This is a genomic window from Streptosporangium vulgare, from assembly GCF_042428775.1.
GTDB lineage: Bacteria > Actinomycetota > Actinomycetes > Streptosporangiales > Streptosporangiaceae > Streptosporangium > Streptosporangium vulgare.
On record NZ_JBHMBS010000009.1, the window covers coordinates 112,974 to 228,316 of the forward strand.

At 71.9% G+C, this 115,343-nt stretch carries 89 protein-coding genes (2 of these 89 cut by a window edge); 53 read left to right on the forward strand and 36 right to left on the reverse strand.

Annotated features, from left to right (window positions below; translation table 11 throughout):
* From ACFFRH_RS20305 to ACFFRH_RS20350, 10 genes are all read left to right on the forward strand, one after another.
* On the forward strand, positions 1-667 hold the 3' portion of the coding sequence (locus ACFFRH_RS20305) for a DHH family phosphoesterase (protein WP_386158609.1). 341 nt of this gene lie to the left of the window's left edge; the window shows 667 of its 1,008 coding nt (coding positions 342-1,008); its start codon lies off the left edge, out of view; the stop codon is at positions 665-667.
* 52 nt (positions 668-719) lie between these two features.
* Entirely contained in the window at positions 720-1,619 is a 900-nt protein-coding gene (gene truB / locus ACFFRH_RS20310; protein ID WP_344745462.1) for a tRNA pseudouridine(55) synthase TruB, read from the forward strand.
* A gap of 176 nt (positions 1,620-1,795) precedes the next feature.
* A complete protein-coding gene (locus tag ACFFRH_RS20315; RefSeq protein WP_344745463.1) occupies positions 1,796-2,749 on the forward strand; it encodes a bifunctional riboflavin kinase/FAD synthetase in 954 nt (317 codons plus the stop codon).
* A gap of 310 nt (positions 2,750-3,059) precedes the next feature.
* On the forward strand, positions 3,060-3,329 hold the full coding sequence (gene rpsO / locus ACFFRH_RS20320; protein WP_030904195.1) for a 30S ribosomal protein S15: 270 nt from the start codon (positions 3,060-3,062) through the stop codon (positions 3,327-3,329).
* Positions 3,330-3,649: 320 nt separating this feature from the next.
* Positions 3,650-5,995, forward strand: a complete 2,346-nt coding sequence (locus tag ACFFRH_RS20325; protein ID WP_344745464.1) for a polyribonucleotide nucleotidyltransferase — start codon at positions 3,650-3,652, stop codon at positions 5,993-5,995.
* Entirely contained in the window at positions 5,995-7,308 is a 1,314-nt protein-coding gene (locus ACFFRH_RS20330) for a M16 family metallopeptidase (RefSeq protein WP_344745506.1), read from the forward strand. Before ACFFRH_RS20325 ends, ACFFRH_RS20330 begins: the two co-directional genes overlap by 1 nt.
* Before the next feature lie 91 nt (positions 7,309-7,399).
* Positions 7,400-8,137 carry a 4-hydroxy-tetrahydrodipicolinate reductase gene (gene dapB, locus ACFFRH_RS20335; protein ID WP_344745465.1) on the forward strand — a complete coding sequence of 246 codons (738 nt, stop codon included), beginning with the start codon at positions 7,400-7,402 and terminating at the stop codon, positions 8,135-8,137.
* A 246-nt stretch (positions 8,138-8,383) separates the two neighbouring features.
* A complete protein-coding gene (locus tag ACFFRH_RS20340; RefSeq protein ID WP_344745467.1) occupies positions 8,384-8,560 on the forward strand; it encodes a hypothetical protein in 177 nt (58 codons plus the stop codon).
* Positions 8,529-9,068 (forward strand): GNAT family N-acetyltransferase, encoded by a 540-nt coding sequence (locus tag ACFFRH_RS20345; RefSeq protein ID WP_386158615.1) that lies wholly within the window; start codon positions 8,529-8,531, stop codon positions 9,066-9,068. Before ACFFRH_RS20340 ends, ACFFRH_RS20345 begins: the two co-directional genes overlap by 32 nt.
* A gap of 367 nt (positions 9,069-9,435) precedes the next feature.
* The gene (locus tag ACFFRH_RS20350; RefSeq protein ID WP_386158618.1) at positions 9,436-10,137 is read left to right on the forward strand and encodes a hypothetical protein; all 702 of its coding nucleotides are present in this window, start codon (positions 9,436-9,438) and stop codon (positions 10,135-10,137) included.
* Positions 10,138-10,224: 87 nt separating this feature from the next.
* Here the strand turns inward: ACFFRH_RS20350 and ACFFRH_RS20355 are convergent, their stop codons facing one another.
* From ACFFRH_RS20355 to ACFFRH_RS20365, 3 genes are all read right to left on the reverse strand, one after another.
* A complete protein-coding gene (locus tag ACFFRH_RS20355) occupies positions 10,225-11,094 on the reverse strand; it encodes a 1,4-dihydroxy-2-naphthoate polyprenyltransferase (protein ID WP_344745470.1) in 870 nt (289 codons plus the stop codon).
* Positions 11,095-11,119: 25 nt separating this feature from the next.
* Entirely contained in the window at positions 11,120-11,731 is a 612-nt protein-coding gene (locus tag ACFFRH_RS20360; RefSeq protein ID WP_362677609.1) for a GNAT family N-acetyltransferase, read from the reverse strand.
* A 132-nt stretch (positions 11,732-11,863) separates the two neighbouring features.
* Positions 11,864-12,424 (reverse strand): CGNR zinc finger domain-containing protein, encoded by a 561-nt coding sequence (locus ACFFRH_RS20365; RefSeq protein WP_344745473.1) that lies wholly within the window; start codon positions 12,422-12,424, stop codon positions 11,864-11,866.
* Between the two features lie 162 nt (positions 12,425-12,586).
* On the opposite strand from ACFFRH_RS20365, the gene ACFFRH_RS20370 reads away from it, so the two are divergent.
* Positions 12,587-12,892: a hypothetical protein gene (locus ACFFRH_RS20370; protein WP_344745475.1), complete on the forward strand. Its 306-nt coding sequence runs from the start codon at positions 12,587-12,589 to the stop codon at positions 12,890-12,892.
* Between the two features lie 126 nt (positions 12,893-13,018).
* On the opposite strand, the gene ACFFRH_RS20375 is transcribed toward ACFFRH_RS20370, so the two are convergent.
* Positions 13,019-14,416, reverse strand: coding sequence for an aminotransferase-like domain-containing protein (locus tag ACFFRH_RS20375; RefSeq protein WP_344745476.1), 1,398 nt, complete (start codon positions 14,414-14,416; stop codon positions 13,019-13,021).
* Positions 14,417-14,537: 121 nt separating this feature from the next.
* Here ACFFRH_RS20375 and ACFFRH_RS20380 point away from each other — a divergent pair, with 121 nt between their 5' ends.
* Together ACFFRH_RS20380 and ACFFRH_RS20385 are read left to right on the forward strand one after the other, a co-directional pair.
* The gene (locus tag ACFFRH_RS20380) at positions 14,538-15,470 is read left to right on the forward strand and encodes a DMT family transporter (protein ID WP_386158624.1); all 933 of its coding nucleotides are present in this window, start codon (positions 14,538-14,540) and stop codon (positions 15,468-15,470) included.
* A gap of 195 nt (positions 15,471-15,665) precedes the next feature.
* A complete protein-coding gene (locus ACFFRH_RS20385; RefSeq protein WP_344745479.1) occupies positions 15,666-16,688 on the forward strand; it encodes a hypothetical protein in 1,023 nt (340 codons plus the stop codon).
* 74 nt (positions 16,689-16,762) lie between these two features.
* On the opposite strand, the gene ACFFRH_RS20390 is transcribed toward ACFFRH_RS20385, so the two are convergent.
* Positions 16,763-16,972, reverse strand: a complete 210-nt coding sequence (locus ACFFRH_RS20390) for a hypothetical protein (RefSeq protein ID WP_386158627.1) — start codon at positions 16,970-16,972, stop codon at positions 16,763-16,765.
* A gap of 298 nt (positions 16,973-17,270) precedes the next feature.
* On the opposite strand from ACFFRH_RS20390, the gene ACFFRH_RS20395 reads away from it, so the two are divergent.
* Both ACFFRH_RS20395 and ACFFRH_RS20400 read left to right on the forward strand, forming a co-directional pair.
* Positions 17,271-17,936 (forward strand): YoaK family protein, encoded by a 666-nt coding sequence (locus tag ACFFRH_RS20395; protein ID WP_344745481.1) that lies wholly within the window; start codon positions 17,271-17,273, stop codon positions 17,934-17,936.
* Between the two features lie 172 nt (positions 17,937-18,108).
* Complete coding sequence (locus ACFFRH_RS20400; RefSeq protein WP_344745482.1) at positions 18,109-18,585, forward strand: peroxiredoxin; 477 nt, start codon at positions 18,109-18,111, stop codon at positions 18,583-18,585.
* Positions 18,586-18,734: 149 nt separating this feature from the next.
* On the opposite strand, the gene ACFFRH_RS20405 is transcribed toward ACFFRH_RS20400, so the two are convergent.
* Complete coding sequence (locus tag ACFFRH_RS20405; protein WP_344745483.1) at positions 18,735-19,220, reverse strand: GntR family transcriptional regulator; 486 nt, start codon at positions 19,218-19,220, stop codon at positions 18,735-18,737.
* 107 nt (positions 19,221-19,327) lie between these two features.
* On the opposite strand from ACFFRH_RS20405, the gene ACFFRH_RS20410 reads away from it, so the two are divergent.
* A complete protein-coding gene (locus ACFFRH_RS20410; protein ID WP_344745484.1) occupies positions 19,328-19,651 on the forward strand; it encodes a hypothetical protein in 324 nt (107 codons plus the stop codon).
* A gap of 189 nt (positions 19,652-19,840) precedes the next feature.
* Here ACFFRH_RS20410 and ACFFRH_RS20415 read toward each other — a convergent pair whose 3' ends face one another.
* Entirely contained in the window at positions 19,841-20,497 is a 657-nt protein-coding gene (locus tag ACFFRH_RS20415) for a JAB domain-containing protein (RefSeq protein ID WP_344745485.1), read from the reverse strand.
* Between the two features lie 76 nt (positions 20,498-20,573).
* Entirely contained in the window at positions 20,574-21,296 is a 723-nt protein-coding gene (locus ACFFRH_RS20420) for a GntR family transcriptional regulator (protein ID WP_344745486.1), read from the reverse strand.
* A gap of 636 nt (positions 21,297-21,932) precedes the next feature.
* On the opposite strand from ACFFRH_RS20420, the gene dapA reads away from it, so the two are divergent.
* Positions 21,933-22,859 carry a 4-hydroxy-tetrahydrodipicolinate synthase gene (gene dapA / locus ACFFRH_RS20425; RefSeq protein WP_344745487.1) on the forward strand — a complete coding sequence of 309 codons (927 nt, stop codon included), beginning with the start codon at positions 21,933-21,935 and terminating at the stop codon, positions 22,857-22,859.
* A 164-nt stretch (positions 22,860-23,023) separates the two neighbouring features.
* Positions 23,024-24,709, forward strand: coding sequence for a ribonuclease J (locus tag ACFFRH_RS20430; protein WP_344745488.1), 1,686 nt, complete (start codon positions 23,024-23,026; stop codon positions 24,707-24,709).
* Positions 24,710-24,937: 228 nt separating this feature from the next.
* Here the strand turns inward: ACFFRH_RS20430 and ACFFRH_RS20435 are convergent, their stop codons facing one another.
* Positions 24,938-25,633: a hypothetical protein gene (locus tag ACFFRH_RS20435; RefSeq protein ID WP_386158635.1), complete on the reverse strand. Its 696-nt coding sequence runs from the start codon at positions 25,631-25,633 to the stop codon at positions 24,938-24,940.
* Positions 25,634-25,855: 222 nt separating this feature from the next.
* Here ACFFRH_RS20435 and kduI point away from each other — a divergent pair, with 222 nt between their 5' ends.
* The 4 genes from kduI (at position 25,856) to ACFFRH_RS20455 (ending at position 28,488) form a co-directional block, all read left to right on the forward strand.
* A complete protein-coding gene (gene kduI, locus ACFFRH_RS20440) occupies positions 25,856-26,668 on the forward strand; it encodes a 5-dehydro-4-deoxy-D-glucuronate isomerase (protein ID WP_344745490.1) in 813 nt (270 codons plus the stop codon).
* Positions 26,668-27,405: an SDR family oxidoreductase gene (locus tag ACFFRH_RS20445; protein WP_344745491.1), complete on the forward strand. Its 738-nt coding sequence runs from the start codon at positions 26,668-26,670 to the stop codon at positions 27,403-27,405. Before kduI ends, ACFFRH_RS20445 begins: the two co-directional genes overlap by 1 nt.
* Before the next feature lie 17 nt (positions 27,406-27,422).
* A complete protein-coding gene (locus ACFFRH_RS20450) occupies positions 27,423-28,199 on the forward strand; it encodes an IclR family transcriptional regulator (RefSeq protein WP_386158640.1) in 777 nt (258 codons plus the stop codon).
* Positions 28,200-28,302: 103 nt separating this feature from the next.
* The gene (locus tag ACFFRH_RS20455) at positions 28,303-28,488 is read left to right on the forward strand and encodes a tautomerase family protein (RefSeq protein ID WP_344745492.1); all 186 of its coding nucleotides are present in this window, start codon (positions 28,303-28,305) and stop codon (positions 28,486-28,488) included.
* Between the two features lie 489 nt (positions 28,489-28,977).
* Here the strand turns inward: ACFFRH_RS20455 and ACFFRH_RS20460 are convergent, their stop codons facing one another.
* Entirely contained in the window at positions 28,978-30,489 is a 1,512-nt protein-coding gene (locus ACFFRH_RS20460) for a sodium:solute symporter family protein (RefSeq protein ID WP_386158644.1), read from the reverse strand.
* A 219-nt stretch (positions 30,490-30,708) separates the two neighbouring features.
* On the opposite strand from ACFFRH_RS20460, the gene ACFFRH_RS20465 reads away from it, so the two are divergent.
* The 6 genes from ACFFRH_RS20465 (at position 30,709) to ACFFRH_RS20490 (ending at position 37,792) form a co-directional block, all read left to right on the forward strand.
* Complete coding sequence (locus ACFFRH_RS20465; protein ID WP_386158647.1) at positions 30,709-33,237, forward strand: DNA translocase FtsK; 2,529 nt, start codon at positions 30,709-30,711, stop codon at positions 33,235-33,237.
* Positions 33,238-33,583: 346 nt separating this feature from the next.
* On the forward strand, positions 33,584-34,342 hold the full coding sequence (locus ACFFRH_RS20470) for a helix-turn-helix domain-containing protein (RefSeq protein WP_344745495.1): 759 nt from the start codon (positions 33,584-33,586) through the stop codon (positions 34,340-34,342).
* Positions 34,343-34,532: 190 nt separating this feature from the next.
* Positions 34,533-35,942, forward strand: coding sequence for a 30S ribosomal protein S12 methylthiotransferase RimO (gene rimO / locus ACFFRH_RS20475; protein WP_344745497.1), 1,410 nt, complete (start codon positions 34,533-34,535; stop codon positions 35,940-35,942).
* Positions 35,943-35,967: 25 nt separating this feature from the next.
* The gene (pgsA, locus tag ACFFRH_RS20480) at positions 35,968-36,573 is read left to right on the forward strand and encodes a CDP-diacylglycerol--glycerol-3-phosphate 3-phosphatidyltransferase (RefSeq protein WP_344745498.1); all 606 of its coding nucleotides are present in this window, start codon (positions 35,968-35,970) and stop codon (positions 36,571-36,573) included.
* Positions 36,574-36,733: 160 nt separating this feature from the next.
* Positions 36,734-37,237 carry a CinA family protein gene (locus tag ACFFRH_RS20485; RefSeq protein WP_344745499.1) on the forward strand — a complete coding sequence of 168 codons (504 nt, stop codon included), beginning with the start codon at positions 36,734-36,736 and terminating at the stop codon, positions 37,235-37,237.
* A gap of 207 nt (positions 37,238-37,444) precedes the next feature.
* Positions 37,445-37,792, forward strand: coding sequence for a helix-turn-helix domain-containing protein (locus ACFFRH_RS20490; RefSeq protein WP_030904158.1), 348 nt, complete (start codon positions 37,445-37,447; stop codon positions 37,790-37,792).
* Here ACFFRH_RS20490 and ACFFRH_RS20495 read toward each other — a convergent pair.
* The 3 genes from ACFFRH_RS20495 to ACFFRH_RS20505 form a co-directional block, all read right to left on the reverse strand.
* A complete protein-coding gene (locus tag ACFFRH_RS20495) occupies positions 37,789-38,580 on the reverse strand; it encodes an Fpg/Nei family DNA glycosylase (protein WP_344745500.1) in 792 nt (263 codons plus the stop codon). The genes ACFFRH_RS20490 and ACFFRH_RS20495 overlap by 4 nt on opposite strands.
* A gap of 99 nt (positions 38,581-38,679) precedes the next feature.
* Positions 38,680-39,129: an RrF2 family transcriptional regulator gene (locus tag ACFFRH_RS20500; RefSeq protein ID WP_326637143.1), complete on the reverse strand. Its 450-nt coding sequence runs from the start codon at positions 39,127-39,129 to the stop codon at positions 38,680-38,682.
* A 20-nt stretch (positions 39,130-39,149) separates the two neighbouring features.
* Positions 39,150-40,823, reverse strand: coding sequence for a condensation domain-containing protein (locus tag ACFFRH_RS20505; protein ID WP_344745501.1), 1,674 nt, complete (start codon positions 40,821-40,823; stop codon positions 39,150-39,152).
* A 343-nt stretch (positions 40,824-41,166) separates the two neighbouring features.
* Here ACFFRH_RS20505 and ACFFRH_RS20510 point away from each other — a divergent pair, with 343 nt between their 5' ends.
* The 3 genes from ACFFRH_RS20510 to ACFFRH_RS20520 all read left to right on the forward strand — a co-directional run bounded on the left by ACFFRH_RS20510 (position 41,167) and on the right by ACFFRH_RS20520 (position 44,372).
* Entirely contained in the window at positions 41,167-42,345 is a 1,179-nt protein-coding gene (locus ACFFRH_RS20510; RefSeq protein WP_344745509.1) for an ROK family transcriptional regulator, read from the forward strand.
* A gap of 129 nt (positions 42,346-42,474) precedes the next feature.
* Entirely contained in the window at positions 42,475-43,674 is a 1,200-nt protein-coding gene (locus ACFFRH_RS20515) for a class I SAM-dependent methyltransferase (RefSeq protein WP_386158656.1), read from the forward strand.
* Entirely contained in the window at positions 43,671-44,372 is a 702-nt protein-coding gene (locus tag ACFFRH_RS20520; protein ID WP_344745504.1) for a PIG-L deacetylase family protein, read from the forward strand. The genes ACFFRH_RS20515 and ACFFRH_RS20520 overlap by 4 nt, the downstream gene beginning before the upstream one ends.
* A gap of 68 nt (positions 44,373-44,440) precedes the next feature.
* Here ACFFRH_RS20520 and ACFFRH_RS20525 read toward each other — a convergent pair whose 3' ends face one another.
* Positions 44,441-45,961 (reverse strand): glycoside hydrolase family 3 protein, encoded by a 1,521-nt coding sequence (locus tag ACFFRH_RS20525; protein WP_344745505.1) that lies wholly within the window; start codon positions 45,959-45,961, stop codon positions 44,441-44,443.
* Positions 45,962-46,142: 181 nt separating this feature from the next.
* Here ACFFRH_RS20525 and ACFFRH_RS20530 point away from each other — a divergent pair, with 181 nt between their 5' ends.
* Genes ACFFRH_RS20530 through ACFFRH_RS20555 form a run of 6 tightly spaced genes read left to right on the forward strand, consistent with a single transcriptional unit; the run spans position 46,143 to position 57,186 of the window.
* On the forward strand, positions 46,143-47,642 hold the full coding sequence (locus ACFFRH_RS20530) for a condensation domain-containing protein (RefSeq protein WP_386158661.1): 1,500 nt from the start codon (positions 46,143-46,145) through the stop codon (positions 47,640-47,642).
* The gene (locus ACFFRH_RS20535) at positions 47,639-52,486 is read left to right on the forward strand and encodes a non-ribosomal peptide synthetase (RefSeq protein WP_386158664.1); all 4,848 of its coding nucleotides are present in this window, start codon (positions 47,639-47,641) and stop codon (positions 52,484-52,486) included. Before ACFFRH_RS20530 ends, ACFFRH_RS20535 begins: the two co-directional genes overlap by 4 nt.
* Entirely contained in the window at positions 52,479-53,927 is a 1,449-nt protein-coding gene (locus ACFFRH_RS20540; protein ID WP_386158668.1) for an MFS transporter, read from the forward strand. Before ACFFRH_RS20535 ends, ACFFRH_RS20540 begins: the two co-directional genes overlap by 8 nt.
* Entirely contained in the window at positions 53,905-54,942 is a 1,038-nt protein-coding gene (locus tag ACFFRH_RS20545; RefSeq protein WP_386158671.1) for a class I SAM-dependent methyltransferase, read from the forward strand. Before ACFFRH_RS20540 ends, ACFFRH_RS20545 begins: the two co-directional genes overlap by 23 nt.
* Positions 54,943-54,949: 7 nt before the next feature.
* Positions 54,950-56,488, forward strand: coding sequence for an FAD-dependent oxidoreductase (locus ACFFRH_RS20550; protein WP_386158674.1), 1,539 nt, complete (start codon positions 54,950-54,952; stop codon positions 56,486-56,488).
* Complete coding sequence (locus ACFFRH_RS20555; protein ID WP_386158676.1) at positions 56,482-57,186, forward strand: DUF6875 domain-containing protein; 705 nt, start codon at positions 56,482-56,484, stop codon at positions 57,184-57,186. Before ACFFRH_RS20550 ends, ACFFRH_RS20555 begins: the two co-directional genes overlap by 7 nt.
* Positions 57,187-57,351: 165 nt before the next feature.
* On the opposite strand, the gene ACFFRH_RS20560 is transcribed toward ACFFRH_RS20555, so the two are convergent.
* The 4 genes from ACFFRH_RS20560 to ACFFRH_RS20575 all read right to left on the reverse strand — a co-directional run bounded on the left by ACFFRH_RS20560 (position 57,352) and on the right by ACFFRH_RS20575 (position 62,182).
* Positions 57,352-58,806, reverse strand: a complete 1,455-nt coding sequence (locus tag ACFFRH_RS20560) for a glycoside hydrolase family 3 protein (RefSeq protein ID WP_386158679.1) — start codon at positions 58,804-58,806, stop codon at positions 57,352-57,354.
* 123 nt (positions 58,807-58,929) lie between these two features.
* Complete coding sequence (locus ACFFRH_RS20565; RefSeq protein WP_386158682.1) at positions 58,930-59,835, reverse strand: carbohydrate ABC transporter permease; 906 nt, start codon at positions 59,833-59,835, stop codon at positions 58,930-58,932.
* Positions 59,832-60,845 (reverse strand): carbohydrate ABC transporter permease, encoded by a 1,014-nt coding sequence (locus tag ACFFRH_RS20570; protein ID WP_386158685.1) that lies wholly within the window; start codon positions 60,843-60,845, stop codon positions 59,832-59,834. Before ACFFRH_RS20570 ends, ACFFRH_RS20565 begins: the two co-directional genes overlap by 4 nt.
* 2 nt (positions 60,846-60,847) lie before the next feature.
* Positions 60,848-62,182 carry a sugar ABC transporter substrate-binding protein gene (locus ACFFRH_RS20575; RefSeq protein WP_386158688.1) on the reverse strand — a complete coding sequence of 445 codons (1,335 nt, stop codon included), beginning with the start codon at positions 62,180-62,182 and terminating at the stop codon, positions 60,848-60,850.
* Positions 62,183-62,387: 205 nt separating this feature from the next.
* On the opposite strand from ACFFRH_RS20575, the gene ACFFRH_RS20580 reads away from it, so the two are divergent.
* The gene (locus ACFFRH_RS20580; protein WP_386158691.1) at positions 62,388-63,578 is read left to right on the forward strand and encodes an ROK family transcriptional regulator; all 1,191 of its coding nucleotides are present in this window, start codon (positions 62,388-62,390) and stop codon (positions 63,576-63,578) included.
* Here ACFFRH_RS20580 and ACFFRH_RS20585 read toward each other — a convergent pair.
* Complete coding sequence (locus ACFFRH_RS20585; RefSeq protein WP_386158694.1) at positions 63,496-64,635, reverse strand: helix-turn-helix domain-containing protein; 1,140 nt, start codon at positions 64,633-64,635, stop codon at positions 63,496-63,498. The two genes, ACFFRH_RS20580 and ACFFRH_RS20585, sit on opposite strands and share 83 nt — an antisense overlap.
* A gap of 320 nt (positions 64,636-64,955) precedes the next feature.
* Here ACFFRH_RS20585 and ACFFRH_RS20590 point away from each other — a divergent pair, with 320 nt between their 5' ends.
* Entirely contained in the window at positions 64,956-65,600 is a 645-nt protein-coding gene (locus tag ACFFRH_RS20590) for a M15 family metallopeptidase (RefSeq protein WP_386158697.1), read from the forward strand.
* A gap of 119 nt (positions 65,601-65,719) precedes the next feature.
* Here ACFFRH_RS20590 and ACFFRH_RS20595 read toward each other — a convergent pair whose 3' ends face one another.
* Positions 65,720-66,691 carry a helix-turn-helix domain-containing protein gene (locus ACFFRH_RS20595; protein ID WP_386158700.1) on the reverse strand — a complete coding sequence of 324 codons (972 nt, stop codon included), beginning with the start codon at positions 66,689-66,691 and terminating at the stop codon, positions 65,720-65,722.
* Between the two features lie 70 nt (positions 66,692-66,761).
* Here ACFFRH_RS20595 and ACFFRH_RS20600 point away from each other — a divergent pair, with 70 nt between their 5' ends.
* Positions 66,762-67,094, forward strand: coding sequence for a cupin domain-containing protein (locus ACFFRH_RS20600; RefSeq protein WP_386158703.1), 333 nt, complete (start codon positions 66,762-66,764; stop codon positions 67,092-67,094).
* A 72-nt stretch (positions 67,095-67,166) separates the two neighbouring features.
* Here the strand turns inward: ACFFRH_RS20600 and ACFFRH_RS20605 are convergent, their stop codons facing one another.
* The 6 genes from ACFFRH_RS20605 to ACFFRH_RS20630 all read right to left on the reverse strand — a co-directional run bounded on the left by ACFFRH_RS20605 (position 67,167) and on the right by ACFFRH_RS20630 (position 72,513).
* Positions 67,167-67,355, reverse strand: a complete 189-nt coding sequence (locus ACFFRH_RS20605; RefSeq protein ID WP_386158705.1) for an RNA polymerase sigma factor — start codon at positions 67,353-67,355, stop codon at positions 67,167-67,169.
* 211 nt (positions 67,356-67,566) lie between these two features.
* Positions 67,567-68,622, reverse strand: a complete 1,056-nt coding sequence (locus ACFFRH_RS20610) for a hypothetical protein (RefSeq protein ID WP_386158708.1) — start codon at positions 68,620-68,622, stop codon at positions 67,567-67,569.
* Positions 68,619-69,542, reverse strand: a complete 924-nt coding sequence (locus ACFFRH_RS20615) for a hypothetical protein (RefSeq protein WP_386158711.1) — start codon at positions 69,540-69,542, stop codon at positions 68,619-68,621. The genes ACFFRH_RS20610 and ACFFRH_RS20615 overlap by 4 nt, the downstream gene beginning before the upstream one ends.
* Positions 69,543-70,214: 672 nt before the next feature.
* Positions 70,215-71,660 (reverse strand): MATE family efflux transporter, encoded by a 1,446-nt coding sequence (locus ACFFRH_RS20620; protein WP_344748709.1) that lies wholly within the window; start codon positions 71,658-71,660, stop codon positions 70,215-70,217.
* Positions 71,661-71,823: 163 nt separating this feature from the next.
* Positions 71,824-72,027 carry a hypothetical protein gene (locus ACFFRH_RS20625; RefSeq protein WP_344748708.1) on the reverse strand — a complete coding sequence of 68 codons (204 nt, stop codon included), beginning with the start codon at positions 72,025-72,027 and terminating at the stop codon, positions 71,824-71,826.
* Positions 72,028-72,072: 45 nt separating this feature from the next.
* Entirely contained in the window at positions 72,073-72,513 is a 441-nt protein-coding gene (locus tag ACFFRH_RS20630; protein ID WP_344748707.1) for a MarR family winged helix-turn-helix transcriptional regulator, read from the reverse strand.
* A 245-nt stretch (positions 72,514-72,758) separates the two neighbouring features.
* Between ACFFRH_RS20630 and ACFFRH_RS20635 the strand changes: the two genes are divergently transcribed.
* Together ACFFRH_RS20635 and ACFFRH_RS20640 are read left to right on the forward strand one after the other, a co-directional pair.
* Positions 72,759-76,076, forward strand: a complete 3,318-nt coding sequence (locus ACFFRH_RS20635; RefSeq protein ID WP_386158716.1) for an AfsR/SARP family transcriptional regulator — start codon at positions 72,759-72,761, stop codon at positions 76,074-76,076.
* Positions 76,077-76,302: 226 nt separating this feature from the next.
* Positions 76,303-77,469 (forward strand): FAD-dependent monooxygenase, encoded by a 1,167-nt coding sequence (locus ACFFRH_RS20640; protein WP_344748704.1) that lies wholly within the window; start codon positions 76,303-76,305, stop codon positions 77,467-77,469.
* Between the two features lie 24 nt (positions 77,470-77,493).
* On the opposite strand, the gene ACFFRH_RS20645 is transcribed toward ACFFRH_RS20640, so the two are convergent.
* The 5 genes from ACFFRH_RS20645 to ACFFRH_RS20665 form a co-directional block, all read right to left on the reverse strand.
* A complete protein-coding gene (locus tag ACFFRH_RS20645) occupies positions 77,494-79,365 on the reverse strand; it encodes a N,N-dimethylformamidase beta subunit family domain-containing protein (protein WP_386158720.1) in 1,872 nt (623 codons plus the stop codon).
* Between the two features lie 46 nt (positions 79,366-79,411).
* Positions 79,412-80,866, reverse strand: coding sequence for a condensation domain-containing protein (locus ACFFRH_RS20650; RefSeq protein ID WP_344748702.1), 1,455 nt, complete (start codon positions 80,864-80,866; stop codon positions 79,412-79,414).
* A gap of 25 nt (positions 80,867-80,891) precedes the next feature.
* A complete protein-coding gene (locus ACFFRH_RS20655; protein ID WP_344748701.1) occupies positions 80,892-81,143 on the reverse strand; it encodes an acyl carrier protein in 252 nt (83 codons plus the stop codon).
* 65 nt (positions 81,144-81,208) lie between these two features.
* Positions 81,209-81,382 carry an MbtH family protein gene (locus tag ACFFRH_RS20660; RefSeq protein WP_344748700.1) on the reverse strand — a complete coding sequence of 58 codons (174 nt, stop codon included), beginning with the start codon at positions 81,380-81,382 and terminating at the stop codon, positions 81,209-81,211.
* Between the two features lies 1 nt (position 81,383).
* A complete protein-coding gene (locus ACFFRH_RS20665) occupies positions 81,384-87,755 on the reverse strand; it encodes a non-ribosomal peptide synthetase (RefSeq protein ID WP_386158724.1) in 6,372 nt (2,123 codons plus the stop codon).
* A gap of 366 nt (positions 87,756-88,121) precedes the next feature.
* On the opposite strand from ACFFRH_RS20665, the gene ACFFRH_RS20670 reads away from it, so the two are divergent.
* The 6 genes from ACFFRH_RS20670 to ACFFRH_RS20695 are packed head-to-tail and all read left to right on the forward strand — an operon-like array spanning position 88,122 to position 100,309.
* Entirely contained in the window at positions 88,122-89,576 is a 1,455-nt protein-coding gene (locus ACFFRH_RS20670) for a class I adenylate-forming enzyme family protein (RefSeq protein WP_344748694.1), read from the forward strand.
* On the forward strand, positions 89,576-91,414 hold the full coding sequence (locus tag ACFFRH_RS20675; protein WP_344748693.1) for a condensation domain-containing protein: 1,839 nt from the start codon (positions 89,576-89,578) through the stop codon (positions 91,412-91,414). Before ACFFRH_RS20670 ends, ACFFRH_RS20675 begins: the two co-directional genes overlap by 1 nt.
* Positions 91,407-92,330, forward strand: a complete 924-nt coding sequence (locus ACFFRH_RS20680; RefSeq protein WP_386158729.1) for a thiamine pyrophosphate-dependent dehydrogenase E1 component subunit alpha — start codon at positions 91,407-91,409, stop codon at positions 92,328-92,330. The genes ACFFRH_RS20675 and ACFFRH_RS20680 overlap by 8 nt, the downstream gene beginning before the upstream one ends.
* Positions 92,321-93,304 carry an alpha-ketoacid dehydrogenase subunit beta gene (locus tag ACFFRH_RS20685; RefSeq protein ID WP_386158732.1) on the forward strand — a complete coding sequence of 328 codons (984 nt, stop codon included), beginning with the start codon at positions 92,321-92,323 and terminating at the stop codon, positions 93,302-93,304. Before ACFFRH_RS20680 ends, ACFFRH_RS20685 begins: the two co-directional genes overlap by 10 nt.
* Positions 93,297-94,625 carry a 2-oxo acid dehydrogenase subunit E2 gene (locus tag ACFFRH_RS20690; RefSeq protein ID WP_386158735.1) on the forward strand — a complete coding sequence of 443 codons (1,329 nt, stop codon included), beginning with the start codon at positions 93,297-93,299 and terminating at the stop codon, positions 94,623-94,625. The genes ACFFRH_RS20685 and ACFFRH_RS20690 overlap by 8 nt, the downstream gene beginning before the upstream one ends.
* The gene (locus ACFFRH_RS20695) at positions 94,622-100,309 is read left to right on the forward strand and encodes a non-ribosomal peptide synthetase/MFS transporter (protein WP_386158738.1); all 5,688 of its coding nucleotides are present in this window, start codon (positions 94,622-94,624) and stop codon (positions 100,307-100,309) included. The genes ACFFRH_RS20690 and ACFFRH_RS20695 overlap by 4 nt, the downstream gene beginning before the upstream one ends.
* A gap of 207 nt (positions 100,310-100,516) precedes the next feature.
* Here ACFFRH_RS20695 and ACFFRH_RS20700 read toward each other — a convergent pair whose 3' ends face one another.
* Together ACFFRH_RS20700 and ACFFRH_RS20705 are read right to left on the reverse strand one after the other, a co-directional pair.
* Positions 100,517-100,660, reverse strand: a complete 144-nt coding sequence (locus ACFFRH_RS20700) for a hypothetical protein (protein ID WP_386158741.1) — start codon at positions 100,658-100,660, stop codon at positions 100,517-100,519.
* A 256-nt stretch (positions 100,661-100,916) separates the two neighbouring features.
* Positions 100,917-105,854, reverse strand: coding sequence for an ATP-dependent helicase (locus ACFFRH_RS20705; protein WP_386158744.1), 4,938 nt, complete (start codon positions 105,852-105,854; stop codon positions 100,917-100,919).
* 305 nt (positions 105,855-106,159) lie between these two features.
* On the opposite strand from ACFFRH_RS20705, the gene ACFFRH_RS20710 reads away from it, so the two are divergent.
* Positions 106,160-106,648, forward strand: coding sequence for a VOC family protein (locus ACFFRH_RS20710; RefSeq protein ID WP_344749850.1), 489 nt, complete (start codon positions 106,160-106,162; stop codon positions 106,646-106,648).
* 253 nt (positions 106,649-106,901) lie between these two features.
* A complete protein-coding gene (locus tag ACFFRH_RS20715) occupies positions 106,902-107,096 on the forward strand; it encodes a DUF3046 domain-containing protein (RefSeq protein ID WP_344749849.1) in 195 nt (64 codons plus the stop codon).
* Positions 107,097-107,355: 259 nt separating this feature from the next.
* Here ACFFRH_RS20715 and ACFFRH_RS20720 read toward each other — a convergent pair whose 3' ends face one another.
* Positions 107,356-107,634 carry a hypothetical protein gene (locus ACFFRH_RS20720; RefSeq protein WP_344749848.1) on the reverse strand — a complete coding sequence of 93 codons (279 nt, stop codon included), beginning with the start codon at positions 107,632-107,634 and terminating at the stop codon, positions 107,356-107,358.
* A 369-nt stretch (positions 107,635-108,003) separates the two neighbouring features.
* On the opposite strand from ACFFRH_RS20720, the gene recA reads away from it, so the two are divergent.
* The 3 genes from recA (at position 108,004) to rny (ending at position 112,064) form a co-directional block, all read left to right on the forward strand.
* On the forward strand, positions 108,004-109,146 hold the full coding sequence (recA, locus tag ACFFRH_RS20725) for a recombinase RecA (protein ID WP_386158750.1): 1,143 nt from the start codon (positions 108,004-108,006) through the stop codon (positions 109,144-109,146).
* Positions 109,147-109,667: 521 nt separating this feature from the next.
* On the forward strand, positions 109,668-110,165 hold the full coding sequence (locus ACFFRH_RS20730) for a regulatory protein RecX (protein WP_344749852.1): 498 nt from the start codon (positions 109,668-109,670) through the stop codon (positions 110,163-110,165).
* 285 nt (positions 110,166-110,450) lie between these two features.
* Complete coding sequence (rny, locus tag ACFFRH_RS20735) at positions 110,451-112,064, forward strand: ribonuclease Y (protein ID WP_344749853.1); 1,614 nt, start codon at positions 110,451-110,453, stop codon at positions 112,062-112,064.
* A 132-nt stretch (positions 112,065-112,196) separates the two neighbouring features.
* Here the strand turns inward: rny and ACFFRH_RS20740 are convergent, their stop codons facing one another.
* Together ACFFRH_RS20740 and ACFFRH_RS20745 are read right to left on the reverse strand one after the other, a co-directional pair.
* On the reverse strand, positions 112,197-114,074 hold the full coding sequence (locus tag ACFFRH_RS20740; protein ID WP_344749854.1) for a S9 family peptidase: 1,878 nt from the start codon (positions 114,072-114,074) through the stop codon (positions 112,197-112,199).
* A gap of 418 nt (positions 114,075-114,492) precedes the next feature.
* A protein-coding gene (locus ACFFRH_RS20745) for an amino acid ABC transporter permease (RefSeq protein ID WP_344749855.1) crosses the window boundary here: on the reverse strand, positions 114,493-115,343 show its 3' portion. Its footprint extends 91 nt past the window's final position; 851 of the gene's 942 nt are visible here — the last part of the coding sequence; its start codon lies beyond the right edge, outside the window; the stop codon is at positions 114,493-114,495.

Below are 115,343 nucleotides of genomic sequence, written 5' to 3' on the forward strand. Positions count from 1 at the left end.
CGGCAACACGGCCAAGGCGCACGAGCTGGTCGTGCTCGACCACCACCCGTCCAACACCGGCTTCGGCACCCTCAACCTGGTCGACCCCGGCGCCGCGGCCACCGCCGTGCTCGCCGAGGAGCTGATCCACCGGCTCGGCCTGCCGGTCGACAAGGACATCGCGACCTGCCTGTACGTCGGGCTCGTCACCGACACCGGCTCCTTCAGGCACTCCTCCACCACCCCCGACGCGCACGCCATGGCCGCCCGGCTGCTGGCCACCGGGCTCGACCCCGAGAAGATCGCCCGGGAGCTGTGGGACCGTTCCCCGTTCGGCTACCTGAAGGTGCTCGGCGCCGTCCTCGACAGGGTGCGCCTGGAGCCCGAGGTGGGCGGCGGCCTGGTCTGGACGTTCGTCACCCGCGCCGACCGCGCCGCGTACGGGCTGCCGTACGACGAGATCGAGGGGATGATCGACGTGATCCGGCGCACCGACCAGGCGGACGTCGCCACCATCCTCAAGGAGGACGACGACGGCGTCTGGCAGGTCTCCATGCGCTCCAAGGGCGGGGTGGACGTCTCGCGCGTCAGCGCCGCGCTGGGGGGCGGCGGGCACGCCAAGGCGGCGGGTTTCACCTCCCACCAGCCCATCGAGGAGACGATCGAGAGTCTCCGGGCACTGCTGTAGAACCCTTCCCGGCACGTGTGAACCCTTGCCGGCCCGCTCGTAAGGACCAGAATTGAGTACGGCTCGCGCCAAGCGCACCCCGCCGCCGAGCGGGCTGATCATCGTCGACAAGCCCGCCGAGTGGACCTCGCACGACGTCGTGGCCAAGCTCCGCGGCATCGCGGGCACCCGCAAGGTCGGCCACGCGGGCACCCTCGACCCGATGGCCACCGGCGTGCTGGTGGTCGGCGTCGAGAAGGCCACCCGCCTGCTCGGCCACCTCGCGCTCACCGAGAAGGGCTACGACGCCACGATCCGCCTGGGGCAGTCCACCAACACCGACGACGCCGAGGGCGAGATCATCGCCACGGTGTCGGCGGCGGAGGTCGCCGAGGAGGGGATCAGGAAGGGCGTCGCCGCGCTGACCGGCCCGATCATGCAGATCCCGCCGCAGGTCAGCGCCATCAAGGTGAACGGCGAGCGGGCCTACAAGCGGGCCAGGGCGGGCGAGGAGGTCGAGCTCAAGGCCCGTCCGGTGACCGTGTCGGGCTTCGAGATCACCGCCGTACGCCGGCACGGCGACCTCGTCGACGTCGACGCCTCGGTGTCCTGCTCCAGCGGCACCTACATCCGCGCGCTCGCCCGCGACCTGGGCGCCGATCTGGGGGTCGGCGGCCACCTGACCGCCCTGCGCCGTACCCGGGTGGGCCCCTACGACCTGTCGGCGGCCCACACCCTGGAGCGGCTCGCCGCCGAGTGCGTGATCCTGCCGATGGCCGACGCGGTCGCGGCGGCCTTCCCCCGCCGGGACGTGACCGCCGAGGAGGCGGCCTCGGTCGCGCACGGCGGGCGGCTGCCCGCGCTGGGCCTGGGAAGCGGGCCGATCGGGGTGTTCGGCCCCGACGGCACCCTGGTGGCGCTGGTGGAGGAGCACGGCCAGATCGCCAAGTCCCTGGCGGTCTTCGTCCCCTGACAGATCGTCTGTCGCCGCCTGTCCGGTTCGCCCGGTGAGGCTCCCCGGAGTCCCTCGACGTTCCCCGAGGGGCCGTGTGGCCGGTGGCGGGCCGCGAAGGGGCTCCCCGATTGGGGAGAAGGGCGCGGAGCATGGCAGGCTTTAGGAGTTCATCCGCTAAGAGGGAAGAGGCTGCGGTGCGAGGCTGGCACGGATTGGACGACGTGCCCGGAGACTGGGGCAGGTCCGTCGTCACGATCGGCGTCTTCGACGGCGTTCACCGCGGGCACCAGCAGATGGTGGCCCGCGCCGTCGAGATGGCCGCGCGTCTCGGGGTGTCCTCGGTGGTGGTGACCTTCGACCCGCACCCGGAGGAGGTCGTGCGACCCGGCACGCACCCGCCGAGGCTGACGACGGCCAGGCACCGCACCGAGCTCCTCGCGGGGCTGGGCGTCGACGCGGTGTGCGTCCTGCCGTTCACGCTGGAGTTCTCCCGGATGAGCCCGGACGAGTTCGTGCAGACCGTGCTCGTCGACCGGCTGCACGCCGCCGGGGTCGTGGTGGGGGAGAACTTCCGCTTCGGGCACAAGGCCTCCGGTGACGTGGAGACGCTGCGCACCCTCGGGGAGAAGTACGACTTCGTGGCCGAGGCGGTCCCGCTGGTCAGCGACGGGGAGACGATCTCCTCCACTTTGATCCGCGAGCAGATCGCCGCCGGGGACATGGAGGCGGTCACGCAGACGCTCGGCCGCCCGCACCGGGTCGAGGGCGTGGTCGTCCGCGGCTACCAGCGCGGCCGGCAACTCGGCTTCCCGACGGCGAACCTGGAGTCGCCGGAGTTCACCGCGATCCCCGCCGACGGCGTCTACGCCGGCTGGCTGCAGGGGGTCCCGACCGGGAACCTGCCCGCCGTCTACGGCGGCGAGCGCTGGCCCGCGGCGATCTCGGTGGGCACCAACCCGACCTTCGAGGGTGTGCCCCGCACGGTCGAGGCGTACGCGCTCGACCGCGACGATCTCGACCTCTACGGCGCGCACGTGGCCGTGGACTTCGGGCCGAGGCTGCGCGGCAACACCAGGTTCGACTCGATCGAGGCGCTCGTCGCGCAGATCCACGCCGACGTGGACGAGGTGCGGCGCCTGACGAGCTGACCCCTCCCGCATGATCCCGCCTGATCCCGGCTGGCCTTGCCTGTTCCCGTCCGGCCCTCGGGTCACACGGGCCTCGCGCCCCGCGACCCCTCCGGCCCGGTTCTCCCCGGTCCCATAGGGGTTCCCGCGCGGGGGCTCGCCGGGCTCTCGTAGGATGTGCGGGGGCGTTGAAGCCGGTGGTAACCTGGCATGTCAGCTCTGTAACCGGTGTCTCATGATCCCGGTGCTGATCTCGCCACGGCGACTGTAGGCACGCACGGTCGTTCGGGGAGCCGGAATTGCGCGTGCCCGCAGAGGTTCAAGGAGAAAAGTGTCGCTCGACACCGCAGCAAAGAAGCAGATCATCGGTGACTACGCCAAGGGTGAGACCGACACCGGTTCCCCCGAGGTGCAGATCGCGCTGCTCAGCAAGCGCATCAGCGAGCTCACCGAGCACCTGAAGGTGCACAAGCACGACCACCACAGCCGTCGTGGCCTGCTGCTGCTCGTCGGCCGCCGTCGCCGGCTGCTGAAGTACCTGCAGAGCAAGGACATCGCGCGCTACCGCTCGCTCATCGAGCGCCTCGGCCTGCGCCGATAGTGTCATGAGGGAGTGGCGTTCGCGCCGCTCCCTCATCTCATACGGGGTGGTGTCGGCGCGTCGCGCCACGAAGACGCCGCCCCGGTGAGCAAAACTGAATAGCCGAGACAGTGCCCCGCGTCCGCAAGCAAGCGCGCCCCACGGCGTCGGAGGGCCGGTCCTCGGTAGTGGCCCCCGGTCATCTTGGCACAAGCCATACGGAACCGGGCGCTTCGATCGAAGACCGGCGCTGCACCTACGGGGAGCCGGCAACACGACGAACCAGGCGCGACACGTGCGTCTGGCCGGACGCGGGCGACCGATCCACAAGGAGGTCCCCCGTGGAGGGTGTCCACAGCAGCGAAGCCGTCATCGACAACGGCTCATTCGGCACGCGTACCATCCGGTTCGAGACCGGGCGGCTCGCGCGCCAGGCGGCGGGTTCCGCCGTCGTCTATCTCGACGACGACACGATGGTCCTCTCCGCGACCACCGCGTCCAAGAATCCCAAGGAGAACCTCGACTTCTTCCCCCTCACGGTGGACGTCGAGGAGCGAATGTACGCCGCGGGCCGCATTCCCGGCTCGTTCTTCCGGCGTGAGGGCCGTCCCTCCGAGGACGCCATCCTCACCTGCCGCCTGATCGACCGGCCGCTGCGCCCCTCGTTCGTCAAGGGCCTGCGCAACGAGATCCAGGTGGTCGCCACCGTCATGGCGCTCCACCCCGAGCACCTGTACGACGTCGTGGCGATCAACGCCGCGTCCCTCTCCACCCAGCTCGCCGGGCTGCCGTTCTCCGGCCCGATCGGCGGCGTCCGCGTCGCGCTGATCGAGGGCCAGTGGGTCGCCTTCCCGACCAACACCGAGCTGGCCAGCGCCACCTTCGACATGGTGGTCGCGGGCCGCGTCCTCGCCGACGGCGATGTCGCGATCATGATGGTCGAGGCCGAGTCCACCCGCGACACGCTCAAGCTGGTCGCCGAGGGTGCCGTGGCGCCGACCGAGGAGACCGTGGCCCAGGGCCTCGAGGCCGCCAAGCCGTTCATCAAGGTGCTGTGCGAGGCGCAGGCCAAGGTCGCGAAGGTCGCCGCCAAGGAGACCGCCGAGTACCCGCTGTTCCTCGACTACCAGGACGACGTCCTGGAGGCCGTGACCGGCTCGGTGCGCAGCGAGCTCGCCGCCGCGCTGACCATCGCCGGCAAGCAGGAGCGCGAGGCCGAGCTCGACCGGGTCAAGGCCCTGGTGCTGGAGAAGGTCGGCCCCGACTTCGAGGGCCGCGAGAAGGAGATCGGCGCCGCGTTCCGGTCGCTGACCAAGAAGCTCATGCGCGAGCGCGTCATCGCCGAGGGCGTCCGCATCGACGGCCGCGGCGTCAAGGACATCCGGCAGCTCAGCGCCGAGGTCCACATCGTGCCCCGGGTGCACGGCTCGGCGCTGTTCGAGCGCGGCGAGACCCAGATCCTGGGCATCACCACGCTCAACATGCTCCGCATGGAGCAGATGATCGACACGCTCAACCCCGAGCGCACCAAGCGCTACATGCACAACTACAACTTCCCGCCCTACTCCACCGGTGAGACCGGCCGGGTGGGCTCGCCCAAGCGGCGCGAGATCGGTCACGGCGCGCTCGCCGAGCGGGCGCTCCTGCCGGTGCTGCCGGCGCGCGAGGAGTTCCCGTACGCGATCCGCCAGGTCTCCGAGGCGCTGAGCTCCAACGGCTCGACCTCCATGGGCTCGGTCTGCGCCTCGACGATGGCGCTGCTCGACGCGGGTGTCCCGCTGAAGGGCATCGTCGCGGGCATCGCGATGGGCCTCATCAACGAGGGCGACCAGTACGTCACGCTGACCGACATCCTCGGTGCCGAGGACGCCATGGGCGACATGGACTTCAAGGTCGCCGGCACCAAGGACGTCATCACCGCCCTCCAGCTCGACACCAAGCTGGACGGCATCCCGGCCTCCGTGCTGTCGGCCGCGCTGCGGCAGGCGAAGGGCGCCCGCCTCGCGATCATCGACGTGATGCAGGAGGCCATCGACTCCCCGGCGGAGATGAACGCGACGGCCCCGCGCATCATCACGATCAAGATCCCGGTGGACAAGATCGGAGAGGTCATCGGCCCGAAGGGCAAGATGATCAACCAGATCCAGGACGACACCGGCGCCGAGATCACCCTGGAAGACGACGGAACCATCTACATCGGCGCCACCGACGGCCCGTCCGCCGAGGCGGCCCGGTCGGCGATCAACGCCATCGCGAACCCGCACATGCCGGAGGTCGGCGAGCGCTACCTGGGCACGGTCGTCAAGATCGCCGCCTTCGGCGCCTTCATCTCCCTCATGCCGGGCAAGGACGGCCTCCTGCACGTCTCCCAGATCCGCAAGCTGCACGGCGGCAAGCGCATCGAGAACGTCGAGGACGTCATGAACGTCGGCGAGAAGGTCCAGGTGGAGATCGCCGAGATCGACTCGCGCGGCAAGCTCTCCCTGGTGCCCGTCGAGGTCATCGAGAAGGAGGCCGCGGCCAAGGCCGAGTCCGGCGACACCGAGGCGTCGGCCGCCCCGGCCGCCGAGGCGTCCGCCGACGAGCGGCCCCGCGAGGAGCGGCCCCGCCGCACCCGCACCCGCAGCAGCAACAGCGGTGGCGGCGGCAACCGTGGTGGCGGCGGAGGGGAAGACCGCAACTCGTGATCACCACCACTCTGCACCCCGGCAAGGACGGCGCCGGGGTCGTGAAGCGCACCGTCCTTCCCGGTGGGCTCCGGGTGGTGACCGAGTCCATGCCGACCGTGCGTTCCGTCGCGGTCGGCATGTGGGTCGGCATCGGATCGAGAGACGAGTCCCCCCAGTACATGGGCTCCTCCCACTTCCTCGAGCACCTGCTGTTCAAGGGCACGCCCACGCGGGACGCCCTGGAGATCTCCGCGGCCATCGAGGGCATCGGCGGCGAGATCAACGCGTTCACCGCCAAGGAGTACACCTGCTACTACGCGCGGGTCCTCGACGAGGACCTGCGGGTGGCGATCGACGTGCTCGCCGACGTGGTGACCTCCTCGCTCATCAGCGAGGAGGACGTCGAGGCCGAGCGTGGCGTGATCCTGGAGGAGATCGCCATGCACGACGACGATCCCTCGGACGTGGTGCACGAGCAGTTCTCCGCCGAGCTGTACGGTGACACGCCGGTCGGCAGGCCGATCCTCGGCACGGTCGACTCGATCACCGCGGTGAGCCGCGACCGGATCGCCGAGTACTACCGGCGCTACTACCTGCCCACCCACACCGTGGTGTCGGTGGCGGGCAACGTCGACCACGAGCAGGTGGTGGCGCTGGTCGCCGCGGCCTACGAGCGGGCCGGGGCCCTGGGCGGGGACGCCTCGCCGGTGCCCCCGCGCGTGTCGGGACCCGGCGTCGAGCTCCGCTCCGGCACGCGGGTGGTGCACCGGCCGACCGAGCAGGCCAATCTGGTCCTCGGCACGACCGCGCTGACCCGCACCGACGAGCGCCGCTTCGCGCTCGGCGTGCTCAACGCGGCGCTGGGCGGCGGCATGTCCTCGCGGCTGTTCCAGGAGATCAGGGAGAAGAGGGGCCTCGCCTACTCGGCCTACTCCTACACCTCCGCCCTCGCCGACACCGGCCAGTTCGGCATCTACGTCGGCTGCCTGCCGGCGAAGATCGACGACGTGCTGAAGATCTGTCGCGAGGAGGTGCTCCGCGTGGTCGCCGACGGCATCACCGAGGAGGAGATCGTCCGCGGCAAGGGCCAGATGCGCGGCGGCCTCGTGCTCGGCCTGGAGGACACCGGTTCCCGGATGTCCAGGATCGGCAAGGGCGACCTGGTCTTCGACGAGCTGCTCTCGGTCGACGACCTGCTCGGCAGGATCGACGCGGTGACCCCGGAGCAGATCGCCGAGGTGGCCCAGGACGTCCTCACCCGCCCGATGTCCCTCGCGGTCATCGGCCCCTACGAGGAGGACCGGGACTTCAGCGCGGTCGTCACCGGCTGACGGTCCCGCACGGCTCCTGTACGAGCGGCCCCGGCGTTCCCACGCCGGGGCCGTCCGTCGTCCCGGGGCCCTTCGGTATAGCCTTGGGCCCGTGATCAGGGTTGGAGTTCTCGGCGCCCGAGGGCGCGTCGGTGTCGAAGTGTGCAGGGCCGTCGAGGCGGCGGACGATCTGGAGCTGGTCGCGGCCGTCGACCAGGGCGACCCGATCGAGGGGCTGGCAGGCGCCGAGGTGGTGGTCGACTTCACCCACCCCGACGTCGTCATGGGCAACCTCGAATGGTGTGTCTCCCACGGCATCCACCCGGTGGTCGGCACCACCGGCTTCGACGCGGGACGCCTGGCGACCGTGCGGGGCTGGCTGGACGCCAACCCCGGCGTCAACGCGCTGATCGCCCCCAACTTCGGCATCGCGGCCGTGCTCATGATGCACTTCGCCCAGCAGGCGGCCCGTTACTTCGAGTCGGCCGAGATCGTCGAGCTGCACCACCCCAACAAGGCCGACGCGCCCTCGGGCACCGCCCGCCGTACGGCCGAGCTGGTCGCCGAGGCGCGGCGCAAGGCGGGGGCGGCGCCGATGCCCGACGCCACCAGCACGGAGCTCGACGGGGCGCGCGGCGCCGACGTCGACGGGGTCCGCGTGCACGCGGTGCGGCTGGCCGGGCTCATCGCCCACCAGGAGGTCATCCTGGGCGGCGACGGCGAGATCCTCACCATCCGCCACGACACCATGAACCGCTCGTCGTTCACGCCGGGCGTGCTCCTGGGCGTGCGCCGGGTGCGCGAGCTTCCCGGCCTCACCGTCGGCCTGGAGCACCTTCTCGACCTCTAGCGCGTGACCCAGCCGGTCCGCCGCACCGCGCCGGAGACCGCTCGGCGGCCGGCGGGTGATCCCTCCGGGGCCGCCGACGGTATCGGTGTCACCGCGCTGAGGACGGTTCGGCGGTCGGCGCGTGAGCCCTCCGAGCCCGCCGACGGCACGGGTGTCACTCCGCCGGAGAGCGAAGTGTCACCCCGCCGGGTCCGCTGCCACGGCCGTCTCCGGAACCCCGGGTCCGGCGCCGCTCGTTGCCTGACCATGACACCTTCGGAGCTCGCCTGCCCGCTCTGTCACGGCACCGCGTTCCAGCAGGAGCAGGGCAGGCTCGACAGCCGCTGGGGCATCACCTCGCACCGGTTGACTCTGATGATCTGCGAGCGGTGCCGCTATATCCTCCAGTTCTATGACAAGCACTCCATCTTCGACTTCGACTGAGGTTCGCCGGGCGCGGCCGGAGGAGCTGGCCGGGCTGGCGGCGGTGGAGCTCGCGGCAGACGGAGTTTTCGCCCAGGTCGGGATCACCTTCCCGCCGGGGACCACGATGATCGAGGAGGTCGACGACCCCTCCCGAGTGCTCGTCGCGGGCGACCCGCCGATCGGGTTCGCCCTGTTCGGCCTGGTCGACGGGCAGGTCCACCTCGACCAGCTCGCCGTCCACCCCGACCACGGGCGCAGGGGGGCCGGTGGGAGCCTGCTGGCGGCCGTCTGCGAGCACGCGGCCTCGACCGGCTTCGCCGCCGTGACGCTGACGACCTACCGCGACGTGTCCTGGAACGCGCCCTGGTACGCCCGGCGCGGCTTCTCCGTGCTCGACCCCGCCGAGTGGGGTCCCGAGATGGTCGAGCTGGTGCGCCACGAGCGCGAGCTGGGCATCGAGATCGCCCCCCGCGTGGTGATGCGCAGGATCGTGGAGGAAATGATCTCGCACTCCGGTCCCGAGTGAGACCCGAGATGTCCGGGAGCCCGGCCGGATCGGGGCTCGCGGGGTTCGGCCGTCGTTTGACGTCCTCGTACGGGATGGGCGCGTCCTTCGCGCACACCCTCGCGAATCTCCTGACGCGGTGATCTCTTTCACCGTGGCCGGTCGACGTGGCCGGACGGCGCGGCGGGCGGTGCCCGAAGGCGATATCGCTGGACACCCATGCCTTTCGGCAGTACCTCTGGAACGGAACCTCCATTGACGACGATGAGAGGGAACAAACATGACTCGCTCCTCCTTTCGCGGTCCTGTCCGGCGGCCCCCGCACGGCTCTCCGGCGAAAGGCGTCTGGTCGAGACTCGCCGTCTCCCGGAAGTGGGCGGTAGGGATCGTGACAGCCGCCGTCACGGGAGTCGCGGTCACGGGGGTGACGGCGCTTCTGAACGCCGGTGTCGACACCGTGGCGGACAGGGCGGGCGCGGTGCCCTTCAGCTGGACAACGAAGATCATTGAGGACCCCTGTGGGGGAGCGAGCAGGGAATTCGTCCTCCCAAGGCTTCCTCCGCGACCCGACGGGAGTGCCAACGGAGTCGCCGCGTCGGTGGTCGAGAACGCGCCGGATGGCCTGCACACCGAATTGGTGATCACTTTTCAGGGCAACAGCGGCACCGCTGTCGTCCTTGAGGCATTGCACGTCGAGATGGTGAAACGGGCGAAGCCGGAGGGCGTCGCGGTTGAAAGGAAAGGCGACTGCGGTGGCGGGATGACTCCCAGGTCTTTCGCCGTCGATCTGGACCGGCCACGGCCGCGAGTGTCCCCGGTGCCCGGGGAGAGTCTGGGATCGCCGATCCCCGCGGTCGACTTCCCGTTCCGGATCTCGGATTCCGATCCGGAGGTCTTCCGCCTCACGAGCAGGACCGCCGCCTGCGACTGCCGGTGGCGGCTCGTGGTCGACTGGGCGAGCGGCGGAAAGAGAGGCAGGTCCGTCATCGACGCGGAAGGAGAACCGTTCCGGACCGTGGGGACGGATGCCCTGCCCTACTATTCCAACGACAGGCTGCGGACCCCTCATGCCTGGTCGCGGCGCCGCTGAGACAAAGGGGCGCGGAGACGTGTGTTCCGGCCCCGATCCAGGGACGCCAACGCTCCGGTGTTTCCCGCTGAGCACCGAGCGGGCGTGTCAGAGGGCGAGGCCGATGGTGAGCAGCAGGCCGTACACGAGCTGGAAGCGGCCCGTCTGCTGGAGGGTGGCGATGAGCGCGGGACCGGTCGTGCCCGCCCGCACGGCCTTCACCGGGGCGACGGCGAGCGGGGCGGCGAGCAGCGCCAGTGCCGCGAACGGCTGCCACAGCGCCAGCACCGGCGCGATCACCAGGGGCAGGACGAGGCAGAGGGTGTAGAGGACGCGGGTGCGGTGGTCGCCGAGCACCACGGCCATGGTGCGCTTGCCCGCCGGTCCGTCGGTGACGATGTCGCGCAGGTTGTTGACCACGAGCATCGCGCAGGCCAGCAGGCCAGCCGGGACGGCCGCCGCCACCGCGAGCCAGGGCAGGTATTCGAGCTGGACGTACGTGGTGCCCGCCACCGCCACCAGGCCGAAGAACACGAAGACCGAGACCTCGCCGAGCGCCCGGTAGCCGTACGGGCTGGAGCCGCCGGTGTAGAACCAGGCCGCGGCGATCGCCAGCGCGCCGACCAGCAGCAGCCACCAGGCCCCGGTGACCACGACGAGCACCAGCCCGGCCACCGCGGCGGCGAGGAAGCAGGCGAGGGCCGCGGTGAGGACCTGGCGGGGCGAGGCGGCGCGTGAGCCGACCAGGCGCATCGGGCCGACCCGGTCGGAGTCGGTGCCGCGCACCCCGTCGCTGTAGTCGTTGGCGTAGTTGACGCCCACCTGGAGGGCGAGGGCCACGAACAGGGCGAGCAGGGCCCGCCACCACACCCCTCCGCCGTATCCGATCGCGACTCCGGTGCCGACGGCCACGGGGACGACGGCGGCGGGAAGGGTGCGCGGACGTGCTCCGGCGATCCACTGGCTCGGGGTGGCCATGGGCGTGCGAGGTTCCTCTCCGGCTCTAGCTGATGTCGGTCGCCAGGCGGATCATCCGCACCGTACGGCCCATGTCGATGACCCGCTCGGCCCCGTCGGCGCCCCACCCGGCGGACTCCAGGAAGCCGAGCACCGCGTAGTTGTCGGCGAAGACCCAGGTCACGATGGTGTGGTAGCCGTCGTCACGGAGGTAGTCGACCGTGGCGTTCAGCAGCCGGCTGCCGTGTCCGCGCCGGACGTGGTCGGGGTCGATCAGGAACGTGAGCATCTCCCCGGCGGTGGTCGGGTCGAGGTCGGGGTCCTCCGCCGGGGCGTGTGAGGCCAGGCCGGCGACCTTCTCCGCGCCCTGCAGCGCGGCCATCGCCTCGATGCCGCCGGGACCGAGCGCCGGGAAGGCGTCGGTGTCGAGGACGACCTGCTCCACGGCGACCAGCACGCGGTGCCGGCGGCTGGGCGGCGAGGTGATCGCGTCCTCCCACTGCTGGCGCCACATCTTCTCGGCCGCCGGGCCGGTCATCTGCTCCAGCGGTCCTTCGGGAAGGAAGTCCCGGTAGCCGTACTTCCACGCGCGGATCTGGGTGCCCGTCACCGCGGCGACATCCTCGTGCCGAGCCGCCCGCACGCCTACGTCTGCCATCTCGGCCCGCTCCTTCTCTGCCGTCTGCCGTCGCCTCGGAACGCGCTGTCTCGTGGATCTCGTGCCACGCGAGCGGGCATCAGGCGGGTGGATCCGTGAGGCAGGCTCTTACACCGTATCGGGGAATCCGACTCAGAGATGACGTGAACCCGGCTCCGTCTGCCGTCGAGCCCGATATGCCCTTGTCTTCGTGCGGTTGCCGCAGACCCTCATGGAACACCACGAGCGTGAACGATTCTTGGACGAGTCGACGAACGCCCACTGACAGGTGCTCTCGGTGCAGACCTTCAGGCGCGGCCACATCCCCTCGGAATGGGCCCTCATCACGGCGGCGACGATCCCGGCCAGGCCGCCGGGCACCCCCGTCGCGACCGGTTCGAGCACCGGACCCGCGGGGGTCAGCGCGACGCGCAGCGGGAGATCGGCGAAGGGCCGCGACGGCCCGGGGCCGTGATCACCGCTGCCGGGACGGTCGTGGTTGTGGCGGAGGGCCTCGCGGAGGGCCTCGCGGAGATCGACGGCCGCCGCCAGGTCCCGCTCGTCGGCCGCGTCTCCCGGGCCGATCAGCTCCCGCCTGCCCAGCCAGGCGGTCAGCGCGGCCGGGGAGGGGATCGAGTCGGTCTCCCCCTCGACGTCGTACGTGTTCACGAAGTCGATCACCAGCTCGGAGGGGCTGCCCATGTCGTCGCTCACCTTCTCCCTCTTCGCAACCACTGTACGCCATTAGGGGGTTGTGCTCCTTTCAACACCGTCATAAGGTCATAGGTGGTGTTTCAAGGGAGGTCGTCATGTGGTACCTGGCCTATCTCGCGTTCAGGGAGACCGGCGGGCGCGCGTCGTACCGGAGGAGAGATCATGATCATGAGGGTGTGGAGAGGGTGGACCCGCGCCGAGGACGCCGCCGCCTATGAGAGATACCTGCTGGCCACGGGATACGTCGGCTACACCTCGACCGAGGGCAACCGGGGGGTGTGCTTCACCCGCCGGGACGTGGGGGAGCGGGCCGAGTTCCTGCTGACCTCGCTCTGGGAGTCGTGGGAGGCGATCGGCGCCTTCGCCGGGGACGATCCGTCGCGCGCCGTCTTCTACGACGAGGACGACCGCTTCCTGGTCGAGCGCGAGCTCACGGTCACCCACCACGAGGTCTTCGCGGCCACCTGACCGCCCTCGCGGGGGGTTCGGAGGCAGGGGGCGCCCCCGAACCCCCGCGAGGGCGACCAGGTGGTCAGGGGGCTGTCCAGGGCCTTCGCCGGGCCGCGGGGAGCCCACCCCGGGCGTGGCCGGCGGTCAGCGGGTATCCAGGGCCGTCGCCAGCCTGCGGACGCCCTCGACCAGCTCGGCCGTGTGGACGGCCGCCGAGTGGGTCACCCTGATGCGCGGGCCCGGCGGCTCGGCGGGGTAGTAGATGCGCCCGGGACTCACCAGCGCGCCCGCCCTCCCGGCCGCCTCCACCACGGCCTCCTCGTCCAGGTCCTCGGGGAGCCGTACCCACAGGTGCAGGCCGCCGCGAGGGACGAGGTGGATCCCGGCGCCGGGCATCCGGGCGGTCAGGGCGGCGGCGAGGGTGTCCCTGCGCAGCGCCAGCTCGGTGCCCAGCGTGGCCAGGTGGCGCCGCCAGGCGGGTGAGCCGACGAACTCCAGCGCCGTCTCCTGGAGCGGCCTGGCCACGAAGAACGACTCCACGAGCTGGCTCGCCCTCAGGCGCCGCGCGGCGGGGCCCCGGGCGACGACCCCGGCGACCCGCAGGCTCGGCGACAGGACCTTGGTCAGCGAGTTGATGTGCACGACCGTGCCGTGGGCGTCCAGCGCGACCAGCGGCGGCGGTACGGGGGCGGTGGTGAAGTAGCGGGCGTAGTCGTCCTCGATCACGAACGCCCCGGCCGCGCGGGCGATCGCCAGCACCTGCTCGCGCCGTTCCAGGGACAGGGTCGCGCCGGTGGGGTTGTGCAGGGTCGGCTGGCACAGGAAGACCCGCGCGCCGGTCACGGCGAACGCCTCCGCGAGCAGCTCGGGCCGCACCCCGTCGCGGTCGACGGGCACGGCCGTCGCGCGCAGCCCGGTGGCCCGCGCCGCCGCGAGCGCGCCCGGGTAGGTGGGGGTCTCGACGAGCACGGGGGTGCCGGGGGCCGCGAGGGCGCGGAAGGCGTGGATGAGCGCCGACTGCCCGCCGCTGACGATGAGCACGTCCGAGGGGGTGACGTCGCCGCCCAGCTCCTGGGCGAACCACCTGCGCAGCTCGGGAAGGCCGGCCAGCGGCGGCATCGCCCAGACGTCGGGGCGGCGCAGCGCCCGGGAGGCGGCGGCCGACAGGGCCCTGGAGGGGCGCAGGACCGGGTTGAGGTAGCCGCCGGTGAGCGGGATGACCCCCTCGGGCGGGGCGGTGAGCAGGCCGCTGACCTCGCTGTCGTCCACCACCCTGTCGCCGAGCGCCACCGTCTGCCACGACATGTCGGCGCTGTCGCCGCCCCGCGTGATCGCCGGGGCCACGTAGGCGCCGCTGCCGGGCCTGGTGATCACCCGCCCCTCGGCGGCGAGCCTGCCGATCGCGCGTGACACGGTCACCGGGCTCACGTTGTGCAGCCGGACCAGCTCCCGGCTCGACGGCAGCCGGTCGCCCGGACGGAGCCGCGACACCTCCTCACGGAGCGTGGCGGTGAGCCGGACGATACTGCTATCGTCATTCATGACTGAAAAGAGTAGCGCTATCGTACCAAATCGGATAGCGGCGGGTACGGGCTCATCGGTCTCACCGGGCCCGTTGGTCTCGTCAGCCTCGCCGGTCTCGCCGGTGGAGGTGCCGCTCGGTGTGGTGCCTCCGAGAGAGGCACGCCACGATCGGCGGCCGACCGGCGCGGTGCCGCCCGGGGCGTCGGGCAGGGCCTGGCGGGGGACCCTGCTGGCCGGGCTCGGCGTGCTGGCGTTCTCGGGGTCGTTCCCGGCGACGGTCTTCGCGATGGAGGGCTTCGACCCCTACCTGGTCGCGGTCGGCCGGGCCGCCGTCGCCGCCGTCGCGGCCGCCGTCTTCCTGCTCGCGGCCAGGGTGCCGCTGCTGCCGCCCAGGTCCCGGCTGCGGTCGTACGCCGTCATCGTGGCGGGCGTGGTGTTCGGCTTCCCCCTCTTCAGCGGCCTGGCGCTGCACGCCGGGGCCTCCACCTCGCACGCCGCCGTGGTGATCGGGCTGCTGCCCGCGGCCACCGCCGCCTGCGCGGTGCTGCGGGCGGGGGAGTGGCCCAGGGCGCTGTTCTGGGTGTCCTGCGGCCTCGGGGCCGTGTCGATCACCGCGTTCACCCTCAGCATGGGCGGCGGCCACGTCACCGGGGCCGACCTGCTCCTCGTCGGCGCGCTGCTGTCGGCCGCGGTCGGCTACACCGAGGGCGGGCGCCTGGCCCGCGAGACCCCCGGCTGGCGGGTGATCTCCCACACCCTCGTCCTCGCCGCCCCGCTGACCGTGCCGATCACCGTCGCGCTCGCGCTCACCACCGACCCGCGGCCCACCGCCACCTCCCTGGCCGGGTTCGCGTACGTCGGCCTGGTCTCGATGTTCCTCGGCTTCATCCCCTGGTACGCGGGCCTGGCCATGGGCGGCATCGCCCGCGCCGGGCAGACCCAGCTTGCCCAGCCGCTGCTGACGCTGCTGTGGGCCTGGCTGCTGCTCGGCGAGCTCTTCGGCCCGGTCACGATCGCGGCGGCACTGGCCGTCCTCGCGTGCGTCGCCCTCACGCAGCGGGCCCGTTCCTGAACGCCTTCGGGGCCGGGGCGGATCCTGTGCCGGGTCCTGAGGTGGGGCGCGTTCTGTGCCGGATCCCGAAGCGGGGCATGTCCCGTGATGAGGCCTGGAGCGGGGCGCGTTCTGCGCCCCGGATCCGGAGGTGTCCTTGAAAGACATGACATACAGGCGCAAGATGTGAAACGAAGGTGTCACAGGGGGGTGGCCATGGCGGACCTGACGATTCCCGAGGGCGGTTTCTGGCCCGCTCCCGAGATCCCGCAGCCGAACATCTATCCCATGGAGTGGCGGGTCGAGACCGGGAAACTCGCCGCCATCTACGAGAAGTCCAAGCGGACGGTCTGGAACCCGGCCGACCTGCCCTGGGAGGACCTGCGGCCGAGCGACTTCACCCACGAGCAGCGCCTCGGGATCATGTACTGGTTCTCGGTCCTCGCCAACTTCGACGCCTCGGGCCCGGCCGTATTCGCCCGCGCCACCATCCAGGCGTTCGAGAAGCACGAGGAGGACCCGGTCAGGAAGTGCTTCTTCTCGATCACCCGTGACGAGATGAACCACGAGGAGTGCTGCCAGCGCACCATCGCCAGGCTCTGGCCGGGCGGGCCGCTCGACTGGACCCCCGCCACCGACCTGGAGAAGGCCGCCCACAACAACATCGGCTGGCTGTACCACAACGGTGGCCGCTACTGGACGGGCTACAGCGGAGCCGTCGGCAGATACAGCCTGCCGGTGCTGTTCACCAGCTTCATGATGGGGGAGATGGCCGCCTCCACCCTGTTCCGGGGCATGGCCACCGGGACCAGGCATCCCGTCTTCGGCGACATGTTCCACCGCATCGGCCGCGACGAGTCACGCCACCTCCAGATCTGCATGACCATCCTGGAGAACGAGTGGCCTGGCCTCACCGACGACACCCGCTCCCTGATCACCCGCCAGCTGCGCGCGGGCTTCGTCTTCCTCTCGATGATCCTCTGGGAGCCGCCCGGCGGCTTCTGGGAGCTCCCCCCGTACTTCCTGCACAACCACCGCGTCCTGATGGACCACGCCCGCGACGCGGGTCTCGGCGTGCTCTCGTACGAGGAACAGGCGGACAACTGGCGAGTGGCGATGGCCAGGATCCGCGTCATCGTCGAACGCTGGGGCATCGAGTTCCCCGCGATCCCCGAACTCGACCTCGACGGCGTCCAGGTCGACTTCCTCGCCCCCGAGGACATCATCCCGGTGTTCTGAGCGCCTGGCCGGTGGCACACGGAAGCCCCGGCCTTCCCGGGCCGGGGCTCGCTGCTGTCCGGGTCTCGTACGGGCTACGAGGCCACGTTCTCCAGCCGCGCGACGACACGGGTGAGCAGATCGCGGATCTCGATCTGCCCGGCTTTGAGCCCGACGATGTTGTCTCGCATGACGTCGATGTTCTTCTCGATGGCGTCGGTCGAGCGCTTCATGGCGCTGAGATGCTTCTTGATCTCGGCGATGTCGGGCTCGACGGTGTTGATCCGTTCCTCGATCCGGGGCATGCGACGAAGATAGGACGATCCCCGCGAGCATGAGGCCGATTTGGAAGGAAGCGTCGCACCACCCGCCTTCGAAGGTGAGAAGCCGGGTGAAATCGCTCCGAGCTGGGAAAATGCATCATGCGCGCGACCGCATGACCCGGAGGACGGCAGATGGCCGATCAATCCCATGACTTGCCCTGAGGGCGAAGACCCCTCGACACCCGTCGGCCCACCTCCCGCGCACGCTTCCGGTGATGAGCCCGTTCCCGTACGAGCACCCGAGACGAGGTCCGTCCAGCGGCGAAGTCATGTCGCTCTCGTGCTGCTGACGCTGGCGGCGGGGGCGATGGACGCGATCGCCTTCCTCGGGCTCGGCGGTGTCTTCACCGCGAACATGACCGGGAACCTCATCCTCTTCGCCCTCGTCGGCCGTGAGGACTGGGTGCTCCACGCGCTGCGTTCCGGACTCGCCTGCGCGGGGTTCTGCGCGGGGCTTCTCATCGGCTTCACGATGCCCGGGCGTCACAAGGGGAACACGTTGTGGCCGTTGGCCGCCGTCAGGCTCCTGTGGGCCGACCTGGCCCTGCAGGTCGCCTTTCTCGCCGGCTGGGCGCTCGCCGGGGGCGCACCCGGCCCGGCCGTGATCCTCGCGCTGATCGGGGCGGGATCCTGCGCCATGGGCATGCAGGCCGCGGCGGCCCGCCGGGTCAACCTCGCCGGCATCACGGCCACGTTCGTCACGGGCACCCTCACCGCGCTCTTCGAGACCTCGGCGTCGGGCTGGTCCACCGACAACCGGCGTCGTGCCGCCATCGTCGTCGCCCTCGTCCTCGGAGCCCTCTGCGCGTCCCTGCTCCTGCGTTTCGCGCCACCCTGGGCCGGGGTGGCCGCCCCGGTCTTCACGCTTCTCGCGCTCGTCGTCGTGCACCCGCACGTGTACCGAGAACGATCGGGCCGGACCGGTTACCGAGAGGGCCGGCGGTGATTCGTGGGGTTTCCGAGGGACAAGAACGGATATTCCAGGGGGGTCGGTTGTGGGCCTGTCGCTCGGCCGGTGAATCGCTTAGAAATGAGGTTGGGACTCCGACTTCCACTCTCGCCCGATCACGACGGCCAGGGGCGAGCGGAGATCCTCCGATGACATAAGGAGATGACTCGTGGGCGTGAGCCTCTCGGTGGGAGATGTGGTCGAGGACTTCGAGCTCCTCGACGAGACGGGTACGCGGCGGCGGCTCAGTGAGTTCCTGGCCAAGGGGCCGGTGGTGCTCTTCTTCTATCCGGCGGCCATGACCTCCGGATGCACGGCCGAGAGCTGCCACTTCCGCGACCTGGCGGCCGACTTCGCCGCGGAGGGGGCGACCAGGATCGGGATCAGCCGCGACCAGGTCGACCGGCAGGCGAGGTTCGCCCAGGCCAACCAGCTGGGTTATCCCCTGCTCTCCGACCCCGACGGCACCGTCGCCCGGCGCCTCGGCGCCCGCCGCACCGTCGCGGTGGGCCCCTTCCTCACCCGCCGGATGACCTTCGTCATCGACGTGGACCGCAGTCTCCTGGAAGTGATCCACAGCGAGACCTCCATGGAGGCCCACGCCGACCGCGCCCTGGAAGCCCTCCGCTCCCGCCCTCACCCGTAACTCGTTCGCTGGTCTGGGGAACCGTGTCCTTGCGTGTGCGTTGTCGGCCACTTTTCCGGCGGCAACACGTAGGTGCCGCATCGGGGGACGACCTTCAACCAGTCGATACGAGTGCTAAACCTATAGGGATGGGTTTGTGGGCATAGTTCCTACTTTGCCACTTCGGGCCAGTCTTCGGTGGGCGTCACGTATGTGCCGCGATATGACACGGTGAAGACCCAGCCCTGGTCGCGCAAGAACGCCATCGCCTGGCGCACGGTGGCCTTGGCGACGCCGTGCTTCTCCATGAGTTCTTTCTCGCTGGGCACTCGCCGGTTCGGGCGTAGCTCGCCTGCCTGAATCTGACGCCGTATATCGGCTGCGATCCGCTGATATACGGGAATCTGGTCCTCTGGCCGTGGGGTTCCGGGCTCCCCGACGAAGGTCCCTTCTCCCTGGACCGTGTACGCCAGGCCCTGCTCGCGCAATTCCCTCGCGACTCGACGTGCCGTCGTCCTGGCGATGCCGTACTCGACTTCGAGTTCCGTCTCGCTGGGCACGGCCTCACCGAGGCCGAGATCGCCTGTCTCGATGCGCGCACGGATCATTTCGGCGACCTGTTTGTAGACCGGGACGGGGCCTTCGCGGTCAAGCATGCCCGCATCATAGACCACAAGGTACGTATACCCGCGAACCGGACATTTGATGAACGGGCAGATAGGTGTGCTAGACCATTAGGTGCTGAGTGAACTATGGTGTCCCGGTGAGCACGTGGGGGATGGGAGTCCTCGTGGTGGCCGGGGTGCCGGGTGGGCGGCATCACGGGCATCACGTGGCGCCGTTGCAGGTGGGTTACGAGCCGATCGACTGGAGGCCCGAGCGGCCGAGGGCCGACCGGTTGCGGATCAAGGAGCACACCTGTGACTGCCTTCCCACCTTCTACGAGCTCTGTCAGGCGGGCGGGCTGATGTTCGTACGGCGAACGGAACGGGCGAGAAAGGGAGTGGTCGTGCACGAGTCGCCCTGGGTGGTCGCGAAGCGGACACAGGAGTTGTGGCTTCGGCTCCTGATGGGCGCCGCCCACTGACGATCGGGCGCCGGGAGGAGGACGACTCCGGACCGGCGCCCACGAAAAGCCCCCGAGCTCCCTGAAGGAGGCCATGTCGTCCGGGGAGGTCGGGCGGCGGTCCCGCATCGGTCGGAGGGGACCGGTGCGGGACCGCCGGACAGCGGCCCGGCAGGCGTCCCTTCCCACACTCACCTGCCGGGCCCCCTGTCATGAGGGGACGCGGCGCCAGGCGGTGTCGGTGACGACGAGGTGGTCGAGGAAGCGCAGGCCGACGGTCTCGGCGGCGTCGCGCAGGCGGGCGGTGACCTCCAGGTCCGCGGGGCTGGGGTCGAGGGAGCCGCTGGGGTGGTTGTGGGCGAGGCCGAAGGAGGAACCACCGGAGGTGAGGACGGTGCTCATGATCTCGCGGACCGGAGCGGGCGCGTGGTCGCTGCCGCCCTCGCTCACGATCGTCTTACGGGTCACCGCGCCGCTCGGGTCGCACACCACGACGACCACCCGCTCGTGGCTGAGGCCACGCAGGAGCGGGGCCGCCACGGCGGCCAGGTCGCCGGAGCAGGTGACGCGGCGGCGCTCGGGCTCCGCCTGCGCCTGCCGGACGAGATGGAAGGCGGCGATGACCCGGGCGGCCTTCGCGGGGCCGATGCCCGGCACCCGCATCAGGCGGTGGGCGTCGGAGCGGGCCAGGCCGTGCAGGTCGCCGCAGTGGGCGATCAGGTGGGAGGCGAGCTCCATCGCGTTGGTGCCCCGGCTGCCGGAGCCGATCAGCAGGGCGAGCAGCTCCCGGTCGGCGAGCGCGGTCGCCCCGCCGGACAGGAGGCGCTCGCGCGGCTGGTCGTTGGCGGGCATGTCCTTGACGCGCAATCGGCACCTCCGGCTTGGGAAACCAGGTCGGTTCTACCAGATGGCGCCGACATTCCGGCCGGGTGGCGACCGGCTGTCAGGGGTGCAGGGGATGGGTGTAGACGAGGCGGAAGCGGTCGCCGGGGATGACGATGTCGCTGGTCTCCACCGGACGGTCCCCGGCCCAGTGGGTGCGCTCGACGTGCAGGACCTGGACGCCCGCGGGCAGGGCGAGGGCGTCGCTCTCGGCCGGTTGCGGGACGCGGGTGTAGACCTGCTCGACGATCTCGGTGACCTTGACGCCGATGGCCGACAGGCGGGCGATCAGGCTCCGGGGGCTCTCCTCCGCGGTCTCGCCGAACTCGGCGGGCTCGTAGGAGGTGGCGAGCTGGATCGGCTTGCCGTCGCCGCGGAAGACGTACCGGGTGCGGGTGACCGGGGCCGACTCGTCCAGCCGGAGGCGGTGGGCGATGTCGGGGGTGGCGCCGGCGGGCTCGGCCCGCCAGTCCCAGGTGGCCCGGGTGCCCTGTGACTGTATGTCGGCGCCGAAGGGGACGTGGTGGTCGTGGAAACGCCATCGGTGCAGGGGGAGCAGCACCGGCTGTTCTCGTACGTAGTGACCCGAGCCGACGCGGCCGACGATGAGGCCCTCGGCGACGAGCACGCGCAGCGCGTGCCGGGCGGCCGTCTCGCCCACGCCGTACTTCCTGGTCAGCTGGGCGCGCGAGGGGATCGGGGCGCCGGGGGAGAGGGAGCCGTCGACGATCTGACGCCGGATGTCGGCGACGACGCGCAGGTAGACAGGATCGGAGCTTGCCACGTGTCCATCCCTGGGGGTCTGGGGCGTTGTCCCATCCTGTCGTATTCAATGCACAACGCAGGGTAATGGCTCCGATTTGGAGCTCCAACTTTACCGTCGCTCCCAGAAGTGGCCAAAAATATCTCAGAGACCCTGTAACGCCCGCGTAAGGAACGCCGATTGAACGGTAGAGGTCGTCGATGTGTGTACCCCCGAGCACATATCGGCGGCCTCTTTCTCGTTCAAGGATGTCCTCGCCGCCGCCAAAGCGGACAAAGTTCTCGTCATTTCACGTAATCGGGCGCGAAGGGCGCGGGTCCCGGTTCCGGGCCACCTCCCACCCTCCGCCTCCGCGACGGTGACCGGCTTCTCTCTGTTCGACGGCGATCGCTCGTGCCCGTTCCGGTCGCTCCCGCCGTCCCGCTGTTCCGCTCCCCGTGACGCCCGGTCCGGTCGGCGTTCCGCCTCCCGCACGACAGGCTGGAACGGCCCGCCCGGAGTGTCCTCCGGGGTCCGTCGCCACGGTGGTGTATATCCGCGTGTACGGTGTGCAGCGGGCACCTCGGGGGGATGTTCGCTCTTGGGCCCATCGGTGGACGGAGGTTAGGCGGGGTGGCGGGGTCCACCGTTTCAGCGGATCCAGGTAGCGTTCGGTCTATGGCAGCGCCAACTGGAACCTCCGACGCCCCCTTCGGCCGCATGCTGACCGCGATGGTCACGCCGTTCACGAGTGACGGAGCGGTCGACTACGAGACAGCGGGGCGCCTCGCCACCTACCTGGTGGACGAGCAGCGTAACGACGGCATCGTCGTGAGCGGTACGACGGGGGAGTCCCCGACGACCACCGACGACGAGAAGGAGCGCCTGCTGCGCGCCGTCGTCGAGGCGGTCGGCGACCGCGCCACGGTCGTCGCCGGAGCCGGGACCAACGACACCCACCACAGTGTCGAGCTGGCCGAAGCCGCCGAGCGCGCCGGGGCCGACGGCCTCCTGCTGGTGACGCCGTACTACAGCAAGCCCCCCCAGGAGGGGATCTACCGCCACTTCACCACCGTGGCGGACGCGACGGCCCTGCCGGTGATGCTCTACGACATCCCCGGCCGGAGCGGCGTGCCGATCCGGGGTGAGACGCTGGCGCGGCTCGCCGGGCACGAGCGGATCGTCGCGGTGAAGGACGCCAAGGCCGACCTGTTCGAGGGGTCGCAGGTCATCGCGTCCACCGGCCTGGCCTACTACTCGGGTGACGACACGCTCAACCTGCCGTGGCTGTCGGTGGGGGCCGTGGGGTGCGTCAGTGTGATCGGCCACGTCGTGGGCGCGGAGATCGCCGCGATGATCGGGGCCTACCACTCCGGGGACGTCGCGGGCGCGCTCGCCATCCACCGCAGGCTGCTTCCGGTGGTCTCCGCGATCATGATGCAGGCCGGTGGCGCGATCATGGCGAAGGCGGCGCTGTCCCTGGTCGGGCAGCCCGCGGGGCCGATGAGGTCGCCCCTGGTGGAGGCGACCCCGGAGCAGCTCGCGAGGCTGCGCGAAGACTTGATCGCGGGCGGTGTGAAGCTGTCCGACGAAGTTGTGACATGAGATAAAACGCCGCGGCCTTCACCGGCCGCATTCGGGAGGAACGAGAGTTTGCGAGAAAGAAGACACGTCGGTCCGCTGGGGGACGGAGTGCTCGGCGAGGGAGTAGTCCTGCTGCCCACGAGGACCTCCGTCGCATGTGAGACCGCTGAGAGAGGTGTGGCCGGATGAGTCACCCCCACCCCGAACTCGGGCTGCCGCCCGCGCTGCCCGAGGGTGCCCTGCGCATCGTCGCGCTGGGCGGTCTCGGCGAGATCGGCCGCAACATGGCCGTGTTCGAGTACGAAGGCCGTCTGCTGATCGTCGACTGCGGGGTGCTGTTCCCCGAGCCCGACCAGCCCGGCATCGACCTGATCCTGCCCGACTTCGAGTACATCCGGGACCGCCTGGACGACGTCGAGGCCGTGGTCCTGACCCACGCGCACGAGGACCACATCGGTGCCGTGCCATATCTGCTGCGCGAGCGCCGCGACATCCCGATCGTGGGATCCAGGCTGACGCTGGCGCTGATCGAGGCCAAGCTCACCGAGCACCGCATCCAGCCGACCAAGCGTGAGGTCGTGGAGGGGGAGCGGCACCGGTTCGGGCCGTTCGAGTGCGAGTTCCTCGCCGTCAACCACTCCATCCCCGACGCGCTGGCCGTCGCGATCAGGACGCCCGCGGGCATCGTCCTGCACACCGGCGACTTCCGGATGGACCAGCTGCCCAGCGACGGGCGGCTGACCGACCTGGGCGGGTTCGCCAGGCTCGGCGCCGAGGGCGTCGACCTGCTGATGTCCGACTCGACCAACGCCGAGGTGCCGGGCTTCGTCACCAGCGAGCGGGAGATCGCGCCGGTCATCGACGAGGTCATCCGCACCGCGAGCAAGCGTGTGATCGTGGCGAGCTTCGCCTCCCACATCCACCGCGTCCAGCAGGTCATCGACTCGGCGGAGAAGCACGGCCGCAAGGTCGCGCTGGTCGGCCGCTCGATGGTGCGCAACATGGGCGTCGCCCGCGACCTGGGCTACCTGCGGGTCTCGCCGGGCCTGATCGTCGACTCCAAGGAGATCGAGGGCTGGCCGCCGGAGGACGTGGTGCTGATCTGCACCGGCTCCCAGGGCGAGCCGATGGCGGCGCTGTCGCGCATGGCCAACCGCGACCACCCGATCCGCATCGCCGAGGGCGACACGGTCCTGCTCGCCTCCTCGCTGGTGCCGGGCAACGAGACCGCGGTCAACAACGTGATCAACGGGTTGTCGCGCTGGGGCGCCCGCGTGGTGCACAAGGGCAACGCGAAGGTGCACGTCTCCGGGCACGCCGCCGCCGGCGAGCTGCTGTACGTGCTCAACCTGACGCGGCCGTCCAACTTCATGCCGGTGCACGGCGAGTGGCGTCACCTGCGGGCGCACGCCAAGCTCGCCGCGCTGACCGGGGTGCCCGACGACCACATCGTGATCGCCGAGGACGGCGTCGTGGTGGACCTGGTCGACGGCCGGGCCAAGATCGTGGGCGCGGTCCCCGCCGGTTACGTCTACGTGGACGGCACCTCGGTGGGCGACGTCACCGACTTCGCGCTGAAGGACCGCCGCATCCTGGGCGAGGAGGGCTTCATCTCCATCGTCATCGTGGTCGACACCGCCACCGGCAAGCTCGCCGGGGGCCCGGAGATCCACGCCAGGGGATCCGGCATCGACCCGGCCATGTTCGACGACATCCTGCCGCAGGTCGAAAGGGCCCTGCAGGAGAACGCGGCCGACGGCGTGGTGGACATCCAGCAGGTCCGCCGCGTGGTCCGCAGGACCGTGGGGCGCTGGGTGAGCGACACCTACCGCCGCCGTCCGATGATCATCCCCGTGGTGGTCGAGGTCTGACCTTCGCACCGTACGGCGGCCTCACCGGCCGCCGTACGGGCCATCGGGCCGGATTCCTCCCGCCGCGCCCGTCATGCCCGCCGTGCCCGCCGTCGTACGGGCGTGGGCGCCGGTCTTCCGGGTTTTCCCGTGGAGGCCGGGAGTTTTTCCTCGCGGTGGGCCGTCGGCCTTCCTCGCGGTGCCCGGGAGACTTTCCTCGCGGCGGGGCGGCGGGCCTTCCCGCGCCGGTCAGCAGACGCCGCGCAGGGAGCAGACCTTGGCGGCCATCTTCCTGGCGTCCTTCAGCGGCCGGGTGAAGTCGGAGCCGCGCACCTTGCCGTACTCGCCCGCCAGCAGGTAGATCGCGACGGCCCGGCCCTCGCGGACGACGACGGCCCGCTGCCCGCCGATGACCGGGCGCACGCCCCTGGCGTCGTAGCCCTGGACGGTGATCCGCACGGCCCGGTCCCCGATATGGACGGGGTCGGCCCAGGTCTTGGTGACCGTGCCCTCGGACTTGACACGGGCGCACCTCTCGACCTGGCCGAGGAGCCCGGCCAGCGCCCTGCGCGCGGCGGCCGTGGAGCGGTAGATCACCAGTTGCTCGCCGGAGTGGTGCTCGGGGGCCCGGTAGACGACGGTCCGCGCGGCCACCCGGTCGCGATCGGCGGGCCGGCGCAGGTCACACGGGTTGACCTCCAGGTTCGCCCCCAGCCTGTCGCTGATGGCCCACTCCTCCTCGCCCGGATACCTCACCGGCCTGCGGGCCTGGGGCTCGTGCAGCAGGAAGTTCCTCGGGATCCCCGCGGAAGTGCTGCCCGTCTCACCCCTCTCGCTCGTCTCGGCCAGGGCGGCGCCGCCCGCGAGGGCGGTCGCGAGGACCGTGCCCGCGACCGTGCCCGCCGCCGCCAGCCGGATCGTCGTCCGTGCCATGCCAGTCGTCATCGGTCTTCCCCGTCCGTTCGGTGGTCTGTTCGGTGGAGTTCCGTATGTGGCCCCTACGTGGGACCCGGTTCGGGCGGGAAAGGTTCGCGTTCGGAGGACTGTTTTCCGGGTGCCCGCACGTGGCGGGAATCGTGGTGAGTGCGTGGGGAAGGGGGCCGTTGTATGCTCACAGTGTTCTATGTAGCAGCTTCTAATTTCATGTAATAGAACAATGGAGGGGCGATGGAGGTACGGCACGCCACGGCACCCGACCAGATCACCGGGGCGACCACCGACTGGCTGCGCCGCCGGTTCCTGGTGGAGCAGCTCTTCGTGCCCGGGGAGGTGCGGCTGCTCTACTCCCACGAGGATCGCATCGTGGTCGGCGGGGCCCTGCCGGACGACGGGCCGCTGAGGCTGCACTGCCCCGACCCGCTCAGGTCGGAGTACTTCCTGGAGCGCCGCGAGCTCGGCGTGGTCAACATCGGCGGGCCCGGCACGGTGACCGTCGACGGCACCGCGTACCCCCTGGGCACCAAGGAGTGTGTCTACGTCGGCAGGGGCGCCCGCGAGGTGGTCTTCGAGGGGGGTGCCTTCTACCTGGTCTCCACCCCCGCGCACGCCACCCTTCCGACGGTCGCCGCGACCCTGGAGGACGCCGAGCCGGTACGGCTGGGCGGCCAGGACGGCTCCAACGACCGGACGATCTACAAGTACGTCCACGCGAAGGGCATCCAGAGCTGCCAGCTCGTGCTCGGCGTGACCGTGCTGGAGCCCGGCAGCATGTGGAACACCATGCCCTGCCACACCCACGAGCGCAGGACCGAGGTCTATCTCTACTTCGACCTGCCGCCCGGCGAGCGGGTGATCCACCTGATGGGACGGCCCGACGAGACGCGCAACCTCGTCGTCGCCGACCGGCAGGCGGTCATCTCCCCGTGCTGGTCGGTGCACTGCGGCTTCGGTACGAGAAGTTACTCCTTCGTCTGGGCGATGGGCGGGGAGAACCAGGCCTTCGAGGACATGGAGCAGGTCGAGATCGGCGAGCTGCGCTGATGTTCTCACTGGAGGGCAGGACCGCGCTCGTCACCGGCGCGCGGACCGGGATCGGCCGGGCCCTCGCCGTGGGCCTGGCGGCGGCGGGGGCCGACATCGTGCTGCACGGCCGCGACGACGACCTGGACGAGGTCGAGGCGGAGGTCCGCAAGACCGGCAGGCGGGCCTCCCGGTGGATCCTCGACCTGTCGGACCCGCGGGCCGTCCCCGAGGCGGCCGGGCGGCTGGGCCCGGTCGACGTGCTGGTGAACAACGCCGGGATCATCCGCAGGGCCCCGGCCGCCGAGCACTCCCACGACTCCTTCCGCGAGGTGCTCGACGTCAACCTGGACGCGGTCTTCCTGCTCAGCCAGGTCCTCGGGACGCGGATGCTCGCCCGGGGTTCCGGGAAGATCATCATGATCGCCTCCATGCTGTCCTTCCAGGGCGGCGTCAACGTCGTCGGCTACACCGCGGCCAAGCACGGCGTCGCCGGGCTCACGCGGGCGCTGGCCTGCGAGTGGGCGGGCTCGGGGGTGCAGGTCAACGCGATCGCCCCCGGCTACATCAGGACCGGCAACACCGAGCGGCTCTGGGACGATCCCGAGAGGGAGGCCGAGATCAGGGGCCGCATCCCCGCGGGGCGCTGGGGCACCCCGGAGGACCTCGTGGGCGCCGCCGTCTTCCTGGCGTCCGGCGCCTCCGACTACGTCAACGGGCACCTGCTGGCCGTCGACGGAGGCTGGTTGGCGCGCTGACCAGTAGGCTCACGATCGTGGTCAGGGAAGGCAGTTCCATCGACAAGGCGCTGGCGGTGCTGGAGGCGATCGCCGAGCACCACCGCGTGACCGACATAGCCGCCGCGACGGGCGTGTCCAAGTCGACCGTCCATCGCATCCTCCAGTCGCTCGTCGAGTGGGGGTTCGCGCGGGCCGACGGCAGTGGCGGCTACGAGCCGGGCCCCCGCATCCTCACGCTGGCCGGCCGGGTCATGAACCGCTTCGACCCGGCCCGCCAGGCCTCCGGCGCGCTCAACGCGCTGCACGAGCGGATCGGCTACACCACGCACTTCGCGATCCGCAGCGGGGACGAGGCCGTCTACGTCGACAAGCTGGAGGGGCGGCGGCCCTACCAGATGCCGTCCCGCGTCGGGATGAGCCTGCGCCTGCACTGCACCGCGATCGGCAAGGCGGTCCTCGCCCAGCTCGGCGCCGACGAGGTCCGCGCCATCTGCGCCCGTACGGGGATGCCCGCCCCGACCCCCACCACGCTGACGACGCCGGAGGACCTGCTGGCCGACCTGGCGTTGGTACGGTCCCGCGGCTACGCGCTCGACAACGAGGAGAACCTGCCCGGCATCCTCTGCGTCGGGGCCCCGGTCTTCGACCACACCGGCCAGGTGCTCGGCGGCATCTCCATCTCCGCCCTCGCGATGGACATGGGGCGCGACGACCTGGAGCGGTTCGCGCCCGACGTCGTCGCCGCGGCCCGCGAGGTCTCCGCCGCCCTCGGCGCCCCCGGCGCTCCCGCCGCCCCGGCGCTCAACGGCTGAGCCGATCGGGTGCCGCTTCTTCAGGTCGACTGCGGTCTCCAGTTGTTCCATGTAATGGAATGTGATCTCATGTTATGCAACAACCTGAGCCTGGAGGATCAGCATGCCGAACATCACCGTGGAACTCCTGTCCGGCAGGACCCTCGACCAGCGCCGCGAGTTCGTGGCGGCGCTGACCGAGGCGGCCGTGGACATCCTGAAGGCGCGCCGTGAGGCGGTACGCATCGTCTTCACCGAGATCGAGAAGTCGGACGTGGCTAACGGCGGCGTCCTGGAGTCCGACAAATAGTCCTGCGGTCCCGCATTCCTGTGGTCCTGGGGTTCGACACGTGACCGGAGCCGGGCACTCGGCTGGAGTCCGGTAGGTGACCGGAGTCCGGTTAACGTTCGGAGTCCGGCACGTGGCCGAAGTCCGGCGGGTGACGGGAGTCCGGCACGCGGCCCGGCGGGAGCCGGGCTCCCGGACCGGACGAATTCCCGGTTCGGGTGTTTCCCTTCCTCCCCTGGTGGAAGGAGCATGTTCCCGGGCGGGCGGGTCCTGGAGCCCGCCACGCCCGGGGACGACCGCGTGACCACCGGCCACATCCGAAGGCCCGCCGCGCTGTGGAGGCCGGCCCGGCTGTGAGGGCCCATCGCGCTGCGGAGCACTCCACGCCGTGAAGGCCCCACCGCGGTGCGAAGGTCCGCCCGTGCCGTGAAGGGCCCCCGCGGGGCGCCCACGCAGTGAAGGCCCCCACCGCGCTGTGGGGGCCCAGGCCGTGCCGGGGAGAGGGAGCCCTCAGCCGACCGCTCCGGCACGCCGCTGCTCCGGGTCGGTGGACCCGGGCTCGGTGGACAGGGAGTCGACGAGCGCGTCGCGGTCCTCGCGGTTCTCCGGCTTGAGGAACCCGATCACCACGTACAGCACCAGCGAGGTCACCAGCGGCACGCCGACGACCATCGCCGTGTCCTTGGACTCGATGATCCACTTGACGTACGCCCAGACGCCCAGCCCGGCGGCCCAGGAGGCGATGGCCGCCGTCGGGCCGCTCCGCTTGAACCAGGGCAGCATGCCCAGCATCAGCGGGATCGAGATCGGCCCCATCGTCGCGGCGACGAGGTCGACGACGATCTTCAGCACGACGCCCTGGCCCTCGGTCGAGATCGCGATCGTCATGCTGATCAGGACGAAGGTGAACGTGGTCACCCGGGCGAAGGTCAGCTCGGCCCGCGCCGACAGCTCGCGCACCCTGCGGACGATCACCGGCGCGATGTCCCTGGTGATGACCGAGGAGATCACGTTGGCGTCGGAGGCGACCATGGCCATGGTGTGGGAGAAGAAGCCCGCGAGCACCAGCCCGATCACGCCCTGCGGCAGCAGGGTCTGCGCCAGCCGTACGTACGCCTCCTCGGCGTTGGCCAGGCCCGGCACGATGAGCGGCGCGGCGAACATCGGGATGAACAGGATCAGCGGCCAGACCAGCCACAGCGCGCTGGACAGCAGCGCCGAACGCTTCGCGGCCGAGCCCGAGGGGGAGGCCATGTAGCGCTGGGCGAGGTTCCACATGCCGCCGTTGTACTCGAAGGTCTTGATGAAGAGCAGGGCGAGGAAGAACGTCGTGGTGTACGGCCCGGCGAAGGGGTCGCCGTGGCCCGGGGGCAGCTTGTCCCACATGGTCCACAGGGTGGCGACGCCGTCCAGCTGGGCCATGATCGCGACGAACATGGCGATGCCCGCGAAGCCCTGGATGACGAACTGCCCGAAGTCGGTGAGCACGTCCGCCCACAGCCCTCCGGCGGTGATGTAGACCAGCGTGACGGCCCCGGTGACCAGGATGCCCCACTGGATCGGGATGCCCGCGAAGCCCTGGAGCAGGATGGCGATCGCCACCCACTTGGCGGCGATGTCCACGACCTTCAGCAGCGCGCCGCTGTAGGCCAGCACCTGCTGGGTCGGCAGGTTGTAGCGCCGGGCGAGGTACTCCAGCGGGGAGATCACGCCGTGCTTGGAACGGAGCCGGTTCCAGCGGGCCGCCCAGACGAAGGCGCCGATGCCGATCCCGATGCCGATCGTCAGCGCCCACCAGACGTACATCGCGAGCCCGTAGTTGTAGGCCACGGCCGCGAACGCCACGAACATGACCGCGCTGTATCCCGACATGTGGTGTGAGATGCCGGACAGCCACCAGGGGATACGGCCCCCGGCGGTGAAGAAGTCGATCACGGTTCTGATGCGGCGCTTCGACCACACGCCGATACCGATCATGACAAGGAAGTACGCGCCCAGAACGGACCAGTCGAGTGCGGACATGTGTCTCCTCCCAACGCCCTGTTGGTGAGGAGGTTCTACTACATGAAACGCAATGTCAATACATGGAATGGAAGACGCTTTCCAGCAGACTAATGGGGCATTTGGCGCTTCTCATCACTGTTCACGAAGTATCGACCGATCTTGTGAAACGTCGGCGAGGGGCGGGCGCTGCGGCGCGTCGGCGCGCAATCCACCACCCGTCTCGTTAACCTCCCTAGCATGGCCACCCGTACGTCTAAAGGCTCCTCAGGAAAGCCCCCCGGCAAGGGGTCCTCCGGCCGTTCGGGCACCTCCCAGGCCCGTACGGCCCCCGCCAGGCGGGCGCCCGCCGGCCGGGGGAGGAGCGCGAGCCAGGCCCGCAAGCCCTCACCCCAGCACGACCCGATCAGCTGGGTGCTCATCATGATCGGCAAGCTGTTCATGGGCATCTGGATGCTCCTCGCCGGGGGCATCGGCGGCGCCGCGCGGGCCCTGGGGCAGAACGCCCGCGAGCTCGACCCCGTGCACCGCCGCGACGGGCTCGGCCTGGCGGTGTTCGCCGGGGCGGTCGTGCTGGCGGCGATGACCTGGCGCAAGAACACCGGCACGGTCTCCACCGTGGTCGACAGCGTCATGCGCGGCGTCTTCGGCTCGCTGACCTGGGTGATCCCGATCCTTCTCATGCTGCTGGCCTGGCGGCTGCTGCGTCACCCCGACCAGAACGCCGACACCGGCCGGATGATCATCGGCTGGTCCGCCCTCACCATCGGCGTGCTCGGCGTCGTGCACGTCGTCCACGGCACGCCGTACCCCTCGGGGGGCAGCTCCGACGGCATGGACAAGGTCTCGGCCGCCGGAGGCATGATCGGCTTCATCGTCTCGGCGCCGCCGGCGAGCATCCTGCCGTCCTTCATCACCATCCCGCTGCTGCTGATCCTGTCGGGCTTCGGCATCCTGGTGATCACCGCGACGCCGGTGCACCGGGTCCCCGAGCGGCTGGCAGAGATCCGGCACATGCTCTTCAACCGCGACCTGCCCCCCGCGCCGCGCGTGTCCAAAAGGAAGCCCGCCACGCGCAAGAAGGCGGAGCCCGAGGGCGCCGAGCTGGGCGACCACGTCAAGCCCTACGACACCCCCCTGATCGCCGAGACGCCCGGCGGCACCCCCGGGCACTCCCCGGAGATCGTGCCCGGCCTGGTGGACGAGGAGGCGGCCGAGGCGATCATCAGGGCGGAGTCGTCGGCGCCCCCCGAGCCGACCCCGGCCCCGCGCAAGGTCGAGCAGCTCGTCCTGTCGCCCCAGGCGGGCCCGTACACCCTGCCCGAGCCGCAGCTCCTGCGCCCCGGCACCGCGCCCAAGCCGCAGACGAAGGCGAACACCGTCGTCGTCAACGCGCTGACCAGCGTGATGGAGCAGTTCGCCATCGACGCCCAGGTGATCGGTTTCACCCGGGGGCCGACGGTGACGCGCTACGAGATCGAGCTCGGCCCGGCGGTCAAGGTCGAGAAGGTCACCGCGCTCACCAAGAACATCGCGTACGCGGTCAAGTCCGCCGATGTCCGGATCCTGTCCCCGATCCCCGGCAAGTCGGCGATCGGGGTCGAGATCCCCAACACCGACAAGGACCTCGTCTCGCTGGGCGACATCCTGCGCTCCCCGGTGGCCCAGGCCGACCACCACCCGATGATCGTCGGGCTCGGCAAGGACGTCGAGGGGCGCACGATAGTGGCCAACCTGGCCAAGATGCCGCACCTGCTCATCGCGGGCGCCACCGGCGCGGGAAAGTCGGTCTGCGTCAACGGGCTGATCACCTCGATCCTGATGCGGGCCACCCCCGACGAGGTCCGCATGGTCCTGGTCGACCCCAAGCGGGTCGAGCTCAGCGTCTACGAGGGCATCCCGCACCTCATCACGCCGATCATCACCAACCCCAAGAAGGCCGCCGAGGCCCTGGAGTGGGTCGTCGGGGAGATGGACCGCCGCTACGACGACCTGGCCGCCAGCGGCTTCCGGCACGTCGACGACTTCAACAAGGCGGTCCGCGCCGGCAAGCTGGTGCCGCCGCCGGGCAGCGAGCGGGTCTACCAGCCCTATCCGTACCTGCTGGTGATCGTCGACGAGCTCGCCGACCTGATGATGGTCGCCCCCCGCGACGTCGAGGACTCCATCGTCCGCATCACCCAGCTCGCCCGCGCCGCCGGGATCCACCTGGTCATCGCCACCCAGCGCCCCAGCGTGGACGTGGTCACCGGCCTGATCAAGGCCAACGTGCCCTCCAGGCTCGCCTTCGCCACCTCCTCGCTCGCCGACTCCCGGGTCATCCTGGACCAGCCGGGCGCCGAGAAGCTCGTCGGGCAGGGCGACTCGCTCTTCCTGCCGATGGGGGCGAGCAAGCCCATGCGGCTGCAGAACGCCTTCGTCTCCGAGAAGGAGATCGGCGAGATCGTCGGGCACTGCAAGGCCCAGATGGCGGTCGAGTACCGCGACGACGTGGCCGCCGTGGCGACCGCCAAGAAGGAGATCGACGAGGACATCGGCGACGACCTCGACCTGCTGGTCCAGGCGGCCGAGCTCATCGTGACCACCCAGTTCGGCTCGACCTCGATGCTCCAGCGCAAGCTCAGGGTCGGCTTCGCGAAGGCGGGCCGCCTGATGGACCTGCTGGAGAGCAGGAACGTCGTCGGGCCCAGCGAGGGTTCGAAGGCGCGGGAGGTCATGGTCAAGCCGGACGAGCTCCCCGGCCTGCTGATCGACCTGCGCGGGGGCTGACGGCGCCGTACGGGAGGCTCCGGCCGACTTTGCGGGGGCCGCGCGGGAAGCTTCGAACGGCCTGCGCGGGGGCTGACGGTGCCTGTACGGGAGGTTCCAGTCGACCTTGCGCGGCGCCGCGTGGGAGCTTCGGCCGGTCCGCGCGGGGGCCGGCGGCGCCGTGCGGGAGGCTCCGGCCGGTCCGCGTCCGGGAGTGCCGGTACATGCGGGGGAATGCCGTCTCCCGACCGGCCCGCCCGGGAATGACGGCGCCGTGCGGAAATGGGACCCCCGCCGCGCATCCTCCGTACGGTTACTGATTGAATAGGTGTCGCTACGCAACGTCGGGGGCTGAGAGGCGTGCGCCATGGGCATTGGAAGCGATCTGGCGGATGCCAGGCGGTCGATGGGGATGACCGTAGGGCAGTTGAGCGCGCGGACACGCATTCGCGAAGTGCTCATCCAGGCAATCGAGAGGAATGACTTCTCCCAATGCGGGGGAGATTTCTACGCGCGGGGCCACATAAGAAACATCGCCAAGATCGTTGACCTCGATCCCGAGGCGCTGGTGCACCGCTACGACGAGCAGCACGGGGGCGTGCCGCTGCCGGTGCGGGCGTCCAGCGTCTTCCAGGCCGACATGCCGCTGAAGATCCGTGAGCGCCGTTCGCCCAACTGGACGACGGCGATGGCGGTGGCCCTGGGCATCGTGGTCATCTTCGGCGTGGTGCGGACCATGGGCGGAGGCGACACCCCCGTGGCGGACCTCCGCACGATGCCGGTGCCCGCCGTGCCGCCACCGCCCTCGGCCGGTCCCGGCCCCGACTCACCGCGCCGGGCGGCGTCGCTGGCCGAGGGGCGACGGCGCGACATGGTCGTCCTCCAGGTGAGGGCGAAGCGCACCTCCTGGCTCGACGTACAGGACTCGACCGGCCGGCGGATCTTCTCCGGAACGCTCGTGGCGGGCAAGACCTCGACCTGGAAGGCGAAGACCGGGATACGGGTCACCTTCGGCGACGGAGGAGCCGTCTCGCTGAAGGTGAACGGCAAGAACCTGGGCACCCCCGGCCGCCGGGGTCAGGTCGTGAACCGCTCCTACGAGGCCCCCGCCACCAAGAAGCGCTAGGTCACGGCGTACGGAGCCTCGTACGGAGCCCGCGTCGGGCTCCTCCCGGGCGTCCGCGTCGCCGGGTTCGGCCGGGCCGCCCGGGCCGTCCCGGCGGCGGGACATCCGGGGCGGGGCGGGGGTGCGGCGGTGCCTGAATGGGGGGAGGTGCATCGGGTGGTGGCCAACTCCCGATACCGTAGTGTTCACCATGTCATCCCGCCGAACCGCATCGCTGATCACGCTTGGTTGCGCACGCAACGAGGTCGACTCCGAGGAACTCGCCGCTCGTCTTGAGGCTGCCGGTTGGCAGCTGGGCGACGACGACCCCGACGTCGTCGTCGTCAACACGTGCGGCTTCATCGACTCGGCGAAAAAGGACTCCATCGACACGCTGCTCGCCGCGGCCGACTCCGGGGCCAAGGTGGTCGCCGCGGGCTGCATGGCGGAGCGGTACGGTGACCAGCTCGCCGACGCGCTGCCCGAGGCCGCCGCGGTCATCTCCTTCGACGACTACACCGACATCGGCACGCGCCTCGACGACGTGCTGGCGGGCAAGTCGCTCGTCCCGCACAGCCCGCGCGACCGCAGGACCCTGCTGCCGATCTCGCCGGTGGAGCGCGCGGCCGCCCCCAGGACGGCCATTCCCGGCCACGGCGAGCTGCCCGAGGGCCTGGCCCCCGCCAGCGGCCCCCGGCCGCTCCGCAAGCGTCTGGGCGACGGCCCGGTGGCCTCGCTGAAGCTCGCCTCCGGCTGCGACCGGCGCTGCACGTTCTGCGCCATCCCGGCCTTCCGCGGGGCGTACGTCTCGCGCGGCGCCGAGGAGCTCCTCGGCGAGGCGGCCTGGCTGGCCGAGCAGGGCGTCAAGGAGCTGGTGCTGGTCAGCGAGAACTCCACCTCCTACGGCAAGGACCTGGGCGACCTGAGGGCGCTGGAGAAGCTGCTGCCCTCCCTCGCCGCGACCGAGGGCGTCGAGCGGGTGCGGGTCAGCTACCTGCAGCCCGCCGAGCTCCGCCCCGGGCTGCTGGAGATCATCGCCTCGACCGAGGGCGTGGCCCCCTACTTCGACCTCTCCTTCCAGCACGCCAGCGGCCCGGTGCTGCGCCGGATGCGGCGCTTCGGCGACCCCCGGCGCTTCCTGGACCTCCTGGAGTCGATCCGCGCCCACGCCCCCGAGGCGGGCGTGCGCTCCAACTTCATCGTGGGCTTCCCCGGCGAGACCGAGGAGGAGTTCGGCGAGCTGGTGGGCTTCCTGGAGGAGGCCAGGCTCGACGTGATCGGCATCTTCGGTTACTCCGACGAGGACGGCACCGAGGCGGCCTCGCTGCCCGGCAAGCTCGACCAGGAGGTCGTCGACGCCCGCGTGTCCGCGCTCACCGAGCTGGCCGAGGAGCTCATGGCCCAGCGGGCCGAGGAGCGGATCGGCACCGAGGTCGACGTCCTGATCGAGGAGGACCTGGGCGACGGCGGCTACGAGGGTCGGGCCGCCCACCAGGGGCCCGAGGTCGACGGTTCTGTAACGGTCCAGGGCATCGGGCTGGTCCCCGGCCAGATCGTCCGGGCCGTCGTGGTCGACTCGGAGGGTGTCGACCTGATCGCCCGTATCAAGGCGGCCCCATGAGCGCGCCGCCGGGCCGGGAGAGCGTATGACCAACACGCCAGAGACCGGCACCGACTCGACCTCGGCATCCGCGCGCCCCAAGGTGAGCGCCTGGAACATCGCCAACGTCGTGACGGTGATACGGCTGGCGATGGTTCCGTTCTTCGCGGCCTGCCTCTTCCTGCCGGGATCGGGCTGGCGGGCCGCGGCACTGGTGGTCTTCATGGTGGCCTCGCTCACCGACCTGCTCGACGGCGAGCTGGCCCGCCGCTACGGCCTGGTCACCGACTTCGGGAAGATCGCCGATCCGATCGCCGACAAGGCCCTCATCGGCGCCGCCCTGATCAGCCTCTCGGTGCTGGGGGAGCTGCCCTGGTGGATCACCGTCGTGATCCTGGGCAGGGAGCTGGGTGTCACCGGGCTGAGGTTCGCGGTCATCCGGCACGGCGTCATCCCGGCCAGCTACGGCGGGAAGGTGAAGACCGTCCTGCAGATCGCCGCGATCGTCTCCTACATCTGGCCGGGGGTGCCCGACCTGATCCGCTGGGTCGTGATGGGCGCGGCGGCCCTGGTCACCGTCGTCACCGGTGTCGACTACGTGATCCGGGCGATCAAGCTGCGGCAGGTCGCGAAACGGGCGCGGGCCGTATGAGGCGGGCCATGGCGGGCGTGAGCCGTACGGGGCGGGCGACGACGGGCGTGAGCCGTACGGGACGGACCATGGCGAGCGCGGGTCATGTGAGGCAGGCGATGGCGGGCGCGGGCCGTGTGAAGCGGGCCACGGCGGGCGCGGGCCGTATGAGGCGGGTCCCGTGAGCCGGCGCCTGCTCGCGGCCACCGAGGTCCTCGCCCTCCTCGTCCGCAGGGGCGAGACGGTGGCGGTCGCCGAGTCGCTGACCGCCGGGCTCATCTGCGCGTCCCTCACCGGCCCCCCTGGGGCCTCCGCGGCCTTCCTGGGCGGGGTGGTCTCCTACGCCACCGAGCTCAAGCACCGGCTGCTGAACGTCCCCGCGGACCTGCTCGCCCGAGAGGGGGCGGTGCACCCGGAGGTCGCCGCCGCGATGGCCGACGGGGTGCGCCTTCTCGCCGGTTCCACATACGGGCTGGCGGCCACCGGGGTGGCCGGCCCCGACCCCCAGGACGGTAAATCGGTGGGCACCGTGCATCTCGCCGTTAGCGGACCTGACGGGCGGGTATGGCACCGGGATCCGCGACTCGCCGGGACGCGCGACCAGATCCGGGAGTCGACCGTGAACGAGGCCGTAGACCTCCTCCGAGGTGTGCTGGAGACGAACGTGAGGGAACATTCAGGATGATTACCGCGTTACGTCCCCAGCGAACATGCTCCACATGGTCTGCCGCGTTGTCGGTCCATACAGGTACGGTGGAACGGTGAGTGAGGTAAAGGTCAAGCGATGATGACGGCGAGGAGTATGTACCAAGGGTCGCGTTCGAAGAACGGGCGGCACGAACCGATAGCGCGGAGTGTCGTGAAGGCATCCGCGCCGGGGAGGGAGCGACAGATGGTCCTGCTGCGTCAGCTGCTCGGTGACGTGCTGCGGCGGCTGAGGGTGCGGCAGAGTCGCACCCTACGTGAGGTGTCCACACTGGCTCGGGTTTCTCTTGGCTATTTGTCCGAGGTGGAGCGTGGTCAGAAGGAGGCCTCTTCAGAGCTGCTCGCGTCGATCTGCGGTGCCCTGGGTGTGCCGCTTTCACAGGTTCTCCGAGAGGTTTCCGATCAGTTCGCCCTGGCCGAGCTGCAGCATGCTCCGGTGCTGGCGGGCGATGTCCCCGAACGGGAGCGTCTGCCGATTCCCGAAACCGTGCCTGATTCCGTCTTCCCCGAGGTCAACGACATGGTCGCCGCCTAGCCGGTCGGTTCGTCCGGCTGGCAGTGACGGCACCAGAAGATCAGCCGTTCCTGCGGCTGTGCGCCCATCTCCCCACGACTGATCCGACGCCCGCAGCGCAGGCAAGGCCGCCCGGCCCTGCCGTAGACCCAGGTGCTCCGTCCCGGACGGAGATCACCTGTCGTCGTCCTGCTCGGGCGTTCCTTGTTAGCGTCCAGCAGCCGCCACGCGATCGACACGATCGTTCTCAGATCCTCAACCGTCCCCACAGGTCGCCACGGGGACACCCCGGCGAGGAAAAGCGTCTCGGCGCGATAGATGGTGCCGATTCCCGCCAGGTTGCGCTGATCGAGCAGCGCGACCCCGATGCTCGTCTCAGGCCGTCCTGCCAGCCTTCGTACGGCTTCCGCCTCGTCCCAGTCCTCCCCGAGCAGATCGGGTCCGAGATGCCCGACGAGTCGCCCCTCCTCCTTGGTCGGGACCAGGTCGACCATCCCCAGCCGCACCCCCGCCGCCTGCCATCGCGCGTTGGCCAGCACCAGGCGGACGACGTCGCCCCCGGGCAGCCTCCGCCCCGCGGGTGAGATCTGCCAGCTGCCCTCCATCCGCAGGTGGGTGTGGACGGTCAGCCCGCCCTCGACCCTGGTGAGCAGGTGCTTGCCGCGTGAGACGGTCTCCAGCACCGCGCGCCCGGTCAGGTCGGCCGTGGAGTGCCGCGGTACGCGGAAGTCCGAGCGGGTCAGCACCTGCCCGTCGAGCGCCCGGCCGAGCCGCAGCGCGGAGAGGTGGATGACGTCACCCTCGGGCACGGTGTCCGCCTCGTGACGAGAGCCGGCCTCGAAACGCGGGCCCGGCCTGGGGCGCGGGCCGGGCCGGCCGGGGCCCGGTGGGCGGCCAGGCCGGCACGGTCAGTCCCAGGCCGCGGGGTCGGCCGACAGGCTGCGGACCCGCTCGGGGAGGGCGCCGGTGGCCACGTTCTCGAGCGTGACCTCCTCCAGGATCGCCCGCTCGCTGGCGCGCAGCGCGATCCAGACCTGCTGCAGCGACTCGGCGGGACCCCGGTAGCCGACGTGCTCGGGCCGCTCCCCCCGTACGTTGGCGAGCGGGCCGTCGACGGCGCGGATCACATCGGCGAGACTGATCTCCGCGGGCGGGCGGGCCAGCACGTAGCCTCCCTCGGGGCCGCGCTGGCCGCGCACCAGCCCGGCGCGGCGCATCTGGAGCAGGATGTTCTCAAGATACTTGGGAGGCATGTCCTGCTCCTTGGCCAGCTCACCCACCGTGGTAGGGCCGTCACCCGCGGCGGCGAGTTCGGCGGCGGCACGGAGGGCATAGTCGACACGAGCGGATAGGCGCATGTAACCGATTATCCCGCCTGCTATTGGTTCCTTACGCGCGCGGGGCCGAAGGAGGTGAAACGGCGTCCGTCGCCTTCGGTGACGACGGGCCCGTGGAGCGACGCGCCGGTGGGTCCCGGCGTGTGCACGACGTAGTGGTGAGGTGCCATCGCGGAGGTGCGGCCCGGCAGCAGGGCGAGGCAGGCGGTGCGGATCTCCTCGGGGGTTCCGGAGGTGACGTGGCAGGTCAGACGCCCGTCCGGGTCGTGCGTCACCAGGTGGGGGCGTCCCTGAACCGCTTCACCGACGAGCCGCTCCACCGCGCGGAGGTTCACCCAGCAGGAGTCGGTGTAGATCCATTCCGGGCCGCGTTCGATAGGTGAAATTCCCGATATATTCGAAATGTCGGAAGCCTGGACGTCCCTGTCTCCGGCCGCGATCAGCAGCCGGACGATCCCGGTCCCGAAGCCCTCCGCCTCCGTACGGCTCATCACCCGTGGATCGATCCAGAGCGTCAGGTCCACCACGTCCTCCAGCCGGTTGGCCCAGAGCGCGAGGTGCGCGGGGAGCGAGGCCGCCGGAAGCCAGTCGCACTCGACCTCGGCGGACGGCTCGGGCTCGGGTTCGGGGACGGTGACGCCGCTCATGTCGTTGAAGACGCAGTCGCGGGCGAAGTCCACCCCCCGCTCGGCGTTGACGGCCTCGATCACCTCCCAGAGCGCGTTGGAGTCGAAACGGCTGTGCTGGTATCCGGACAGGGACGCGGTGCGGAAGCGGCGGACCGCCTCGTCGAAGGTGGGGACGTCGAGATCCGCGGTCATCAGCGCGTCCTGGGCCAGCGGCCCGACGTAGTCGCGCAGCTCGGGCCGTACCCGGTTGCTCGCCAGTGACGCGATCACGCAGGACCGCTGGGTGTTGCGCAGGCCGACGAGGACCCCCAGGGCGGCGAGCGTGACGGCCGAGCGGCTGGCGCCCGTGCGGTTCGCGACGGCGTCCAGCGCGGTGGCCGCCACCGCCGAGCGGACCCGCAGCCGGGGCCGGATCGCGTCGGTGTCGTCGGCCACGGCCGCCTCGTCGATCGCGAACATCGACTGCGGTGCCCGCCTGAGCCCGTTCTCCCAGTGCCGCAGGGCCGCCTCGTTCCGGCGCAGGGCGGCCGGGGCGCCCTCCGCGGTCGCGAGGTCCAGCGGCTGCGTCGGGCACGGCGGGGGGACGGCGACCCCCCGGATCAGGCGTTCCCACTCCCTCATGACGGTGGCCAGACCGATGGCGTCGACCGAGGTGTGGGGAAGGACGAAGATCACCAGGCGGGGCGCCTCCCCGTCGGTGATCACGGCGACCCTGATCGGGAGCTCGGCCCGCAGGTCGAACCGGGTGCCCTGCATCCGCAGGCCCACCTCCTCGGCGACCTCGTCGAGGAGTCCGGTCCCCGCGCCGCGCACCTCGACGGGCAGGCGGCCGGAACCGGCCACGACCTGGAGGTCCGAGTGGATGGTGGCCCGCAGTCCCTCGTGCCGGGAGAGCAGGCGCCCGACCGCCTCGGTGACGGCGGGCAGGGAGGTGCCCTCCGGCAGGCGCTTGGTGACGCGGAAGTTCATGTGGAGCGGCGGGTCGCGGAGCACGCAACGCGCCATGTTGGCCTGGCCCATGGTCATGGGCCCCTGCCGGGTCCGCAGACCCGCGTATTCGGCTGCGATCGTGATGACGGTGTCCATGTCGAAACCTGCCTCGCCACCCGACGGCAAGGGTCTTACTGAAAAGAACCTTTACCGTTTTCGGGAGTGTTCCACGCGCCGGGCCGGCGTCGCAAGCCCTTGATTTCCGGGCGTCGCGGTGACAGGAGCGCGGGCGGTGGCGGCGAAACGGCGATGAGCAGGAGTGCGGGCGGCGGCGGCGAAACGGCGGTGAGCAGGGGCGCGACACGGCCGGGACGGCCCGGGTAGCCCTCCGTGGCGCCCGGGCGGGGCTAAACTATCAGGAAGCCTTATTAAGAATAGAAGCGTTATTCTTCATTGAAAGTAATCGCGACGGGGAAGCGGCGAACAAGAGAGCATGCGTATGGAGCGACGTCCTGGCGTGCCCAGGCTATTGCGGGAGATCAACGACAGGGCCGCCCTGGAGCTGCTGCTCGCGTCCGGGCCGCTGACGCGGGGGCAGATCGGCGAGCTCACCGGCCTCTCCAAGGTGACGGCGTCGCAGACGCTCGCCCGTCTGGAGGGGCGCGGGCTGGTGGAGGTGGCGGGGGAGCAGGCGGGGGGCCGCGGGCCCAATGCCGCGCTTTATGGGATTATTTCCTCCTCGGCCTATGTGGCGGGTCTGGACGTCGGCCCGGAATTCGTCACGACCGCCATCGCCGATATCCACGGGGAGATCGTGGCCGAGGTGCGGGTGGCGCCGAGCGGGCACGACGATCCGGTGGCCCTCGTGCACAACGCGGTGGTCAAGGCGTGCCGGTCGGCCAAGGTGGCGCTCTCCAAGCTGCGCTCGGTCGTCATCGGCACCCCGGGCGTGGTCGACCCCCGCACCGGCGACGTGCGGTTCTCCTTCGACCTGCCCGGCTGGCACGAGGGCATCCACGAGGCGCTCGCGCGTGACCTGCGCCGCGACGTCAGGATAGAGAACGACGTGAACCTCGTCGCCATCGCCGAGCGCACCCTGGGTGCCGCCCGCGAGGTCGACGACTTCGTGCTGCTGTGGGTGGGCCGCGGCATCGGTCTCGGCGTCGTGCTCGGCGGGCGGCTGCACCGGGGCCGGTCCGGCAGCGCGGGCGAGATCGGCTACCTGCCGGTGCCGGGGGTGCCGCTGGCCGAGGACGTACGGGCCGTGCCCGGCAGGTTGCCGTCGCTCGCCGGGGGTCTGCAGTCCCTGGTCAGCGCCGAGGCGGTCGCCGAGCTCGCCGCGACGTACGGCTTCGAGGGGGAGAGCGCCGCCGAGTGCGTCGCGGCGGCGGTCGCGGCGGGGAAGCGGGGAGAGCCTCTGATCAACGACATCGCGGGGCGGCTGGCGCTGGGGGTGGCGTCGGTGTGCGTCGTGCTCGACCCGGGGCTCGTGGTGCTCGCGGGGGAGGTCAGCAGGGCCGGGGGCGACGAGCTCACCTCCAGGATCGAGGAGGCGGTGGCGAGGAGCTGCCCGGTCCGGCCGCAGGTCGTGGCCAGTGAGGTGGGCGGCAACCCGGTGCTGCGCGGGGCCGTCATCGCCGCCCTGGACCAGGCCAGGGAGGAGATCTTCACCTCCTGAGCCCCGGACGCCCGGTGGGGTGAGGGGATTCTTCTCGGCGAACGGCCGTTGCGCGATGGGCAAGATCCCCTATGCTGGCGCGGAAATGTCATGAAAAAGACATCTTTCCGTGATCGGGGATGGGGACAAATGACGGCTGTCATCGCCGTGCTGCATGCCGAGGACGTCGCCCTGGAGTTCGTCTCCGTCCTGCGGGACCACGCCGACGAGGACGTCCTGGTGATCGTCGGGCAGGCGAGGGCGAGCGTGACCCTGCCCGCGGGGCTGTCCCTGCGGGAGCGCCTGGAACTGCTCGGACCCCTGGTGGAGCCCGGGGGCAACACCGCGGAGCTGCCCGTCCCCGCCGACGTGGCCGCCCTGCTCGTCGAGGCGCCGGCGTCGGCGCCGGGGCCAGGCGAGCTCTGGACCCACTCGCCCGCCGACCACCGCATCCGCCGGGCCAGGTTCGGCTGGATCGTCTCCCGCGCCGTGTCGCCGTTCCCGGGGTCCTCCTCACCCCCGTCCCTGTCCCTGCCGGCTGTGACCTGCTCGGTCGGCGACAATCCCTTCCTGCAGACGATCCCCGGCACGGCGGCCGCGATCACCGGCGCCGAGGCCGAGGCGAAGATCGATTTCATCAACCGGCGCGCCGGTGAGCTGCTGCGCAGCCGGGTGGCCGACCGGCTCGTCACCACCGACCGGGTCCCGGCCGTCGAGAGGTTCTTCACCGCGAGCGCCGAGCAGGCCAACCGCCTGTACGCGCTGATCTCCAGCCTCGGGGACGACGCCGCGGTGGCCGACGACCCATGGGAGTTCGGGCGCTCGGCCTACGAGGCCGCGCGGCTGGACGCGACCGCCGCGTGGACCGCCCGCTGGTGCTCCCCGCAGGACGGGCCGATCGTGGAGGTCGGGGCGTGCCAGGGCGAGCTCACCCGGCGGCTGGCGGGGAAGGGCTACCGGGTCCAGGCGACCGAGCCCAACGCGGGTTTCCGCGCCCGCCTGGCCGAGCGGGCGGAGCCGGGCGTGGAGGTGCTCCCGGACAGCCTGGAGGATCTCGCCGACCACGGTGAGCGTCAGGCGGCGGCGTACCTGCTCGTCGAGATGCTCTACTACGACCAGGACCTGACGCTCCTCGACCGGTTGCCGACCGACCTGGTCCTTGTCGCGCTGGAGACCGGCCAGCTCAACGAGCGGATCTGGCCCTGGCTGCGCGAGCAGTCCACCTGGCGGGTCGCCGAGCGCGTCGAGCTCGCTCCGCCGACCCTGGAGTCCGTCTGCGACGGGCTCGCCTACCTGCGCAAGCGGGGCAGCCGCGGCCTCGTCCTGGCCAGGGCGGGGTGGCGGCGATGAGCTGGGAGACGATCGTGGTCTCGCCGCACTTCGACGACGCGGTGCTGTCGGTGGCGGGACTGCTCGCCCGCCGCGAGGGGAACGCGGTGATCGTCACGGTGCTGGGCGGCGCGTCCGGCGGGACGCTCTCGGCGTGGGACCGGCTGTGCGGGTTCGCCTCGGCGGAGGAGACGGCGCGGGAACGGCGGGCCGAGGACGCGCGGGCGTGCGAACTGCTCGGGGTCGACCAGGTGGTGCTGGACAATCCGGACGTTCCGGCGGCGCAGCTCCCGATGGACGACCTGGAGGCGTTCCTCACCGAGCACGTCACCCCGCGCACGCGCGTGCTCGTCCCGATGGGGATCGGCAACGCCGACCACGAGGCCGTACGCGACCGGGCGCTCGACGCGCTGGAGAAGACCGAACCCCTGGAGCGCCTGGTCTACGCCGACCTGCCCTACGCCGCCGCGGTGCGCGAGTGGGGGAGCCCGGCCGCCGGTCAGGCCCTGGCGGACAGGCCGCCGGTCCGTGCGCTCGCCGGGCGGTACCGGCTCGGTGCGAGGGCGTGGCCGCGCCTGGAGGGGGAGGAGTGGGCGCTCAAGCGGCGGGCGGTTCTGGCGTACGCCTCGCAGATCGCGCCGCTCGCCTGTGACCACGGGGAGTTCCTCGCGCTGCCGGGCCCCCTCCAGCACGAGCTGGTGTGGACCCTCGACGGCTGACCGCTCGCGGCGGCCGGGAGCGGGGTCAGCGGCCGGTGGCCGGTGGCCGGGAGCGGGGGCCGGCGGGGTCAGTGGCCGGTGACCGGGAGGGGGCGGCGGCCGGAGAGGAGTTCGGCGGCGGCCTGGCCCGAGGCGGTGGTCGCGCCGTGGGTGGTGATGTGGGCGGCGCCCGGGGTGGCCGGGCCCGGCAGGCCCATCTCCACCACGATCGCGTCGGGGCGTCGTGACAGCAGGGCGTCCAGGCGGGCCGAGACCCAGGCGTGCCGGTGGGCGTCGCGTACCACGATCACCAGCGGGCGCCCGTCGGGGGGCGCCGGGACCGGGTCGCCGGAGCCGAGCCGCAGGGCCGTCGTGCCCGGCAGCAGCGCGGCGAGCGGGGCGGCGACGCCCCACGGGGTGGCGCGGTCGACGGCGATGTTCGTCTCGGAGACGAACTCGATCACCTGGGGCGCGGCGGGCAGCGGGAGCCCGTCGCCGCGGACCCGCAGTGCCCGCCTGGCCGCGTCGAGCCCCGCGGGCTCACCGGCCGGGCCCGTCTCGCCGGCCGCCCGCCGTCGCTCCGCCGACCAGGCGGCGAGGCGCCGGACCCGGGAGGCGGCCTCGGCCAGGCGCTCCTCGGGGAGGGTCCCGTCGGCCACCGCGCCCATGATGGCGTTGCGCATGAAGCCGACCACGCCGGGGCCCTTGCGCTCGCCGCCCACGCAGATCGCGTCGGCCCCGGCGGCGAGGGCGCGGACCGCCGCCCCGGTCACGCCGTACCGCTCGGCCACCGAGGGCATCTCCACACCGTCGGTCACGATCAGCCCGTCGAAGCCCAGCTCCTCCCTGAGCAGCCCGGTCAGGACGCGGCCGCTCATGGTGGCGGGGTGGTCGGGGTCGTAGGCGGGGACGAGCAGGTGGCCGGTCATCACGGCGCGCACCCCGGCCTCGATGGCGGTCCGGTACGGCGGGAGGGTGGTGGCCGCGAGCTCCTCGGCCGAGTAGGCGACGGTCGGCAGGTCGTCGTGCGAGTCGACGGCGGTGGCGCCGTGGCCGGGGAAGTGCTTGGCGCAGGCGGCCACCCCGGCCGACTGCAGGCCGGTGACCCAGGCGCGGGCGTGCCGGGCGACCAGCCAGGGGTCGGCGCCGAACGCGCGGGTGCCGACGACGGGATTGTCCAGGTCGGAGTTGACGTCGACCACGGGAGCGTAGTTGAGGGTGACGCCCGCCGCGGCCATGTCCAGCCCGATCTCGCGGGCGACCCGCTCGGTCAGCCCGGGGTCGTCCACCGCGCCGAGCGCGAGGTTGCCGGGACGCGAGCTGCCGGTGAGCGCCTCCAGCCGGGTGACGTCGCCCGCCTCCTCGTCGGTGGCGATCACCACGTCCGGGTTCTCCGCGCGTAGTGCGGCGGTCAATGCCCTGATCTGCTCGCTGTTTACAAGATTCCGGGAGTAGAGCGCAACCCCGCCGAGCCCTTCGGCGAGCCGCCTGCGCAGCCAGTCGGGCACCTCGACGCCCACGAACCCGGGCTGCAACACGGTGTCGGCAAGCCCGGCCAGTTCGGGGCTCACGCCGTTCGGGCCGTTCGTCCGGCCACCTCGAACGATCATCAAAGCCTCCAGGTCGGTTCGTGGCAAGTCGCTTGTCTCAGGCGTACCACATGTGTAGCATTCGGGTTGCATAAATAGACAGGAAACTTTCCTAATAATTGCCTGTCAGGACCGCATGTCAGGGGCGACGCAGCCCCCGGCGCCTGCCCGAAGTGAGTCACCCACGAGGGAGACGGACAGGATGTCGCACGCCCCCTTCGACCTGCGGGGAATCCCGCTGGTGCTTCACCTGAACGGTCCCGTCGACGTTCCGGCGCTGCTGGGCGCGTGCGCCGTCGTGGCCGGCAGGCACCCGGTCCTCGGCCGTGTCAGGGTCACCCGCACGGAGTCGACCCCGGAGCGCTACCCCGGGGTCGCCGCGGCCGAGGCCGCCCGGCCGTTCGACCTGGAGCGCGGCCCGCTCGCCCGGTTCACGCTGGTCACGGTGGGTCCCGAGCGCGTCAGGCTGCTCTTCACGGCGCACGGGCGGGTGTTCGACGCGGGCTCCAAGGACGTCCTGATCCGCGAACTGGCCGACGCCTACTTCGCGCGGGCCACCCTGCCGGGCACGGCGTCGCCGTCCTTCCCGGTGCCGCGGCCGTACGGCTCCTCCCAGGGCCCACCGTCCGCGCGGACGGATCGGCGTGGCGGTTCGGGTGCGGGCGGCGGGGTTCTCCCCGCACCGCCCGACGGCGCCGGGGAGTTCTGGAAGGAGCGCGACCGCGCGCCCGCGGAGCTCGTCCTGCCCGGCCTGCGCGCGGTCCCGCACGGCACCGGTCCCGGGGAGATCGTCGAGATGGTGCTCGGCGGCGCGGAGTCCGGGGCCCTCACCGAGGCCGCCACGGTGCTCGGCGCCACCAGGTTCGAGCTGCTGCTCGCGGCCGTGGGCGTGCTGCTGCGCCGGTACGGCACCTCCGCGTCGCCGCTCGCCCTCGACCTCGGCACCCGCACCCGCGAGACACGCGACCGCATCGGGCCGTTCGTGGCGCGGGTGCCGTTCGTCCCGCACCCCGCTCTCGACGAGCGGTTTCCCGACCACCTGCGCGCGGTCCGGGCCGAGCTGCACGCCATGTACCGGTTCCGGCACGCGCCGCCGGACCCGCCCTCCTCACCGGTGCTGCTCAGCTACCGCAGGAGGGCGGCCGTCCCGGATTTCCCCGGTGTCGGGGCAGGCGTGGAGTGGACGGTCTTCAACGGGACCGCCCACGGCGCGCTGCACATCCAGGCCGTGGACGCCGGTCCGAGTCTCACCCTCGGCCTCCGCTTCAACCCCGCCGCGATCGGCCACGACGACGTGTCCGGGATCGCGGGTCACCTGCGCGCGCTGCTGCGCGCCATCTCCGCGGACCCCCGCGCGAAGGTCGCGGATCTGGCGGAACCACCCCACCCCACGCCCCAAGAGGAGCCTTCCGTGACCGACCTGTTCGTCCCGGCCCCCGGCAACGCGACGGAACCTCCCGCAGGGGAGGATCCGGTCACCGCGCAGGTACGGGAGATCTGGCAGGAGATCCTCCGCCTCGACGACATCGGGCTGGACGAGGACCTCTACGACCTCGGCGGGCACTCGCTGACCATCACCCAGATCATCGCCAGGACCCGCCGCAGGCTCGGCGTGGAGGTGTCCCTGGACGTCTTCTTCGACAACCCCACCATCGCCGGCGTCGCCGAGGAGGTCACGCGTCTGCGGGGCGGGGCCGCGTGAGCACGCTCTCGTACGCCCAGGAGCGCCTGTGGTTCCTGGACCGGCTCACCCCGGGGGACGGGACGTACAACATGGTCGTCTGCGAGCGGCTCATCGGGTCGCTCGACGCGGACGCCCTGGAACGGGCGCTGGGCGAGGTCGTGGCCAGGCACGAGGCGTTGCGGACCGTCTTCCCCGAGGTCGGGGGGCTCCCGTCCGCGACGGTCCTGGATCCCGTGCCGCTGGTCATGGAGCGGCTCGACCTGACGGGCGAGCCGCCGCACGCCTCGCTGGATGGTCCGTCGGACGGTTCGTCGGGTGGGTCGCCGCACGGTCCGCCGGATGGACCGCGGGGCGGGGGTGCGGGGGTGTCGCGGGAGCGGGAGAGGGAGGGGGAACGGGCGCTGGAGGCGTTGCTCGCCGAGCGGAGCAACCGGCCGTTCGACCTGGTCAACGGTCCGCTGCTGCGGGCGACCCTGGTGCGCACCGGGTTCGACGAGCACGTCCTGCTGGTCGTCGTGCACCACATCGCCGGGGACGCCTGGTCGATCGAGCAGGTCATGTTCGGGGAGCTGGCGTCGCTCTACGCGGCCTTCACCCTCGGGCTGCCGTCCCCCCTCCCGCCGCCCGCACTGCAGTACGCCGACTACGTGCGCGGGCAGCGCGGGCAGCCGGTGGACATCTCCGACGTGGTGCGCGAGCTCGACGGCGTCCCGGTGCTGGAACTGCCCACCGACCGGCCGCGCCAGGCCGTGCGGACCACCGAGGGCGGCCTGGTGATCCACAGGATCCCGCTGGAGCTGTGGCGGGGGATCACCGGGATGGCGCGGGCCGAGCGGTGCACGCCGTTCATGGCCGTGCTCGCCGCCTACCAGGTGCTGCTCTCCCGCTACACCGGCCAGGACGACTTCTGCGTCGGCACCCCCGTCGCGGGCCGTACGGAGGAGGAGTTCGAGAAGGTCTTCGGTGTCTTCATCAACACCCTCGCCCTCCGCGCCGACCTGGCGGGCGACCCGACCTTCCGCGAGACGCTCAAGCGGGTGCGGCGGCGGGCCTTCACGATGTACGGCCACGCCTCGGTCCCGTTCGAGCACGTGGTGAGCGAGCTGCGCGTCGACCGCGACCCGGCCAGGACCCCGGTGTTCCAGACGATGCTGATGCTGGGCAACCCGGACGCCGGATCGCTCGACCTCGACGGTATCCGCACCGAGCCGGTGGCGTCGGGACTGGCCGTGGCCAAGTTCGACCTCTCCCTGGACGTGATCGTCTATCCCACGCACGTCCAGCTGATGTTCGCCTACAACACCGGCCTGTTCGACCGGTCCACGGTGGAGCGGATGGGCGCCCAGCTGGAGACGCTGTTCCGCTCGATCGTCTCCGACCCGGGCCGCCGCCTGTCACGGCTGGAGATCCTGCCCGCCGCCGAGCGCGCGATCGTGCTCGGGGGTGCTTCGGTGCCGGATCCGGGGGACGTGCTCTCGGAGGGGCCGCCGGTCTGGGGGCCGGGGGACGTGCTCTCGGACGATCCGGTCCGGTCGTCAGGCCCGGTCCCGTCGGGCCGGCCGGGGTGGCCGGCGCGGCCGGTTCGGCCGGCTCACGGGGCGGGGGAGTTCCTCGATCGGCTGATCGCCCGGCAGGCCGCGCGTACCCCGGACGCCCCCGCGGTGATCACTCCCGCAGTTCCCGGTGTTCCCGCCGCTTCCGCCGCTCCCGGTGAGGGGAGCGCCGTTCTCACGTACGGGGAGCTCGACCGGGCCTCGGACGTCGTGGCCGACCGGCTCAGGCCGTTGCTGGAGCGGCCGGTGGGGGCCGGTACCGCCGGGGGCGGGGAGGCGCTGGTCGCGCTGGCGCTCGCCGCCGGGCCCGAGGCGATCGTGGCGCTGCTGGGGATTCTCAAGGCGGGGGCCGCCTACCTGCCGCTCGACCCGGCGCAGCCCGCCGAGCGGTTGGCGTACCTGCTGGCCGACTCCGGCGCGCGTGCGGTGATCGCGGACGGGGCGGAGCTCGCCGGGTTCACCGGGCCGGTCGTCAGCCGGGCGGACCTCGCCCGCTGGACGGACGGCGCTCTCGTGGGAACGGCGCCGGCGCGCGGGTCCGGGGCGGAGAGCCTTGCCCCCGAGGGGCCGCGCGCCGGTGACGACGCGACGGCCGAGAGGACGTCGGCGCGCGAGGCCGGGGTGGAGAACCTCGGTCTTGACGGTTCGCGCGCCGGTGACGACATGGCGCCGGCGCGCGGGGCCGGGGCGGAGAACCTTGAGCGGGCCGCTTACGTGATCTACACCTCCGGATCCACCGGGCGCCCCAAGGGGGTCGTCGTCGGCCATCGCGCACTGTCCCACCTGGCCCGATCGTTCAGGGACCTGCACGGGTTCGGGCCGGGGGAGCGGGTGCTGATGGTCCCGCCGCTCAGCTTCGACGCCTCGGCGGGAGACGTCTTCCCCGCCCTGATCAGCGGTGCCGCGCTGGTGCTGCACCCCGCTCCCGCCTCGCTGACCGGTCCCGCCCTCGCCGCCCTGTGCGCGGAGCACTCGATCACGATGGTCGACACCGCCTCGGCGCTCTGGCAGCAGTGGGTCGAGGAACTGGACGAGATCACGGCCCCGATCACCACGATGATGGTCGGCGGCGAGGGCGTGCCGGTGGAACGCCTGCGCGCCTGGGCCGCGCTCACCGGCGGCCGGGTCGCGTTCCACAACCACTACGGCCCGACCGAGGCGACCGTCTGCGCCACCTCGTACCGCACGGTCGACGGCGCCGAGCTGGGCGCGGCCACGCACCTGCCGATCGGCACCGCGCTGCCGCACACCCGCGTCTACGTGCTCGACCGCCACGGCAACCCGGCCCCGATCGGGGTGCCGGGAGAGATCCACATCGGTGGCGAGTGCCTGGCGCGCGGCTATCTGGGCCGTCCCGGGCGGACCGCCGGGAGCTTCCTGCCCGACCCGTTCTCGTCCCGGCCGGGCGCGAGGATGTACGCCACGGGCGACCTGGGCAGATACCGGCCCGACGGGAACCTGGAGTTCCTGGGGCGCACCGACCGGCAGGTGAAGGTCCACGGTAACCGGATCGAGCCGGGCGAGGTCGAGGCGGCCTGCCTGGCCCATCCCGGTGTCCGCGAGGCCGTGGTCACCGCCGACCCCCGGAGGCTCGTCGCCTATCTGGTGGGGGACCGGCTCACCGTCGCCGAGCTGCGCGCCTTCCTCGCCGGTCGGCTTCCCGGCTACATGCTGCCCGGCGCGGTCGTCACGCTGCCCGCGCTCCCGCTGACCTCGCACGGCAAGGTCGACCTGCGGGCGCTGCCCGAGCCGGACGCGGACGGCGACGCCCCGCCGTACGAGCCGCCGCGTGAGGGGACCGAGCGGGTCATCGCCGGGATCTGGGCCGACGCGCTCAAGGTGGAGCCCGGTCGCGGGGACAACTTCTTCGACCTGGGCGGGCACTCGCTGCTGGCGCCGCGGATCGTCTCCAGGATCACCGCGGAGCTGGGGGTGCCGGTCCCGATGACCGCGCTCTTCGCCGCGACCGACCTGGCCGGGCTCGCCGCCGCAGTGGACGAGCGGCTCGGTCTCCCGGACGCGGGCTCTCGGATGGCCGGGGCGCTTCCTCACGCGGGGTCCTCTCCGGCCTCGCCCGCCGGGGCCACTCCGGCTTCTCACGCCGGGTCCGCTCGGGCGGGCGGGAGCGCGGACGGCTGGACCCCGGCCGCCGCGGACCTGGTGGACCTGTACGCGGAGGCGGTGCTGCCCGGCGACATCGCGTACACCGGGGCGCCGGTCCCCGGGGGGCCGCCGCGCCGGGTGCTGCTCACCGGTGCCACCGGCTTCCTCGGCGCGTACCTGCTCGCCGGGCTGCTGGGCACGACCGGGGCCGAGGTCCACTGCCTGGTCAGGGGCGGTACGCCCGCCGGAAGGCTGCGCGACAACCTCGACCGGTACGGGCTCTGGGACGAGCGCTTCGACGGCAGGATCGTCCCGCACGCCGGGGACCTCGCCCTGCCGGGACTCGGCCTGACCGCCGGGGAGTTCGCGCAGCTGGCGGACTCGGCCGACCTCGTCGTGCACAACGGGGCCCTGGTCAACTTCGCGCTGCCCTACCGGCGGCTGCGCCGCGCGAACGTGGGCGCCGTCCTGGAGATCCTGCGGCTCGCCGCGTCCGGCCGCGTCACCGCCCCCGTGCACCTCGTCTCGACGCTCGGCGTGCACCTCACCCCCGGGGAGCGCACGGTCAGGGAGGGCGACCCGCTGCCGGATCCCGGCCCGCTGCACCTGGGCTACGACCGGAGCAAGTGGGTCGCCGACCGGATCGCGGGCGCCGCGAGGGAGACCGGGCTGCCGATCGCGATCCACCGCCCGGCCAGGGTCTCCGCCGACAGCCGCACCGGCCGGTCGGTTCCCGGTGACTTCCTCGGCCGCCTCTTCGCCACCTGCGCCCGCCTCGGCGCGGTGCCGGAGGGGGAGCGGATCGACATGGCCCCGGTCGACCACGTCGCCTCGGCGATCGTGCACCTGGCGACGAGCCGGGCCACCGGCGACTTCCACTACCACAACCCGCGGGTGCTGACCTCGGAGGAACTCGCCGAGGGCCTGCGCGAGCACGGCTTCCCGGTACGGCTCACGCCGGGGGACCGCTGGCGGCGGCTGGTCCGCGACCGGCTGGAGCTCGGCGACGACCTGCCGATCGCCCCCTATCCGGCGTTCTTCGCCGAGTACGGGGCGCTGCCCGGCCCGTCCTTCGACTGCTCGGCCACCGAGGGACTCCTCGCCGCCGCGGGGCTGGTCTGCCCTCCGGCGGACGGGAAACTGCTCGACCTCTATCTCGGTGACCACATCGGCACCGGAGTCCTCCCGGGAGGCAGCCGTGCATGACGGGATACGCCGGTTCGTCGTCATCTGGGCGGCGCAGCTGTTGTCGATCATCGGGTCGAGCCTGACGGGGTTCGTACTGGGCGTCTGGGTCTACCAGCGCAACGGCTCGGCCACCGAGTTCGTGCTGATCATGCTGTGCGCGGTGCTGCCCGAGGTGCTGCTCTCCCCGCTCGCCGGGTCGCTCGCCGACCGGTGGGACCGCAGGCGGATGCTGATGGCCGCCGACGCCGGGGCCGCCGCGGTCACCGGGGCCCTCGCGCTGCTGCTCGTCCTCGGCTCGCCGGAGGTCTGGCACGTCTACGTGATCACGGTGGCCGGGGCCGTCTTCGGGACCTTCCACATGGCCGCGTACCACGCGATGATGCCGCTGATCATGCCGCAGCGGCACCTGGGCAGGGCCAACGGCCTGATGCAGGTCGCTGACTCGGTGAGGATCGCGGCTCCGCTGCTGGCGGGAACGCTCCTGGTCACGGTCGGCGTCACCGGGGTGGTCGTGATCGACCTGGTCACCTTCCTGGTCACCCGGGTGGTCATGTTCGCCGTACGGCTGCCGCGCGAGGTCACCCGCCCGGGAGCCTCGGCCGCACCGGAGCCGCTGCGCGGGGACCTGCTGTTCGGCTGGCGCTACCTGCGGGCCAGGCGCGGGCTGTTCCAGCTGGTCGTGGTGCTGGCCGCGTACAACCTGTTCTTCGGGATGTCCGGGGTGCTGGTCCAGCCGCTGATCCTGTCGTTCGGGTCGGCCGCGGTGCTGGGGGCGCTGATGTTCGCGGGCGGCGCGGGGGTCTTCGCCGGAGGGCTGGTGCTGAGCGCGTGGGGCGGGCCGAGGCGCCGGGTGCGCGGTGTCGCGGTGTTCGTCGCCCTGGGAGGGGCGCTGCTCGCCCTGCACAGCCTCGCGCCCTCACCCTGGCTGATCGCGGTGGTGGCGCCCGCCTTCCTGTTCACGCTGCCGTTCGTGCAGGGCACCGGGATGACCGTACTGCAGATCAAGACCGACCCCGCGGCGCTGGGCCGGGTGCTCAGCACGGTCCGCGCGCTCACCCAGACGGCCACGGTGCTCACCTACCTGGCCGCGGGGCCGCTCGCCGACCGGGTCTTCGAGCCGATGCTCGCCCCCGGCGGGGCGCTCTCCGGAACCCTCGGCACCGTGATCGGCACGGGCGAGGGACGGGGCATCGCGGCGATCTTCCTGATCACGGGCCTGTGCCTGGTGCTGCTCGCGCCGCTCGCCTACCTCCAGCCCCGCCTGCGGAAGGTGGAGTCCGAACTGCCCGACGCCGAGGACGTGCACGCCCCTCCGGAACATGTCCCGGAGCGCGCGGGGGAAGCCGTTCCGGAGCCCGCACCGGAGCCCGGGGCGGAACCCGTCGCGGGACGCGGTGAGGCCGACCTGGGAACCGACGTCGCGCGAGGAGACAGCGATGCCGCTCTATCTCGACCCTGAGGAACTCCGCGGGGCGCCGGGCCCCCACCTCGACCTGATCGGCGCGATGGCGTTCCGGGCGGCGGGGGCCGCCCAGCGCCTGGGGGTCTTCGAGGCGCTCATGCCCGGCCCGCTCCCCGTGACGGAACTGGCGGCCAGGACGGGCACCGACCCGGCCGGGCTCGCCGTGCTGCTGGAGGCGCTCGCCTCCCTCGGCTACCTCGACCGGGCACCGGGCCGGGTGTACGGCAACAGCCCGATGGTCGCGGGCACCCTGGACCGGCGGAGCCCGTGGAGCTACGCCCCCGCGCTGGCCTTCTGGCAGGACGTGCTCGGCGAGCTCTGGGACGGCCTGGAGGAGTCGGTGCGCACCGGCACGCCACAGGTCGACTTCTACGCCTGGCTGGAGGAACGGCCCGGGACGCTGGCCGAGTTCCAGAGCATGCTCGACGGGATGGCCGCCGGGCTCGCCCCGCTGGTCGCCGCGAGCGCGCCCCACCCCGGGAGGCGCCTGCTCGACGTCGGCGGCGGGCACGCCCGGCACAGCATCGCGTTCTGCCAGGCGCACCCCGGGCTCACCGCGACGATCGTCGACCTGCCGAACGCCCTGGAGGGCGGCCGGGCCAGGATCGAGGCGGCCGGGCTGGGCGACCGCGTCACCCTGCTCCCGGGTGACCTGGCCGACCCCCGCACCGATCTTGGTGGCGGGTACGACACCGCGCTGCTGTTCAACCTCTGCCACGGGTTCGACGAGGCGGGCAACCGCGCGCTGTTCAAGAGGGTGGCGGGCGCGCTGCGCCCCGGTGGCGCGGTGGTCGTGCTGGAGACCTTCGCCGACCTGCCCGACGGGACGCCCGCGACGGTCGAGGCGTTCGTCCGCGCCTTCGGCCTCAACCTCGCCACCACCCAGGGCGGCGGGATCCACTCCTTCCCCGACGTCGCCGCCTGGCTGTCCGGCTCCGGATTCGGCCGGATCGAGCGGCGGCACGTCGACGGCCCCAACGAGCTGCTCGTCGCCCGCCTGGAGACCCCATGAGGACCACATGAGGATCACTGTCATCGGAGCGGGTCCCGCCGGCACCCTCCTCGCCTGCTACCTGGCCAGGCGCGGCTTCCGGGTGGAGGTCTACGAGCGCCGGGCCGACCCCCGGCTGCTCGACGAGGACGAGAGCAGGTCGATCAACCTCGGCCTGTCCGCCAGGGGCATCGCGGCGCTCACCGACATCGGCCTGATGGACACCCTGCGGCCGCTCACCGTCCCGATGCGCGGCCGGGCCATCCACCTGCCCGGCGGCGCGGTGCCGTTCCAGCCCTACGGCGCCCACGAGGGGGAGATCCTTCACTCGGTCCTGCGCCGCGACCTGATCACCACGCTCGTCGACCACGCCGAGGCCCAGCCGGGGGTGACCTTCCACTTCCGGCACCGGCTGGTCGGCCTGGACCGCGAGACGGCCGCCGCGCGCCTCGTCCACGAGGACACCGGGGCCGCGAGCACCGTCGAGGGCGACGCGGTGATCGGCGCGGACGGCGCGTTCTCGCAGGTGCGGGCGCACATGCACCACGGGCTGCGGGCCGAGCACCACCAGGAGATCCTGGAGTGGGGATACAAGGAACTCACCATCCCCGCCGCCGACGACGGATCGGCCAGGACCAGGCTGGAGGCCCTGCACGTCTGGCCCGGCGAGGACGCCCTCATCGTCGCCCACCCCAACCGGGACAACTCGCTCACCGGCACGCTCTTCCTGCCCGTCGAGCGGTTCGGCGAGGTCACCGACCCCGAGGAGTTCCTCGGCGAACGCTTCCCGGACACGCTCGACCTCATGCCCCACCTGGCGAAGGAGTACGCCGAACACCCGGTGGGGCACCTGGTGTCGATCCGCACCTCACCCTGGCACCACCGGGGCCGGGTGGCGCTCGTCGGCGACGCGTGCCACGCCGTCTACCCCTTCTACGGCCAGGGCATGAACTCGGCCCTTGAGGACTGCACGGTCCTCGACCGCTGCGTGGGCGACCACCCCGGAGACCTCGGGGCCGCCTTCGCCGAGTACCAGCGGCTGCGCAAACCGCACACCGACGTGCTCGACGAGCTGTCCAAGCAGAACTTCGTGGAACTGCGCGACCGGCTCCGCTCCCCGTTGCACCTGCTGCGCAAGAAGGCGGACCTGCTGCTCGCCCGGGCGCTCCCCGGCCGGTGGGTCCCGCTCTACACGATGATCTCCCACACCACCGTCCCGTACGCGGACGCGCTCGCCCGCGCCCGGCGGCAGGACGCGCTCCTGCGCGGGGCGGGGGCGGCGGTGGCCGTCGCCGGGCTGCTCGCCGCCGCCCCGGCCGTCGTCCGTCTCGTACGCGGCTCCGGCCGCTCCACGGTCACACCTCTCGTGCGCGCCATCGACGCCGCGCACGTCGCACGCGGTGCCGGCCTCGCATCTCCCGTACCCGCCGCGGACCCCGCGCGCCTCGCACGCGGTGCCGACTCCGCGCGCCGCACCGTCTTCGCACGTCTCGTACGCCTCACGCGCTTCGCACGTCGCGCACGTCTCGCACAGCGAAACACCCGGAAGGGCGAACCACCATGCTGACCGATCCCGCGGATCCCTCTCGTGTCCTCCTGGAGACCGCCGATCTGGCCGGTGACCACGATCTGGTCCTGCGCTACCGCACGCCGCTCAGGGAGATCGTCACCTGGGCACGAGAGTATCTCTGCCGCCCCCACGAGGAACTGGGCAGGAAAGGGCCCGTCTGCCCGTACGCCCAGACCGCGCTGGAGCGGGGCACCTTCTACCTCGCGGTCCGCCCCGGGCGGCCCGGCGGGCCCGAGGCGGCCGAGATCCTCGCCGGCTACCGCGACTGGTTCCCGAGGCTGCCCGTCACGCGGGGAGTGTCCGCGCAGTACCGGACGATCCTGGTGCTCTTCCCCGACCTGCCGGAGTCCGAGGCAGCCGCGGTGATCGACCACGCCCAGGAGGCGCTCAAGTCGCGCTACGTCTCCGAAGGGCTGATGATCGGGGAGTTCTACCCGGGCCCGCCGCCCAAGGCGGGGCTGTGGAACCCCTCCTTCCTGCCGCTGGGCAGCCCGGTCCCGCTGCTGGCGATCCGCCACATGGTCGCCACCGACTTCCCGTTCCTGCGTGACGACCCCGCGCAGGTCGCGGCGTACCTGGACCGTTTCGGCGACCGCCCGCCGGCCGCCCTCAGGGCGGAGATCCAGGCCGTCGCCGGCCGCTACGGCCTGGTGCCCGCGAACACGTCCTGCGCGCCGTCCCTGGCAGGGTCCTGACCGGCCGTCCTCGGTCCTGAGAACCTCGGTCCTGAGAACAAGGCCCGCTCCTGCGGTTCTCGCGGGGGCGGGCCTTGTCGGTGCCGGTACGTCCTCACCGGCACTGTGTCTCCGGTGTCTCCGGTGCCGCCGGTGTCACCGGGCGGCGCGGTGTGGCCGGTGTCTTCAGACGCCGAGAAGCTCGGCGGCGGCCTGGGCGTTGGCGCGGGCGGCGCCGTAGGTGGCCAGGTAGGTGACGCCCTCCGGGCGCCAGATCGGCAGGCCCATCTCGACCACCGTGGCGTCGGGACGGGCGGCCAGCAGGGCGGAGATCACCGACTGGCTCGCCTCGTAGCGGTGCGCGTCCTTGACGACGACGATCAGGGACCGCCCCGAGGCGCGCTCCAGGATGCCCGCCACGTCGGCCACCTCCGGCTTGACCCGCAGCACCTCCGCCTGCGGCAGCAGCGGGGTGAAGCCCCACGGCACGTCGCCGACCGCGATGGTCGGCGGGGTGTCCACCTCGACCACCAGCGGGTCGACCAGGGGAGACGCCGAGCCGGTGAGGCTGACCGCGCGGCGGGCGGCGGTGAGGCCGATCACGTCCCGCTCGGCCTCGCCGGTGCGGGGCGTGCCGAACCAGGCACGCAGGGCTGCGGCCCGCTCGGCCGCCGCCTCCAGACGGGTCGCGGGCAGCCGTCCGTCGTGGACGGCCGCGACGATCTCGTCCACGATGCGGCGGACGTCGTCCTCGGTGGGGATCGGGCCGAGGCAGAGCAGGTCGGCCCCGGCGGCGAGGGAGAGCACCGAGCCCCCGGCGAGGCCGTAGGCGGCGGTGACGGCCTTCATGTCGAGGGCGTCGGTGATGATCACACCCTCGTAGCCCATCTCGCCGCGCAGCAGGCCGGTCAGGGCGGCGGGGGAGAGCGTCGCGGGAAGCGCGCCGGTGACGGCGGGCACGCGGACGTGCGCGGTCATGACGGACTTGGTCCCGGCCTCGATCGCGGCGCGGAAGGGCACCAGCTCGCGCTCGCGCAGCAGCTCCACCGAGGCGTCGACGAGCGGGACCTCCAGGTGGGAGTCCTGCCGGGTCGCGCCGTGACCGGGGAAGTGCTTGACGCAGGCGGCCACTCCCGCCGACTGCAGGCCGTGCACCGCGGCGACGGTGTGCCGGGCGACGAGCGCGCTCTCCGCCCCGAACGAGCGGGTGCCGATCACCGGGTTGTCGGCGGCGGTGTTGACGTCCGCGGACGGGGCCATGTCCAGGTTGACGCCGCAGCGGGCCAGGTCGTCGCCGATGGACCGGTAGACCCGCCGGGTGAGCTCGGTGTCGTCCACGGCGCCGAGGGCGGCGTTGCCGGGGTAGGGGCTGCCGACGTGGTAGGCGAGCCGGGTGACGTCACCCCCCTCCTCGTCCAGCGATATGACCGCGTCGGCGGCCTCGCGCAGACGGGAGGTGAGAGCGGACAGCTGCGCGGCGTCGGCGACGTTGAAGCCGAAGAGCGTGACGCCGCCGAGACCGTTCTCCAGCTCCCGCAGGACCCACTCGGGTGCCTCGGTGCCCTGGAACGCGGCGAGCAGCGTGCCGGCCGCGAGACGACGCAGCCCCTGATCGCCGCGATCCGCGATGAACTCAGACATGGCGGTAGGTGTTCCTTACCTGAGATGTAGGGGGGTGTCGGACATGGAAGTAAACAAGGAGAACAGAACAGGGCTGGTACGGCCCGCGCCTTGTGGGTGCGTGCCGTACCAGCACCAAGGGGATCAGCCTTTGACGGCACCCGCGACGAGGCCGGAGACCATCCGCCGCTGCACCAGAAGGAAGAAGACGATGACCGGGATGGTCATCAGGGTGGAGGCGGCCATGATGGCGCCCCAGTCGACCGACCGCTGGCTGACGAAGTAGCGCAGCGCCACGGGCATGGTGTAGCTGCCCTGGTCGCCGATGAGCGTCAGCGCGAACACGAACTCGTTCCACGCGGTGATGAACGAGAAGATGCTGGTCGCCACCAGCCCGGGGGCCACCAGCGGGAACAGCACCTTCCAGAAGGTGGCGAACCGGCTGGCGCCGTCGATCCAGGCGGCCTCCTCCAGCTCCCTGGGCACCGCCGCGACGAAGGTGCGCAGCATCCAGATGGCGAACGGCAGCGTCATGGCGACGTTCACCACGATGAGGCCGAGAAGCTGGTCGTACAGCCCGGCCCGCCTGACCATCATGAACAGCGGGATGAGCAGCGCCTCGCCGGGAACCATCTGCACGATGAGCAGCAGGATCAGGAACGAGGTGCGCCCGCGGAAGCGGAAGCGGGCCACCGCGGTCGCCGCCAGCAGGGAGAACACCGCGCCGACGAGCACGGTGCCGACGGCCACGATGGAGCTGTTGAGCAGGTAGCGCCAGATGGAGTGGCCGGCGACGCCCTCGGTGAAGACCCGCTTCACGTGGTCGAGCGTGGGATCGGTGGGGAACGGGATGAAGTCCGTCGTGAAGATCTGCTCGCTGCTCTTGAAGGCCGTGGTCACCATCCAGTAGACGGGGAACACCGCGAACAGGAACACCACGACGGCCGTGGTGTTCAGGCCGATCCTGCCGAGCCGCTTGCGCCTGCCGGGGTTTCCCCTGGGCGCGCGTGCGGGCGCCCTGCGAGGGGCCCGCGTGTCGTAGGTGGTCATCGCACGTCCTCCGTCTTCACGATCTGGCGGACGTAGAAGAAGGTGATGACGAGCAGGATCAGCGTCAGCACCACCGCGATGGCCGCGCCCATGCCCATCTTGGGCGGCGCGCTGAAGGCCTGGGTGAAGGCGAACAGCGACAGGTTGAACGCCTCCCGGTTGGACGTGCCGCCCGCCAGCACGAACAGCTGGGTGAAGACCTTGAAGTCCCAGATCACCGAGAGCACCGTCAGCACCGCGAAGACCGGCTTCAGCAGCGGGAAGGTGATCCGCCAGAAGATCCGCCACGCGGAGGCGCCGTCCACCCTGGCCGCCTCGTACAGCTCCTGGGAGATGCTCTTCAGCCCGGCCAGCACCGAGACCGCGATGAACGGGAACGACGCCCAGACCACCGCGATGATCAGCACGACGTAGATGGTGAACGCGTCGTTGAGCCAGGGCTCGCCGGTCCAGTCGGAACGGCCGAACAGCAGCGAGGAGAACCAGTCGGGCAGCGCGTTCAGCGCCCAGTTGATGACGCCGGACTCCGCGTCGAACAGCCAGCGCCAGATGATGGCGGTGGCGATCTGCGGGGTGGCCCAGGCGGCCATGATGCCGACGATCAGGAAGGTCGACATCTTCTTGCCCAGCTTGTGCAGGAGCAGCCCGACCAGCGTGCCGAGGATCAGGGTGCAGGCCACCGTGACGACGGCGAAGACGACGGTGTTGCGGAGCGACGACCAGAACAGCTCGGACTCGACGAGCTTCTGGTAGTTCTCGAAGCCGACGGACTCGGCCGGCACTCCCCGGATCTGCCGCAGTCCCACGTTCTGGAAGGACATGACGACCATCTGGTACAGCGGGTAGAGCAGCAGGCCGGCGATGACGAGGAGGCCGGGGACGAGCAGCGCGTAGGGGACGACCCAGGCGGGCAGCCCGCTGGACCTGCGCGGGGGCGTGGCGCCTCGGTGCCCCCGCGCCGGGACGGAGGGGGTGCCCCCGTCCCGGGCGATGGTTGAGGTGTTCGCCATGGTTACTGGTTCAGGATCTCTTCGAGTTCCTTGTTGGCGTCGGCCAGCGCGGTGTCGACGTCCTTCTTACCCTCGATGACCGAGCGGGCCGCGCTCTGCAGGACCGCCTTGGTGTCGTTCGCCTCGGCCCAGTTGGTGTCGTTCGGGAAGCCCTTGGCGACCTTGAAGGTCTCGGCGAACGGCGCCTGCACCGGGTCGGAGGCGTACTCGGTCAGAGCCTCCGGGTAGAGCGGGAGCAGGCCGCCCTCCTTGGCGTAGCGGGTGCCGAACTCCTTGCCGGCGGCGAGCTTGACGTACTCGGCCGACAGCTCGACGTTCTTGGTGTCCTTCCAGATGGCGATGTCGTTGCCGCCCTGGAAGGCCGGGGCCGGGCCGCTGCCGTCCTTGGCCGGGAGCGAGAAGAAGGCCATCTTCGCGTCGTCGATCTTGCCGCCGCTCTGCTCCTTGATGGTGGTGATGTCCCAGCCACCGGTCACGTACATGCCGACCTTGCCGTTGGCGAAGCGGGTCGCGATGTCCACCGAGTTCTGGGTGAGGGCGGACTTGCGCGAGACGCCGTGCTTGGTCACCAGGTCGGTGTAGTACTGGAAGCCCTCCTTGAAACCGGGCTCCGTCAGCTTGCCGACCCACTTGCCGCCGTCGAAGGCGGCGAAGTCGCCACCGGCCGACCAGACGAACGGCGAGAGCGACATGTTGGCGTCGGAGCCGCCGTTGAAGGCGAAGCCGTCGACGTCCTTGCCCTTCTCGGCGACGATCTTCTTGCCCGCCGCGACGAGGTCCTCCCAGGTCTTGGGCACCTCGATCTTCAGGTCCTCGAACCAGTCCTTGCGGTAGAGGACGGCGCGGGTGCCGCCACCCCACGGGGCGGCGTAGATCTTGCCGTCGACCGTCTCGTAGCCCCACAGGTTCTGCGGGATCTGCTGGAAGTCGGGCGTGGCCTTGACGATGTCGGTGATGTCGGTCAGGGCCTCCTGCGCGACCCACGCGGCCACCTGGTCGTTGCCGAACTCGGTGACGTCGGGGCCCTCGCCGCCGGCGAGCGCCGCGGTCCACTTGGCCTGCGCGTCGGGCCAGGGCACCCACTGGAGCTTGACGTCGGCGCCGGTGGTCTCCTTGAACTTGGCGTTCAGGTCGGCCATCAGCTTGTTCTGCTTCTCGTCCGGAGCGCCGAGGCGCCAGACGGTCAGCGTCTGACCTGCGAACTTGGGGCCGGACGCGGCGGGCGCGGACGCCTGCTCGTTGGCGGCCGGTGCCGGCTCGCTGCTTCCACACGCGGCGAGACCCAGGGCGAGGGCGGCTGTGGTTGCCGTCGTGGTGGCGATTCTCGCGAACTTCACTGGAGTTCTCCCTTTCAGGCTTTCGCCGGGGTTTGCGCTCTGTTATGGCCAGGGTCCCCCGCGACCCTCTGCACTCACTGGGAGCGGTCGGAACTACCGCAACCCGCGGTTCCGATCGCTTGCCTGCGGGCTGACTAGGGTTAAACTAACAAGAAACTTTCTTAAAAGAAACGATCGTTAGCGGATCGTGACGGGGAGGACGACCTTGCCCACACGCCCGGGGACCCCCCGGCTGCTGCGCCAGCTCAACGACCGCGCAGCGCTGGAACTCCTACTGTCCAGCGGCCCTCTCACCCGGGCTGAGCTGGGAGAACATACCGGGCTCTCCAAGGTGACCGCGGGTCAGCTGCTCTCCAGACTGGAGGAGCGCGACCTCGTCGCGGTGGTCGGCGAGCAGGCGGGCGGGCGCGGCCCCAACGCCGCGCTCTACGGGGTGGTGCCCTCCTGCGCGTACGTGGTGGGGCTCGACGTGCTGCCCGGCAGGATCAGCGCGGGGGTCGCCGACATCACCGGCACCCTCGTCGCCGAGGTCTCCGCCGACCCCAGCGGGCACGACGACCCGGTACGGCTGGTGCGGAGCGCGGTGAGCCAGGCGTGCGCGTCGGCGGGCATCGGCGCCGACCGGCTGCGCGCCTTCGTGATCGGCACCCGGGGCGTCGTCGACCCCGGCACCGGTGACGTGCGCTTCTCCTTCGACCTGCCCTCCTGGCACAACGGCGTGCTCGCCGAGCTCCGCCGCGACCTCGGCGTCCCGGTGGCGATAGAGAACGACGTGAACCTGGCCGCGCTGGCCGAGCGCGCGTACGGGGCCGCGCTGGGCGTCGACGACTTCGTGCTCGTCTGGGCGGGGGTCGGGCAGGGGCTCGGCGTCATGCTGGGCGGGAGGCTGCACCGCGGCTTCACCGGCGGCGCGGGCGAGATCGGCTGGCTCCCCGTGCCCGGCGAGCCGCTCCCCACCGACGTGAGCGAGCCCCAGTCGGGCTCGTTCCAGCGCCTGGTCGGCGGCGACGCCGTGACCGGGCTCGCGAACGCCCACGGCATCGGCCCCGGTCCGGGCTCCGACCCGGCCTCCGACGGGAGCTCCGTGGGAGACCACGTCCGTACGGCCGTCGAGCAGGGCGCCGAGGCGTTCCTGGACGAGCTGGCCGGACGGCTCGCCGTCGGCGTCGCCGCTGTCGCGGTGGTCCTGGACCCCGGACTGATCGTGCTCAGCGGCGACGTCGGCAGGGCGGGAGGAGACGCGCTCGCCGCCAGGGTGCAGGACGCGGTGGCCCGGTTCTGCCCGAGCCAGCCCAGGGTCGTGGTCTCGCGGGTCAGGGGCAACCCCGTACTGCGCGGCGCCCTGGTGTCGGCGCTGCACCAGGCCCGGGAGCAGGTGTTCTCGGACACGATCTGATCTCCTCCCGCAACCTCCGAGATCGCGTTCGGCGGCCGGGGACGCCGGTCGCCCGTGGGCTTTCCCCCAGGTCATGCCGGGGAGCATGGCCTCGGTCGCGGGAGCCGGTGTGCGGTGGAGAGGCGGAGGGAGGAAGGGCGGGACGGGGTCGGCGGTGGGCGCGCAGCGCGGCGAGCAGCCACTGGAAGGCCGGCACCGCCTCCGGGGCCGGCGGCAGGCCCCGGAGGAGGTTCAGAAGCTGCCAGTACCGCTCCACCCGGGGCTCGGCGACCAGTTCCAGCCAGTCCGTCGGGGAGACGGTTTCCTCGGCGGGAAGCTCCACGGGGGTGATCCGGTCCAGAACCACTCTCGCGCCGGGCGATTCCGGTGGGATTCCCTTCCCGAGGGCGTCGGCCGCGTGCTCAAGGACCAGGGGCCGGAGGTCGAGCCCGAACTCAAGGCGGTTGTCCTGCTCTCCGCTCAGGACCATCTGCCGGACCGTCCGCTGGAAGCTCTCGTCGGCGACCAGTTCGGCCAGCTCCACCCAGGCGTCCACCTGCTCGGACGTCGGTTCTTCGGGAAGCTCGGAGGGGATGTCGCGCATCCATGCGGCGACGAGGGCGGCGTCCTCGTCGATGACGTCGGCGAACACGCCGTTGACGAACTCGTCGATGATCTGCTGGCGTTCCCGCGCCGACAGCCGGGCCAGCGCGTGCATCAAGGTGATCTCCTCAGTGGTGCTGTCACGTTTGGCGAGAACGTGCAGGACGGCACGCCGTATCCGCAAGGTGCGGATCTCCGCGTCGAGCGCTTTGACGTGTGTCTCCGCCAGTTCCCGCAGCGGGGCCCGCTTTTCCACGATCTGCTGGATGGCGTCGAGACCGAGCCCGAGCTCACGAAGGGTCCTGACCAGGTCCAGCCGTGCGACCGCCTCCGCGTCATAGAGCCGGTACCCCCCGCTCGACCTGCGGGCCGGGGGGACGACGCCACTGTCGGACCAGAAGCGGATCGTGCGCGCCCGCAGCCCGATGCGCCGGGCCAGCTGCCCGATCGTGTAGAGATCCGTCGCGTCGCTCATGGCTCGAATCTGCACCTTCCACCCACTGGAATCTCAAGCGATGCGCCCGAATTCTCGCCATGGAGCGGCCGTTCGGGCGTTGTATCCATCACCGGCACCTTCTCGTGCGCCTCGTCCTCGCGCATCTCGTCCTCCCGTACCTCGTCCTCGTGCACCCGGTCCGCGGTCCGACGAGGCCGAAACGCGGGCTGATGTCCCGCGGGGCGAGGCCGGTGCCGGACCGGCGTACCACGATCGGGTGTTTCCGGACGCGGCTCGGTATCCCTGTTCCCCCGTGAGCGGGGTCAGCGCACTGTGGTGCTTGGGGAAGAATTGCCACCATGCCTGACATCGTTCTGATCTCCGATGCCCGAGTCGCCGCGATCCCCGTCGAGGAGTCGGGGGAGCCGCTGGTCGACGTCCGGGGGCGGCTGCGGACGGACGGGCGGCTCGCCGACCCCGAGGGGGCCTTCGCCCACCTCAGGCTCGGGCTGCTGACCAGGCTGGAGGAGGCGCAGGCGCAGCTTCCCGGGGGATACCGGCTGCTGGTCGTGGAGGGCTACCGGCCACTGGCGACGCAGAGGGAGATCTTCGACGGGTACTCGGCGGAGCTGCGGGCGCTGTATCCGGAGATGTCGCCGGCGGAGCTGCGCGCCGCGGCGAGCCGCTACGTGTCGCCCGTCGAGATCGCCCCGCACACCGCCGGAGCGGCGGTCGACCTGACCCTGTCCACCGAGGACGGGACCGAGCTCGACATGGGCACCCGGCTCAACGCCACCCCCGAGCAGAGCGGCGGCGCCTGCTACACCGACGCCCCCGGCCTGTCCCCCGAGGCCCGCCACCACCGCAAGCTCCTCGGCGTCGCCCTGGAGGCGGCCGGACTGGTCAACTACCCCACCGAGTGGTGGCACTGGTCCTACGGCGACCGCTACTGGGCCATGACCACCGGCGCCCCGGCCGCCATCTACGGTCCCCGCGACCTCTGACCCATGAGGTCGTCCCGCCTCTCGTGGAACCACGGTCCCGTGCTTTCCGGCCATCGCCGTACGGACGTCCCGTGGCAGCCGTAAGGCGGGAACGGCGTGATCCGCTCCGGTGAACCGCGTCACGGGGAAGGGGAGGAGGACTCGCCGCCGCGGAAGGCGCGCCGGTAGGCGGCAGGGGTGGTGCGCAGGGCATGGTGGAAACGGCGGCGGAGGTTGGTGGCCGAGGAGAGGCCGACCCTGGCGGCGATCGCCTCGACGGGCAGGTCGGTCTCCTCAAGCAGGGCCTGGGCGGCCATGATCCGCTTGCCGAGCAGCCACTGGCCGGGACTGACGCCGAGCTGTTCGGCGAACCGGCGGGCGAGGGTGCGGACGGAGACCCCGGCCCGGGAGGCGAGGTCATCGGCCGAGAGGGGTTCGTGGAGTCGTTCGGTCACCCAGTCGAGGACGGGGGCCAGGGAGCCGGGCGGGTGGTCGGCGGGAGGGGGCGCGGCGTACTGAAGCTGCCCGCCTTCGCGGTGTGGCGGCATGACCATGTGCCGGGCGACCTGCGCGGCGTAGGCGGCGCCCTGGTCGGCACGCACCAGATGCAGGCACAGGTCGATACCGGCGGCCGTGCCGGCACTGGTGGCGACGTCGCCGTGGTCGACGTACAGGGTGTCGGGATCGACCTGGACGCCGGGGAAGCGCGCCGCCAGCTCGGCGGCCATCCGCCAGTGCGTGGTGGCCCGGCGGTTGTCGAGCAGACCGGCCTGGGCCAGCAGGAAGGTGCCGGAACAGATCGCGACGATCCGGGTCCCGCGCCGATGGGCCAGCCGCAGCGCGCGCACCACGGCGGGCGAGGCGGGTGTGTCCGGTCGCTGCCAGCCGGGGATCACGACCGTGTCCGCGGCGTCGAACGCCGTCAGGCCCGCGGTCACCGCCATGTCGTAACCGGCCAGGGTGGGCATCGGGCCGGGGTGCTCGGCGCAGACCTCGAACTCGTAGCGGACGGGCAGGCCGGGACGGCGCACGCCGAAGACCTCGGCGGCGCACGCGAGTTCGAAGGTGGACTGCGGCGGGAGGACCAGGGCGACGACGCGATGAACGGCCATGGCAGAAAAGTACCTGAGGATGTCATTCCAGACACTGGGCGGTTTGATCGCGCCCGGCCACGATGGGCTCATGAACGAGGAACACGACGGCGTACAGATCCTGAACGTCGATGAGGTCGAACCCGTTGAGGTCGTCCCCGGCATCTTCCGGCGGGGGCTGCCCGCCACCGAGTCGGCCCGTGGCTGGGTCTACGACTTCGCACCGGGCAGTGAATGGCCGGAGGTCGACGTGCACGAGGGGGAGGAGCGCTACTACGTCGTGTCCGGCGAGTTCGTCGACAGGGGGCACCGGCTCGGGCCGGGCAGCTACGTGGTGTTCGCCCCGGGCAGCACCCACCGCCCGCGCACGGAGACCGGAGCGCGCATGCTCGGCATCAGCATCCCCCGGCCTCAGGCGCACTGACCCGAGCATGCCCGCGAGCAGTCGATCTCGTGGTGGAGGAACGCTGATGTGAACACCTGTTCTCCGGCCCGCTCACGGGTCCGGGCCGGCCTCACCGCCGGGGAGCTCGGTCGTCCGCCGCCAGGCGATCACATAGGCCCCGGCCACGACGTCCGCGGCGTCCTCGGGAGAGGGACACCGCCGCACGGCGTATCCGAGGATCCGCTCATGGGTTCGCCGGTACACCGCCTCTGACCGGGACCGGTCGTCTTGTTCACTCACGCGTCACCCTTGTCATCCTCGTCAGACCCTCCGAGCGCCGCGGGCTTTCAACTCCCACGTGTCCGCGGGCGACGGCAGAATTTCAGGCCGGGCACGAACGGCCGAGCATCCGAGCCGATCGGAGCGGGCCGGCGATGTCAGGGGCTTTTGCGGAGCGGCCGGTGGGCACGACGTCCACGATCGTGTCCACGCTCTCCACCGCGTGACGCCGTCATCCCGCGACGAGGTGGATCCGGACGGTGTTGTCGTAGGGGATGACGAGGGTCCTGCTGTTCCCGGCGATCCACACGGCGGGTACGAGGAACAGCCGGGCGTTGGACTCGACGAGGAGGCGCAGCCCCCGGTAGCGGAAGCGGTAGGGCTCCTTCTCGGCGGTGGTCGTGGCCAGCACCGTCTCACCCACTCCCGCGGGGACGTCACGCAGGGGTTCCTTGGTGTACAGGACGACCTCCGGCCGCGACCCGAGCGAGTCGACGTCGTCCAGGGCCCGGCCCCTGCCGTAGTCGGCGGCGAAGCTGTTGGCCGTCCAGAAGGAGGCGGCCACCACGATGACGGCGACCCACGCCAGGGCGTACCTGCCGATCCGCGTCACGGTGGGAGACTCCAGCCAGGCGGCCAGGTCGCCGCCACGCGGGTCGGCCGCGGGCTCTCCGGTCGGGGTGGCCGTGGGTTCCTGGGCCGGGTCGGCGGGCGCGGTGGTGGACGGAGCGGCGGGCGGGATGTCCCGGAAGGCGCGTCGCCGGGCCCAGCGAACGGCGACGCCGCGCAGCAGCCGGCAGCCGTAGGAGATCGCGATGACGCCGCCCGTCAGGGACAGCGGGGTCGTGGCGGTCGCCTCGGTGCGAGCCAGTTGGGGGATCCGAAGGCCGACGACCCCCCTCGTGAGCGCCAGCAGTCCGGCGAGGACCGTGAAGAGGCCCGCCCATCCGGTGACGGCGTCATGGTCCGGCGACGACTGCAGATACCGGAGCACGGTGTGGGCCGCGGTGACCAGGAGACCGACGAGCGCGAGAACGATGAGCGGAGGGAAGACGACTTCGACGCCGAAGAGCAGCATCTCCTGCAAAGACAGGTCGACCATTTCGAGGTAGACGCCGAAATACCCGAAGCGCGCTGTCGTCGCCACGTAGCCGAAGTAGAACAGCAGCGTGGTCACCACGGTGGTGGGCGCTATGACGTTGGCCACCGCCCACAGGCGTTCCCGGATCTGGCTTCCCCACGGCGCCGCGGCTTCGGATTCGGCTTCGGACGCGGAAGTCTGGGTCACGTCCCGCTCTCGGCGGGTGTCTCCTCGGTCGGAACGGCCTCGGCGGGCGAATCCTGCGGTTCTCCGGTGTCGGACGACTCCTTCGAGAGCGTGTCGTCGGGGGCGTCGGTCTCGGTCGGAGCGGTCTCGGTGGGCGGATCCTGCGTCTCTTCGGTGTCGGGCGACTCCTCCGGGGTCTCGCTCCCGGGGGTGGTGTTCTCGGTGTCCGCCTGGAAGAGCGCGGGATACGTCATGTGGACGATCGCGGTGACGGGATGTTCGGCGGACGGAAGATGTTTCTCACCGAGCAGGGAGCAGGGGCGGGGGGCCTTCGAGGTGCATCGCGCCACCACTTCGATGTCGACGAGCGCCGTCTCGGCGCCGAGGCCGGGCGCTCTGACGATGTGGATGTTGCACGCGTGTCGTGGGGACACGGACGCGGGCTCCAGCGTGATCCCGGGTGAGCAGGGGTTCACCGGGTCCGTCACGCCGAGAGTCTCGTCGTTCCAGGAGCTTCCCTCCGCCGGTGTGTCGCACGGCTCGTCAGGGATCTTCGCTTGCGTACCCCCTTGCATCCTGATTGACCGGATTTGAATGGGAATGTCGGCATTGGCGTTAACCATTACCAGGCAGCCGCCCGTCGCGGAAAATCTTCCCTCATTGTCTTTGTCCTGTGGATAAACGTTGTTTAAGGTCGGACCGGGAATCCGGATCGTGCCGGATCTCCCATATCCGCCGCCCTCTCCTCCGTTGTCGGGTGAGCGCGAGGGGTGGGATGGTCCCGCGGTCGCGGGGGATCGCGAGGGCCTGTGGGATTCCGGGGATTTCGGGGAGTCCTGGGGGTTGCCGGCGGCCGGGCCCGACGAGGATGTGGTGGAGGAGGTGTCGACGACGGCCCGGACGATGCCGTACCCGCCGATGACGACCAGCAGCACGGCCAAAGTGGCGAGAATGATGTGAGTTCTTCTGCGCACCACCATTGTCAATCACCCCTTCGCAGGAATGATAGGGAGTTCCCCGCACCGAGTGAAGCGATTTATTACAGTTCTTCGACGTCAGGCGGAATCGAGGTGTTCTCGTTTCCTTGCCGTGATGCGCGGTGAGGTCGCCGGCGCCGATTTCCGGGATTAAGGAAGCCATGGGAGGGCGCCTGAGTATTTTGTTGATCGGCATATCGAGCACGCAATGATCTGTTCTCGATATATGGAGATCGTTTTTTGATGCCGAGACGACGCGGAACCGGCTCCTCAAGCGCTGGTTTCCGCCGCGGGCGATGTTCGGGCCGACGGACAGGTTCACCACGGACATCAGGCTCAGGGACCGCCCCGGCCTTCACCGGGACCTCCACCGCGACGTCAGGAGCGGCGGCCTCACGGTCGAGGATGGCGGCGCGACCGCGCCCTGAGGAACGGGGACCGCGCACCCGCCGTGAGGGGATTCCTGGATGGCCGGGTCGCGGCGCGGCTGATGGCGGGAGCGTGCCGTGACCCGCTTGACGAGTGCCCGAGCCCGCACGTGGTCGTGGCCCAGCGGATCACCTGCGCCGCGCCACCCCGCCGCGGACGCGCGAAGACGCCGTCCGGCGGGAGCCGGACGGCGTCGCGAACAGGGGATCAGGCCGCGGCCTGCGCGAGCACCTCCTCGGCGCGTTCCAAGCTGCCCTCGGCGAGGCCGCGATCGATCGCGCGACGGGACGCGAGCCACGTCACGACCCCGACGAGGAACACGACGCCCTCGGTGACGGTCAGCGCCCAGATGATGCCGGCCAGCCCGAACCAGAGGTCGCCGAGGAGCACGACCGGGATGAACAGGACGCCGTGCGCCACCGACATCACGATCGCCGCCACCGACCGCCCCGCCGCCTGGAACAGCGACGTGATGAGGCCCGCGAATCCGTTCACGATCATCGCCACGAGCTGCGCGGTGAGGACCGTGACGCCGATCGCGAGGACCGAGCGGTCCGCCGAGAACACGGAGAACACCTGCTCGCGGAACACGAACACCGTCGTCGAGAAGATCAGGACGATGCCCCCCACCGTGATCGCGGATGCGCGCAGCGCCGACGTGAGACGCCTGCGGTCACCCTTGCCGTACGAGTAGGCGAGGAGCGGCAGCACGCCGATCGTGACGCCCATCACCAGGAACTCCGGCACCTGCGCGATGCGGACCGCGACGCCCATGGCCGCGAGCGCGCCGTCGCCGTAGGCGGCCGCGAGGTTGTTGAGCACCAGCGTGGTGACGATCAGGAAGGCGGCCTGGAACAGCTCGCCGACGCCCACGCCGAAGACGGGCTTCAACACGGCGGGCGAGAGCGTGAACCAGCGCGGCGCGAGGCTCACGTGCTCGCTGTGCCGCCACAGCCAGACGGCGAAGTAGGCGACGATGCCGAGGTTCGCGAGGCCCATCGACAGCGCCGCACCGGCGACGCCCCAGTGCAGGACGAGAATGAACAGGACGTCGAACACGACGTTCGCGACCGCGGAGGCGATGATCCCGATCATCACCTGGCGCGCGGCGCCCTCCGCCCGTACGAGCTGTTCGAGACAGAACGCCGCGGCGAGCACGGGAACGAAGGCGAGCATGACGGCGACGTAGGCGCTCGTCGCGGGTACGGCGGCGGCGTCCGCGCCGAGGGCCGACACGAGCGGGTCCAGCAGGAGCAGGCCGACGCCGCCGAAGACGACCCCGGCGATCACCGAGCCCCAGACGGCGAACGACGAGACGTGCTTGATCTCGCCCGCCCTCGCGGGCTCGTGCTCCGCCGCGCCGAGCAGCCGCGAGATCAGCGTGCCGCCGCCGACGCCGAACACGCCGCCCACCGCCATGACCAGGCCGAGCACCGGCGTGCCGAACGTGATCGCGGCGAGCAGCGCGGTGTCGTGGAGCGAGCCGACGAAACCGGCGTTGACGAGGTTGTACACGGCGCCGACGATCATCGCGGCGGCCATCGGCACGCAGAGGTGCGCGAGGGCGCGGACGATCGGCGCGGTCGAGAGGTACCAGCGGTTGGTGCCGACGGTGTCGGCCTTCGCGGGGGATTCGAGGTTGGCGGTGCTCATGGCTGTTCCTTCTCCGGGCGGGTCCGGGTTTTCCGGGCAGGTTCGAGCGCGCGCCGGCGGACGCCGGCACGGCGAGGGGATGTTCTGGACGCGCGGCCGGGCCGCGTGTCAGGGGTGCCGCCGGAATACGGCGGGAACGGGCCGCGGGCTGAGTCAGGCGTGGTCAGCGGCGGTCGCGGCGACGGCGTGCGGCGCGAATCTCGGCGACGGCGACGGCGACGGCGTCGTCGTTCAGGAGCGTGTGGAGCCCGGTGGTCTCGGTGGAGGCGGTGCTTGGGCGGCGGGCCGAACGGTCAGTGGCGTCGGCGCTGGGCGGGGTGTGGCTCCTCGCGGGCGGGTTCGGGTGCGCGCCGGCGGACGCCGGCACGGCGAGGGGATGTTCTGGACGCGCGGCCGGGCCGCGCGTGCGCGGTCAGGACCGGGTCGGTTGCGGCAGCTCCGCGGTGATCTTCGTGAGCAGGGCGTCCAGGGTGGCCCGCTCGGCCTCGTCCAGGGGGGCGAGGATCGTCTCGTCGGCGGCGGCCATCGCGGTGTCGAACCCGGAGACGAGCTCGGCGCCGGCCGGCGTCGCGTAGACACGTTTGCTGCGTTCGTTGCCGCCCTCCGTGCGGCGCTCGACGAGGCCGCGCCGTTCGAGCCCCTGCAGCAGGCTCGATACGCTCGCCGCGCTCGTGCGGGTGACCTGCGCGATGTCGCGCTGGATCGCGCCGGGGTTCTGGACCAGGTAGCCGAGCGCGAAGCCCTGCTCGTGGCTGAGCTCGCGGGTCCGGATCCAGTCCTCGGCGGCCTTCCGCTGGGCCCACATGATCCAGCGGACCAGCCCGAGGGTGCTGGTGAGGTTCGGCGCTTCCATAGTCAGGACTCTAACTGTTAGGACTCTAACTGTCAACGATCGAACTGATCGGTGTGCCGTCGCCCGACGGGCACGATCGGGAGCGTGCCGACCGTCATCGGTCCACCGCAGCCTCCTCCGGACTCGCCCAGCCCTCCTCCGGTCCGGCCGGTGAGCCGGAAGGTCGTCCCGTATCCCGGGGACCGCGGCCTCGTGCCGCCCGCGGCGTCGGTCCCTCACCGGAGGCGTGGGGGACAATCGAGGCCATGCGGTTCGGCGTTCTCGGGTCCCTGGAGGTGCGGTCCCCCACCGGCGAGGAGATCTCCGTGGGCGGGCCCAGGCCGCGTGCCCTGCTCGTGATGCTGCTGCTCGACGCGGGCCGGGTGGTCGGCGTGCGGCGTCTGATCGACGGCCAGTACGGTGACGATCCCCCGGCCGGTGCCGCCAACGCGGTGCAGGCCCAGATCTCCCGGCTGCGCCGGAGCCTGCCCGCCGAGGTGATCGAGTTCCGCGGGACCGGCTACCGGCTCGTGGCCGACCCCGACGACGTCGACGCCCACCGGTTCGAACGGCTGGCCCGCGAGGGGCGGCGGCTGCTGGCGGAGGGGCGTCACGCCGCCGCCGCCGGCTCGCTGCGGGAGGCGCTCGCCCTGTGGCGCGGGCCCGCGCTGGCCGACCTGCCCTTCGGACGGGCGTGGGCGGACCGGCTGGAGGAGCTCCGGTTGACCGCGACGGAGGATCTCGCGGAGGCGGAGTCGGTCCTTCCCGAGGACGGTTCGGTGACTTCGGCGGCTTCGGTGGCGGAACTGCGGCGGCTGGTGGCCGCGCATCCGCTGCGGGAACGGCTCACGGGGCGACTGATGCTCGCCCTGCGGGCGGCGGGGCGGCAGGCCGAGGCGCTGGCGGTGTTCGAGGAGACCAGGCGGCTGCTCGCCGAGGAACTCGGCGCCGATCCCTCACCCGAGCTCGCCGCGATCCATCTGGCCGTCCTGCGCGCCGAACGGTCCGCGCCACCGCCACCGCCACCGCCACGACGGGGACTCGCGGCCCAGCTCACCAGCTTCGTGGGGCGCGAGCGGGAGCTGGAACGGATCGCCGCGCTGCGCGACTCGCGGCTGGTCACGATCACCGGGCCCGGCGGTATCGGCAAGACCCGGCTGGCGATCGAGGCGGCCGGACGCGGGTGGCGCGAGGTGTGCTTCGTCGACCTCTCCCCGCTCGGCGGCCCCGCCCCGCTCGGCGGCTCCGCCGCGTCCGGTGGTGCCGTTCTGCCCGGTGGCCCCGGTACGTCAGGCGGTCCCGACCCGTCCGGTGGTCCCGTTCTGCCCGGCGGTCCTGTTCCGCGCGGTGGTCTCGGCCCGTCCGGTGGTCCCGGGGCGTCAGGTGACGGTGACCAGGTGGCCCGTGCGGTGCTCGGCGCGCTCGGGCTGCGCGAGCCCGGGTTCCACGCGCCGCGCCCGGCCGATCCGGTGGAGCACCTGGTGGCGGCTGTGCGCGGGCGGGACCTGCTGCTCGTCCTCGACAACTGCGAACACGTGAACGCCGCCGCCGCCACGCTGGCTCGCGGGCTGCTGGGCGAGTGCCCCGGGCTCGCCGTCCTGGCCACCGGACGCGAGCCTCTCGGCATCACCGGTGAGACGCTCGTGCCGCTGGCACCGCTGGAGACCCCGCCGCCGGACTCCTCACCGTCCGCCGCCCTGGACTGTCCGGCCGTACGGCTGTTCGCCGACCGGGCGGCGGCCGTACGGCCGGGATTCGAGGTGCGGCGGGCCAACGTGGAGACGGTCGTCCGGATCTGCGCGGCGCTGGACGGGCTGCCGCTGGCCATCGAGCTGGCGGCCGCGCGGCTGCGCTCCTTCACCGTCGAGGAGATCGCCACGCGCCTGGAGGAGCACGGCCGGTTCCGGCTGCTGTCGCGCGGCGACCCCACGGCGGCGGCCCGCCACCGGACCCTGCGCGCGGTGGTGGAGTGGAGCTGGGGTCTGCTCTCGCCCGACGAGCAGGTGCTGGCCAGGCGGTTCGCCGTCTTCGCGGGAAGCGCGTCCCTGGAGGCGGCCGAGGCGGTCTGCGAGGTGGAGGACGCGGCCGGGCTGCTGGCGGACCTGGTGGACAGGTCGCTGGTCGTGGCGGACGGTGGCCGCTACCGGATGCTCGACACGATCAGGCTGTTCTGCGCGGAACGGCTGGCCGAGGCCGGGGAGGAGGACCGCCTGCGCGGTGGCCACGCCCGCCACTTCCTCGACCTGGCCCGGCGCGCCGACCCCCACCTGCGCCGGGCCGAGCAGCTCCGGTGGCTGGCCGGGCTCTCCGCCGAGCACGACAACCTGACGGCCGCGCTGCGCTGGGCCGTGCGCGACGACAGGGAGACGGGACTGCGGCTGGTCGCCGCGCTGGCGGCGTACTGGTGGCTGGGCGGGCGGCGCGGCGACGCGGGGGAGGCGGCGGCCGAGCTGCTCGAGGCGACCGGCCGCCCCCTCCCCGGGCTGGAGGAGGAGTACGTCATGTGCGTGGCGCACGCCGTACCCCGAGCACTGCCGGAACACTGGGAACGGGCCGAGGCGATCATGCGGTCGCGGGACCGGCCGCTGCGGTACCCGTTCGCCGAAGCGTTGTGGGGCATGTCCGCCGGGCCGCCGAGGTCGACGCCGCCCGCCGGGCCCGAGACCGACCGGCTGTTCGGTTCCGATCCGTGGAGCCTGGCCCTGGCCGGGCTGGGCCGCGCCCTGCTGAAGGTGTTCGGCGGCGATCCGGCCGGAGGCGAGCGGGAGCTGGAGGAGGTGCTGGAGCGCTTCAAGTCCCTGGGGGAGCGCTGGGGGACGGCTCAGGGGCTCGACTGGCTGGCCCTTGCCGCGGGCCGGCGCGGGGAGTGGGCGCGCGCCCGGGACCTGTGGCGGGAGGCGCTGGAGCTGCTGGAGGAGCTCGGGGCCCTGGAGGAGACCGCGGACATGCTGGGGCACCGGGCCGAGGCGCTGGTCCGTGAGGGGGATCTCGCCGCCGCCGCGGCCGACCATCGGCGAGCCGGGGAACTCGCCCGGAAGGCGGGCCTGCCGGGCGTGCCCGCCGTGACGCATCTGGGGCTCGGGGAGATCGCGCGGCTCGAAGGCGACCTCGCCGAGGCCCGTCGCCGGATCGGCCTGGCGCTTCGGGGGACGGAGATCGGGGCCTTCGGCGCGGAGTCGGTGCGGACGCGCGCGCTCACCGCGCTGGGACGGCTGGCCGAGGCCGAGGGCGATCTCGCCGGGGCCCTGCTCCACCACCGCCGGGCGCGGGCCCTCGCGCGCAGGTCGCCGCTGGCGATGGACCTCGCCGACGCCGTCGAGGGACTGGCGGGAGCCGCCCTGCTCGAAGGGACGGGGACACGAGCGTTCGAGGGGGCGGGAACGCGGGCGGCGCTGCTGCTCGGTATGGCGGTGGCGCTGCGCGGGACGGCCGTGGCCGGTGACCGCGACGTCGCCCGGGTCACCGCGGGCGCCCGCGACCTCGCCGGGGCGCAGGCGTTCGCATCGGTGTACGCCCGGGGGGCCGCGATGCGCCGCGACGAGGTGCTCGCGGCGCTCGACGCGGATGATGCGGACGACGGCTGAGAGCGCCCGCCTCGGATGGGGGCCGGGGCCGTTCGACGTGGGGACGGAGGTCGTCCGGCGCCGAGGGCGGCCGACACGTCGCGACGAGGTGCTCGCGAAGCTTGGTCCCGGCGACGGGCCGGAGGCGTCCGGTGCCGGGAACGGCTGACAGGGGCCGGCGCCGAGGACGTCCGGCTGTCAGCCGATGGTCGGCGAGCTGTCAGCGCTCCCCTCGAAGCTCGTGGGCATGAAGAACACCACGGTCCTCATCTCCGGTGCGAGCATCGCCGGGCCCGCGCTCGCGTACTGGCTGAGCCGTTCCGGCCACGCCGTCACCGTCGTCGAGAGGGCGCCCGCGCTCCGCCCCGGCGGCCAGGCCGTCGACTTCAAGGGCGAGACCCACCGCGTCGTGCTGGAGCGGATGGGAATCCTCCCGGAGGTGCGGCGGCGCCAGACCGGCGGGACCGACCAGACCATCGTCGACGCGGACGGCAGGCCGCTGGCGGTCCTGCCCGGCGCGTTCACCGGCGGCGACGTCGAGATCCTCCGCGGTGACCTCGCCGCCCTGCTGTACGAGAGGACCGAGGCGGACTGCGAGTACGTCTTCGGCGACTCCATCACCTCGCTGACCGACACCGCGGGCGGCGTGCGCGTCACCTTCGAGCGCGGCGCGCCGCGTACCTTCGACCTCGTGGTGGGCGCCGACGGCATCCACTCCAACGTGCGGCGGCTCGCCTTCGGCCCCGAGTCCGACCACGTGCGCTTCCTCGGTCACTACTACGCGCTGGCCGACCTCGGCGTCGACTCCGGCAACGTGATGTACAACGAGCCCGGCCGGATGGTGGCGCTCGGCGGACCCAAGTCACCCGCGTTCTTCGTCTTCGCCTCCGAGCGGCTCGACTACGACCGCTACGACGTGGAGCGGCACAGACGCATCCTGGCCGACGCCTACCGCGGTATGGGCTGGCGGGTCCCCGAGCTGGTGGCCAGGCTGCCTGAGGCGCGGGACCTCTACCTCGACTCGATCAGCCAGGTCAGGATCGACCACTACGCCAGGGGCCGGGTGGTGCTGCTCGGCGACGCCGCCTACGGCAACACCCTGGGCGGCTTCGGCACCGGCCTGGCGGTCGTGGGCGCGTACGTGCTGGCAGGGGAGCTGGCGGCGGCCGGTGGCGACCACCGGACCGCGTTCCGCGCGTACGAGGAGGCCTTCCGCGGCTACGCCAAGGTGGCCCGGCAGGGCGGCGCTGGCTCCTTTCTCGCCCCGGCGACGCGGCGGGGGATCAGGATGCGCAACCGGCTGTTCAAGAGCCGGTTCCTGCTGTGGTCGATGCTCAGGATGACCGACATGTTCGCCACGGACATCGAGCTCAAGGACTATCCCGCGCTCACCGGGACCTCCACCGCGACCTGAACGCCGTCCCTCCCGGGGAACGGGTCACGGTGTGGGCGCCGCCTGTCCCGGGAGGGCCGCCTCCTCACCGGAGGCCGCCTCCAGGAAGTTCGCGCGCCGCAGCAGCGGGCGGGCGCGGGCGGTGCCGATCAGGGTGCCCGCGTGGCCGGTCAGCACGGTGCAGCCGCCCGCGTCGCACAGGTCGGCCCATCCGGCCGGGGTCGCCACCGGCAGGCGCGTGCGGATCCGGCCGTCCGCGTCCGCCATGTAGAGCCGGCCGTTCATCGCGGTCAGCGCCACGGCCTCGGCTCCGGCGGCGGCCTCGACCAGGCTCCAGGCGGAGGTCTCCGGGTCGAACAGCCACAGGCCGTCCGCGGCGGCGGCGAACAGCTCGCCGTTCACCATGCCCAGGCCGACTCCGCCGCGGGGTCCGTCGGCGAGGGTGGTCCAGCCGTGCCCGGGGTCGCGGTAGACGAGCCGGTCGTCGGCGGTGAGACCGTACAGGCCGATCGGGTGGACGGCGGTGGCCTCCCTGGGGGTGGCGAGGGCGACCAGCGCGGGGGCGGTGCCCGCGGGGCGCCAGCGCAGGTTCTGGTCGGAGACCTCGCGGGTGAGCAGCGAGCCGTCGGAGGTGACGCCGTACAGCAGGGAGTCGAACACGGTCAGCGCGCCGACCCCGTCCGCGCCGCCGATGGTCTCCCACCCGCCCGTACGCACCGACAACCGGTTCAGCACGTTGCGGGTGATCCGGTCCACGGCCGGGTCGTGCAGGGTGTTGCCCCAGTTCACGGTGGAGGCGGTGAACACCGTCCCGGCGCCGAGGCCGAAGACGCCCATGGTGGCCATGCCGCCCTGGCCGTACCGGTGCCAGTGCCGCAGGTCGGCGGTGGCGAGGATGACGAAGGACGGCGGGGTGCCGTCGCGCCCGGTGGCCACCGGCACGCCGTCCTGCTCGACGAAGTCGCAGGCGTCCGTCTCGTAGCCGATCGCGCCCTTGCCGAACGTGTCGCCCTCGCCCAGCTTGGTGCCCTCGAACACCCAGTGCTCGGGGAACCGGACGGTGTAGGACTCCTCGTGCATGAGCCGCATGTACGGGCCCCAGGTCCCGGCGCCGCGCCGGAAGCTCACCCCGGTCAGGCCGTTCTCCGGGCGGTTCACCGGCGCGCTGGACCACTCGACCGTGGTGAGGGCCGGGTCCACGGCGGCCATCGGGTCGGCGACCGCGTCGCGGTAGCAGACCATGGTGCGCCCGTCGTCCTCCAGCCGGAACTGCCACCAGCAGGTGTTGCCGGAGAAGACGGCCAGATTGCCGCCCCGGCGGACGAACTCCTCGACGCTGTCGCGCATCCCCGCCGACCAGTACTCGTCGTGCCCGCTGACCATGAGCAGCCGGTGGCCGGAGAGCAGCTCACGCCCCTCGTGCAGGTCCAGGGCCGAGCAGTAGTCGACGTCGTACCCGGCCGGGCCCAGCCAGCGGATCATGCCCTCCTCCCAGCGCTCGGGCGGCGGCCCACCCCCGGGCCGGTCGAAGGACACCCGCGAGGCTCGGGTCGGCTGCTCGCTCCAGTAGATGGACTCGCCGGGGATGCCCGCCCGGTTGTACGCCTGCCAGGTCGGGAACGGGATCGACAGCAGGATCGGCGAGCGGGGACGGGCGGCCCGTACGACGAAGTAGACCTCGCAGGTGCCCTCGTCGGCGGTGAAGACCGCGCGGTAGAGCGAGCTGCGCCAGCCGGTGGAGACGTCGAGCGTCCACACCGGGCCGGTGAACTCCGCGTCGAGCACGGCCCGGTCGGTGGCGACGTCCTCGACCAGCACCGAGCCGCGCAGCGGGGCGCGGGAGGCGCGGGCGAGGTGGAAGCGGAGCGCGCCGCCCTGGACGCAGGACGTCGACTCGGCGTAGGCGTGGACCGTCATCGGACACCTCCGGCGTGCGGCCGGGACCCGGCCGCGGGAAGGGCGTTCAACCGACAGGCTCCAGCACCTCGCGGAACGCGGCCTCGACCAGCAGCGACTCCAGGTCGAGCAGGTAGCGTTCCATGGCGGGGCGGGGAAGGTAGCCGGTGTCGGCGGTGAGCGAGACGCCCAGCCCGCCGGGCTCGCCGGTCACGTGCAGGCAGAACCGGCAGTTGAGCCGCTCCTGGCTGAGCGGCCAGGTGAGCGTCGTCTCGTCCAGGGCCCGCCGCACGCTCGTCTCGTCGGGGGAGGCGTCCACCCGGTCGGCGAAGCGCATGTCGTTGAAGCAGCAGTACGGGTGGATCCGCACGCCCCGCTCCCGGCCGGCCCGCTCGGTGAGCCGGTCCCGGTCGTCCGGGTCGTGGTAGGCGGACCGGTAGGCGCGCAGCGCGGCGGGCTTGGCCGCGCGCAGCAGCTCGCTGAAACCGCCCTCGCGCAGGTCCAGCACGAACAGGCCCTCCTGGGAGAGCGTGGTGACCGCGTTGACGGTGTCGCCGCGGAAGCGGTTGCCCACGATCGGCAGCATCGCGCTCACGTCGTGGCCGGTCACCCTCCCGGCCAGCACGGACGCGGCGGCGAGCAGGACGGTCGAGGTGCTCGTGCCGCTCAGCGCGGCGATCCGCTGCACGGCCAGGTCCATCGCCCGGGAGACGAGGTGCGCCCGCCAGATCGGCGGATCCGCGGGGACGCCCGCCCACCGGTCGAACATGGTCGGGGGGATGCGCCGGTAGCCGCTCTCCCAGTGTTCCGCGGCCACCGCCGCGACCTTCAGACCCTGTTCCGAGCCCTGCCAGCGGGCCAGCTCCAGCGGGGAGGGCGGGGGCGGCCCGGGTACGGAGCCGCGCAGCAGGAGCAGCCGCAGCTCCGTGACCGCGACCTCGGCCCCGAGGCCGTCGGCGGCGAGGTGGCAGAAGACGAGCACGATGTGGGTGACCTCGCCGCGGTCGACGACGAGCCCGATCCTGAGCGGCCACTCGTCGCCGTAGTCGAACGCGGTCTCGGCCAGCGCGTCCCGCAGCCGCTCGGGATCGCCCTCCGCCACGGTGACCGGGATGGATCCGCCGGTCGCGAGCACCTGCCACGGCTCCGCGCCGTCGCTCTCCCGGGCGCCGCCCGGGTACGGCGCCGTCCCGCTCGCCTGGACGACCTTCCCGTACGGTTCGGCGCCGCTCAGGCGGACGGCCTTCCCGTACGGTTCCGTACCGCTCGCGCGGGCGGTCCTCCCGTGCGGCGCCTCGCCCAGTCTGGTGCGCAGGGACTCGTGCCGCTCCACCAGCGCGCGCAGGACCTCGGCGGCCCCCGCCACGGTGAGCGGCCTGGCCCGCCTGGGCACGGCGAGCACACGGCCGAAGTTGAAGTAGTGGTCGTCCGGCGCCGTCTTCTGGATCGTGTCCCAGATGGCCCGCTGCCCCCAGGTCAGCGGTGCCGTCTCCGATCGGCTCCCCGAGAACCGGATCTCCATGTGCTTCCCCCGTTCGGAAGTGAGGTCAGGAATGCGCGCGTTGCGCCTCGTTGATGTGGCGTTCCAGCGCGTCGAGGTCGTCCAGCACGTCGAACCCGTCGCCCGACAGGTCGATCTCCACCCCGAACTCGGTCTCCACCGCGTCGATCAGCCGCATCTGCGCCAGGGAGGTGACCCCCAGCGCGGACAGCGGGACCGTGGCGGCCAGTGCCTCCCTGGCCGTGACGGCTCCGTCGGAGGCCGAGGCCACCATCGCCGCCAGTCGTTCCCTAACCATTGCGAGCCCCTCTCGTACGGTCTCCGGCGCCGCTCGCCGGGATCCGGATCCAGTCACCGTGCATCTCACGCCCTTCTCACGCTGAGCGGGCGCAGGTCGGTCCAGACACGGTCGATGTGGGCGAGGCAGTCCTCCTTGGTGCCGGAGACGCCCTCCTCGCGCCAGCCGTCCGGGAGGTCCCGGCCGTCCGGCCAGATCGAGTACTGCTCCTCGTGGTTGACCACGACGCGGTAACCCATCTCAGCTCCCGGTTTCCATGAGGCGCTCGGCCTCCTCGTCGGACATCTCGGCCAGTTCGGCGACGAGCAGTTCCTCCACCGCCGCGGCGAGGTCGGCCACGCTGCTGCGGGCGAACAGGGTGCGGATCGGCACGTCCACCTCGATGGCGGCGCGGAGCCTGGCGACGGCGCGGGTGGCGAGCAGCGAGTGCCCGCCCAGCGCGAAGAAGTCGTCGAAGGCGCCGACCTCCTCGATGCCCAGCACCTCGCCGAAGATCTCGGCCACCAGTTCCTCGGCGTCGCCGCGCGGGGCGGTCCTCGTCCGGGACCCGGCCTCGGGCGCGGGCAGCGCGGCCCGGTCGAGCTTGCCGTTCGCGGTGAGCGGCAGCGCGGTGAGGCTCACCCAGAGCGCGGGGACCATGTAGGCGGGCAGCGTCCCGGCCAGGTATCCGGTCAGTTCGTCACCCGTGGCGGTGCCGACGACGTAGCCGACCAGCGTCTCCCGGTGCACGGCCACCGCCGCCTGGCCGACACCGGGGTGGGCCAGCAGCCGCGCCTCGATCTCGCCGAGCTCGACGCGGAAGCCGCGGACCTTGACCTGGTCGTCGAGGCGGCCGAGGAACTCCAGCTGCCCGTCGGCCCGCCAGCGCGCCAGGTCGCCGGTCCGGTAGATCCGGTCCCCGCCGGGGACACCGGAAACGCCGGAAGCACCGGGAACACCGGGAACACCGGAGCCGCCGAGGGTGGGGAAGCGCTCGGCCGTGAGGGCCGGCCTGCCCAGGTAGCCGACGGCCACCCCGGCGCCGCCGACGCACAGCTCGCCCGGTGCCCCCGGCGGCACGGCCTCGCCGGAGCCGTCCAGGATCAGGATCGAGGTGTCGGCGATCGGGACGCCGATGGGCGGGCGCCCGGGGGAGCCGTCCAGCTCGGCGGCCGTGGCGATGATCGTCGCCTCGGTCGGGCCGTAGGTGTTGACCAGCCGCACCCGGTCGCCGAAGCGCTCCCGCCAGCGGGTCACGGCCGCCTCGTGCACCTGCTCGCCACCGAGGATCACCAGCCGCAGGGTCGGCGGCCAGGCGATCTCGCCGATGTCGTCGACGAGCGCGTGCCAGTACGCCGTGGGCAGGTCGAGCACGGTGACCCGGTCGAGGTGGTCGGGCAGGGTGACGCCGCCCTCGGGCAGCAGCTCCAGCCGGGCCCCCGCGGCGAGCGCCGGATAGATCTCCTCCGCGTGGGTGTCGAAGCTCAGCGAGGCGAACTGGACCACCCGGTCGTCGGGGCCCAGCCCGTACGCGTCGCGCATCCACGCGACGCGGGCGGCCAGGTTGTGGTGCGAGACCACGACCCCCTTGGGCGTTCCGGTGGACCCTGAGGTGTAGATCACGTAGGCGGCCGGGCCGGGCACCGGGACGAGGGGGTGCTCGTCCGTACGGGCCGCGTGACCGGCGGGCAGGGACCGCTCGTCCGCGTGCGCGCGTGGCGTTCCGGCCGGCAGCCGGTCGCCCAGGCCCGCCGTGGTGAGGACGAGGGAGGCGGCGCTGTCGTCCAGCATGAACGCGAGCCGCTCGGCGGGGTGGTCCGGGTCGAGCGGCAGGTAGGCCGCCCCCGCCCGCCAGACGGCGAGCAGGGCCGCGACGGCGTCGGGCGACCTGTCCAGGCAGACGCCGACCACGTCGCCGGGGACGACGCCCCGCTCCCGCAGCAGCGCCGCCAGCTCGTCCGCGCGGGCGTCCAGCCCGGCGTAGGTGAGCGTGGCGTCCCCGCATCCGATCGCCACCGCGTCCGGCGTGGCCCGCACGGCCGCCGCGAACAGGTCCGGCACCGGGGGAGCGGCCGGTCGCGCGGGTCCCCGCGACAGACGCCGCAGCAGGGCGTCGTCGTCGCCGGTGCGCAGCGGCAGCTCGGAGACCCGGTCGCCGGACGCGTCCGGCAGCGCGGTGAGCAGCAGGCGGAACCGCGCGGCCATCGCCTCGATCGTGGCCCGGTCGAACAGCTCGGTGTCGTAGACGAAGCTGAGCGCCAGCTCGTGCTCGTTGTGCCAGGCCTCCAGCATCAGTTCGAGCTTGGCCTGCCGCATGCCGTGCTCGAACCCCGTCGTGGTGAGCCCCGCGAAGGCGTCGCGGGACTGCGCGAAGTCCTGGGTGTGCAGGATGAGCATGGTCTGGAACAGCGGGGTACGGGTCAGGTCGCGCTCGACCCGCAGGGCCGTCACCAGCTCCTCGAACGGCACGCCCTGGTGGGAGAAGGCGTCCAGCACGCCGATCTGGGTCTCGCGGAGCAGGTCGGCGAAGGTGGGGTCGGCCGACAGGTCGCCGCGCATGACGAGGGTGTCGCTGAGGTAGCCGACGACCGGTTCGAGCTGGACCCGGTCCCGGCCCGCGGTGGCCGTGCCGACCAGGATGTCGTCGTGCCCGGTGTGCCGCGACAGCAGGACCTGGTAGGCGGCGAGCAGGACCATGAACATGGTGGCGCCGTGCTCCCTGCCCAGCCCGGCCAGGGCGGCGGCCTCGGCCGCGTCCAGCCGGACGTTCACCACGTCGCCGCGCCTGGCGGCCCCGGCGGTGCGCGGCCGGTCGACCGGCAGGTCCAGCGGGGTGGGGTCGGCGAGCCTGTCCCGCCAGTAGCCGAGCAGGTCGCCGAGGTCGCGCCCGCGCTGCCAGAGGGCGACGTCGCCGAACTGGAGCGGGACCGGCGGCAGGGCGGTGGCCCCGGAGTAGAGCCGCGACACCTCGTCGAAGATGAGGTTGAGCGACCAGCCGTCGCCGAGGATGTGGTGCAGCACGACGCACAGGACGTGGTCGTCCTCGGCGATCCTGATCAGGGTGACGCGCAGCGGCGGCCTGGCGCCCAGCTCGAAGGGCGCGTTGGTCAGGGCCGCGACCAGCTCCAGCGCCCCGGCCTCGCCCGCCGCGTCGGCCTCCTCGACGGTCACGGGCCCCGGCGGGTCGACGACCACGACCGGCACGCCGTCCGCCTCGGGGAAACGGGTGCGCAGGCTCTCGTGCCTGGCGACCGTCCCGGCGAGGGCCCCGGCGAGCGCCTCCCGGTCCAGCGGCCCGCGCAGCCGCCTGACCAGGCACATGTTGTACGACGCGTCGTCCGGGTCGAGCCGGTTGAGGAACCAGAGCCGCTCCTGGCCGAAGGAGAGCGGCGGCACGGTTCCCTCCGGCCTCGGCCGCGGCCCGTCGTTCCGCTCGCCGGACGCGGTCGCGATCAGCTCCGCCAGCCCGGCGACGGTCGGCCGGGTGAACACCTCCCTGACGGGCACCTCCGTCCCGGACAGCGCCGCCAGCCGCGAGGTGACCATGGTGGCGAGCAGCGAGTGCCCGCCGAGGGCGAAGAAGTCGTCGTACGCCCCGACCTCCGCCGTCCCGAGCACCTCGGCGAAGACCTGCGCGACCATCCGCTCGCCCGGGGTGCGGGGAGCGACCGCGTCCCGCGAGGGCGTCGCGTCCACGTCGGGCAGGGCGTTGCGGTCGATCTTCCCGTTGGGGGTGAGCGGCAGCGCCTCCACCTCGACGAACACGCTGGGCACCATGTAGCCGGGCAGCTCGCGCGCGGCGCGCTCCCCGAGCCCGTCGAGCGCTCCCGCGCCGTCCGTCTCCCCCTCCGGCGACGCGGCGGGCACGACGGGCGCTGCGGGCAGGTCGGGCGCTGAGGGTGCTGCGGGTACGGCGGGCACTGTGGGCACGACGAAGGCCACCAGCCGGTCCCCGCGCACCGCGACGACCGCCTGCCGCACGCCGGGGGAGGCGTCCAGCACGGCCTCGATCTCGCCCAGCTCGATGCGGTGCCCCCGGAGCTTGACCTGGTTGTCGGTCCGGCCGAGGAACTCCAGGGTGCCGTCGTTGCGCAGGCGGACGCGGTCTCCGGTCCGGTAGTGCCGCGCGCCTCCGGGGCCGGGGACGAAACGCTCCGCGGTCAGGGCCGGGCGGCCCAGGTAGCCGGTGGCGACCCCCTCGCCGCCGATGAGCAGCTCTCCGGCCACCCCGATCGGGCACGGCCCGCCGCCGGGGTCGGCGACGTGGACGACGGTGTTGGCGATCGGGCGGCCGATGACGATCTCGCCGGGCTCCTCGGGGACGTCCCAGGCCGTGGACCAGATGGTGGTCTCGGTCGGGCCGTAGACGTTGACGAGCCGGTCGACCCGGGGACGCAGCTCGCGGGCGAGCCGGGGGGCGAGCGGCTCGCCGCCGGTGAGCCCCACCACGCGCGGCAGGTCCCCGGCGAGCAGGACCCGCCATCCCGAGGGCGTCGCCTGGACGTGGGTCACGCCCTCGTCCCTGACGAGGCGCGCGAGCCGCACCCCGTCGCGGGCCGTCTCCGCGTCGGCGACGACCACCCGTCCGCCCGTCACCAGCGGCAGGTAGAGCTCCAGGGCGGAGATGTCGAACGACAGCGAGGTCAGCGCCAGCCACACGTCCCGCGGTGAGGACCGCACCAGGTCGCGCATCGCCAGCAGGAAGTTGGTCAGCGCCCGGTGGGGGACCACCACCCCCTTCGGCCGTCCGGTGGACCCCGAGGTGTAGAGCACGTACGCGGTGTCATCGGGAAGCGGCCGCGCGGGGGCGCCGGTCGCCGTGCCGGTGGCGGGGGGAAGGTCGTCGAGGCCGGTCAGCACCAGCGCCGCCGCGGAGTCCTCGATCACGTACGCGACGCGCGCCTCGGGGTAGTCGGGGTCGACGGGGAGGTAGGCCGCGCCGCTCATCGCCACGCCCAGCAGGGCGACGAGCATCTCGGCGCCGCGCTCCATCCGGACCGCGACCAGCGAGCCGCGCCCGATCCCGGCCGCGCCCAGCCGCCCGGCCAGCTCCGCCGCCCGCGCGACCAGTTCCGCGTACGTCAGCTCCCGCGCGCCGGTCCCGGCCGTCGGCCCGTTCACCGGCCCGCCCACCGATCGGTCCACCGGCGCGGTCCCGTTCACCGGAGCGGTCCCGGCGGGCGTGGCGCGTACCGCGACCGCGTCGGGGGTCGCCGCGGCCTGGTCGAGCAGCAGGTCGACGAGGGTGACCTCGGGCAGCTCGGCCGCGGTGTCGTTCCACTCGCCGAGCAGGGCGAGCTCCGCGTCCGGCAGCACGCGCAGCGAGTTCACCGGGGAGGCGGGGTCCGCCACGACGGCCGCGAGCAGCTCCTGGAAGCGGGCGACCATCCGTTCCACGGTCTCGGGGTCGAACAGCTCGGTGCTGTAGATGGCGGTGCAGTACAGGGCGCCGTCGTCGCCGGGGTACATGTCCACCGACAGGTCGAGCCTGGCGCGGGCCCAGCCGTTGGGGAAGCTCGTGGCGTCGAGGCCGGGCAGCGGATCGGCCGGCTCGCCGTGGGTGTGCAGGGCGAACAGGGTCTGGAACAGGGGCGTGCGGCTCAGGTCCCGTTCCACGTCGAGCTCCACCACGAGGCGCTCGAAGGGGACGTCCTGCCGCGAGAGCCCGTCCAGCACGACCCTGCGGGTGCGCTTGAGCAGTTCCTCGAAGGTGGGCTCGCCGGACAGGTCGCAGCGCAGGGCCAGCGTGGTCGAGAGGAAGCCGATCATGGTCTCCAGCTCGGTGCTGCCGCGACCCGCCGCGGGGATGCCCACGCAGAAGTCGGTCTGGCCGGTGTGCCGGTGCAGCAGGACCTGGTAGGCGGAGAGCAGCACCATGAACGGCGTGCAGCGGGCGCGGCGGGCGAGGGCGCCGATCGAGGCGACCATGTCGGGGTCGATCCGGAACTCGACCTCGTCGCCCGCGCCGGTCCGACGGGCGGGACGCGGCCGGTCCGCCGGGAGGTCCAGGGGAGGGACCCCGGCCAGCTTCTCGGTCCACCAGCGCAGCTCGGAGTCCGCGGGGCGCAGGTCGCGCGCGTACTCGCCGTACTGCAGGGGCAGCTCGGGCAGCGGGGCGGTGCCCCGGCTCCCGTAGTGGGTGGACACCTCGGAACGGAGCACGTTCAGCGACCAGCCGTCGCCGTTGATGTGGTGCAGGACGACGCAGAGCACGTGCTCGTCGGGGCCGAGCTCGATCAGCGAGACGCGGAACGGCGGCGCGGCGGCGAGGTCGAAGGCCGTGTTGGTGAGCTTCGTGACCAGGGCCGTGACCTCCCGCTCGCGCCGGCCGGTCTCGCCCTGGACGGTGAAGCGGTCGACCGTCACCGGCGACGGCGGCTCGACGATCGCCACGGGCTCCCCGGCCACCTCGCGGAACCGGGTCCGCAGGCTCTCGTGCCGTGCCGCCACCGCGCTGAAAGCGGCCTCCAGGGCGATCTTGTCAAGGCGACCTTTCAACCTGTAAACATAGGATGTGTTGTAGGAAGAGTCGCCCGGATCGAGCCGGTGGAGGAACCAAAGCCGCTGCTGGCCATAGGACAGGGGGTATTCCGTCCCTGATTGACCGGTTGGAACCGTCTCCGGTGGGAACACGCAGGGCTCCTTTGTCGGCCGCGGGCCCGGTAGTTCACGCAAACGCGTTGGAGGTTAGTACGCAAAAGGCCCGCTCTGTGCATATCTGACCAGTTGGGCGGGCATCGGAAGGGTCTCTTTCTGGAAAGAAACCTTTCAGTTAGTTCTGCGGTCGTCAGTGTTACACCTTCGCCCTGAGGGCGCAAGGGTCACTTTCGCGTGGGTTTAGTTGCCTCTGGGAACCCCTCCCCAAAGTCTTGCGCACCCCTTACGATCATGTAAGACTGACGCTCGACTTTAAATAGTAAAGATTCTTTCCTGTAGTGCCAAGGGTGCTCGCACACACCGAAGGCATATACATCCGATCTTTAGTGGGAGGTTCACTTGGTGAACCTGACCGTCCCCCAGCTGCTCGGAGACCGGGCCCTCACCGACCCCGACGGGGTCGCGCTGATCGTGCACGGCTCGGCTCAGCTCACCTACCGCCAGTGGCACGAGCGGTCCACCGCGCTCGCGAACGGCCTGGTCACGCGCGGTGTCGGCCGGGGCGACCGGGTGGGCCTGGTGTTCGGGGCCGCGGACTGGGCCGACTACGCCGTGGCGTTCTGCGGGGTCCTGGCGGCCGGAGCGGTGGCCGTACCGCTCTCCGACCGCCTCGCCCTCGACGACCTGCGCTTCATGCTGGAGAACTGCCGGGCGACCGGCGTCGTCCACGCCGCGGGTCTCGCCGTGCCGGAGATCGGCTGGAGCGCCACGGTCGACGCTCTGGACGTCGAAACGTCCTACGAGAAGGCCGACATCGCGCCTCCGGAGCCCGGGGACCTCGCCCAGATCCTCTACACCTCCGGCACGACCGGCCGTCCCAAGGGCGTCTCGGCGACCCATGCCAACCTGGCCTACGGCTGCGGTGCCAAGCGCCGCCCGTTCGCGCACTCCCGGCATCTCGTCCACGCCTTCCCCATCGGGACCAACGCCGGGCAGGCGATGCTGATCAACGCGCTCGACGCCCAGCCGGCCGTCGTGACGCTGCCGCGCTTCACCCCGGCCCGCTTCGCCTCGCTGATCGAGTCCTACCGCGCCGGGACGGTCTTCCTCGTCCCCGCGATGGCCATCGAGCTGATCAACGCGAAGGTGGCGGAACGGCACGACCTGTCCAGCGTGCTGCTGCTCGGCTCGGCCGCCGCGCCGCTGCCCTCGGCCGTCGCCCAGGCGCTGACCACGGCCTTCCCCAACGCGACGATCACCAACTACTACACCTCGACCGAGGCCGCCCCGGCTCAGACGATCATGATGTTCGACCCGGACCGGCCGGGAAGCGTCGGCCGCGCCATCGCCGGGGGACGGGTCAGGATCGCCACCGCGGAGGGGGAGCCGCTCGCGCCGGGGGAGACCGGGGAGGTCTGGATGCGATCCCCCGCCGCGCCGCGCGCCTACTACGGCGACCCCGACAGCGGGACCTTCCGCGACGGCTGGGTACGGATGGGCGACCTCGGCTACATCGACGCCGACGGCTACCTCTACCTCGTCGACCGCGAGAGCGACGTGGTGAAGTCCGGGGCCTTCAAGGTCTCCACGATCCACGTCGAGGAGGTCGTGTACCGGCACCCGGCGGTGATCGAGGCCGCCGCGTTCGGGGTGCCGCACCCCGTGCTCGGAACCGTCGTCACCGTGGCCCTCGCCACCAGGGAACCCCTCGCGCCCGAGGACCTGCGGATCTTCCTCAAGGACCGTCTGGCCCCGCACGAGCTGCCCGCGCACGTCATCACGGTCGACACCCTGCCGCGCAACGCCGGGGGCAAGGTCGACAAGAAGGCCCTGCGCCGGACGATGGAGGGCACGTGATGGACCGGGTCACGTCCGAGCCCACCTCCGGGGCGGCACCGGAGAACGCGCCCCGGCTCACCCCCGAGCCGTCACCCGCGTCCGCGGGACCGCCGGAGGTCACGTTCACCCAGCAGGGGATGTGGGTGACCGAGCAGACCGTGGGCGGGGGAGCCGCCTACCACATGCCGATACTCGTCCACCTGCGCGGCGACCTGGACACCGGCGCGCTCCTGGCGGCCTGCGCGGCGGTGGCCGACCGGCACCCGATGCTGGGCAGCGTGGTGGCGGAGGTGGACAACGAGTTGCGGCTCGTGCCCGGCGCCCCGGTCCCGGTACGCGAGGCGTCGATCCTCACCGGCTCCGCTACCGTCACGGATTCTCCGTTCGAGAACACCGAGAATGCCGAGAACACCGAGGACGGCGAGAGCGGCGAGAGCGGCGAGCGGTACGGGCGGGCCGTGCGGGAGGCCGTGCGGGAGGCCGTGCGGGAGGAGATCCTGCGCGCGTTCGACCTGGAGAAGGGCCCGCTGGCCAGGTTCACCCTGTTCGGGATCGGTCCCGGACGGCACCTGCTCCTCTTCGTCGCCCACCACCTGGTCTTCGACGGCCAGTCGAAGGACATCCTGGTGCGCGACCTGGCCGCCTTCTACAACGGCGAGCCGCCGCCCCCGCTGCCCGGGATCGACCACGGCCGGGCCGAACGCGGCCGGGTGGCCGCCCTGCTCCCCGGCGCGCGGGAGTTCTGGAAGCCCCGCTGGCGCGATCCGGGGGAGACCGTCGTCCTCGGGCACGCGCTGCGGTCCCGGCGGGCGGGCGAGGGCCGGGTGCTGCGCTTCACCGTGGATCCGTCGATCCCGCCGCACTCGTCGTCCGCTCCGTCCCCGGCGCCCTCTCCCGCGTCTTCTCCCGCGTCCGGTCCGTCGGCTGAACCCGCGTCCGGTCCGTCGGCTGAACCCGCTTCCGCGTCCGTTCCGTCCTCGGCGTCGTCCTTCGCCTCCGGTCCGTTGCCCGACGCCTCCTCCGTGTCCGGCCCGTCCTCGGAGCCCTCTCCGGGTACGCGGGCCCCGGCCCTGACCCGGTTCGAGGTGCTGCTCGCCGCGCTGCACACCCTGCTCCTCGGCTACGGCAACGCCACGGTGACCACCGCCGTCGACCTGTCCACCCGGCCCCCCGAGGCCGCCGGGCACATCGGCCTGTTCGTCAACGAGCTCCCGGTCGCCTCCAGCCCGTCCCCGGAGGCGACCTTCCGCGAGTTCGCCACCGCGCTGCGCGCCGAGCTGCGGGAGGTCTACCGGTTCCGCCAGGTGCCGCTCTCCCGGGCGATGCCCCGCCTCCGGCCGCACGCCGCGCTGGTCCCCGTCTCCGTCAGCTACCGCACCCGCCGCGACGCCGACCCGGTGTTCGCCGGGCTCGACGCGTCGGTGGAGTGGACCGTCTTCAACCACGCGGTACGCGGCGCGCTGCACCTGCAGTGCGTGGACGGCCCCGGCGGGCTGGAGATCAGCCTGCGCCACGACCCCGAGACGGTGCCCGAAGCCGCCCGGGTCGCCGACGACCTGCGTCTCCTTCTGGAACGCGCCACTCTTCACCCCAACCTGACACTGCACGAAATTCTGGAGAACGAGATGGGTTCCGTCACCACGCTGAACGACCAGGTGCGCGAGATCTGGGAGGAAGTACTGGGTATCTCGCCGATCGCCGATGACGACGACATCTTCGATCTCGGCGGCCACTCCCTCACCATCACGCAGATCATCGCCCGCATGCGCAAGCGCCTGGACATCGAGGTCTCCCTGGACGCCTTCTTCGACAACCCGACGATCGCCGGGATCGTGGACTCCCTCGGCGATGACTGAGACCCTCGACGGGCTCCGTCTCTCCCCCCTCACCGACGAGGATCTGGAGCTCCTGCTCCTGGTCAGGCACTTCGAGCTCAAGCTCCTGGAGCTGTACGGCAGGGGCGACCTCAACGGCACCACGCACACCTGCCTGGGCCAGGAGTACGTCCCGGTCGCGCTGCGATCCCTGCTCGGCCCGGCCGACCACGTCTTCAGCAACCACCGGGGACACGGCCACTACCTGGCCAGGTTCCGCGACCCGCACGGCCTGCTCGCCGAGATCATGGGCAGGGAGGGCGCGGTCTGCGGGGGCGTCGGCGGCAGCCAGCACATCCACCGCGACCGCTACATGTCCACCGGCGTGCAGGGCGAGAGCATGCCGGTCGCCGCCGGGGTCGCGCTGCACCTCAAGCGCTCCGAGCCCGGCGCCCTGGCCTGCGTGCACATCGGCGACGGCACCTGGGGCGAGGGCGCGGTCTACGAGGCGCTGAACCTCGCCGCGCTCTGGAGGCTCCCGCTGCTCGTCGTGGTGGAGAACAACGGCATCGCCCAGTCCACCCCGACCGCCTCGCAGATGGCCGGAACGGTGGCCGACCGGGCGGCGGCCTTCGGCATCCCGCACCGGCTGGTCCTCTCCACCGACGTCAACGAGATCCGCCTCTCGCTGGAACGCGAGATCGCGCGGGTGCGCGAGGGACAGCCGCTGGTGGTCGAGTTCGTCACCCACCGCCTCGGGCCGCACAGCAAGGGCGACGACATCCGCCCGGCCGAGGTCGTACGGGCCGCCAGGGACAACGACTGGTACGCCCGCTACGCCCACGACCACCCCGAGCACTTCTACCGGCTCGACGGCGTCGTCAAGGCCGAGGTCGAGGCCGTCGCCGGCGAGGTGGCCGCGCGCCCGCTCTCCCGCTGGGAGGGACCGTGCGCGTAGCGGAGAACCTCAACGCCGCCCTGCACGGGCTGCTGGACGACGACCCCACCGCCTACGTGCTCGGCGAGGACATCCTCGACCCGTACGGCGGCGCCTTCAAGGTGACCAGGGGGCTGTCCACCCGCTTCCCCGACCGCGTGATCGGCACCCCGATCAGCGAGGGCGCGCTGACCGGCGTCGCGGCGGGACTGGCGCTCACCGGCAACACGGCCGTGGCCGAGATCATGTTCGGCGACTTCGTGGCGCTCGCCTTCGACCAGCTGTGCAACTTCGCGAGCAAGTCGGTGTCGATGTACGGCAGGCGGCTCCCGCTGCGGATGGTGGTGCGCTGCCCGACCGGCGGCGGCCGGGGCTACGGTCCCACCCACAGCCAGAGCCTGCAGAAGCACTTCGTCGGCATGCCGGGACTGTCGCTGTACGAGATGTCCCCCTTCCACGACAACCGCGCGGCGTTCGCGGCGATGCTGGAACGGGGTGAGCCGTGCGTGTTCTTCGAGGACAAGGTCCTCTACACCCGGCAGATGGAGCGGGTGGACCCGCTGTTCCTGATGCGCCGCGACGGTGACCTGGCCGTGGTGGACATCCGCGACGCGGGCGACCGCCCCGACTGCGTGGTCATCGCCCCGGGCGGGATGGCCCACCGGGTGCTGGGCGCGATGCGCTCGCTGATGATGGAGGAGGAGATCGCGGTCCGGCTGCTGGTCCCCTCCCGGCTCTACCCGCTGGACGCCGACGCGCTCCTGCCCCACCTCGGGGACGTCGTCCTGGTCGCGGAGGAGAGCACCGCCGGGGGCACCTGGGGCAGCGAGGTCGCCCACCTGCTGCACGCCCGCCTCTGGGGCCGCCTGCGCGGACCCGTCCGTCTCGTCCACTCACGGGCCTCCGTGATCCCCACCGCCGCGCACCTGGAGAACGAGGTCCTGGTCGGGGAGTCCACGATCCACCACGCCGTACGGGAGGCTCTGCGTGGCTGACATCCACGTCCCCAAGCTCAACAACAACGACACCGAGTACCAGATCGTCGAGTGGCTGGTGGGGGACGGCAAGCCCGTCGTCGCCGGGGAGCCGATCGCCGTCCTGGAGACCTCCAAGGCGGCCGACGAGCTGGAGGCGCAGGAGACCGGCTACCTGCACCACGCCGCAGCCCTCGGCACCTGGATCGCCCCCGGCGCGCTCCTCGCCCGCGTCACCGCCGAGGCGGCCCCGCCGCCCGCCTCGCCGTCCGCTTCCGCGCCCGCCCCCGAGGCCGCCCCCGACCCCGCCTCCGTGCTCGCCTTCGTGTCCGCCTCGGTGTCCGACGACGCGCCCGAGGCCGTGACCTCCGAGGCCGTGACCTCCGGGGACGCGGCCGGGCAGGAGGACACGCCGGTGGCGGAGCCGGTCGTCACCGCCCCCGCCCGCGCGGCGATGGAGGAGCTCGGCGTCTCCCACGCCGAGGTCGCGTCCCTGGGACTGACCGTCGTCCGCAGGGCCGACGTGGAGGCCGTGGCCGCCCGCCGTACCGGACGGACGGCCTCCGGCACGGGCGAGGACGTGCCGGAGGACGCGCCCGAAGGCGTACGGAAGGACACCGTGCGGCGGGAGGCGCGCGAAGGCGTGCCGGGGGACGTCCTCGAAGACGTGCCGCGACCGGTCGTGGACGCGGGCGCGCACCGCCTCTCGCGGGTGCAGCGGGCCGTCGCACGCGCCGTCACCATCTCGCACGACACCATCCCCGCCGCGTACACCGTCGTGAAGTTCGAGGTGGGCCCGCTGCTGGAGCGGGCCAGAGGGCTGAGCAGGGAGGTACGCAGGCCGGTCGGCCTGGCGGAGCTGTTCGTCCAGGCCGTGGCCGCGCTGCACCCCGCCTTCCCGCTGTTCTTCGCCTCGGTCGACGGCGACCTGGCGCGTCCGGCCGACGCCCCGCGCGTCGGCGTCACGTTCGACATGGGAGAGGGCCTGTACGTGCCGGTCGTCCACGACACCGGCTCGCTCAAGGCCATCGCCGACGCGCTCATGCGCTACCGGCTCGCCGCCACCGAGGGCGACTTCCGCGAGAAGGACCTCACCGGTGCCAACATCGCCGTCACCCTGCACACCGACGCCGACGTCATCCTCGCGATCCCCTTCATCTTCCCCGGTACGGTCTGCGCCCTCGCGATCACCTCGCCGCAGCCCGAACCGGTAATCGCCGAGGACGGCACGGTGACCGCGAGGACCGTCGCCAACATCGGCCTCGCCTACGACCATCGGCTGATCAACGGACGGGACGCCGCGCTCTTCCTCGCGGCCCTCCGGATGGAGTTACAAGCGTGACCGAGACAACACTGTCGGACGCCAAGAAGGCGCTGCTCGCCAAGCGCCTCAAGAGCCGCGGAGAGGCGCGGGCCGCCGTCGCCCGCCGCGCCCCGGGAACCGTCCCGCCCCTGTCCCACGCCCAGGAACGCCTGTGGTTCCTCGAGCAGTACCGGCCGGGCACCACCACCTACACCGTCCCCGTCGCGGTGCGCCTGCGCGGGGACCTGGACGCCGACGCGCTGCGCCGGGCGCTGGACGAGATCGTCGCGCGCCACGAGGCGCTGCGGACGCGGTTCCTCACCACCGACGACGGCACCCCCGAACTGGTCATCGACGAACCGGGGCCCGCCGCGCTGCGCGTCGTCGAGGCGGACGGCGTGGACGCCGCGATCGAGCTGCTCGACGCCGACCTCGCCGTCCCGTTCGACCTGGAACGCGGCCCGCTCCTCCGCACCGTGCTGGTCAGGATCGCGCCCGACGACCACGTCCTGCTCATCGCCGCCCACCACACCGTCATCGACGGCTGGTCCAGCGACCTGCTCATCCGCGAGCTGCTCGCCCTGCACGACGGCGGGACCCCGCCGCCCGCGCCGGTCGGCTACGGCGACTACGCCCTGTGGCAGCGGGGCCGCGACCACCGCCGCGAGATCGACCACTGGCGCGACCGGCTCGCCGGGCTGCCCGCCATCGAGCTGCCCACCGACCGGCCGCGTCCCGCCGAGCAGCGCCACGAGGGAGCCGCCCTCGACGTCCGGGTGGACGCCGACCTCACCCGGCGCCTCACCGAGCTGGGCGCCGCGGCCGGTGCCACGCCGTACATGACGCTGCTCGCCGCCTTCCAGGTATTGCTCGCCCGCTACTCGGGGCAGACGGACTTCGCGGTCGGCTCCCCGGTCGCCGGGCGCGGGCTGCCCGAGCTGGACGGGGTGGTCGGCATGTTCGTCAACACCCTGGTCCTGCGCGCCGACCTGGCCGACGACCCGTCGTTCACCACCTTCCTGGCCCGGACGCGCGAGGCCGCGCTGGACGCCTACGCGCACCAGGAGCTCCCGTTCGACCAGCTGGTCAACGAGCTGAACGTGGTCCGTGACGTGAGCCGGTCGCCGCTCGCGCAGGTCACCTTCGCGCTGCAGAACTTCAAGGCGGGCGAGGAGGACGGGCGCGTCTCCTACCTCACGCTCCCGGCCAGGACCACCCGGTTCGACCTCGGCCTCTACCTGTTCGAGAGCCCCGACGGGCTGGTCGGCCACCTCTCCTACAGCACCGCCCTGTTCGACCCGGAGACCGTGGAGCTGCTGGCGGCGCGCTTCGAGACGCTGCTTCGCTCGATCGTGGCGGACCCGGACACGCGGGTGGGGGAGCTGTCGCTGCTCTCCGGCGAGGAGCGGGACCTGGTCCTGGGCTTCGGCTCGGGACCCGCCCTGCGGCCGTCCGGCCACGACCTGCTGCACGACCTCGTCACCGCGCAGGCCGCGCTCACCCCCGGCGCGACGGCCGTGGTCCACGAGGGCTCGCCCGCCTCGGGCACGCTGCCCGCGGCACGCGGCGGCTCCGGTTCGCGTACGGCGTCCGGGGCGCGCGGCGGTCCGGGTGAGGCGTCCGGGGCACGCGGCGGCTCGCTGACGTACGCCGAGCTCGACGAGCGCTCCACCAGGATCGCCGCCCTGCTGAGGAACCGGCACGGCGTGGGCCCCGACACCAGGGTGGGCGTCTTCCTCGAACAGTCCACCGACCTGGCGGCGGCCGTCGTCGGCGTGCTGAAGGCCGGTGGCGCCTACGTGCCCCTCGACCCCAAGCAGCCCCGCGACCGGCTGGCGTACATGCTCGCCGACGCCGGGGCCGTCGCCGTCCTCAGCACCACCGCGCTGCGCGACCTGCTTCCCGGCGTCCCCGGCGCCCCGGTGATCTGCCTGGACTCCGAGGCACTGGACGAGACCGGGTTCGAGCCCCCGGAGGTCTCGCCCGGCCACCTCGCGTACGTGATCTACACCTCGGGCACCACCGGCCGGCCGAAGGGCGTCGGGGTGCAGCACCGGCAGGTGCTCAACTACCTCGCCGGGGTCAGGGAGCGCTTCGAGGTCGAACCGGGCGCGGTCTACACGCTGCTGCAGTCGCTCTCGTTCGACTTCGGGGTGACGATCTTCTACCTGTCGCTCATGACGGGCGGGGAGCTGCACCTGGCCGACCCCCAGGCCCCCGCCGAGGAGCTCGCCGGGCTGCTGAGCGGCACCGACTACCTGAAGATGACCCCCTCCCACCTCGCCTCGCTGCTCGCCGCGGTCGACGACCCCGCCGAGCTGCTCCCGCGCAAGCTCCTCGTCCTCGGCGGCGAGGCCTCCCGGTGGAGCTGGGCGCGCGAGCTGACCGCGCACACCACGGTGGTCAACCACTACGGCCCCACCGAGGCCACGGTCGGCATCTCCACCCACGCCGTCACCGGCGAGCACGAGCGGGCGCTGAACCTGCCGATCGGCAGGCCGCTGCCCGGCGCCGGGGTCTACGTGCTCGACGAGCACCTGCGGCTGGTCCCGCCCGGCATGACCGGCGAGATCTACCTCGGCGGCGACCGGCTCGCCCGCGGATACCTCGGGCGCCCCGGCCTGACGGCCGAGAAATTCCTGCCCGACCCGTACGGCGGGCCCGGCGCCCGCATGTACCGGACCGGTGACCTCGGCCGGTGGCTGCCCTCCGGCGACCTGTGCTTCCTGGGCCGCCGTGACCTGCAGGTGAAGGTCAGGGGCTACCGGGTGGAGCTGTCGGAGATCGAGTCGGTGCTCGCCGGCGAGCCGGGAATCGCGCACGCCGTCGTCGAGCTGCGCGCGGACCGGCTGGTCGCGTACGTGGTCGCCGAGATCGGCGGCGAGCAGACCAGCGTCAGCGAGCTGCGGGCGCGGCTCGGCGAGCGGCTCCCCGAGTACATGATCCCCGGGCGGTTCGTCTGGCTGGACGAGCTGCCCCTGAAGTCGCACGGCAAGGTCGACCGGGCGAGGCTGCCCGAACCCGACGAGGCGCGCCCCGACCAGGAGGCCGGATTCGTCCCACCCGAGACGCCCCTCGAAGAGGCGATCGCGGCGGTGTGGGCGAAGGTGCTCGGACTGGTCCAGGTCGGCGTGCTGGACGACTTCTTCGACCTGGGCGGTCATTCGCTGCTCGCCGCGCAGGTGGTCGCCCGCCTTCGGAAAGCCATTCCCGAAGGCGGGCGCCAGGTCACGATCCTGGACCTGTTCAAGAACCGGACCGTCCGCGAGCTCGCGCGGCTCGTCGAGACGGCCGACGACGGCCCGCGGATGCTCCTGCACCGGCTCACCCCGGCCCGCACGGCGACCTCGACACTGGTCTGCGTGCCGTACGGCGGCGGCAGCGCGGCCATCTACCAGCCGCTGGCCGACACGCTGCCGCAGAACTGGGCGCTGCACGCGGTCGCCGTCCCCGGCCAGGAGATGGGGCTCATCGAGGAGACCCGGCCGGTGGCGGAGGTCGCGCAGGGCTGCGTGGAGGAGATCCTCAAGGAGATCCGCGGCCCGATCGCACTGTACGGGCACTGCGGGCTCGGCGTCATGCTGACCGTGGAGATCGCCCGCCGCCTGGAGGCGGCGGGCCGCCCGATCGAGGCGATCTACTTCGGCGGTGTCTTCCCCTTCGCGCGGCCCACCTCGCTGCTCGCCAAGCTGTCGAACCTGACCGACCGCCTGCGCAGCGACCAGGTCTGGGCCAACGCCCTGCGGGCCGCGGGTCTCGACGTGGAGGACCTGGAGCACGACCAGCTCAAGCTGGTGATCGACAACCGGCGCAAGGGCACCAGGGAGGCGGAACGCTACTTCACCCGCCTCTTCGAGGAGGGCGTCGAGCCGCTCAAGGCGCCGATCATCTCGGTGGCGGGCGACCGGGACCCGGCCACCGAGTTCTACCAGGAGCGCTACCGCGAGTGGCATCTCCTGAGCGACTCCACGGCTGTGGTCGTCCTCGACGAGGCCGGGCACTTTTTCCTGAAATATCGGGCGGAAGAGCTCGCCGCCATCGTCACCGGCACCCACCGGGCCATCGCCTCCGGTGACACGGCGAAGCTGGCCCGTACCGACCGGTCCACCTGGTGGCTCGGCGGCGTCTCCACCCAGGACGCCGCCGCGGAGATCCTCCCGGCGACGACGGCCCCCGCGGTCACCGGCGCGGTACCGGCCGCCTTCCCCGCTTCGGAACCGGCCGCGCCCGCTCCCACCGATCCGGAACCGGCCGCGTCCGCTCCTCCCGGCACGGGCGGGGCGCCACCGGGGACGGGACACCCGGTCGCGACGGACCCCCCGGCGCGCTCCGGTCCTCCGCCGAGCATGAAGCGGTTCGCCGCCGTGGCGGCCGGGCAACTCGTCTCGATCATCGGGTCGTCGCTGACCGAGTTCGCCATCCCGCTGTGGATCTACATCACCACCGACTCGCTCGCCAGGTTCGCCCTGTTCTCCGTCCTCGCGCTGGTCCCCGGCATGCTCGTGTCGCCCCTGGCCGGTGCCCTCGTCGACCGCTACGACCGGCGCAGGGTCATGCTCGCCGGGGACGTCGGCGCGTTCGGCACCCAGCTGGCACTGGGCGTCCTGCTGTGGACCGGCAACCTGCAGATCTGGCACATCTACCCGCTCCTGGTGCTGCTGTCGGTCGCGCTCACCTTCCAGCGCCTCGCCTACAACTCCGCCATCCCGCAGCTGGTCCCCAAGCGCTTCCTCGGCCACGCCAACGGCGTGGTCCAGATGGTGACCGGTACCGCCCAGCTCGTCGTCCCGCTGGTCGCGGTCGGCCTGATGGCCGTGATCGGGCTGGAGGGCATCCTCGTCCTAGACGTCGTCTCCTACGCCTTCGCGATCGGGGTGCTGCTCTTCGTCCGCTTCCCGCAGACCATGGCCTGGAAGCGCAGGGAGTCGCTGGTCGCCGAGATGGTCGAGGGCTGGAAGTTCTCCTGGGGCAACAAGGGCTTCCGCGGCATGCTGTTCTTCTTCGCGGTGCTGAACATCTTCCTGTCCCCGCTGTTCCTGCTCATCTCGCCGCTGGTCCTGGGCTTCGCCACCCTGGAGGACGTCGGCCGGATCTCCTTCTTCGGCGGCCTCGGGGTCTTCCTCGGCGGCCTGACCATGACCGTCTGGGGAGGCCCGCGCCGCCGGAGGCTGCGCGGCGTGATGCTCTCCACCCTCGTCCTGGGCCTCTTCTGCCTGGTGACCGGCCTGCAGCAGAACCTGGTCCTGATCGCGGTCGGCGCCTTCGGGATGTCGTTCTGGCTCACCATGCTCAACGGCGTCTACGCCACGATCATCCAGGTCAAGGTGCCGCAGCGCTTCCACGGCCGCGTCATCGCGCTCAACACGCTCATCGCCTGGTCCACCCTGCCGATCGGCTTCGGGCTGGTCGCCCCGTACGGCAGCACGCTGTTCGAACCGCTGCTGGTCCCCGGCGGGCCGCTGGCCGACACGGTCGGCCTCGTGCTCGGCACCGGCGAGGGCCGGGGCGTCGGCCTGATGTACGTGCTGTTCGCCGTCGCCATCGCGGTCACGGCGCTGGTCGCGATGCGGACCCGCACGCTGTCCAGGTTCGACGAGGACGTTCCCGACGCGCTCCCGGACGACCTGGTCGGCTTCCAGGCCATCCAGCGGCGCCAGGAGCGCCTGCATCAGGAAGGCGCGCCCGCCGAGCCGGTCGCGGAGGTGATCCCGATCCGGAGGTGACCGAGCCCTGACCGGTGGACCTCCGGACACCGAGCCCTGCCCGGTGGACCTCCGGACACCGGCCGCCTTCCGGCGCCCCGCTCGCGGGGGAGGGCAGGAGCACCTCCACGGGGTGGTGAGCACGCGGACGGGGTGCGGCCGGTGGCCGCACCCCGTCTTCTCGCATCTATCCGGCTACGCGTGTCGTGTCACCACACCCCGGTCGGGTCAGTACGCCCAGCCACCGGGAGCGAAGTCCTCCCAGTGGTAGAAGTCCCAGTAGTAGCCACCGTTGACCTGCGCGAGCTGGCTCTCGTCCAGCTCGGTGCCGATGCCGGACAGCGCCGACAGTTCCGGCTTAGCCTTAGCCATCGTTGTTTCCCCTTTCGATCTAACAACATGGCAAATGTCGCAATCTCTGGTTGCGAATCACTGGTGGGCGGCTGCAATCGTGAGGTCGGTCGTCAGAGCATGTCGTCAGAACGTGTCTTCAGGACGTGTCTTCAGGACGTGGAGAACCGTGGGCGGCACAGGTGGCGCCCGCGGACGTGGTGGACGAGCACCGGGGGCCGGGCCCGGGAGCCGTGCCTGGAGCGGCGAACCGGCCCGGCCCTCCGGACAGGGGTCCCTACGCCCTCAGGCGCAGGCCCCGGGGGGTCGGGTGGAACCCCGCGGCCTCCAGGGCGGCGCCCAGGGGGGAGTCGTTGATGGCGGTGCCGTCGGCCCGCTCGACGGTCAGCTTGCCCAGCGCGCCGTCGCGCACGGCGAGCGCGAGGGCGTCGACGGCGGGCTGGAGGCGCTCGTCGGCGGAGAAGGAGAGCAGGGTCTTGCCGCCGCGCTCGACGTAGAGGATCAGGTGCCCGTCGACGAGGACGACCAGGGCCCCGGCCTTCCTGCCGGGCTTGTGGGACACCTCCCCGGGATGGGCGGGCCACGGCAGGGCCGCCCCGTACGGGCTGGCCGGGTCGGCGGACGCCAGCACCACCGCCCGCCGCGTGTTCCCCTCGGCCCTCTCCGGCTTCCGTGTGCTCCACGGGTCGGGTTCCGGGGCCGCGTCCGGCCGTACGAGCGCGCGCATCCGGTCGACGGCGCCGGGGAGGGCGAACTGGGCGCCGCCCAGACCCTCCACGAAGTAGCCCCTGCGGCACCGGCCGCTCTCCTCGAAGGCGCGGAGCACCTGGTAGACGGCGGCGAACCCGCCCGGCAGCCGCTCCGAGGTCACCGCGCCCCTGGTCACCACGCCGTGCCGCTCCAGCAGCACCTCGGCTTGGGCGTGGACGCGCTGGGTGGCGTCTTCCGCGAGGGCGGGCAGCGCCCACCAGCGCCCGCCCACCGTGGGCGGCCCGCTCCTGGTCGGCAGCACCGCCCGCCGTCGCCGGGTCGGGGCCGGGCGGTGCGCCGGGCGTCCCGTCCCGAGGACGGCCCGCAGCGGCGCCAGCGTGTCGCCGGTGACCCGGCCCGACCACACCAGGTCCCACACGGCGGCGGACAGGGCACGGTCGTCCGGGACGGCACCGGCGAGGAGAGCGCCGACCCGGCCGCCCAGCTCGCGGAAGAACAGCGCGCCCCCGCCGCCCAGGACCTCCAGCACCGCCTCGTGCACCGGCGTCAGGGTGACGTCGGCGGGGCCGGGCATCAGCAGCGGCGCGGTGTCGGCGAAGTAGAGCGACACCCAGCCGTCGCCGCCCGGCAGCGACCCCTGCCCCACCCAGATCACCTCGCCGGAGGCCGTCAGCTCGTCCAGGAACGACGGGTCGTATCCGGGCACCCGCGAGGGCAGGATCAGCGTCTCCAGCGCCGACGCGGGCACCGCCGCGCCCTGCAACTGCTCGATCGCGCCCACCAGCGCGTCGATCGGCGGCCTGCCCCGCTGCGGGGTGCCGGAGATGCCGTGCCAGGCGGGCGCGAAGGCGGCCAGGGTCTCCGCGGGGACCGGCTCCACCTCCTTGCGGAGCCTGGCGAGGGACCTGCGGCGCAGCATCCGCAGCACCCCCGCGTCACACCACTCCTCGCCCCTGCCACCCGGCCGGAACTCCCCGCTCACCAGCCGCCCCGAGACGGCCAGACGGCGCAGCGCGTCGGTGACGACCGCCGGACCGAGGCCGAACCTGGTCGCGGCGGTGCTCGCGAGGAAGGGGGTGCGCGTACGGGCGTGCCGGGCCAGCAGGTCGCCCAGCGGGTCGTCGACCGGTTCGAGGAAGGCGTGCGGAACCCCCACGGGCAGCGGCACGCCGAGCGCGTCGCGCAGCCGGGCGGCGTCCTCGATCGCCGCCCACCGCTCCTGCCCCGCCACCCGCACCCTGATGGCCCGCCGGGAACCCTCCAGTTCGGTCAGCCACGCCGGGTCGCCCTCGCGCACGCTGACGTCCTCGGCCACCAGGGGGCCGTGGGAGCGGAGCAGGTCGGCCAGGTCCTCGGCGTCGCGCAGCGGCCGGTCCAGCCGGGCCAGCTCCCGCTCGGTGTCGGTGATCACGTCGAGGTCGAGCAGCTCGCGCAGGTCCGCCTGGCCCAGCAGCTCGGCCAGCAGGGTCGTGTCGAGCGCGAGCGCCTGGGCGCGGCGCTCGGCCAGCGGGGCGTCCCCCTCGTACATGAACGCGCCGATGTAGTTGAACAGCAGCGACGCCGCGAACGGCGACGCCTTGTCGGTCTCGACCTCCACCAGCCGGACCCGCCGCGCCTCGATGTCGCGCATCAGCCGGACCAGCCCCGGCACGTCGAACACGTCCTGGAGGCACTCGCGCATCGTCTCCAGCACCACGGGGAACGACCCGTAGCGGCCCGCCACGTTCAGCAGGTGCGAGGCGCGCTGCCGCTGCTGCCAGAGCGGCGACCGCCTGCCCGGCACGCGGCGCGGCAGCAGCAGGGACCGCCCCGCGCACTCGCGGAACCGCGCCGCGAACAGCGCTGAGCCGCCCAGCTCCTCGGTGACGATCCGCTCGATCTCGTCCGCGTCGAAGATCGCGACATCGGACGGGGGATCGGAGAGCGTGTCGGGGACGCGCAGCACGATCCCGTCGTCGGAGTGCACGGCCTGCACGTCGACGCCGTAGCGCTCCCGCAGCCGCCGCCCGATCGCGAGCGCCCACGGCGCGTGCACCCGCGCCCCGTACGGGGAGTGCACCACCACCCGCCAGTCGCCCAGCTCGTCGTGGAACCGCTCGACCAGCAACGTCCTGTCGTCCGGCACGTAGCCGGTCGCCTGCCGCTGCTCGGCCAGGTAGGAGAGCAGGTTGGCGGCGGCGTACTCGTCCAGCCCCGCGGCCTCGATCCTCGCCAGGGCCCTCTCCCGCGCGGTGCCTCCCGCTTTCACGCTCCCCGCTTCTTCGTCTCCCGCTCCCGAGCTCTCCGCCCTCGTGCTCCCCGCCCTCGTCCCTCTGCCGCCCGCGCTTCCCGCCTCGGCGTCCGCGCCCGCCGCCGACATCTCGCGGAGGAACGCGCCGATGGCCCTCCCCAGCTCCGCCGGTCGCCCGGCGGTGTCGCCGTGCCAGAAGGGGAGCTTTCCCGGCTGGCCGGGGGCGGGCGTGACCAGCACCCGGTCGGCCGTGATCTCCTCGATCCGCCAGGAGGTCGCGCCCAGCACGAACACGTCCCCGGCCCGCGACTCGTAGACCATCTCCTCGTCCAGCTCGCCCACCCGGGAGGACTTCTCCCCGACCAGGAACACGCCGAACAGCCCTCGGTCGGGGATCGTGCCGCCGTTGGTGACCGCCAGCCGCTGGGCTCCGGGACGGCCCCGCAGGGTGCCGGTCACCCGGTCCCAGACGATGCGCGGCCGCAACTCGGCGAACTCCTCGCTCGGGTAGCGCCCGGCGAGCATGTCGAGCGTCGCCTCCAGCGCGCTCCTGGGCAGCGTCCGGTAGGGGGCGGCCCGCCGCACGACCTCCTCCAGCTCGTCGACCGTCCACTCGTCCATCGCGGTCATCGCCACGATCTGCTGGGCGAGCACGTCGAGAGGGTTGCGCGGGTAGCGCAGGTCCTCGATCTCCCCGCTCCTCATCCGCTCGGCCACCACGGCCGTCTGGACCAGGTCCCCCCGGTACTTCGGGAAGATCACGCCACGTGAGACGGCTCCCACCTGGTGCCCGGCCCGGCCGATCCGCTGCAGGCCGCTCGCCACGCTCGGCGGCGCCCCGACGCAGGCCACCAGGTCGACCGCGCCCATGTCGATGCCGAGCTCCAGGCTGGAGGTCGCGACCACGGCGGGCAACCGCCCGGACTTGAGCGCCTCCTCGATCTGGGAGCGCTCCTCCTTCGACACCGAACCGTGGTGAGCCCGCACGATCTCCGGGACGACCCCCTTGGCCGCGCCGGCCTGCGCCATCATCGCCGCCGGGGTGGAGAGGGAGGCCGGGGGCACGGGGAACCCCTCGGCCCAGTGCACCGGCTCCGCCCCCGTCACCGTCGCCGGGTCCTCCCCGGCCGGCTCCTCCCCGGTCTCCCGCCGCTCCCACGCCAGCTCGTTGAGGCGGGTGCACAGCCTCTCGGCCAGTCGCCGGGAGTTGGCGAACACGATCGTGGAACTGTGGCTCCCGATCAGCTCGAACAGCCGCTCCTCGACGTGCGGCCAGATCGACCGCCTGGCCGGGGTCTCGGTCAGCCAGCGGTCGTCGTCGGGGGCGGGCGGGGCGGGCGGGGTGTCGAGCTCGGTCATGTCCTCGATCGGGACGACCACCTCGACCTCGATCTCCTTGTCGGAGGGCGGCTGGACCACGGTCGCCGGGCGCGGGCCGCCCAGGAAGGCGGCCACCTCGCTCACCGGCCGGACGGTCGCCGACAGGCCGATCCGCTGGGCGGGCCGGGGCAGGAGGGCGTCGAGCCGCTCCAGGCTGAGGGCCAGGTGCGCGCCGCGCTTGGTGGCCGCCACCGCGTGCACCTCGTCGACGATGACCGTCTCCACGCCGCGCAGCGCCTCGCGGGCCTGGCTGGTGAGCAACAGGAACAGCGACTCGGGGGTGGTGATCAGGATGTCGGACGGTCTGGTCGCGAACCGGCGCCGCTCCTCCTGGGGGGTGTCACCCGACCGGATCGCCACCGAGATCTCCGGCACCGGGAGACCGAGCCGCCGCGCGGTCTGCCGCAGCCCGGCCAGCGGCGCCCGGAGGTTGCGCTCGACATCGACCGCCAGGGCCTTGAGCGGCGACACGTACAGGACCCGGCACGGCCTCGCCGGCTCTCCGTCCCCCCGAGTCCCCCGAGTCCCCGGATCACCCTGGTCACCCTGGTCACTCCGCGAACGGCCTCGCCCGCGCCGGGTGCTCGTACCGGCCGTGTCGTCGGCCGTGTCACCGGCCCCGCCCGCACCGGCCGCCGGGCCCGTACCGGAGGGGGCGGAGTCGGTGGGGGAGCCGGGAGCGGAGGAGGCGAGCCGGTCGAGCGACCACAGGAAGGCGGCCAGCGTCTTGCCGGATCCGGTGGGCGCGACCACCAGGGTGTTGTCACCCCGGGCGATCGCCGCCCACGCTCCCTCCTGCGCGGCGGTCGGCGCGGCGAACGCCCCGGCGAACCAGTCTCTGGTCATCCGGGTGAAGTGATCGAGCGCCCCGCCCGCCCCCGTCGTCTCGCTCATCGCCGCCCCCTAGCTCCCGGTCCGGAAGACGAACCGGGCCACCGCCAATACTGCCCGGCCCCACCGACAGAACCCGTCACCGCCCGCCCGGTGACCGGATGACGGACGGGAGCGGACGACTCGCGCGTCACCTGCGGACACATGATCCACCGGTGCGGCGGCCGGAGCGGGGGAGGCCGGGTTCGCGGCGTTCGCCGGAGTGGTGACTGTTCGCCACCATGACCTGACGTCCGGGATAGGTTGGCTCCCTCTCGTCAAGGACATGGCTTTGACGGACACACGACGTATTGAGTGGTGAGCTAACGGTGAGCATCGACCATCAGGCCATCGAGGCGACACGCGAGCGGATCAAGGCGGAGCACCTCAGAGCTCACCGCCCGCCGAGCAGCGCGAGGGGTTTGCACCACTTCGCGCTGATCTCCTCCGACGTCGAGACGACGATCGCGTTCTACCAGGACCTTCTGGAGTTCCCGCTGACGGAGATCTTCGAGAACCGCGACTACCGGGGCTCGAACCACTTCTTCTTCGACATCGGCAACGGCAACCTGCTCGCCTTCTTCGACTTCCCCGGCCTGGACCTCGGCCCCTACAAGGAGGTCCTCGGCGGGCTCCACCACGTCGCCATCTCCGTCGATCCCTCCACCTGGGAGCGCCTGCGGGGCAAGCTGGAGGCGGCGGGCGTTCCTCACCAGGTCGAGAGCGGCGCGTCCATCTACTTCGCCGACCCCGACGGGGCCCGCCTGGAGTTGCTCGCCGACCCCCTCGGAGAGATGTACGGCTCCCGCGTCCTCTGACGGCCCGTCCTCCCCTTCCCCGCCCCCTCCCTTCCTCGTCCCTGGCCGTCCCACCCTCGGTCGTGACGTCCCTTCCCCCGCCCGCCCTCTCCTTCCCGCTCCCCCGCCCGCCCCCTCCTTCCCGCTCACTCCGTCCCCGGTCCGCCCCGTCCGGCGGGGCCGGGAGAGCGGGGACGCAGGTGGCCCGGCGGCTCGCGGCCCGGCGGCGCGCCGGGCGGGTCGCGGCGCGCCGGAGTGGATCCATACTTGGGGCATGCGCCTATCGGATTTCTGGAAGCGGATGAAGTCACACTTCGGCGACCAGTACGCCGAGTCGTGGGCCCGCGACTACGTCATCGCCGATCTCGGAAGCCGGACGGTAATCCAGGCACTGGCCGACGGGGTCGGCGCCAAGGAGGTCTGGCACGCCGTGTGCGGGGTGACCGACGTCGCGCCCAGGCTCCGCTGAGGGCTGGAAAGCGTCAGGACCGGGAAGCGTCAGGACCGGAAGGCATCAAGGCCGGGGAGCGTCAGGACCGGGAAGCATGAGGGCGGGAGAGGGCGGGGGGCGGCCGGTGAGCGCGAGGAGCCGGCAAGCCTGAGCGAGCGGTGAAACCCCGAGAACACGCGGAAGCCCGAGCCCACGGTGGAAGATCAGAGGACCTGCGGGAAGGCCCGAGGGCCCTCTGAGGGGTGAGTGAGGCCGGGGGAACCGAGAAGGGCCGGGGTCAGGACGGTTCCGTGAGCGGGGCGAGGAGCTTCTCCACCGAGTCGGCCGCCTGCGCGGGATCGTCGGCGCTCTCCTCGCCGTCCGGCGACCACAGGAACATCCAGCCGTCCCTGACCGGGGTGGCGAAGACGATGGTCTGCCGGTGGCTGTCCGGATGCCACACCCACAGCACCGGGGCGCTGCCTCCGAGGGTGCGGCTCGCCAGCCCTCGTTGTCGCAGTTCGGCGGCCAGGGAGTCGAGATGGGCTAGGCGTTGCTGCGTGAACGCGTTGGGCACGTCGGGCACCTCGGGTCGTTTCCCCTCAGGATCACTCCAGGTCAGCCCGGTTACAACAGGTCCGAGGTAATTCTTGGAAATGTCGCTTCCTGGATGGGGTCCCCGCCCCCGGGGGCCACGACCCGCCGGCCGTGCGCGGCCTCGTGGGGGCCTCGCGGGGCCACTCCCGGTCGTACGCGGGGGAGTCGCCGGGGGAGTTCCGCGGCGGTTCGCGACTCCCGTAACGTATGGTGCCAACGAGCGGCGATCGAACAATCGTTCGGCTATATTGAACAGGCCACCACTCCTGGCGTGCCCTCCCGAAATTGTCGGCGGCACCCCGTAGCTTTCTGGCAACCGATCCAACCCGCGACCCTTCAGGGGGCTCCCATGGCAGCTAACGACCGCGAGAAGGCGCTTGAGACCGCACTCGCTCAGATCGAGCGGCAGTTCGGCAAGGGCTCGATCATGCGCCTGGGCGACGAGACCCGGGCGCCCATCGAGGTGGTTCCCACCGGCTCCATCGCGCTCGACGTGGCTCTCGGCATCGGCGGCTTCCCGCGTGGCCGCATCGTCGAGGTCTACGGTCCCGAGTCCTCGGGCAAGACCACGGTCGCCCTGCACGCGGTGGCCAACGCCCAGCGCGGCGGCGGCATCGCCGCGTTCATCGACGCCGAGCACGCGCTCGACCCGGAGTACGCCCAGAAGCTGGGCGTCGACACCGACGCGCTGCTCGTCTCCCAGCCCGACACCGGTGAGCAGGCGCTGGAGATCGCCGACATGCTGATCCGGTCCGGCGCCGTCGACCTGCTGGTCATCGACTCGGTCGCGGCCCTGGTGCCCAAGGCCGAGATCGAGGGCGAGATGGGCGACAGCCACGTCGGTCTCCAGGCCCGTCTGATGTCCCAGGCGCTGCGCAAGGTCGCCGGAGCGCTCAACAACACCGGCACCACCGCGATCTTCATCAACCAGCTCCGCGAGAAGATCGGCGTCATGTTCGGCTCGCCCGAGACCACGACCGGTGGAAAGGCGCTGAAGTTCTACGCCTCGGTCCGTCTCGACATCCGCCGCATCGAGACGCTGAAGGACGGCACCGAGGCGGTCGGCAACCGCACCCGGGTGAAGGTCGTCAAGAACAAGATGGCTCCGCCCTTCCGCGTGGCCGACTTCGACATCCTCTACGGCGTCGGCATCTCCCGCGAGGGTGGCCTGATCGACATGGGCGTCGAGCACGGCTTCGTCCGCAAGTCCGGAGCTTGGTACACCTACGAGGGTGACCAGCTCGGCCAGGGCAAGGAGAACGCGCGAAACTTCCTCAAGAGCCACCCGGACATGGCGAACGAGATCGAGAAGAAGATCAAGGAGAAGCTCGGCGTCGGCCCGCGCGTCGACAGCCCGGCCACCCCGTCGCCCGCCCCCGTGGCTTCGGCCCCGGCCGCCGCCTCCGGCCGCGCGTCCGGTGCCGCTTCGGCCTCCGCCGCGTCCGGCCGCGGCTCCAAGGCCGCCGCCGCTCCCAAGCCGGGTGACGCCTGAAGCCGGGCTGATCGATGACCACGGGACCTGACTCCGGTCCGGCCGGCGAGGCCGGGCCGAGAGACTGGGGTGCCTGGCCCGACGAACCTCGGGCGGCCTCACCGGGCCGGCGCGGGCGTGACCACGGCCCGTCCGTCTCGGAGGGAGGCTTTCGCGAGGAAGCCACGGACTTCGCGGGTGACGGGCCATTCGCGGGTGGCGGGCCACGAGGCCGGAAGAAGCGCGCCTCACGGCGCGGACGGCGGTCCGGGGGCTCTACCTCGGGTTTTCTTCCTGACGGACCTGATGGGCCTGACGGATTCGACGGGCCTGTCGGACTTGACGGATTCGACGGATCTGACGGATCCGCTGAATCCGCTGAATCCGCTGAATCCGATGGATCCAACGGATTCGGCGGGCGCGGCAGGTCGGGTGGGCGCGGCAGGTTCGGCGGACGCGGCCGGTCTGACGAACGTGACAGGTCCGGAGGGGCGGCCGAGGGGTCTGGGGCGAGCCGGGAGGCCGGAGCCGATCCGCAGGCGGTGGCGCGGGGCATCTGCCTGCGGCTGCTGACCATGGCGCCGCGCACCCGAGCCCAGCTCGCGGAGGCGCTGCGCAAGCGCGAGGTGCCCCAGGAGGCGGCGGACGCCGTGCTGGAGCGCTTCTCCGAGGTCGGGCTCATCGACGACGAGGCGTTCGCCGCGGCATGGGTGAGCTCGCGCCACGCCGGGCGGGGGCTCGCCAGAAAGGCCCTCGCCTCGGAGCTCCGCCACCGAGGGGTGGACGAGGAGACCGTGAAGGAGGCGGTGGATCGGCTCGATCCCGAGGAGGAGGCGGAGACCGCCCGTCGCCTTGTGCGGCGCAAGCTCTCCTCGACCCGGGGCCTGGAGCCCGCGGTCAGGACCCGCAGGCTGGCCGGCATGCTCGCCCGCAAGGGATACGGTCCCGGCCTGGCATTTCGCGTGATCCGCGAAGTGCTGGAGGACGAAGGGGCGGAAACATCGCCATTCGCGGAGGATCAAGGCTATCCGCTCGACTAGTTCAAAGCAGCTTGACAGCGGGTCTTTGCTTGCTCGTTACCTCTCTGACGCTTAATCTCAACGGCAGTGAGGAGTTACTCCGCGCAGCGCGGATTGTCATAGCGGTGTAATACGGACAAGCAGGCTTGGCGGATGAGGACGGGACGACGGACCGGCGGGAACAGCCGGTGAGTGATCCCCTCTGGGTTCACTCCTGTCCCGATGATGCGCCTCTTGAGCTTTCCGTGCCGTGCGTGTGACCCCTCGTGTGCCTGATATTTGCGACGCGAGGAAGGTGAGGCGCGCATGGATCCGGTCGTGGTCGTCATGTTGACAGTGACGGTTGTGGCTCTCGCCGTGATGACAGCCGTGCTGGTCGTGTTGCTGCGTCGTATAGGTGGAGCCGGGGCCCCGAAGGGCCCCACGCCTGAGCAGGAGGCCGAGGTCCAGGCCCACCTGGAGGAGGCCAGGCGCGAGGCCGCCGACATCCGGGCGAAGGCCCAGGACGATGCCGGAGAGCTGCTGCGCAAGTCGGAGACGGCGATCGAGGCGGCGGCCGAGATACGCAAGGAGGCCGAGGCCGAGGGCAAGATCCTGAAGTACGAGCTCAAGGAGCTCCGGTCCGACCTCGAACGCAGGGAGAACCGGCTGGCCGAGCGCGAGCAGCGTCTCGACGAGGAGGCCAGGCGCCAGGCCGACCGGGCCCGCAAGCTCGCCGAGACGGAGACCGAGCTGGCCGACCGTCGCGAGGATCTCGAACGGGTCGCCGAGGAGCGCAAGGCCATCCTGGAACGGGTGTCCGGGTTCACCAGCGACCAGGCCAGGGCCGAGCTGGTCAGGGAGATCGAGAACCAGGCCAAGCGCGAGGCCGCGCTGATCATCAGGGAGATCGAGGGCGAGGCGCGCAAGGAGGGCGAGAAGCGCGCCACCAAAATCGTCACCCTGGCGGTCCAGCGGGTGGCCACCGAGCAGACCGCCGAGTCCGTGGTGAGCGTCCTGCACCTGCCCGGTGACGAGATGAAGGGGCGCATCATCGGCCGTGAGGGCCGCAACATCCGGGCCTTCGAGTCGACCACCGGCGTCAACCTGATCATCGACGACACGCCGGAAGCCGTGTTGCTGTCGTGCTTCGACCCGGTCCGCCGCGAGACCGGGCGGCTCACCCTGGAGAAGCTCGTCCTCGACGGCCGCATCCATCCGCAGCGCATCGAGGAGGCCCACGAGCGCAGCAAGGCCGAGGTCCAGGAGTTGTGCGTGCGCGCGGGCGAGGACGCCCTGGTGGAGCTCGGCATCACCGACATGCACCCCGAGCTCGTCACCCTCCTCGGCCAGCTCCGCTACCGCACCTCCTACGGCCAGAACGTGCTCGGCCACCTCATCGAGTCGGCCCACATCGCCGGCATCATGGCGGCCGAGCTGCGGCTCGACACGACGCTGCTCAAGCGCTGCACCCTCCTGCACGACATCGGCAAGGCCCTCACCCACGAGGTCGAGGGCAGCCACGCGCTCATCGGCGCCGAGATCGCCAGGCGATACGGCGAGCACGAGGACGTCGTCCACGCCATCGAGGCCCATCACAACGAGGTCGAGGTCAAGACCGTCGAGGCCGTCCTCACCCAGGCCGCCGACGCGATCAGCGGCAGCCGTCCCGGCGCCCGCAGGGAGTCGCTGGAGGCCTACGTCAAGCGGCTGGAGCGCCTTGAGGAGATCGCCACCTCCTACGAGGGCGTCGAGAAGGTCTTCGCCATGCAGGCGGGCCGGGAGATCAGGGTCATGGTGAAGCCCGACGCGGTCGACGACATCCAGGCCCAGGTGATCGCCCGCGACGTCGCCAAGCAGGTCGAGGAGGAGCTCACCTACCCCGGCCAGATCCGCATCACGGTCGTCCGCGAATCGCGGTCCACCGAGTTCGCCCGCTGACCCCGCCGACCCCGCCGACCCCGTCCAACCTGCCGGACCTGCCGACCCGCAGAGCCCGCCGAACCTGGCCGACCCGCCCGCCCGGGGGAGCCCGCCGGTCCACCCGGCCCCTAGCTCAGGGGCGCAGCCAGCTCAGGAATGGAAGATCTGCTGGTAGAAGGCGAGCTCGGTGGCCAGGGCCGCGCTACGGGTCTCGGCGCGGCGGAAGCCGTGGGCCTCTCCCTCGAACGTGAGGTAGGTGCAGGGAACGCCCCGTTCGGCGAGAGCGTCGGCGAAGGCCTGTGACTGCGCCGGGGGGACCACCGGGTCGGACAGGCCCTGGAGGAGCAGCATGGGGCAGCTCACCCCCGCCACCCGGCCGACGGGCTCGCGCGAGGCGTACAGGGCGGGGTCTTCCGGGCCGACCAGCCACTCGACGTAGCGTGACTCGAAGTCGTGGGTGGTCGCGTTGAAGCCGGTGAGCTCGCTCACGCCGTAGTAGGAGACGCCTCCGGCGAACGCGTCGGACGCGCAGCAGGCCGCCATGACCGTCCAGCCGCCCGCGCTGCCGCCCCGGATCGCGATGCGCGCCGGGTCACCCAGCCCTTCCGCCGCCAGCCACTCGGCCGCGGCGATCGCGTCCTCGACGTCGACCACGCCCCACTGGCCGCGCAGCCGCTCGCGGTAGACGCGGCCGTAGCCGGTGGAGCCGCCGTAGTTGACGTCGAGCACGCCGATGCCCCTGCTGGTGAAGAACGTCTTCTCCAGGTCGAGCGCGCCGACGCTGTTCCCGGTCGGCCCCCCGTGCACGAAAACGACGTACGGCGCGGGGCCCTCGCCGCGCGCCACGGGGTTGGACGGGGGATAGAGGAACGCGTGCACCTCGCGCCCGAACCGGCTCTCGAACTCCACCGCTTCGGCGAGTGGCAGGTAGCCGGGGGCGGGCAGCTCGTTGACGTCCCGGCGGAGCTCCTCCGCCCGCCCGGTCACGGTGTCGATCCGGACGATCGACCGGGGCAGCGCCGGGCCGTACCCGATCCCGGTCACGGCGTGCCCGTTGGTGGCGAGCACCACCTCCCAGCCCTCATAGGGCACGCCCAGGTCGCTCAGCACGCCACTGTCCGGGTCGAGGACCCCCAGCCGCAGGTCGCCCCGCCCGTGCAGGACCGCGAGGCTCCCGTCGTCCATCAGCGCGTACGGCACCGCGCCGAGCTGCCACAGCGGCCCCGCGAACTCCTGCTCCGCCGGGTAGAGCGCCCTTGATGAGGTGTCGTGTATCCCGACCAGGTAGAGGTTCCACCAGCCCGACGAGTCGGAGATCAGGTAAAGGTGCCGTTCGTCACGCCACTGCGGGGCGAGCACCGACTCGGAGGTGCCTCCCTTGACCTTCCAGGAGGTGCCGTCGTCCAGCCGGGAGACCCACAGCTCGGTGCCGTTCCACGGCATCCGGGGGTGGTCCCAGCAGACGAAGGCGAGGTGCTCACCGTCGGGGGAGATGGCGGGGGCGGCGTAGAAGTCGTGCCCGGCTGCCCGCTCGCGCGGCTCGCCCTCGCCGGACAGTGGGATGGACACGATCGACCGGGTCACCCGGCCGTCGTCGTGACGCTCCCTGACGCACCAGATCTGCCCGTCGTGGACGACCAGGTCCGCGTAGCGCAGGGCCGTCGGCTCCTCGGGCTCCGGTGTGAGCGGCCTGGGCTCGCCGCCGGTGGGCAGCAGGTAGAGCCGCTGGTCGACGAAGTTGGCGAACACCACGCCCTCGCCGGGCACCACCGCGTACGACCGGCCGCCGTACTCGTGGACCCTGGTCCTGGCGCTCCAGGGCGCGCTCAGCAGCTCGCGCTGGGCGCCGTCGGCGCCGCGGTGCACGATGGTGGTCCGCCCGCCCTCGGCGGGGCGGTCCTCGGTCCACCAGACCTCCTCGCCGAGCATTGTCGGGTATCCGAGGCGCAGCCCGGAACGAGCGACGTCGGAGGTGGAGACCGGCGACGGCCAGGTGGCGTACGGCAGGACGACCTGCTCGGGGGACATGGCGCAATCCTGCCCGATAACCCGCCGCGTGTCGCCGGTATCACGCTCGCGTCATCCGAGATATGCCACCGGTGAATCGCGCGAGCCGTGAGATCGGAGGGAATGATGAGATGAGGGCCGTTGGTCCGGTCTCCGCCGTAAGCCGACCTGAGGATGGTTTCAACCCGCCCGGCACGCGGAGTCCGGCGCGCAGGGTTCGGCATGCGGAAGGGCGTCACGCGGAGCCCGGCATGCGGAAGTCCGGGACGTGGACGGGCGTCATGCGGAAGGGCGTCACGTGAAAGTCCGGGACGTGGACAGGCGTCACGCGGAAGTCCGGGACGCGGAGGGGCGTCACGAGGGAAGGCGTCACGCGGAAGTCCGGCATGCGGAAGGGCGGCCACCGCGTCTGGTGACCGCCCTTCCGTGTGCGGTGCTCCTACGGTGCGGGGGTTCCGATGCCGCCCTCGACCGCCGTCGGCGAGTCGGGCCGGGCGATCGGCTTGGCCGCGGTCTTCCTGCTGCGACGGCTCCGCCGCTCCAGCCAGGTGGCGACGGCGCCCACCATCACGTTGATGATGATGTAGATGATCGCGATGACGATCACAGCGGGAATGATGTTGTTGAAGTTGGAGGGCAGCACGCGCGCCCCCGCGTTCAGCAGGTCCTCGAAGGACACGATGAAGCCCAGGGCGGTGTCCTTGAGGAGCACCACCAGCTGCGCCACGATCGCCGGCATCATCACCGTGACCGCCTGCGGCAGCAGGATCATCCGCATCACCTGGCCGGGACGCATGCCGACCGCGAGCGCGGCCTCGCTCTGTCCCCGGGGGATGGACAGGATGCCCGCCCGCACGATCTCCGCCAGCACCGAGCCGTTGTAGAGGACCAGGCCGATCACCACCGCCCAGAACGGCGTCACGGTGAGCCCGAAGACCGCGCTCCCGCCGAACATCACCGCGAAGATCATGATCAGCAGCGGGATCGCCCGGAAGAACTCGACGACCGTCCCCGAGGCGCGGCGGATCCAGGCGTTGGCCGAGAGCCGGCCGATGCCGAAGACGAACCCGAACGGCACCGCGATCACGGCGGCGACCGCGGCCGCGCTGAGCGTGTTCACCAGACCGGGCAGGATCAGGTTGATCCACACGTCGCCGCGCAGGAACGGCGTCCACAAGTCGGCGCTGAGCTGGTTCTTCTCGTCGAGCTTGGTCGCCATCACGTACACCGCGACCAGCACGGCGAGGACGACCAGCACGGTGAGCACGTTGTTGCGTATCCGGGCCTTGG

What these genes read in the sequence shown, in the direction of transcription:
- ACFFRH_RS20640 (WP_344748704.1), top strand. Translation starts at nt 76,303, where the DNA reads ATGAAGAACACCACGGTCCTCATCTCCGGTGCGAGCATCGCCGGGCCC.
- ACFFRH_RS20555 (WP_386158676.1), top strand. Translation starts at nt 56,482, where the DNA reads ATGCTGACCGATCCCGCGGATCCCTCTCGTGTCCTCCTGGAGACCGCC.
- ACFFRH_RS20505 (WP_344745501.1), bottom strand. Translation starts at nt 40,823, where the DNA reads ATGGACACCGTCATCACGATCGCAGCCGAATACGCGGGTCTGCGGACC.
- ACFFRH_RS20620 (WP_344748709.1), bottom strand. Translation starts at nt 71,660, where the DNA reads ATGAGCACCGCCAACCTCGAATCCCCCGCGAAGGCCGACACCGTCGGC.
- ACFFRH_RS20375 (WP_344745476.1), bottom strand. Translation starts at nt 14,416, where the DNA reads ATGAATGACGATAGCAGTATCGTCCGGCTCACCGCCACGCTCCGTGAG.
- ACFFRH_RS20560 (WP_386158679.1), bottom strand. Translation starts at nt 58,806, where the DNA reads ATGTCTGAGTTCATCGCGGATCGCGGCGATCAGGGGCTGCGTCGTCTC.
- ACFFRH_RS20430 (WP_344745488.1), top strand. Translation starts at nt 23,024, where the DNA reads ATGAGTCACCCCCACCCCGAACTCGGGCTGCCGCCCGCGCTGCCCGAG.
- ACFFRH_RS20515 (WP_386158656.1), top strand. Translation starts at nt 42,475, where the DNA reads ATGACGGCTGTCATCGCCGTGCTGCATGCCGAGGACGTCGCCCTGGAG.
- ACFFRH_RS20565 (WP_386158682.1), bottom strand. Translation starts at nt 59,835, where the DNA reads ATGACCACCTACGACACGCGGGCCCCTCGCAGGGCGCCCGCACGCGCG.
- ACFFRH_RS20460 (WP_386158644.1), bottom strand. Translation starts at nt 30,489, where the DNA reads ATGTCCGCACTCGACTGGTCCGTTCTGGGCGCGTACTTCCTTGTCATG.
- ACFFRH_RS20370 (WP_344745475.1), top strand. Translation starts at nt 12,587, where the DNA reads ATGATCATGAGGGTGTGGAGAGGGTGGACCCGCGCCGAGGACGCCGCC.
- ACFFRH_RS20740 (WP_344749854.1), bottom strand. Translation starts at nt 114,074, where the DNA reads ATGTCCCCCGAGCAGGTCGTCCTGCCGTACGCCACCTGGCCGTCGCCG.
- ACFFRH_RS20715 (WP_344749849.1), top strand. Translation starts at nt 106,902, where the DNA reads ATGCGCCTATCGGATTTCTGGAAGCGGATGAAGTCACACTTCGGCGAC.
- ACFFRH_RS20445 (WP_344745491.1), top strand. Translation starts at nt 26,668, where the DNA reads ATGTTCTCACTGGAGGGCAGGACCGCGCTCGTCACCGGCGCGCGGACC.
- ACFFRH_RS20345 (WP_386158615.1), top strand. Translation starts at nt 8,529, where the DNA reads ATGACAAGCACTCCATCTTCGACTTCGACTGAGGTTCGCCGGGCGCGG.
- ACFFRH_RS20660 (WP_344748700.1), bottom strand. Translation starts at nt 81,382, where the DNA reads ATGGGTTACCGCGTCGTGGTCAACCACGAGGAGCAGTACTCGATCTGG.
- ACFFRH_RS20340 (WP_344745467.1), top strand. Translation starts at nt 8,384, where the DNA reads ATGACACCTTCGGAGCTCGCCTGCCCGCTCTGTCACGGCACCGCGTTC.
- pgsA (WP_344745498.1), top strand. Translation starts at nt 35,968, where the DNA reads ATGACCAACACGCCAGAGACCGGCACCGACTCGACCTCGGCATCCGCG.
- ACFFRH_RS20470 (WP_344745495.1), top strand. Translation starts at nt 33,584, where the DNA reads ATGGGCATTGGAAGCGATCTGGCGGATGCCAGGCGGTCGATGGGGATG.
- ACFFRH_RS20570 (WP_386158685.1), bottom strand. Translation starts at nt 60,845, where the DNA reads ATGGCGAACACCTCAACCATCGCCCGGGACGGGGGCACCCCCTCCGTC.
- ACFFRH_RS20550 (WP_386158674.1), top strand. Translation starts at nt 54,950, where the DNA reads ATGAGGATCACTGTCATCGGAGCGGGTCCCGCCGGCACCCTCCTCGCC.
- ACFFRH_RS20655 (WP_344748701.1), bottom strand. Translation starts at nt 81,143, where the DNA reads ATGGTTAGGGAACGACTGGCGGCGATGGTGGCCTCGGCCTCCGACGGA.
- ACFFRH_RS20405 (WP_344745483.1), bottom strand. Translation starts at nt 19,220, where the DNA reads ATGCTTGACCGCGAAGGCCCCGTCCCGGTCTACAAACAGGTCGCCGAA.
- ACFFRH_RS20700 (WP_386158741.1), bottom strand. Translation starts at nt 100,660, where the DNA reads ATGGCTAAGGCTAAGCCGGAACTGTCGGCGCTGTCCGGCATCGGCACC.
- ACFFRH_RS20465 (WP_386158647.1), top strand. Translation starts at nt 30,709, where the DNA reads ATGGCCACCCGTACGTCTAAAGGCTCCTCAGGAAAGCCCCCCGGCAAG.
- ACFFRH_RS20390 (WP_386158627.1), bottom strand. Translation starts at nt 16,972, where the DNA reads ATGCCCCGGATCGAGGAACGGATCAACACCGTCGAGCCCGACATCGCC.
- ACFFRH_RS20600 (WP_386158703.1), top strand. Translation starts at nt 66,762, where the DNA reads ATGAACGAGGAACACGACGGCGTACAGATCCTGAACGTCGATGAGGTC.
- ACFFRH_RS20355 (WP_344745470.1), bottom strand. Translation starts at nt 11,094, where the DNA reads ATGGCCACCCCGAGCCAGTGGATCGCCGGAGCACGTCCGCGCACCCTT.
- ACFFRH_RS20595 (WP_386158700.1), bottom strand. Translation starts at nt 66,691, where the DNA reads ATGGCCGTTCATCGCGTCGTCGCCCTGGTCCTCCCGCCGCAGTCCACC.
- ACFFRH_RS20675 (WP_344748693.1), top strand. Translation starts at nt 89,576, where the DNA reads ATGGACCGGGTCACGTCCGAGCCCACCTCCGGGGCGGCACCGGAGAAC.
- recA (WP_386158750.1), top strand. Translation starts at nt 108,004, where the DNA reads ATGGCAGCTAACGACCGCGAGAAGGCGCTTGAGACCGCACTCGCTCAG.
- ACFFRH_RS20500 (WP_326637143.1), bottom strand. Translation starts at nt 39,129, where the DNA reads ATGCGCCTATCCGCTCGTGTCGACTATGCCCTCCGTGCCGCCGCCGAA.
- ACFFRH_RS20650 (WP_344748702.1), bottom strand. Translation starts at nt 80,866, where the DNA reads ATGGAGATCCGGTTCTCGGGGAGCCGATCGGAGACGGCACCGCTGACC.
- ACFFRH_RS20630 (WP_344748707.1), bottom strand. Translation starts at nt 72,513, where the DNA reads ATGGAAGCGCCGAACCTCACCAGCACCCTCGGGCTGGTCCGCTGGATC.
- ACFFRH_RS20490 (WP_030904158.1), top strand. Translation starts at nt 37,445, where the DNA reads ATGGTCCTGCTGCGTCAGCTGCTCGGTGACGTGCTGCGGCGGCTGAGG.
- ACFFRH_RS20680 (WP_386158729.1), top strand. Translation starts at nt 91,407, where the DNA reads ATGACTGAGACCCTCGACGGGCTCCGTCTCTCCCCCCTCACCGACGAG.
- ACFFRH_RS20705 (WP_386158744.1), bottom strand. Translation starts at nt 105,854, where the DNA reads ATGAGCGAGACGACGGGGGCGGGCGGGGCGCTCGATCACTTCACCCGG.
- ACFFRH_RS20510 (WP_344745509.1), top strand. Translation starts at nt 41,167, where the DNA reads ATGGAGCGACGTCCTGGCGTGCCCAGGCTATTGCGGGAGATCAACGAC.
- ACFFRH_RS20590 (WP_386158697.1), top strand. Translation starts at nt 64,956, where the DNA reads ATGCCTGACATCGTTCTGATCTCCGATGCCCGAGTCGCCGCGATCCCC.
- ACFFRH_RS20645 (WP_386158720.1), bottom strand. Translation starts at nt 79,365, where the DNA reads ATGACGGTCCACGCCTACGCCGAGTCGACGTCCTGCGTCCAGGGCGGC.
- ACFFRH_RS20455 (WP_344745492.1), top strand. Translation starts at nt 28,303, where the DNA reads ATGCCGAACATCACCGTGGAACTCCTGTCCGGCAGGACCCTCGACCAG.
- ACFFRH_RS20435 (WP_386158635.1), bottom strand. Translation starts at nt 25,633, where the DNA reads ATGACGACTGGCATGGCACGGACGACGATCCGGCTGGCGGCGGCGGGC.
- ACFFRH_RS20360 (WP_362677609.1), bottom strand. Translation starts at nt 11,731, where the DNA reads ATGGCAGACGTAGGCGTGCGGGCGGCTCGGCACGAGGATGTCGCCGCG.
- kduI (WP_344745490.1), top strand. Translation starts at nt 25,856, where the DNA reads ATGGAGGTACGGCACGCCACGGCACCCGACCAGATCACCGGGGCGACC.
- rimO (WP_344745497.1), top strand. Translation starts at nt 34,533, where the DNA reads ATGTCATCCCGCCGAACCGCATCGCTGATCACGCTTGGTTGCGCACGC.
- ACFFRH_RS20385 (WP_344745479.1), top strand. Translation starts at nt 15,666, where the DNA reads ATGGCGGACCTGACGATTCCCGAGGGCGGTTTCTGGCCCGCTCCCGAG.
- rny (WP_344749853.1), top strand. Translation starts at nt 110,451, where the DNA reads ATGGATCCGGTCGTGGTCGTCATGTTGACAGTGACGGTTGTGGCTCTC.
- dapA (WP_344745487.1), top strand. Translation starts at nt 21,933, where the DNA reads ATGGCAGCGCCAACTGGAACCTCCGACGCCCCCTTCGGCCGCATGCTG.
- ACFFRH_RS20635 (WP_386158716.1), top strand. Translation starts at nt 72,759, where the DNA reads ATGCGGTTCGGCGTTCTCGGGTCCCTGGAGGTGCGGTCCCCCACCGGC.
- ACFFRH_RS20525 (WP_344745505.1), bottom strand. Translation starts at nt 45,961, where the DNA reads ATGATCGTTCGAGGTGGCCGGACGAACGGCCCGAACGGCGTGAGCCCC.
- ACFFRH_RS20585 (WP_386158694.1), bottom strand. Translation starts at nt 64,635, where the DNA reads ATGAGCGACGCGACGGATCTCTACACGATCGGGCAGCTGGCCCGGCGC.
- ACFFRH_RS20545 (WP_386158671.1), top strand. Translation starts at nt 53,905, where the DNA reads ATGCCGCTCTATCTCGACCCTGAGGAACTCCGCGGGGCGCCGGGCCCC.
- ACFFRH_RS20520 (WP_344745504.1), top strand. Translation starts at nt 43,671, where the DNA reads ATGAGCTGGGAGACGATCGTGGTCTCGCCGCACTTCGACGACGCGGTG.
- ACFFRH_RS20530 (WP_386158661.1), top strand. Translation starts at nt 46,143, where the DNA reads ATGTCGCACGCCCCCTTCGACCTGCGGGGAATCCCGCTGGTGCTTCAC.